Annotated in this window: 106 protein-coding genes and 2 pseudogenes (2 of these 108 cut by a window edge); 54 read left to right on the forward strand and 54 right to left on the reverse strand. The window is 71.8% G+C overall.

Annotated features, from left to right (window positions below; genetic code table 11):
* Positions 1–385, reverse strand: the start of a protein-coding gene (locus tag ACIBVP_RS01060; protein WP_396103899.1) for an ATP-binding protein. The gene continues 1,496 nt to the left of window position 1, outside the view; 385 of the gene's 1,881 nt are visible here — the first part of the coding sequence; it begins with the start codon at positions 383–385; its stop codon lies beyond the left edge, outside the window.
* A complete protein-coding gene (locus ACIBVP_RS01065) occupies positions 369–1,076 on the reverse strand; it encodes a response regulator transcription factor (protein ID WP_396104900.1) in 708 nt (235 codons plus the stop codon). Before ACIBVP_RS01065 ends, ACIBVP_RS01060 begins: the two co-directional genes overlap by 17 nt.
* A 168-nt stretch (positions 1,077–1,244) precedes the next feature.
* On the opposite strand from ACIBVP_RS01065, the gene ACIBVP_RS01070 reads away from it, so the two are divergent.
* Together ACIBVP_RS01070 and ACIBVP_RS01075 are read left to right on the forward strand one after the other, a co-directional pair.
* Positions 1,245–1,625: a hypothetical protein gene (locus ACIBVP_RS01070; protein WP_396103900.1), complete on the forward strand. Its 381-nt coding sequence runs from the start codon at positions 1,245–1,247 to the stop codon at positions 1,623–1,625.
* A 15-nt stretch (positions 1,626–1,640) separates the two neighbouring features.
* The gene (locus ACIBVP_RS01075; RefSeq protein WP_396103901.1) at positions 1,641–2,303 is read left to right on the forward strand and encodes a class F sortase; all 663 of its coding nucleotides are present in this window, start codon (positions 1,641–1,643) and stop codon (positions 2,301–2,303) included.
* 20 nt (positions 2,304–2,323) lie between these two features.
* Here the strand turns inward: ACIBVP_RS01075 and ACIBVP_RS01080 are convergent, their stop codons facing one another.
* From ACIBVP_RS01080 to ACIBVP_RS01090, 3 genes are read right to left on the reverse strand one after another with little or no spacing between them, the layout of a single operon-like run.
* A complete protein-coding gene (locus ACIBVP_RS01080) occupies positions 2,324–2,974 on the reverse strand; it encodes a response regulator (RefSeq protein ID WP_396103902.1) in 651 nt (216 codons plus the stop codon).
* A complete protein-coding gene (locus tag ACIBVP_RS01085) occupies positions 2,959–4,065 on the reverse strand; it encodes a hypothetical protein (RefSeq protein ID WP_396103903.1) in 1,107 nt (368 codons plus the stop codon). Before ACIBVP_RS01085 ends, ACIBVP_RS01080 begins: the two co-directional genes overlap by 16 nt.
* Positions 4,058–5,230, reverse strand: a complete 1,173-nt coding sequence (locus tag ACIBVP_RS01090) for a sensor histidine kinase (RefSeq protein WP_396103904.1) — start codon at positions 5,228–5,230, stop codon at positions 4,058–4,060. The genes ACIBVP_RS01085 and ACIBVP_RS01090 overlap by 8 nt, the downstream gene beginning before the upstream one ends.
* Before the next feature lie 128 nt (positions 5,231–5,358).
* On the opposite strand from ACIBVP_RS01090, the gene ACIBVP_RS01095 reads away from it, so the two are divergent.
* The 3 genes from ACIBVP_RS01095 to ACIBVP_RS01105 are packed head-to-tail and all read left to right on the forward strand — an operon-like array spanning position 5,359 to position 7,827.
* Positions 5,359–5,703 carry a hypothetical protein gene (locus ACIBVP_RS01095; RefSeq protein ID WP_396103905.1) on the forward strand — a complete coding sequence of 115 codons (345 nt, stop codon included), beginning with the start codon at positions 5,359–5,361 and terminating at the stop codon, positions 5,701–5,703.
* Positions 5,700–7,058 (forward strand): WXG100 family type VII secretion target, encoded by a 1,359-nt coding sequence (locus tag ACIBVP_RS01100; protein ID WP_396103906.1) that lies wholly within the window; start codon positions 5,700–5,702, stop codon positions 7,056–7,058. Before ACIBVP_RS01095 ends, ACIBVP_RS01100 begins: the two co-directional genes overlap by 4 nt.
* Before the next feature lies 1 nt (position 7,059).
* Entirely contained in the window at positions 7,060–7,827 is a 768-nt protein-coding gene (locus tag ACIBVP_RS01105) for an ESX secretion-associated protein EspG (RefSeq protein ID WP_396103907.1), read from the forward strand.
* A gap of 48 nt (positions 7,828–7,875) precedes the next feature.
* On the opposite strand, the gene ACIBVP_RS01110 is transcribed toward ACIBVP_RS01105, so the two are convergent.
* Positions 7,876–8,892: an aldo/keto reductase gene (locus tag ACIBVP_RS01110; protein WP_396103908.1), complete on the reverse strand. Its 1,017-nt coding sequence runs from the start codon at positions 8,890–8,892 to the stop codon at positions 7,876–7,878.
* A 109-nt stretch (positions 8,893–9,001) separates the two neighbouring features.
* Between ACIBVP_RS01110 and ACIBVP_RS01115 the strand changes: the two genes are divergently transcribed.
* The 4 genes from ACIBVP_RS01115 (at position 9,002) to ACIBVP_RS01130 (ending at position 11,261) form a co-directional block, all read left to right on the forward strand.
* Positions 9,002–9,580 (forward strand): TetR/AcrR family transcriptional regulator, encoded by a 579-nt coding sequence (locus tag ACIBVP_RS01115; protein WP_396103909.1) that lies wholly within the window; start codon positions 9,002–9,004, stop codon positions 9,578–9,580.
* A gap of 72 nt (positions 9,581–9,652) precedes the next feature.
* Complete coding sequence (locus ACIBVP_RS01120) at positions 9,653–10,081, forward strand: hypothetical protein (RefSeq protein WP_396103910.1); 429 nt, start codon at positions 9,653–9,655, stop codon at positions 10,079–10,081.
* Complete coding sequence (locus ACIBVP_RS01125) at positions 10,075–10,302, forward strand: helix-turn-helix transcriptional regulator (RefSeq protein WP_396103911.1); 228 nt, start codon at positions 10,075–10,077, stop codon at positions 10,300–10,302. The genes ACIBVP_RS01120 and ACIBVP_RS01125 overlap by 7 nt, the downstream gene beginning before the upstream one ends.
* The gene (locus ACIBVP_RS01130; protein ID WP_396103912.1) at positions 10,299–11,261 is read left to right on the forward strand and encodes an NAD(P)-dependent alcohol dehydrogenase; all 963 of its coding nucleotides are present in this window, start codon (positions 10,299–10,301) and stop codon (positions 11,259–11,261) included. The genes ACIBVP_RS01125 and ACIBVP_RS01130 overlap by 4 nt, the downstream gene beginning before the upstream one ends.
* Here the strand turns inward: ACIBVP_RS01130 and ACIBVP_RS01135 are convergent.
* The gene (locus ACIBVP_RS01135) at positions 11,251–11,643 is read right to left on the reverse strand and encodes a hypothetical protein (RefSeq protein WP_396103913.1); all 393 of its coding nucleotides are present in this window, start codon (positions 11,641–11,643) and stop codon (positions 11,251–11,253) included. The two genes, ACIBVP_RS01130 and ACIBVP_RS01135, sit on opposite strands and share 11 nt — an antisense overlap.
* A gap of 517 nt (positions 11,644–12,160) precedes the next feature.
* Between ACIBVP_RS01135 and ACIBVP_RS01140 the strand changes: the two genes are divergently transcribed.
* Together ACIBVP_RS01140 and ACIBVP_RS01145 are read left to right on the forward strand one after the other, a co-directional pair.
* Positions 12,161–12,622 (forward strand): DUF6228 family protein, encoded by a 462-nt coding sequence (locus ACIBVP_RS01140; protein WP_396103914.1) that lies wholly within the window; start codon positions 12,161–12,163, stop codon positions 12,620–12,622.
* Positions 12,623–12,713: 91 nt separating this feature from the next.
* Positions 12,714–13,601, forward strand: a complete 888-nt coding sequence (locus ACIBVP_RS01145) for an SAM-dependent methyltransferase (protein WP_396103915.1) — start codon at positions 12,714–12,716, stop codon at positions 13,599–13,601.
* Between the two features lie 32 nt (positions 13,602–13,633).
* On the opposite strand, the gene ACIBVP_RS01150 is transcribed toward ACIBVP_RS01145, so the two are convergent.
* Entirely contained in the window at positions 13,634–14,107 is a 474-nt protein-coding gene (locus ACIBVP_RS01150; protein WP_396103916.1) for a winged helix-turn-helix transcriptional regulator, read from the reverse strand.
* Positions 14,108–14,158: 51 nt separating this feature from the next.
* Here ACIBVP_RS01150 and ACIBVP_RS01155 point away from each other — a divergent pair, with 51 nt between their 5' ends.
* Positions 14,159–15,337 (forward strand): MFS transporter, encoded by a 1,179-nt coding sequence (locus ACIBVP_RS01155; RefSeq protein WP_396103917.1) that lies wholly within the window; start codon positions 14,159–14,161, stop codon positions 15,335–15,337.
* Here ACIBVP_RS01155 and ACIBVP_RS01160 read toward each other — a convergent pair.
* Positions 15,316–16,365, reverse strand: a complete 1,050-nt coding sequence (locus tag ACIBVP_RS01160) for a polysaccharide deacetylase family protein (protein ID WP_396103918.1) — start codon at positions 16,363–16,365, stop codon at positions 15,316–15,318. The two genes, ACIBVP_RS01155 and ACIBVP_RS01160, sit on opposite strands and share 22 nt — an antisense overlap.
* Positions 16,366–16,498: 133 nt before the next feature.
* On the opposite strand from ACIBVP_RS01160, the gene ACIBVP_RS01165 reads away from it, so the two are divergent.
* The 5 genes from ACIBVP_RS01165 (at position 16,499) to ACIBVP_RS01185 (ending at position 20,813) form a co-directional block, all read left to right on the forward strand.
* Positions 16,499–18,070 carry a putative glycoside hydrolase gene (locus ACIBVP_RS01165; protein WP_396103919.1) on the forward strand — a complete coding sequence of 524 codons (1,572 nt, stop codon included), beginning with the start codon at positions 16,499–16,501 and terminating at the stop codon, positions 18,068–18,070.
* A gap of 312 nt (positions 18,071–18,382) precedes the next feature.
* Entirely contained in the window at positions 18,383–18,742 is a 360-nt protein-coding gene (locus ACIBVP_RS01170; RefSeq protein WP_396103920.1) for a hypothetical protein, read from the forward strand.
* A gap of 68 nt (positions 18,743–18,810) precedes the next feature.
* Complete coding sequence (locus tag ACIBVP_RS01175) at positions 18,811–19,161, forward strand: hypothetical protein (protein ID WP_396103921.1); 351 nt, start codon at positions 18,811–18,813, stop codon at positions 19,159–19,161.
* A gap of 114 nt (positions 19,162–19,275) precedes the next feature.
* Complete coding sequence (locus ACIBVP_RS01180; RefSeq protein WP_396103922.1) at positions 19,276–20,016, forward strand: hypothetical protein; 741 nt, start codon at positions 19,276–19,278, stop codon at positions 20,014–20,016.
* Between the two features lie 251 nt (positions 20,017–20,267).
* On the forward strand, positions 20,268–20,813 hold the full coding sequence (locus ACIBVP_RS01185; protein WP_396103923.1) for an RNA polymerase sigma factor: 546 nt from the start codon (positions 20,268–20,270) through the stop codon (positions 20,811–20,813).
* Here the strand turns inward: ACIBVP_RS01185 and ACIBVP_RS01190 are convergent.
* Both ACIBVP_RS01190 and ACIBVP_RS01195 read right to left on the reverse strand, forming a co-directional pair.
* Positions 20,810–21,127 carry a LuxR C-terminal-related transcriptional regulator gene (locus ACIBVP_RS01190; protein WP_396103924.1) on the reverse strand — a complete coding sequence of 106 codons (318 nt, stop codon included), beginning with the start codon at positions 21,125–21,127 and terminating at the stop codon, positions 20,810–20,812. The two genes, ACIBVP_RS01185 and ACIBVP_RS01190, sit on opposite strands and share 4 nt — an antisense overlap.
* Before the next feature lie 67 nt (positions 21,128–21,194).
* Positions 21,195–22,154 (reverse strand): hypothetical protein, encoded by a 960-nt coding sequence (locus tag ACIBVP_RS01195; RefSeq protein WP_396103925.1) that lies wholly within the window; start codon positions 22,152–22,154, stop codon positions 21,195–21,197.
* Positions 22,155–22,797: 643 nt separating this feature from the next.
* Here ACIBVP_RS01195 and ACIBVP_RS01200 point away from each other — a divergent pair.
* Positions 22,798–23,130 (forward strand): STAS domain-containing protein, encoded by a 333-nt coding sequence (locus ACIBVP_RS01200; RefSeq protein ID WP_396103926.1) that lies wholly within the window; start codon positions 22,798–22,800, stop codon positions 23,128–23,130.
* A 137-nt stretch (positions 23,131–23,267) separates the two neighbouring features.
* Here the strand turns inward: ACIBVP_RS01200 and ACIBVP_RS01205 are convergent, their stop codons facing one another.
* Together ACIBVP_RS01205 and ACIBVP_RS01210 are read right to left on the reverse strand one after the other, a co-directional pair.
* Positions 23,268–23,543 (reverse strand): WGxxGxxG family protein, encoded by a 276-nt coding sequence (locus ACIBVP_RS01205; protein ID WP_396103927.1) that lies wholly within the window; start codon positions 23,541–23,543, stop codon positions 23,268–23,270.
* A complete protein-coding gene (locus ACIBVP_RS01210; RefSeq protein WP_396103928.1) occupies positions 23,540–23,860 on the reverse strand; it encodes a PRC-barrel domain-containing protein in 321 nt (106 codons plus the stop codon). The genes ACIBVP_RS01205 and ACIBVP_RS01210 overlap by 4 nt, the downstream gene beginning before the upstream one ends.
* A gap of 211 nt (positions 23,861–24,071) precedes the next feature.
* Here ACIBVP_RS01210 and ACIBVP_RS01215 point away from each other — a divergent pair, with 211 nt between their 5' ends.
* Positions 24,072–24,989: a universal stress protein gene (locus ACIBVP_RS01215; protein WP_396103929.1), complete on the forward strand. Its 918-nt coding sequence runs from the start codon at positions 24,072–24,074 to the stop codon at positions 24,987–24,989.
* Positions 24,990–24,996: 7 nt separating this feature from the next.
* Here the strand turns inward: ACIBVP_RS01215 and ACIBVP_RS01220 are convergent.
* From ACIBVP_RS01220 to ACIBVP_RS01230, 3 genes and pseudogenes are all read right to left on the reverse strand, one after another.
* A pseudogene (locus tag ACIBVP_RS01220) lies at positions 24,997–25,551 on the reverse strand (amidase family protein); the annotation flags it as partial.
* A gap of 2 nt (positions 25,552–25,553) precedes the next feature.
* A pseudogene (locus ACIBVP_RS01225) lies at positions 25,554–25,721 on the reverse strand (DUF1989 domain-containing protein); the annotation flags it as partial.
* Between the two features lie 128 nt (positions 25,722–25,849).
* Positions 25,850–26,581, reverse strand: coding sequence for an SDR family NAD(P)-dependent oxidoreductase (locus ACIBVP_RS01230; protein ID WP_396103930.1), 732 nt, complete (start codon positions 26,579–26,581; stop codon positions 25,850–25,852).
* Between the two features lie 72 nt (positions 26,582–26,653).
* Between ACIBVP_RS01230 and ACIBVP_RS01235 the strand changes: the two genes are divergently transcribed.
* Positions 26,654–27,289 (forward strand): TetR/AcrR family transcriptional regulator, encoded by a 636-nt coding sequence (locus ACIBVP_RS01235; RefSeq protein ID WP_396103931.1) that lies wholly within the window; start codon positions 26,654–26,656, stop codon positions 27,287–27,289.
* Between the two features lie 118 nt (positions 27,290–27,407).
* The gene (locus ACIBVP_RS01240) at positions 27,408–30,722 is read left to right on the forward strand and encodes a S8 family serine peptidase (RefSeq protein ID WP_396103932.1); all 3,315 of its coding nucleotides are present in this window, start codon (positions 27,408–27,410) and stop codon (positions 30,720–30,722) included.
* Between the two features lie 76 nt (positions 30,723–30,798).
* On the opposite strand, the gene ACIBVP_RS01245 is transcribed toward ACIBVP_RS01240, so the two are convergent.
* Positions 30,799–31,542, reverse strand: a complete 744-nt coding sequence (locus tag ACIBVP_RS01245) for an SDR family oxidoreductase (protein ID WP_396103933.1) — start codon at positions 31,540–31,542, stop codon at positions 30,799–30,801.
* A gap of 61 nt (positions 31,543–31,603) precedes the next feature.
* Entirely contained in the window at positions 31,604–31,963 is a 360-nt protein-coding gene (locus ACIBVP_RS01250) for a MerR family transcriptional regulator (RefSeq protein WP_396103934.1), read from the reverse strand.
* 55 nt (positions 31,964–32,018) lie between these two features.
* Between ACIBVP_RS01250 and ACIBVP_RS01255 the strand changes: the two genes are divergently transcribed.
* The 5 genes from ACIBVP_RS01255 (at position 32,019) to ACIBVP_RS01275 (ending at position 34,847) form a co-directional block, all read left to right on the forward strand.
* Positions 32,019–32,885: a polysaccharide deacetylase family protein gene (locus tag ACIBVP_RS01255; RefSeq protein WP_396103935.1), complete on the forward strand. Its 867-nt coding sequence runs from the start codon at positions 32,019–32,021 to the stop codon at positions 32,883–32,885.
* Between the two features lie 69 nt (positions 32,886–32,954).
* The gene (locus tag ACIBVP_RS01260; RefSeq protein WP_396103936.1) at positions 32,955–33,452 is read left to right on the forward strand and encodes a hypothetical protein; all 498 of its coding nucleotides are present in this window, start codon (positions 32,955–32,957) and stop codon (positions 33,450–33,452) included.
* 299 nt (positions 33,453–33,751) lie between these two features.
* The gene (locus tag ACIBVP_RS01265) at positions 33,752–34,420 is read left to right on the forward strand and encodes a DNA-binding response regulator (RefSeq protein ID WP_396103937.1); all 669 of its coding nucleotides are present in this window, start codon (positions 33,752–33,754) and stop codon (positions 34,418–34,420) included.
* On the forward strand, positions 34,417–34,557 hold the full coding sequence (locus tag ACIBVP_RS01270) for a hypothetical protein (RefSeq protein ID WP_396103938.1): 141 nt from the start codon (positions 34,417–34,419) through the stop codon (positions 34,555–34,557). The genes ACIBVP_RS01265 and ACIBVP_RS01270 overlap by 4 nt, the downstream gene beginning before the upstream one ends.
* The gene (locus tag ACIBVP_RS01275; RefSeq protein WP_396103939.1) at positions 34,554–34,847 is read left to right on the forward strand and encodes a WhiB family transcriptional regulator; all 294 of its coding nucleotides are present in this window, start codon (positions 34,554–34,556) and stop codon (positions 34,845–34,847) included. Before ACIBVP_RS01270 ends, ACIBVP_RS01275 begins: the two co-directional genes overlap by 4 nt.
* Here the strand turns inward: ACIBVP_RS01275 and ACIBVP_RS01280 are convergent.
* Entirely contained in the window at positions 34,837–35,307 is a 471-nt protein-coding gene (locus ACIBVP_RS01280) for a hypothetical protein (RefSeq protein WP_396103940.1), read from the reverse strand. The genes ACIBVP_RS01275 and ACIBVP_RS01280 overlap by 11 nt on opposite strands.
* Before the next feature lie 87 nt (positions 35,308–35,394).
* Complete coding sequence (locus ACIBVP_RS01285) at positions 35,395–36,417, reverse strand: putative sugar O-methyltransferase (protein ID WP_396103941.1); 1,023 nt, start codon at positions 36,415–36,417, stop codon at positions 35,395–35,397.
* A gap of 137 nt (positions 36,418–36,554) precedes the next feature.
* On the opposite strand from ACIBVP_RS01285, the gene ACIBVP_RS01290 reads away from it, so the two are divergent.
* Genes ACIBVP_RS01290 through ACIBVP_RS01300 form a run of 3 tightly spaced genes read left to right on the forward strand, consistent with a single transcriptional unit; the run spans position 36,555 to position 49,826 of the window.
* Complete coding sequence (locus tag ACIBVP_RS01290; RefSeq protein ID WP_396103942.1) at positions 36,555–46,214, forward strand: RHS repeat-associated core domain-containing protein; 9,660 nt, start codon at positions 36,555–36,557, stop codon at positions 46,212–46,214.
* Between the two features lie 26 nt (positions 46,215–46,240).
* Positions 46,241–48,502 (forward strand): hypothetical protein, encoded by a 2,262-nt coding sequence (locus tag ACIBVP_RS01295; protein WP_396103943.1) that lies wholly within the window; start codon positions 46,241–46,243, stop codon positions 48,500–48,502.
* Between the two features lie 19 nt (positions 48,503–48,521).
* A complete protein-coding gene (locus tag ACIBVP_RS01300) occupies positions 48,522–49,826 on the forward strand; it encodes a peptidoglycan DD-metalloendopeptidase family protein (RefSeq protein WP_396103944.1) in 1,305 nt (434 codons plus the stop codon).
* A 40-nt stretch (positions 49,827–49,866) separates the two neighbouring features.
* Here the strand turns inward: ACIBVP_RS01300 and ACIBVP_RS01305 are convergent, their stop codons facing one another.
* Entirely contained in the window at positions 49,867–50,895 is a 1,029-nt protein-coding gene (locus ACIBVP_RS01305; RefSeq protein WP_396103945.1) for a HEAT repeat domain-containing protein, read from the reverse strand.
* The gene (locus tag ACIBVP_RS01310; protein ID WP_396104901.1) at positions 50,889–51,569 is read right to left on the reverse strand and encodes a HEAT repeat domain-containing protein; all 681 of its coding nucleotides are present in this window, start codon (positions 51,567–51,569) and stop codon (positions 50,889–50,891) included. The genes ACIBVP_RS01305 and ACIBVP_RS01310 overlap by 7 nt, the downstream gene beginning before the upstream one ends.
* Before the next feature lie 200 nt (positions 51,570–51,769).
* Between ACIBVP_RS01310 and ACIBVP_RS01315 the strand changes: the two genes are divergently transcribed.
* Positions 51,770–52,834 (forward strand): ABC transporter substrate-binding protein, encoded by a 1,065-nt coding sequence (locus tag ACIBVP_RS01315; protein WP_396103946.1) that lies wholly within the window; start codon positions 51,770–51,772, stop codon positions 52,832–52,834.
* Between the two features lie 9 nt (positions 52,835–52,843).
* On the forward strand, positions 52,844–53,440 hold the full coding sequence (locus ACIBVP_RS01320) for a TetR/AcrR family transcriptional regulator (RefSeq protein WP_396103947.1): 597 nt from the start codon (positions 52,844–52,846) through the stop codon (positions 53,438–53,440).
* Here the strand turns inward: ACIBVP_RS01320 and ACIBVP_RS01325 are convergent.
* From ACIBVP_RS01325 to ACIBVP_RS01335, 3 genes are all read right to left on the reverse strand, one after another.
* Positions 53,427–54,512, reverse strand: a complete 1,086-nt coding sequence (locus ACIBVP_RS01325; RefSeq protein WP_396103948.1) for a saccharopine dehydrogenase NADP-binding domain-containing protein — start codon at positions 54,510–54,512, stop codon at positions 53,427–53,429. The two genes, ACIBVP_RS01320 and ACIBVP_RS01325, sit on opposite strands and share 14 nt — an antisense overlap.
* Positions 54,513–54,632: 120 nt before the next feature.
* Positions 54,633–56,966, reverse strand: coding sequence for an RCC1 domain-containing protein (locus tag ACIBVP_RS01330; RefSeq protein ID WP_396103949.1), 2,334 nt, complete (start codon positions 56,964–56,966; stop codon positions 54,633–54,635).
* A 139-nt stretch (positions 56,967–57,105) separates the two neighbouring features.
* Positions 57,106–58,101, reverse strand: coding sequence for a hypothetical protein (locus ACIBVP_RS01335; RefSeq protein ID WP_396103950.1), 996 nt, complete (start codon positions 58,099–58,101; stop codon positions 57,106–57,108).
* A gap of 217 nt (positions 58,102–58,318) precedes the next feature.
* On the opposite strand from ACIBVP_RS01335, the gene ACIBVP_RS01340 reads away from it, so the two are divergent.
* Positions 58,319–58,939, forward strand: coding sequence for a dihydrofolate reductase family protein (locus ACIBVP_RS01340; protein WP_396103951.1), 621 nt, complete (start codon positions 58,319–58,321; stop codon positions 58,937–58,939).
* Between the two features lie 75 nt (positions 58,940–59,014).
* Here the strand turns inward: ACIBVP_RS01340 and ACIBVP_RS01345 are convergent, their stop codons facing one another.
* Complete coding sequence (locus ACIBVP_RS01345; RefSeq protein ID WP_396103952.1) at positions 59,015–60,607, reverse strand: glycosyl hydrolase family 18 protein; 1,593 nt, start codon at positions 60,605–60,607, stop codon at positions 59,015–59,017.
* Between the two features lie 249 nt (positions 60,608–60,856).
* Here ACIBVP_RS01345 and ACIBVP_RS01350 point away from each other — a divergent pair, with 249 nt between their 5' ends.
* Both ACIBVP_RS01350 and cutA read left to right on the forward strand, forming a co-directional pair.
* On the forward strand, positions 60,857–61,219 hold the full coding sequence (locus ACIBVP_RS01350; RefSeq protein ID WP_396104902.1) for a hypothetical protein: 363 nt from the start codon (positions 60,857–60,859) through the stop codon (positions 61,217–61,219).
* Between the two features lie 79 nt (positions 61,220–61,298).
* Positions 61,299–61,598, forward strand: coding sequence for a divalent cation tolerance protein CutA (gene cutA / locus ACIBVP_RS01355; RefSeq protein WP_396103953.1), 300 nt, complete (start codon positions 61,299–61,301; stop codon positions 61,596–61,598).
* A gap of 16 nt (positions 61,599–61,614) precedes the next feature.
* Here the strand turns inward: cutA and ACIBVP_RS01360 are convergent, their stop codons facing one another.
* Positions 61,615–62,895 carry a DUF1479 domain-containing protein gene (locus tag ACIBVP_RS01360; protein ID WP_396103954.1) on the reverse strand — a complete coding sequence of 427 codons (1,281 nt, stop codon included), beginning with the start codon at positions 62,893–62,895 and terminating at the stop codon, positions 61,615–61,617.
* An 87-nt stretch (positions 62,896–62,982) separates the two neighbouring features.
* Here ACIBVP_RS01360 and ACIBVP_RS01365 point away from each other — a divergent pair, with 87 nt between their 5' ends.
* Complete coding sequence (locus ACIBVP_RS01365; RefSeq protein ID WP_396103955.1) at positions 62,983–64,092, forward strand: ROK family transcriptional regulator; 1,110 nt, start codon at positions 62,983–62,985, stop codon at positions 64,090–64,092.
* A 36-nt stretch (positions 64,093–64,128) separates the two neighbouring features.
* Here ACIBVP_RS01365 and ACIBVP_RS01370 read toward each other — a convergent pair whose 3' ends face one another.
* The 3 genes from ACIBVP_RS01370 to ACIBVP_RS01380 form a co-directional block, all read right to left on the reverse strand.
* Positions 64,129–65,586 carry a PP2C family protein-serine/threonine phosphatase gene (locus tag ACIBVP_RS01370; protein ID WP_396103956.1) on the reverse strand — a complete coding sequence of 486 codons (1,458 nt, stop codon included), beginning with the start codon at positions 65,584–65,586 and terminating at the stop codon, positions 64,129–64,131.
* Positions 65,587–65,591: 5 nt separating this feature from the next.
* Positions 65,592–66,314, reverse strand: a complete 723-nt coding sequence (locus ACIBVP_RS01375) for a GAF and ANTAR domain-containing protein (RefSeq protein WP_396103957.1) — start codon at positions 66,312–66,314, stop codon at positions 65,592–65,594.
* 71 nt (positions 66,315–66,385) lie between these two features.
* On the reverse strand, positions 66,386–69,877 hold the full coding sequence (locus ACIBVP_RS01380; RefSeq protein ID WP_396103958.1) for an alpha-N-acetylglucosaminidase TIM-barrel domain-containing protein: 3,492 nt from the start codon (positions 69,875–69,877) through the stop codon (positions 66,386–66,388).
* A gap of 95 nt (positions 69,878–69,972) precedes the next feature.
* Here ACIBVP_RS01380 and ACIBVP_RS01385 point away from each other — a divergent pair, with 95 nt between their 5' ends.
* Positions 69,973–71,112, forward strand: a complete 1,140-nt coding sequence (locus ACIBVP_RS01385) for an ROK family protein (RefSeq protein ID WP_396103959.1) — start codon at positions 69,973–69,975, stop codon at positions 71,110–71,112.
* Between the two features lie 9 nt (positions 71,113–71,121).
* On the opposite strand, the gene ACIBVP_RS01390 is transcribed toward ACIBVP_RS01385, so the two are convergent.
* A complete protein-coding gene (locus ACIBVP_RS01390; protein WP_396103960.1) occupies positions 71,122–72,285 on the reverse strand; it encodes a TetR/AcrR family transcriptional regulator in 1,164 nt (387 codons plus the stop codon).
* Positions 72,286–72,534: 249 nt separating this feature from the next.
* On the opposite strand from ACIBVP_RS01390, the gene ACIBVP_RS01395 reads away from it, so the two are divergent.
* Positions 72,535–73,716, forward strand: a complete 1,182-nt coding sequence (locus tag ACIBVP_RS01395; RefSeq protein WP_396103961.1) for an oxygenase MpaB family protein — start codon at positions 72,535–72,537, stop codon at positions 73,714–73,716.
* On the opposite strand, the gene ACIBVP_RS01400 is transcribed toward ACIBVP_RS01395, so the two are convergent.
* Both ACIBVP_RS01400 and ACIBVP_RS01405 read right to left on the reverse strand, forming a co-directional pair.
* Entirely contained in the window at positions 73,669–73,989 is a 321-nt protein-coding gene (locus ACIBVP_RS01400) for a hypothetical protein (protein ID WP_396103962.1), read from the reverse strand. The two genes, ACIBVP_RS01395 and ACIBVP_RS01400, sit on opposite strands and share 48 nt — an antisense overlap.
* Positions 73,990–74,116: 127 nt before the next feature.
* Positions 74,117–74,653 carry a heme-binding protein gene (locus ACIBVP_RS01405; protein WP_396103963.1) on the reverse strand — a complete coding sequence of 179 codons (537 nt, stop codon included), beginning with the start codon at positions 74,651–74,653 and terminating at the stop codon, positions 74,117–74,119.
* A 171-nt stretch (positions 74,654–74,824) separates the two neighbouring features.
* Here ACIBVP_RS01405 and ACIBVP_RS01410 point away from each other — a divergent pair, with 171 nt between their 5' ends.
* Together ACIBVP_RS01410 and ACIBVP_RS01415 are read left to right on the forward strand one after the other, a co-directional pair.
* Positions 74,825–75,952: a sensor histidine kinase gene (locus ACIBVP_RS01410; RefSeq protein WP_396103964.1), complete on the forward strand. Its 1,128-nt coding sequence runs from the start codon at positions 74,825–74,827 to the stop codon at positions 75,950–75,952.
* Positions 75,949–76,581 (forward strand): response regulator, encoded by a 633-nt coding sequence (locus tag ACIBVP_RS01415; protein WP_396103965.1) that lies wholly within the window; start codon positions 75,949–75,951, stop codon positions 76,579–76,581. The genes ACIBVP_RS01410 and ACIBVP_RS01415 overlap by 4 nt, the downstream gene beginning before the upstream one ends.
* A 4-nt stretch (positions 76,582–76,585) precedes the next feature.
* On the opposite strand, the gene ACIBVP_RS01420 is transcribed toward ACIBVP_RS01415, so the two are convergent.
* From ACIBVP_RS01420 to ACIBVP_RS01435, 4 genes are all read right to left on the reverse strand, one after another.
* Positions 76,586–77,746, reverse strand: coding sequence for a serine/threonine-protein kinase (locus tag ACIBVP_RS01420; protein WP_396103966.1), 1,161 nt, complete (start codon positions 77,744–77,746; stop codon positions 76,586–76,588).
* Positions 77,747–77,891: 145 nt separating this feature from the next.
* Positions 77,892–78,140 carry a hypothetical protein gene (locus ACIBVP_RS01425; RefSeq protein WP_396103967.1) on the reverse strand — a complete coding sequence of 83 codons (249 nt, stop codon included), beginning with the start codon at positions 78,138–78,140 and terminating at the stop codon, positions 77,892–77,894.
* 114 nt (positions 78,141–78,254) lie between these two features.
* Complete coding sequence (locus ACIBVP_RS01430) at positions 78,255–79,910, reverse strand: glutamate--tRNA ligase (protein ID WP_396103968.1); 1,656 nt, start codon at positions 79,908–79,910, stop codon at positions 78,255–78,257.
* Between the two features lie 404 nt (positions 79,911–80,314).
* The gene (locus ACIBVP_RS01435) at positions 80,315–80,743 is read right to left on the reverse strand and encodes a YybH family protein (RefSeq protein WP_396103969.1); all 429 of its coding nucleotides are present in this window, start codon (positions 80,741–80,743) and stop codon (positions 80,315–80,317) included.
* Between the two features lie 99 nt (positions 80,744–80,842).
* On the opposite strand from ACIBVP_RS01435, the gene sigJ reads away from it, so the two are divergent.
* The gene (gene sigJ, locus ACIBVP_RS01440) at positions 80,843–81,736 is read left to right on the forward strand and encodes an RNA polymerase sigma factor SigJ (protein ID WP_396103970.1); all 894 of its coding nucleotides are present in this window, start codon (positions 80,843–80,845) and stop codon (positions 81,734–81,736) included.
* Here the strand turns inward: sigJ and ACIBVP_RS01445 are convergent.
* On the reverse strand, positions 81,718–82,614 hold the full coding sequence (locus ACIBVP_RS01445; protein WP_396103971.1) for a LysR family transcriptional regulator: 897 nt from the start codon (positions 82,612–82,614) through the stop codon (positions 81,718–81,720). The genes sigJ and ACIBVP_RS01445 overlap by 19 nt on opposite strands.
* A 71-nt stretch (positions 82,615–82,685) precedes the next feature.
* On the opposite strand from ACIBVP_RS01445, the gene ACIBVP_RS01450 reads away from it, so the two are divergent.
* Complete coding sequence (locus ACIBVP_RS01450; RefSeq protein WP_396103972.1) at positions 82,686–83,060, forward strand: hypothetical protein; 375 nt, start codon at positions 82,686–82,688, stop codon at positions 83,058–83,060.
* Positions 83,053–84,615, forward strand: a complete 1,563-nt coding sequence (locus ACIBVP_RS01455) for a multicopper oxidase family protein (protein ID WP_396103973.1) — start codon at positions 83,053–83,055, stop codon at positions 84,613–84,615. Before ACIBVP_RS01450 ends, ACIBVP_RS01455 begins: the two co-directional genes overlap by 8 nt.
* 4 nt (positions 84,616–84,619) lie before the next feature.
* On the opposite strand, the gene ACIBVP_RS01460 is transcribed toward ACIBVP_RS01455, so the two are convergent.
* Positions 84,620–85,861, reverse strand: a complete 1,242-nt coding sequence (locus ACIBVP_RS01460) for an SLC13 family permease (protein WP_396103974.1) — start codon at positions 85,859–85,861, stop codon at positions 84,620–84,622.
* A gap of 1 nt (position 85,862) precedes the next feature.
* The gene (locus ACIBVP_RS01465; RefSeq protein WP_396103975.1) at positions 85,863–87,035 is read right to left on the reverse strand and encodes a CaiB/BaiF CoA transferase family protein; all 1,173 of its coding nucleotides are present in this window, start codon (positions 87,033–87,035) and stop codon (positions 85,863–85,865) included.
* A 124-nt stretch (positions 87,036–87,159) separates the two neighbouring features.
* On the opposite strand from ACIBVP_RS01465, the gene ACIBVP_RS01470 reads away from it, so the two are divergent.
* Positions 87,160–88,062, forward strand: a complete 903-nt coding sequence (locus ACIBVP_RS01470; protein WP_396103976.1) for a LysR family transcriptional regulator — start codon at positions 87,160–87,162, stop codon at positions 88,060–88,062.
* Here ACIBVP_RS01470 and ACIBVP_RS01475 read toward each other — a convergent pair.
* The 4 genes from ACIBVP_RS01475 to ACIBVP_RS01490 form a co-directional block, all read right to left on the reverse strand.
* The gene (locus ACIBVP_RS01475) at positions 88,040–89,062 is read right to left on the reverse strand and encodes a zinc-dependent alcohol dehydrogenase family protein (RefSeq protein ID WP_396103977.1); all 1,023 of its coding nucleotides are present in this window, start codon (positions 89,060–89,062) and stop codon (positions 88,040–88,042) included. The genes ACIBVP_RS01470 and ACIBVP_RS01475 overlap by 23 nt on opposite strands.
* 113 nt (positions 89,063–89,175) lie before the next feature.
* Positions 89,176–89,661: a CoA-binding protein gene (locus tag ACIBVP_RS01480; protein WP_396103978.1), complete on the reverse strand. Its 486-nt coding sequence runs from the start codon at positions 89,659–89,661 to the stop codon at positions 89,176–89,178.
* Positions 89,658–90,995 carry an O-acetylhomoserine aminocarboxypropyltransferase/cysteine synthase family protein gene (locus ACIBVP_RS01485; RefSeq protein ID WP_396103979.1) on the reverse strand — a complete coding sequence of 446 codons (1,338 nt, stop codon included), beginning with the start codon at positions 90,993–90,995 and terminating at the stop codon, positions 89,658–89,660. The genes ACIBVP_RS01480 and ACIBVP_RS01485 overlap by 4 nt, the downstream gene beginning before the upstream one ends.
* Entirely contained in the window at positions 90,992–92,203 is a 1,212-nt protein-coding gene (locus ACIBVP_RS01490) for a homoserine O-acetyltransferase (RefSeq protein ID WP_396103980.1), read from the reverse strand. Before ACIBVP_RS01490 ends, ACIBVP_RS01485 begins: the two co-directional genes overlap by 4 nt.
* A gap of 96 nt (positions 92,204–92,299) precedes the next feature.
* On the opposite strand from ACIBVP_RS01490, the gene ACIBVP_RS01495 reads away from it, so the two are divergent.
* Positions 92,300–92,857 carry an OsmC family protein gene (locus ACIBVP_RS01495; RefSeq protein ID WP_396103981.1) on the forward strand — a complete coding sequence of 186 codons (558 nt, stop codon included), beginning with the start codon at positions 92,300–92,302 and terminating at the stop codon, positions 92,855–92,857.
* 5 nt (positions 92,858–92,862) lie between these two features.
* Positions 92,863–94,098 (forward strand): NAD(P)-binding domain-containing protein, encoded by a 1,236-nt coding sequence (locus tag ACIBVP_RS01500; protein WP_396103982.1) that lies wholly within the window; start codon positions 92,863–92,865, stop codon positions 94,096–94,098.
* 220 nt (positions 94,099–94,318) lie between these two features.
* On the opposite strand, the gene ACIBVP_RS01505 is transcribed toward ACIBVP_RS01500, so the two are convergent.
* From ACIBVP_RS01505 to ACIBVP_RS01520, 4 genes are all read right to left on the reverse strand, one after another.
* Positions 94,319–95,845, reverse strand: a complete 1,527-nt coding sequence (locus ACIBVP_RS01505; RefSeq protein WP_396103983.1) for a DUF4153 domain-containing protein — start codon at positions 95,843–95,845, stop codon at positions 94,319–94,321.
* 36 nt (positions 95,846–95,881) lie between these two features.
* Positions 95,882–96,904 carry an ATP-binding protein gene (locus tag ACIBVP_RS01510; protein WP_396104903.1) on the reverse strand — a complete coding sequence of 341 codons (1,023 nt, stop codon included), beginning with the start codon at positions 96,902–96,904 and terminating at the stop codon, positions 95,882–95,884.
* A 20-nt stretch (positions 96,905–96,924) separates the two neighbouring features.
* Entirely contained in the window at positions 96,925–97,617 is a 693-nt protein-coding gene (locus ACIBVP_RS01515) for a response regulator transcription factor (protein ID WP_396103984.1), read from the reverse strand.
* Between the two features lie 101 nt (positions 97,618–97,718).
* Positions 97,719–98,960 (reverse strand): MFS transporter, encoded by a 1,242-nt coding sequence (locus tag ACIBVP_RS01520; RefSeq protein ID WP_396103985.1) that lies wholly within the window; start codon positions 98,958–98,960, stop codon positions 97,719–97,721.
* Positions 98,961–99,062: 102 nt separating this feature from the next.
* On the opposite strand from ACIBVP_RS01520, the gene ACIBVP_RS01525 reads away from it, so the two are divergent.
* Positions 99,063–99,920 carry a DUF3626 domain-containing protein gene (locus ACIBVP_RS01525; RefSeq protein ID WP_396103986.1) on the forward strand — a complete coding sequence of 286 codons (858 nt, stop codon included), beginning with the start codon at positions 99,063–99,065 and terminating at the stop codon, positions 99,918–99,920.
* A gap of 38 nt (positions 99,921–99,958) precedes the next feature.
* Here the strand turns inward: ACIBVP_RS01525 and ACIBVP_RS01530 are convergent, their stop codons facing one another.
* The 3 genes from ACIBVP_RS01530 to ACIBVP_RS01540 all read right to left on the reverse strand — a co-directional run bounded on the left by ACIBVP_RS01530 (position 99,959) and on the right by ACIBVP_RS01540 (position 103,069).
* Positions 99,959–101,491 carry a molybdopterin-dependent oxidoreductase gene (locus ACIBVP_RS01530; RefSeq protein ID WP_396103987.1) on the reverse strand — a complete coding sequence of 511 codons (1,533 nt, stop codon included), beginning with the start codon at positions 101,489–101,491 and terminating at the stop codon, positions 99,959–99,961.
* 100 nt (positions 101,492–101,591) lie between these two features.
* Complete coding sequence (locus tag ACIBVP_RS01535; protein WP_396103988.1) at positions 101,592–102,257, reverse strand: fasciclin domain-containing protein; 666 nt, start codon at positions 102,255–102,257, stop codon at positions 101,592–101,594.
* A gap of 188 nt (positions 102,258–102,445) precedes the next feature.
* The gene (locus tag ACIBVP_RS01540) at positions 102,446–103,069 is read right to left on the reverse strand and encodes an HSP18 transcriptional regulator (RefSeq protein WP_396103989.1); all 624 of its coding nucleotides are present in this window, start codon (positions 103,067–103,069) and stop codon (positions 102,446–102,448) included.
* A gap of 106 nt (positions 103,070–103,175) precedes the next feature.
* Here ACIBVP_RS01540 and ACIBVP_RS01545 point away from each other — a divergent pair, with 106 nt between their 5' ends.
* The 6 genes from ACIBVP_RS01545 to ACIBVP_RS01570 all read left to right on the forward strand — a co-directional run bounded on the left by ACIBVP_RS01545 (position 103,176) and on the right by ACIBVP_RS01570 (position 108,674).
* On the forward strand, positions 103,176–103,613 hold the full coding sequence (locus ACIBVP_RS01545) for an Hsp20/alpha crystallin family protein (RefSeq protein ID WP_396103990.1): 438 nt from the start codon (positions 103,176–103,178) through the stop codon (positions 103,611–103,613).
* Positions 103,614–103,777: 164 nt separating this feature from the next.
* Complete coding sequence (locus ACIBVP_RS01550) at positions 103,778–105,397, forward strand: glycoside hydrolase family 13 protein (protein WP_396103991.1); 1,620 nt, start codon at positions 103,778–103,780, stop codon at positions 105,395–105,397.
* Positions 105,398–105,493: 96 nt separating this feature from the next.
* Positions 105,494–106,063, forward strand: a complete 570-nt coding sequence (locus ACIBVP_RS01555) for a TetR/AcrR family transcriptional regulator (RefSeq protein WP_396103992.1) — start codon at positions 105,494–105,496, stop codon at positions 106,061–106,063.
* 74 nt (positions 106,064–106,137) lie between these two features.
* Entirely contained in the window at positions 106,138–106,896 is a 759-nt protein-coding gene (locus ACIBVP_RS01560) for an endonuclease/exonuclease/phosphatase family protein (protein WP_396103993.1), read from the forward strand.
* 70 nt (positions 106,897–106,966) lie between these two features.
* A complete protein-coding gene (locus ACIBVP_RS01565) occupies positions 106,967–107,275 on the forward strand; it encodes an NAD(P) transhydrogenase subunit alpha (RefSeq protein ID WP_396103994.1) in 309 nt (102 codons plus the stop codon).
* A gap of 1 nt (position 107,276) precedes the next feature.
* Entirely contained in the window at positions 107,277–108,674 is a 1,398-nt protein-coding gene (locus ACIBVP_RS01570) for an NAD(P)(+) transhydrogenase (Re/Si-specific) subunit beta (protein ID WP_396103995.1), read from the forward strand.
* Positions 108,675–108,698: 24 nt separating this feature from the next.
* On the opposite strand, the gene ACIBVP_RS01575 is transcribed toward ACIBVP_RS01570, so the two are convergent.
* Together ACIBVP_RS01575 and ACIBVP_RS01580 are read right to left on the reverse strand one after the other, a co-directional pair.
* A complete protein-coding gene (locus ACIBVP_RS01575; RefSeq protein WP_396103996.1) occupies positions 108,699–108,824 on the reverse strand; it encodes a hypothetical protein in 126 nt (41 codons plus the stop codon).
* 14 nt (positions 108,825–108,838) lie between these two features.
* Positions 108,839–109,468 (reverse strand): glyoxalase, encoded by a 630-nt coding sequence (locus ACIBVP_RS01580; protein ID WP_396103997.1) that lies wholly within the window; start codon positions 109,466–109,468, stop codon positions 108,839–108,841.
* 61 nt (positions 109,469–109,529) lie between these two features.
* Here ACIBVP_RS01580 and ACIBVP_RS01585 point away from each other — a divergent pair, with 61 nt between their 5' ends.
* Complete coding sequence (locus ACIBVP_RS01585; protein ID WP_396103998.1) at positions 109,530–109,853, forward strand: hypothetical protein; 324 nt, start codon at positions 109,530–109,532, stop codon at positions 109,851–109,853.
* A gap of 345 nt (positions 109,854–110,198) precedes the next feature.
* On the opposite strand, the gene ACIBVP_RS01590 is transcribed toward ACIBVP_RS01585, so the two are convergent.
* Positions 110,199–111,548, reverse strand: a complete 1,350-nt coding sequence (locus ACIBVP_RS01590; RefSeq protein WP_396103999.1) for a cytochrome P450 — start codon at positions 111,546–111,548, stop codon at positions 110,199–110,201.
* A gap of 164 nt (positions 111,549–111,712) precedes the next feature.
* Between ACIBVP_RS01590 and ACIBVP_RS01595 the strand changes: the two genes are divergently transcribed.
* Positions 111,713–112,240, forward strand: partial view of a sensor histidine kinase gene (locus ACIBVP_RS01595; protein WP_396104000.1) — the beginning only. Its footprint extends 870 nt past the window's final position; only the first 528 of its 1,398 coding nucleotides appear in the window; it begins with the start codon at positions 111,713–111,715; its stop codon lies off the right edge, out of view.

Genomic DNA, 112,240 nt, shown 5'->3' on the forward strand with positions numbered 1-112,240 from the left:
CCTTCCCGGCGTCCGGCTTGAGCACCGGGTCGACGGTCAGCGGATCGACCACCGCGGACGGCGTCCTGGGCAGCGGCGCCCGCGGTGCCCCGGCGGAGTCGGCGATCCGCGCCCGCGTCGGGGTCGTCACCGTGATGTGCCGTCCGGTCTCCTTGGCGACGCGGTCCACCAGCCCCTGCACACCCGACCAGTTCGCGTGGGTGGCGGCGTGGCCGAGCAGCAGGTCGTAGATCTCCGCGTCGGTGGCCACCGACTCGCTGATCTCCTGGTTGATCGCGCCGCTGGTGCTCTGCGCGGCCAGCCACGCCGAGGCGCCGACCGAGCAGCCCGCCACGACCACCGACAGCGCGAGCAGCCGCGTGAGCAGGCTATGCCGTCGGGTCATCGGCGCCGGTCTCCCTCAGCTTGTAGCCGACGCCGTACACCGTGAGCAGGTGCACCGGGTTGCGCGGGTCGGGTTCGAGCTTGCGGCGCAGGTTCATCACGTGCACGTCGACCGTGCGCTCGGTGACGAACTTGTCCATGCCGAACGCCTGGCTGAGCAGCTGGCCCCGGCTGAACGTGCGGCCGGGTTCGGCGACCAGTACGGCCAGCAGCCGGAACTCCGCCGGGGTGCAGTCCAGCGCGACGCCGCCGAGCGTGACCTCGTGCCGCTGCTGGTCCACCACCAGGTCGCCGGCCGACAACACCGGCTGCGCACGGCCGCCCGCCCGGTGGGACCGGCGCAGCACCGCGCGGACGCGCGCCGCGAGCTGTCTCGGGCTGTAGGGCTTGGTGATGTAGTCGTCCGCGCCGAGGTCGAGGCCGAGCAGCACGTCGTCCTCGGTGGTGCGCGCGGTGAGCAACACGATCGGCACGTCCGACTCGGCGCGCAGCACGCGGCACACGTCCAGCCCGTCGACCCTGGGCATCATCACGTCGAGGACCACCAGATCGGGTTTTCTGCGCCGCGCCTCGTCGATGGCCGCCCGCCCGTCGTGCACGACGATCACCGTGTGGTTGTCGTGCACCAGGTAGCGCCGGATCAGCTCGGCCTGCTTCGGATCGTCCTCCGCGACCAGCACCTGTGCGTACACCCACCGCATTATGCGTGCCGTCCCGGCCGGGGTCTCGTGACCGCCCGATGTCGCCGGGAAACCGAACAGGTTCTTCATATTCGGCACACAGGATCTTGAAAACGGCTCTCCAGACTCGTCGTCGTCCGGCCAAAACGGCCGGGCATCCACGCCGAGGAGAGGACATTCATGAAGCTGGGCCGAGCATGCGCCGCGGGCGCCGTGCTGTGGGCGGTGGCACTGCCGCTGACCGCCGGGACCGCGCTGGCCGACCAGGAGCCCGCGCCCGTCGCGGAGCAGCCGTCGGCACCGGTGGCGGATCCGCCCGCGGACCCGTCGGCGGCACCGTCGGAAGTCGCTCCGCCGCGGATCAGGCCGGATGACCGCGCTCCGGAGGAGCCCGAGGACCGCCAGGTGCCCGTGCGGCCGGAGGGGGCGCCGGAGACCGGCGGCGGGCCGGAGGAGACCGGCGTCGGCCTGGCCGTGACCGGTGGCGCGGCGGTGGTCGTGGCCGTCGCGGCGGGCGGCGCCGTGCTGGTGTCGCGCCGTCGTCGCGCCGAGGCGCGGTAGGGCCGGGGATCGACAGTGCGGTTCCGCACCACGGGAACCAGGGGAGGCCGCGGCACGCTCGCGGCCTCCCTGTTCCTCGTCGTACTCGTCCTGACCGGCTGTTCGGCACCCGAGACCGGGGCACAGCCGGCACCACCGGCCCAGCACTCGACGCCGCGATCCGCGACGTCGCCACCACCCGCCGACGGGCCGGGCACGCTGCCAAGGTCACGTCCCGTGTGGATCGACGTGCCCGGCATCCAGGCGCACTCGACGCTGGTGCCGCTCGGCCTCAACGCCGACCGGACGGTCGAGGTCCCGCCGGTGGAGCAGCCGATGCAGGCCGGGTGGTACGAGCACAGCCCGACACCGGGCCAGACCGGCCCCTCGATCGTGCTCGGTCACGTCAACGGCGGTGGCCGGGACGGCATCTTCGCGCGTCTGCACGAGCTGGCGCCGGGTGACGAGATCCGGATCGGCCGCGAGGACGAGCAGGTCGCCCGGTTCGTGGTCGAGCGCACCGAACAGATCCCGAAGGCCGAGTTCCCCGCCGACGAGGTGTACGGCAACACGACGGGGCCCGAGCTGCGGCTGATCACGTGCGGCGGCACGTTCGACGAGACCGCGAAGAGCTACCGCGACAACGTCATCGTGTTCGCGGTCTTCACCGGCGTGGTCGGCGCCACCGAACCGGGGTGACTCCGAGCCGGGCCACCGGCTCAGAGGTCGTCGACGTCGACGAGGCCGTCCTGGATCGCGCGAGCGAGCAGGGCGGCCTTGGTGGCGGCGGGGCGCCCGACGTTCGCGTACTTCAGCCGTATCCGGTCCAGGTGGGTGCCGACCGTGCGGGTCGTGATGTCCAGCAGGTCCGCCACCAGTTGTTTCGACTCGCACTGGAACCACAGGGTGAGGACTTCGGACTCGCGGTCGGACAGCGCGGGCCGCTGCGGGTGGCGGTTCGCGACCATCGCACCGGCGAGCGCGGGAGGCAGGTACGGCTGGTTCCGCGCCGCCGCCACGGTCGCGGCGACGAGGTGGTCGTTCCCCTCCGCCTTGGTGAGGAACCCGCAGACGCCGAGGTCGAGGCACGTCAACGCGACGTCCTCGCTGTCCTGCATCGTGTAGACGATGACCTTGCGGCCCGCGTCGACGAGCCTGCGCACGGTCGCCCGGTAGGAGACGGTGGGGTTCTCCTCGACGTTGAGGTCCAGGATGACCACGTCCGCCTCGTCACCGGGCGATGTCCACGCGCACTTGATCGACGTGCCCGCCGCGACGACCCGGATCGGCGGGTCGGCTTCGGCGTACCAGGCCCGGATCCCGGCGAGGATGGCGGGATGGTCGTCCACGACCGTCACCGTGATTGCCATGAGGTCTCCAACCGAAGTCTTCCCCGGACGACCGACTCGACGAGCGCGACCTGCCCGGCGCCGGTGCGGACGGACGGCAGCACCGGAGCGGCGCACAGAACGCTCAGCCGGACGCGGTCCGCGGTGTAGAGCACGGTCACCCGCGCCTCGGATCCGGCCGCCACCAACGCTTCCGAGACCGGGGTGAGGAGTTCGTGCCGCACCGACGGCGTCAGGTCCATCGGTGTGCCCCGCACGGACAGGTGCACCGAGGCACCGTGTCGTTCCGCGATGTCGATGACGGCGCCGAGCTCGTGGACCAGCCGGTCGTCGACGGCTTCCGTCTCACAGAACAGCCTGCGCATCCGCGCCGCGTCGACCGCACAGCGGCGGCGGACCTCGGGGTCGCGTGGATCGAGGTCACCTCCCGCCAGGCCCGCGAGCAGGGGAATGGTGCTCACCCGCAGCTCCGCGTACCTGCGTGCGCGGTTGCTCGCGGCGGCCGCGGCCGACTCGTTCCTGATGCGCAGCCGTTCCTCCTCCCGCGAGGTGCGGGCCGACGCCGTCGCGATGGCCCGCACCAACATCGCGCTCATCGCGACGCCCAGCTGGAACCCGACCACCGCCACCACGACCACGGCCATCGCGGCCAGGTCCGGGAGGGTCGCGCCCGACGCGACCAACGGCCACGTCAGTGCCGTGACGTGGACCGCGCAGAACCCGGCGAACCACCACAGTGGCACCTCGAACAGCAAGGCCAGGGCGTGCCAGCCGATCACGCTGAACGACCAGTGCTCGGCCCGCTGCAGGGCGTCCAGCGGCAGGACCAGGGCCATGGTGAGCGAGCAGGCCAGCAGCACCGCGGTCCCCGCGAACACGATCGGCGTGGGCGTGCGTCCCCGCACCAGCAGGACCGCGGCCCAGGCGAGGCTCGTCACCGCGAGGACGGCGTAGACACCGACCTCTGCCGGGGCGCGGAACTGTCCCGCGACGAACCGGTAGCCGTAGACACCGAACTGGATCGTCAGCGCGACGGTGAGCAGCACCGCCCGGATCGCGACGAGCATTCGCCGCTCCAGGAAGGTGACCCTGCCGCTGTCGAGATCAGCCACGGGACCAGCGCCAGGTCACCGTCGTGCCGTCGCCCGGCGCGGACCGGATCGCCACGTCGCCGTCCGCGGCGACCATCCGGCCGCGGATCGAGTGCGACAGCCCGCGGCGGTGGTGGGGCACCCGCCCCGGGTCGAAGCCGCGGCCGCGGTCGGCCACCCGCACCTCGACCTGCCCGTCGTGCTCGCTCGCGGTCACGACGGCGCCGGGGTCGCCCGCGTGCTCGCGGACGTTGCTCAACGCTTCCCGTACGCCGTGGTAGATCGCCAGCGCGGGCCGCGGGGGCATGGCGAACGGCCGTGGCACGTCGACGCGCACGTCGAGCCCGGGGAAGGCGGTCACGCTGCCGAGCAGCTCGGCGAGGTCCAGCTCCTGGTCCGAGGACCACGGGGTGGTCAGCACGTCGAGATCGCGGCGCGCCTGTGTGGACAGCCAGCCGAAGTCGTCGGTGGCGCCGGTCGACACGATGAGGAAGGTGGTGCTCGCGGTGTCGTGCAACAGCGCCATGTACGCCAGGTCGGCGTCGCGCTGGGCGCGCACGGCCGCGGCCGCGCTCCTGCGTTCCGCCAGTCGCCGGGTGGCCGCGTCGTACAGCCGTGCCGCACGGCGGACCATCAGCAGACCGAGGAAGGACAGTGCCGCCTGCACGAGCATGCGGCCCGCGGGCAGCACCGGCAGCCCACCACCGGCGAGCAGACAGCCCACGGCGTAGCAGGCGGCGGTCGCGCAGGCGATCAGGTGTGCCGCACCGGGCCGGTCGGGCCATTCGAAGTAGCAGGTGACCGACACGATGGAGGCCGTGGCCACGATCCAGCCGCTGAACGGCTGGGGTCCGAGGTGGACCTGGCTCAGGCCGAGCACCGCGACGAGCGCCAGGTTCCCGGCCACCGTCCCGGCCGGTGAGAGCGTCCGCAGGCGGACCTGCGCGCACGACATGACGGTGATCGCCCCGGCGACGACGACCGCCAGGGCGGCGTCACCGGCACCGTGACCGATCATGCCGAAAACACCGCACAGCCCGACCAGGACGGCACGCAACCACGACGCGCCCCGGACCGAGACGTGTTGGAGGTGACGCTCGGAAGCCCCCGGCAGCCTCGGCTCGGCACGGTGCTCACCGCTCACAGTGGAGGGCGGCCGCACGATGGACTGCGTAGTGCCGTGCACGGCTGGAAAGTTACCAGCGGTGACCTGCTCATACTCGCGAATGGTGGCATCCGGTGACCGGTCGGTCGCGGGATGTCGGTCGTTCGAACGACAGGCGACGGACCCGTCCGCCGGTATAACTCCGGCACATGAGCACCGGCTTTGCCTTCAACGACGCCGAGTTCCAGGCCGTCCTCCGGGACTGGCGCGACCTTCGGGCACAGCTCGACGAGGCACGCCGCCGCTTCTCCGCACTGGCGGACCTGTCGGCCCGGCGGCCCGCCGACGACGTGGCGAGTCAGAACTTCCAGAACCGTGCCCGGCGCGCGGTTCTCGCGGCGAACGCGTCCGACGAGGCCGTTCGCGCGTTTGTGGACGGTTTCATCGCGAAGCTGGAGCGGACGGCGCCCGCCTACGTGAGCACGGACGTCAACGGCGTCACGCGGTTCGACCGCACCGACTCCGGCGCGGACAGCGGGGGCGCGGCGTCATGAGCATGACTCCGCAGGAGATCTACGAGAACTTCCACCACGGCAGTTCCCGCCCACTCGCCGACGTGGCGCGTGAGCTGCGCGAGGTGGTTCCCGTCTACGAGGCCGTTTCGGACCGGCTGATGGCGCTGGGCAGCGGCATGACCAGTGTGTGGAGCGGTGACGCCGCGGACGCGTCCATCACCAAGGCGGAATCGCTGGTGACGTCCATGCGCCGGTCGGTCGAGTTGCTGGCCGCCTGCGGCGGTTCGCACGACGCGCAGACGACCGCGTTCGACAGCGCGAAGGAACAGGTGGTGCCGGTGCCGCCGGTGCCGGAGAAGCCGACGCCGATGGACATGATCAAAGAGGTGCTCGAGCACGGCCCCGGGGCGCCGTTCGAGCGGGTCCAGACGTACCGGGATGCCGTGGCGGCGTACGAAATGGCCGCTGTGCGGAACAACGGGGTCATGGAGACGTACTACTGGGCGACGAGGGACAACCAGGACATCCCCGACGACTATCCGCGACCGGTGCTGTCCTCCGGCGGTGCCGAGAACTCCGTGACCGCCGAGGGCGACGGCCTCGACTGGCGCACCGACCGTGTCGACACCATCGAGACCGGCGGCGAGAAGACCGGCACCGGGCCCGGCGACGTCCCTGGCGGTGTCGGCGGGGACGGCGGGCAGGGGCTGGGCAGCGGTCTGGACGGCTCCGGTCCGGGTGGGAGCGGAGTGGATTTCGACGGGCCGGGCGGTGGTGGCCCCGAGTCGGTCGACCTCCCGCCGCCGGACACCGACGGGCCGGGGCCGGGCCGCACCACACCGAGCTGGGTCCCCTCGACGGTGACGCTCCCGACGGACACGATCATCACCGATCCGGCGCGGCCCCTGCCGCCGTCCGGTCCTGCCGGGCCGGGCGTGCCGCCGGGCGTGGTGGTGCCCGGTTCGACGGGCACGGGCCGGGATCGGGACCCCGGTGCCACGCACACGTCCGGGGTGAGTCCGGTGACCGGCGCCTTCGACCCGTCGAAGGCCGGTGCGCCGTCGGCGGTGGGACCGGGCTGGGGCGGCGGTGACCAGTCCGCCGCCGGTGGCCGGGCCGGCCAGAGCAGTGGGGTCGGCGGCGGACCGGCAGGCGGGGGTGTGACGGGCCCGGCCGCGTCGCGTGTGCCCGGTTCCGTGGGACGGACCGGTGGTGCGGGCGGGTTCGGCATGGCGTCGCCGAGCGCCCGGCGCGAGGAGGACGAGGAGCACACGCGTCCCGAGTACCTGGTCGAACCGGACCCGAACGAGATCTTCGGTGCCGACCAGCGTGCCTCGTCACCGGTGATCGGTGCGGCGTGGAAACCGGAGCCGTTCGACAATGGTGAGGGCTGACGTGCGCACCGCCCCGATCGAGCTTCCCGTGTCCGCACTGACCGCCCTGCTCGAATGGGAGGGCGCCGGTGAGCCGCACCAGGTGCTGCGGCCCGAGGTGGTGTGGCGGGAACCGGGGGAGCAGGCGGCCCTCATCCGCGCCACGCTGGACGCGCTGGCCGCCGCCGGCGTGATGACCGCGCCGGGGCAGGTCGACCGGGACCTGCGTGACCTGCTGCCGTTGCTGACCACGCCGACTGTCGAGTACTCGGGCTGGTTCACCGCCGATGGCCGGACCAAGGGTGTGCTCGCCGCGGCGGGTGCACTCGACGCCGTGGTCGCGGTGCGCGACGGTGACCGCGTCCGCATCACACCGGTGCCCCCGGACCGGCTCACCGATGCACTGATCACCGAGTTGCCGGACGTGCGGGCGGGCCGGGGATCGTCGTTCGTGGTCACCGCGGCGGACATCGACGACCTGCGGGCGCCGTCGGACGTCAGCGAGCGGCGGGTGCCGGAGCACGTGGCCCGGATGGTCGAGCTCGCCCACCAGGCGGTGCGCGACGGCGGTGAGCTGTACGCGGTGAGCCGCGACGCGCTCGGCCGGTGCGTCACCCGGGGCCCGGTCTGGTACGCGGACACCGACGACGGCCGCTACCTGAACTACACGCTCGGCGCGGGTGACGCGTTGCGGATCGTGGTCGCGCCGGGCACTCCGTCCTCGCTCGTCGAGGCGTTGGCGAGCGTCCGCGCACCCGTCGGGCGGCAGGCGGGGAGGACTGCGCGGTGAGGCAGGGGACCCGCACACCGGAAGTACGCCACCCGCGGGGCTGAGCTGTCACGCGGCGGCCCGTGCGGTGCGCGGGCGGCGGCGCAGGCCCGGGTCCTGCAGGGCGGGAGGTTGGTAGGCCTGGTCGAGCGCGCCGACGTCGGTGCCGGGCGGGACGATCTCGTCGATGCGGTCGAGCACGTCGTCGGGGAGGGTGACGTCCATGCCGGCGAGCAGGTCGTCGAGCTGCGCCTCGGTCCGCGCGCCGAGGAGTGCGCAGGTGACGCCAGGGTGCGCGATGGTGAACGCGATGGCGAGATGGGTCATCGGCAGGCCCGCCTCGGCGGCGAGGGGCACGAGCTTCTCGACGGCTTCGAGCCTGCGCTCGTCGGTGAGGTGACGGAACAGGCCCGCACGGCTGAGGTCGTTGTGGTCGCGGCGGACGCGGCCGGTGAGCAGGCCCTGCCCGAGCGGTCCCCATACCAGCGTGCCCATGCCGAACCGTTGTGCGGTGGGCAGGATCTCGCGTTCGATGCCGCGGTTGAGGATCGAGTAGGGCGGTTGTTCGGTGTGGAACCGTGCGAGGCCGCGCCGCCGTGCCACCCACTGGGCCTCGACGATGGCGGAGGCGGGGGAGTGGGACGCGCCGATCGCGCGGACCTTGCCACTTCCGATCAGGTCGGTCAGCGCGGCGAGGGTCTCCTCGACGTCGGTGTGGGGATCGGGGACGTGCAGTTGGTAGAGGTCGATGTGGTCGGTCCGCAGCCGCCGCAACGAGTTCTCGACGGCAGTGACGATCCAGCGCCGTGACGCCCCCTGGTTGTTCGGGTCCTGCCCGGTCGGGCGGCCGAACTTGGTGGCGAGCACGACGTCGTCCCGGCGGCCCGCCAGGGCCGTGCCGACCACCTCCTCGGAGTCGCCGTAGGCGTCGGCGGTGTCGATGACGTTGATGCCCGCGTCGATCGCCTTGTGGATGATCCGGGCCGAGTCCCCGGGGTCGTTGCCCATGGCGGTGGCGAACATCAGCGCACCGAGGGCGTAGGGGCTGACCTGGATGCCGGTCTGGCCGAGGGGGCGGTATCGCACGGGATCTCCCTGTTGTGCCGGACGGTGCGGCGAGCCGCCGAACCGTAAACGGAATGCCTTTCCGGAACTATATGGAATGGCTTTCCGCTTCGCAAGCTAGGATGACCGGGTGACCAGGGACACGACACCGACACCGACACCGCGCAGGCGGCGTGCCGATGCACGTCGCAACGTCGGCGCGTTGGTCGAGGCCGCGAGGGTCGTCTTCGACACCTCCGGCGTCGACGCGCCCGCGAAGGAGATCACCGACCTGGCCGGTGTCGGGGTCGGCACGCTGTACCGGCACTTCCCGCAGCGTTCGGACCTGGTGAAAGCCGTGGTGGAGAGCGGGATCGACGCCGTCGCCGAGGCCGGTCCGCGGCTGGCGGCCGCCCATGAACCGGCGGCGGCGCTGTCGCGATGGCTCGACCGGTACACCGAGTTGCTCGGCACCAAACGTGGGCTCGCCGCCGCGCTGCACTCGGGCGACCCCGCCTTCGCCGAGCTGCCCGGCTACTTCCTGGATCGGCTCGGCCCCGTCCTCGCGGCGCTGCTCGACGCCGCCGTGGCCGAGGGGGCGATCCGCGACGACATCGGTGCCGAGGACCTGCTGTACGCCGTTGCCCAGCTGTGCCAGCCCGTGCCCGGGCGGGGACCCGAGCACGGCAGGCGGCTCGTCGGCGTCCTGGTCGACGGTCTGCGAGTGTAAAAGATTATTGACACAGTGTCTGCGGCTCTTTACATTAGACGATGTCAAAGTTGTTTTACATCGGGAGTCGGTGTGGCACTCGAGGAGAAGCGCGCGTGGATCATGGCGTTGGTCACCGCCTGTGGGTACGTGACCTACCTCGTCATCGTCCTGGGTCGTGTCGGTGACGTGCCGCCGCCGGAGACGCCGTATGTCGCGGCTCTGTTGTGGACGGTGGGTGCTGCGGTCGTCGTGGCGATCGTGCTCGGCATCGCCGCCGAGGTGACCACGCCGAAGGACTCCAGGAGAAAGGACGAGCGGGACCGCGAGATCGAGCGGTTCGGGGAGTACATCGGACAGTCGTTCGTCGCCATCGGCGGGGTGGCGACGTTGGTCATGGCGATGGCCGAGGTCGACCACTTCTGGATCGCGAACGCGATCTACCTCGCGTTCGCGCTGTCCGGTCTGCTCTCGTCCGTGGCCAGGATTTTCGCCTACCGTCGGGGATTTCAGCAGTGGTGAAGTCGACCAAGGTCACGAACTCGATCCGGGCGCTGCGGTTCGCCAACGGCGAGATGACCCAGGCGCAGCTCGCGGAACGGATCGGCGTGACGAGGCAAACCATCATCGCCATCGAGCAGGGGCGTTATTCGCCGTCGCTGGAGATGGCGTTCCAGATCGCGCGGGTGTTCCGGGTCCCGCTCGACGAGGTGTTCCAGTACCCGGACGGGGAGAAGGAATGAAAGCGATCGTGTACGACAGATACGGCCCGGCCGACGTGTTGCGGCTCGCCGACGTGGCGAAGCCGGCGCCCGGAAAGGACGAGGTGCTCGTCCGGGTGCACGCGGCCGGGGTGGACTACGGGGTGTGGCACGTCATGACCGGGCTGCCGCTCCCGGGTCGCGTGGCCTTCGGCCTGCGCGCACCGAAGAACCCCGTGCTGGGGCGGGATGTCGCGGGGACGGTCGAGGCGCTCGGCGCCGACGTCACGGGGTTCCGGGTCGGTGACGAGGTGTTCGGCACGTGCGGCGGCTCGTTCGCCGAGTACGCGTGCGTGCCGGCGGCGCGGTGCGTGCCGAAGCCCGCGAACCTGACGCTCGAACAGGCGGCCGCCGTCCCGGTCTCGGGCCTCACCGCACTGCACACCCTGCGCGACGCCGTCAAGGTCGGCGACAAGGTCCTGGTCATCGGCGCGGGCGGCGGGGTGGGCACGTTCGCGGTGCAGCTCGCGAAGGCGTACGGCGCCACGGTGACCGGCGTGTGCAGCACCGGCAAGGTCGAGCTGGTCCGCTCGATCGGTGCGGACGACGTCGTCGACTACACCCGGGCCGACTTCGCCGACGGGACACGGCACTGGGACCTGATCGTCGACACCGGCGGGATGCGACGGCTGTCCCACCTGCGCCGCGCCCTCACCCCGAGGGGCCGGCTGATCCTCGTCGGTGGCGAGGGCGGCGGCCGGTGGCTCGGCGGGTTGGACCGCCTGCTCCGGGCGATCCTGTTGTCCCCGTTCGTGAGTCAGCGCCTGGGCGGCGTGATCTCGGTGGAGCGCGGCGAGGACATCGAGGAGCTGCGCACGCTGATCGAGGCGGGCAAGCTCACCCCGGTCATCGACCGCACGTTCCCGCTCGCCGACGCCGCGGCCGCCATCCGCTACCTGACGGACGGCCACGCCCGGGGCAAGGTCGTCGTCACCGTCTGAGGGCGGCCACGGCGTCGGCGACGGTGTCCACCTCGTCCTCGGTGTTGTAGTAGTGCGGCGACAGGCGCAGCGCCCAGTCGACGTCCTTGTCGCCGAAGTCGTACTGGGCGAGCTCCCGGTAGCTCAGCGCCGAGTTGATCCGCTGCTTGTCCAGGGCCAGTTTGGACGGCACGGGCGCCCAGCCCGCGCCGGTGAAGGTCACGAGCGCCGCGGGTTCGCGCGCGGCCAGACGACCCGACGCGTGGGACCGCGCACCGGCCGCCGGCCGGGAAACACTGCGCGCACAGTTCGCCCGGCTGGTCGACAGCGGCGACATCGACCCCGACGACGTACTCGTCACCAGCGGCGGACAGGACGGCCTGTCCATGGCATTCCGAGCCATCGCGGCACCCGGCAGCCCGATCCTGGTCGAGTCACCCACCTACCAGGGCGCCCCTGTCCGCCGCCCGGGCCGCCGGACTGCGCCCGGGTCCCCGTCCCGATGGACGAGGACGGCATCCGTCCCGACCTGCTGGCGGACGCCTTCGCGACGACCGGGGGTTGAGACGGGTTTCGGGACACCGGGCATGTCTCGAAGGTGCCCTTCGGGACGTTCAACGACCCCGTGGTGCCCTTCGAGACATCAGCCATGTCCCGAGGGGCACCTTCGATTGGCGCCGGAGCGTCACGCCGCTGTCGCCACCAACCCCCGAAAGACTTCCGAAACCGACCACTAAGCGAAGCCGCACACACGACCCCAACCCCGATGCCCTGAAAGACGGCATGCGGGCAGACCCATCCACACGAAACAGTCCAATGAGGAGCGCTGCCGACGGTGCCGGCCGAACAACGCTTCGGCGATCTCCCGGTGCGCCCAAGGTCAAGGCGACCCCTCGCGGGCGGGAACGCCATAGACTGACATGGTGGAATGCGGGTGCGACGCGGCCTCCGACGCCGACGGTGTCCTCGTCCTCGGGGACGCGGACGGGTCGCGGGTTCGCCTGTGGCACCGCGTCGCCTCGGACGACGGGGTGATCGACGCGTGCGTGGAGATCGCGCACACCACCGACACGGCGAGCCTGCGTTCCGCGACGCACCGCGTCACGCTCGCCGTCGTCGCCGAGGAACTGACCCCGTTCCTGAACGGACTGGCGGCGGACTTCGCGGGCTGGGCCGGTGAGCGGACGTGGCAGAACCTCGACGGCGATCTCGAGGTCGGCGCCCGCCACGTCACGGGCGGCTACGCCGACCTGCGGTGGACGCTGTGCTCCCGGCCGTACGGCTGGGTCCGTCCGTGGTCCGCGTCGGTCACCGTGCGAGTCGAGGCGGGCGAGCAGATGCGGGGGCTCGCGGCCGACATGCACCGGTTCCTGCACGGCTAGCCAGTGATCCGGATCGTCGCCACCGGGGCGGGCCGGCCCGTTCGGTAGCATCGGGCACCCTGGCGGACGGCATGGGGGAGGCGCTGGTTTCGTGGGTGACAGGACGCCGGAGACGGTCCCGGAGGGTGTGGACGTGAGCAGGCCGAGCGTGGCCCGCGTCTACGACTACTACCTCGGCGGCAGCGCGAACTGGGCGGTCGACCGGGAGTTCGGTGACCGGGTGCTGCGGAAGTTCCCGCTCCTGCGTGACGTCGCCATCGCGAACCGGATGTTCCTCAACCGGCTGGTGCGGTACCTGTCGAAGCAGGGCATCCGCCAGTTCCTCGACGTCGGGGCCGGTGTGCCGACCGCGGGCAACACCCACCAGATCGCCGACGAGATGGCCGTCGCGTCTGGCCGGACGCCCGACACGCACGTCGTCTACGTCGACTACGAGCCGATCGCCGTGGCGCACGCCGAGATCGTCCTCGATCAGGAGGGCAACACCGACCGCCACGGGGTGATCAAGGCCGACCTGCGTGAGCCGGACGACCTGTGGGCCCGTGCCATGGCGACCGGGCTGCTCGACCCGGACGAGCCGATCGCGCTGCTGTTGATCGCGGTGCTGCACGTCCACCAGCCCGGCGCGGACGGCGTCACCGACATCGGGCCGGAGTCGGTCGCGCGGCTGCGTGAGCTGCTGCCCGCGGGCTCCTACCTCGCGATGTCGCACATCACCGACGAGGGCGTCCCGCCGGAGGTCGGTGAGAACCTCGTCGAGCTGAAGCGGATGTACGACACGTCCAGCAGCAGCAACGGGATCTGGCGTGCGCACAGGGACGTCGAGGCCATGCTCGGTGACTTCGAGATGGTCGCGCCGGGATGGTGCTGGCTTCCCCAGTGGCGCCCGGAGGAGTCCGGGCCGAACGCGCACTCGATCTCGTTCGCCACGCCCAACCACGCCGTCGGCTGGGCGGGTGTCGGGCGCAAGTCGCGCTGACGGCGGGACGGCCGGTGCGGTGAGTTCAGCCGTCACCCGCGTCCGCGCACGGAGGTCGTGTCGCTCGTCAGCGGGCGGCCGTCCCCTGCCGTGGGGACGACCCGCGGTACGACCGTGCCCTCGTCGTCGACCAGGACCGAATGGGGTTCGTCCGCGTCGAAGGCGTGCCGCTCGCCCCACTGGCGGAGTGTCACGAGCACGGGGAACAGGTCCTTGCCCGCCGCGGTGAGCTCGTAGACGCGGCGCTTTCCCGACGGCGCCTCCACCTGGCTGATCAGGCCGTGGGCGACGAGCTTGCGCAGCCGGTCGGCGAGGATGTTGCGGGCGATGCCGGTGCGCTGCTGGAAGTCGGTGAACGAGCGCGCCCCGTCCATCGCGTCGCGGACGATCAGCAGGCTCCACCGGTCGCCGATCACGTCGACCGCCCGCGCGACCGGGCAGTTCGGGTCCGTCCACGTGAGGCTCAGTCCCACCACGCCTCCAAATGAGTTGCGTAACGAAACCATTTTGCCCTACCGTCAAAGAGTTGCAATTTGAAACCAAATGCGGAGGTCGCGGTGGGCCGTGGGACGAGGTTCCTGCTGGCGGTGGTGTGCGGGGTGGCGGTCGCCGGTGTCTACGCCGGGCAGCCCGTGCTGGCGGCGATGGGGCGCGACCTCGGCGTGCCCGCTGACTCGGTCGGCTGGTTCGTGGCCGCCGGGCAGCTCGGTTACCTCGCCGGGCTGGTGCTGTTGGTGCCGCTCGGCGACATGCTCGACCGCGCGCGCCTGATCGCCGCGCACCTGGGACTGGTCGCGGCGGGGCTGGCGGCCACCGCGGCCGCGCCGGTCGCCTGGGTGGCGTTCGGAGGTCTCGCCGTCGCGGGCGTGTTCGCGGTGGTGGTGCAGACCGCGGTCGCGTACGCGGCGTCGCTCTCCTCACCCGGCGAGCGTGGCCGCGACCTGGGTGTCGTCACCTCGGGCGTGGTGGTCGGCATCCTCGGCGCCCGGGTCGTGACCGGAAGCCTGGCGGACCTGTGGGGCTGGCGCAGTGGCTACGTCGCCCTGGCGGTCCTCGCCGCCCTGCTGTGCGTGCTCAGCCTCGTCGTGCTACCCGCGGACGTCCGCGCGGGCACCGAACGGTACGGGCAGGTCATCCGATCCCTGGGCGGGTTGTTCACCCGGCCGGTGTTCCTCCGCCGCGGGCTGGTCGCCTTCTTCCTCTTCGCCTCCTTCGGCACCCTCTGGAGCGGTCTGGCGCTCCCTCTCTCCGGTGCGCCGTGGCACCTGAGCGAAACGCAGATCGGACTGTTCGGCATCGCCGGGCTCGCCGGTGCGCTGAGCGCCGCCCGCGCAGGCCGCTGGGCCGACGCCGGGCACGCGCGCCGGGTCACCGGTGTCGCACTCCTGCTCCTGCTCGGGTCCTGGTTCGCGACGGGACAGCTCGGCTGGTCACTGCTGCCACTGGTCCTCGGCGTGGTCGTGCTCGACTTCGCGGTCCAGGTCGTGCACGTCGGCAACCAGCACGTCCTCACCGCCGTGTACGCCGACCGCACCAGCAGCACCATCGGCGGCTACATGGTCTTCTACTCCCTCGGGTCCGCGTTCGGCGCCACCGCGACCACCGCGCTGTTCGACGCCGCGGGCTGGACCGGCTCCACCGTCCTCGGCGCGGCACTCGCCCACTGCGCCCTCGCCGCCTGGGCACTCAATGACCGCGCGACCGACCGCGCCGGTCAGTACGTCCGCACCCGCTGAGCGAACTTGGCCGCCGGGTTCCCGGCCGCGGCCGCCGGGAACGAGATGTGGTTCGGGTCGCCGTCCGACGTGTACCGGGTCGCCGGGGCCGCCGCCAGTTTGTCCAGCCACACCGTCGAGCAGAACGCGGCGTCCGCGCCGGTGGCGTCCTGGGAACGGATGCGTGGGATCGCCGCCGGGGCGAAGTCAGCCGCGTACGGGGACGGGGCCGGGTTGGCGCCCACCAGGAACGCGCCCCGGTACCGGTACTCCGCCGCGCCGACGGTGCCACGCAGTGCGAGGCCGGGCTCGTCCGGCGTCGCGCCGAAGGGGTACGCGAGCGTGGCGGGGGAGAGGCCCGTGCGGCGGATCTCCTGGTCCTGGGTGAGGATCTCCCGCCGCACCTCGTCTGATGTCGCTTCGCCGAGGTTCACGTGCGTCGCGGTGTGGTTGCCGACCTCCATGCCGTGCTCGGCCAGCCACGGCAACGTCCGCGACCCACCCGGGTCCCCGAAGGGGTCGGCGTTGACGAAGAAGGTCGCCACCGGCCGGAACTCCGGGTGCTCCGCCGCCACCGCCAGCATGATCGACACCGCGGTGCCCGCCGCGGGCCGGCCGGCCGCGTCGAGCGAGAACTGGCTCGGGTCACCGTCGTCGAACGTCAGCACCACCGGGTGGGCGCCCGCGGGGAGGTCGAGGTCGCCGTCGACGTAGTCCGCCGCGGTGACCGGGACGTAGTCCTCCCGTACCAACCGGACGAGTTCGGCGCGGAACGCGTCGGGGGTCCGGTCGTACACGGTCTTCGGCGCCGTGGTGATCCGGTGGTACATGAGCACCGGCACCGTGCCGAGCTCGTTCGCGTCGACGGCGGCCGGGTCGACCGCGCTCGGTGTGGACGTGCCGGTCGGCGATGTGGCCGGGGCGGGTGCGTTCGAGACCGGGGCGCGCATGTGCTGGCTGGACGGTCGTGGCGACGGCGCGATGGTGCACGCGGCCGTCGCCAGAAGCGCGGCGACGAGCGCGACCGTGGTCGTGCGTGGTGCGGACACCACTCAACCATCGAGCTGTTTTCCTTGCGGCGCAACGCAAAGAGAGCACGATCAGGTGATAACAGGTTAGCCCTGACGCGGGCGGGCATGCCCAGCGCGGTGTGCGTGTCTGCTGGAGTGGGGAGAGTGTGGCATGACGGTTCGATGGCGACGGGGCCGGGTTGTCGCGTTGGTGGGCGCGTGCGTGTTCGCCGCGTCGGCGGTGGTCGCCGTCCCCGTCCTGCGGGACCTGGCAGGCGGTCTGGCCTTCACGGGTGTCGCGCAGGACGTGGCGGTCACTCCTGACGGGCTGGCGGAACTCGGTGTCACCGCGTCGTCGGAGGCGGACCTGTCCGGGGTGTCCGTGTTCGTGGACGGCGAACCCGTCCCGGTCCGCAGGAGCGGGAACCGGCTGGTCCTCACGGACACCGACCTGAACGACGGTACCCACACGCTCACCGCGCGCCGGGCGCGCTGGCTGCTGCCGGACGACGAGGTCACGCGCACGATCACGGTCGACGGCACGCCACCGCGCCTGACCGTCGACGAGACGGCGGTGACGGACCTCCGCGCGCGGTTCACCCTGAAAGGCAGGGCGGTCGGCGCGACCGCGGTGACCGTCGACCACCGCCCCGCCGACCTCGACGACGACGGCACCTTCGCCGTCTCCATGCCGTCCGTGCCCACGACCGTGCACGTCGTCGCACGCGACGAGGCCGGGAACAACAGCGCGCGGGAACACGCGGTCGCCGTCCGGCACCCGGGCATGCGGGCGGTGCACATGTCCGCGCTGGGCTGGTCGTCACGGGCCCTGCGAGAACCGGTGCTCGCGATGGCCGCCGACGGGCGCATCGACACCGTGCAGCTCGACATCAAGGACGAGGCCGGTGAGATCGGCTACCGGTCGCGGATCCCGCTGGCGCGACGGATCGGCGCCACCCGCGACCACTACGACGCGAAGGCCGTCGTCGACCAGCTGCACGCGGCCGGCATCCGCGTGGTCGGCAGGCTCGTCGCGTTCCGCGATCCCATCCTGGCCCAGGCGTCCTGGCGGGCCGGTGAGAAGAACCGCGTCCTGCAGACCACCGGCGGACAGCCCTGGTCCGGCTCCTACGGCGAGTACGCGTTCACGAACTTCGCCGACCCCGAGGTGGTCGACTACAACGTGGCACTCGCCGAGGAGGCCGCGGAGCTGGGCTTCGACGACATCCTGTACGACTACGTGCGCAGGCCGGAGGGCGCGTTGTCCCGGATGCGGATCCCGGGGCTGCGGGGCACCCCGGAGCAGGCGATCGTGGCGTTCCTCGCCAAGACCCGCGCCGCGGTGCGTGGCCACGGCACGTTCCTGGGCGCCTCGGTGTTCGGCATCGCCGCCCAACGTCCCACGGCGATCGCCCAGGACATCCCGGCGATGGCGAAGCACGTGGACTACGTGTCTCCGATGGTCTACCCGTCCCACTGGGGGCCCGGCGAGTACGGCGTCGCGCATCCGGAGAAACAGCCGTACGACATCACGGCCCGATCGGTCGCGGCGTTCGTCCGGCAGGTCCGCGGCACCGACGCGCAGGTGATCCCGTGGCTCCAGGCGTTCAGCCTGGCCCACCCGTACGGCACGGCCGAGGTGGTGGCACAGGTCCGCGCCGCCGCGAAGGCCGGTGCGTCGTCGTTCCTGCTCTGGGACCCCGCGTGCCGGTACACGCCCGCCGCGCCTCCACCGAGGGGCTGAACCTCGTCAGCCACGGCGGCGAAACCCGCCGACGGCAAAAGGATCCGACCGCCGCCCGCTATACCACCCGGGATTTCCGAACCACTTCCGGGGGCTCAGAAGTGCACTAAACCACCCATACAGGTGACGAAGTCGCTCCGCTGCGTACATGAATCGGCATCCAGTGACATGAAAAAGAAATCAACGAAGGATAACAACACCCAGAAGCATTGCCGAAGTGGAATGACGTAACGCCGTCGCGCTAGTGTCGCATCCGGTCGAAAGCAAGATCGACCTGAAAATTGATCGCGCAATCAAACGAGGGAATTTTCGATGTTGAAGAAGGCAGCTTTCGTAGTGGCCGGTGCGGCCGCCGGGATGATGATGATGAGCGGGTTCGCCGCCGCGGAAGGGTCGGGCGACCCGGACTGGGGCCACGGCCACGGCGGCGGCAACGACCAGATCGGTCTGGTCAACCTCAACAACCTGGACCTGCTGCACAACGTGAACGCCGCCGTGGGCGTGTGTGACAACAACGTCAACGTCCTCGGCATCCAGGTGCCGATCGAGAACGCCCTGAACGGTGTCGGCGTGCCGATCCTGTCGCCCGGCGAGCACGACGCCGAGGCCGCCTCGCCGTACAACTGCGCGTCGGCGAGCCTGAACGACGGCGGTTCCATCCAGGACAACTGACGCTTCGGCGTCGGGGTTCTCCCCGTCGGCAGAGCAATCTGCCGCCCACCAACGAGAGGTAAGTCTTCGTGTTGAAAAAGCTCATCGTCGGCGCCGCCGCCGTCGCCGCCGGTGTCATCCCCTTCAGCGGCGTCGCGGCAGCCGACAGCGGCCTGCCCTTCGCGAACGACCGTGACGGCGACGGCGAAGTCGGCCTGGTCAACCTCAACAACGTTGACGGGCTGCACAACGTCAGTGGCACGGTCGGCATCTGCGACAACAACGTCAACGTGCTCGGCGTGCAGGTTCCGGTCGAGGACGTCGGCAACGGGATCGGTGTGCCGGTGGCATCGCCCGGTGCCAGCGACGCGCAGAGCGCTGCACCGGAGAACTGTGCCGCAGTGGACGGGTCCAGCGGTGGCTCGGTCCAGGAGGGCTGAGGCCGTTTCGGACGGCTGACGGTATAGGACCCCCTTGGGGTGGGTGGAGGCAGGACCGGTCACGGCTGGTCCTGCCTCGTCGGTTGAAGCGAAGTGAGAGACGAAGGAAGCCTTGTGCCAAAGGACGTTCTCGATGGCTTCACGCCGTCGTTCCCCACCCGGTTCCGTGGCTACGACCGCGATGCCGTCGACCACGAGGTGCGCGAGCTGCGCAGCGCGCTCCGCTACGCACACGAGGAGCGCGACCGTGCGGTGACACGGGCGCTCGCGCTCGAGACGACCGGTGGTCAGGACACCGCGTCGGCGTCCACCACGGTGCAGTGGCTGATCGACAGCGCGGAACAGGACGCCGCACGCATCCGTGCCGAGGCGGAGGAAGCCGCCCAGCAGTTCACCGAGCAGGCGGAGGATCAACTGCGCCGGAGGGTGGAACTGGTGGAGGAGGCACAGCGCGAGGCCGACACGTGCCGGGCGCTGGCCGCCGAGGAAGCACGGCAGATCGTCCACGACGCGTTGGACAAGGCGAGCGCCTTGCTCCGCGGTCTGCAGGAGAGCGAGGCGTCGCTGCGGGAGATGTTCGGCAGCGGCGGGCTGCACCACCGTATGCCACCACCGCGCCGGTCCGATGAGCAACAGTGGGGTCAGCACGCCACGGCGCCGTTGCCTGCGCCGGAATCGGTCGAGCGCCCGGGCCAGCACGCCGCGGCACCGCTGCCCTCGCCGGAGCCGCTGTCGGACCCCGTGGTGGAACCTCTGCCGGCACCTCTGTCGGCACCGCCCACGCCCGCCGCGGCGGGCGTGCCGCAGCACGTGCCCGCGGTGCCGCCGGTCGGCCCGGAGCCGCTGCGGCCCTGAGCGCCGCTGTCTGAAGTCGCCGTCCCGCGATCATCGTCTGAAGGTTATCGACCCGCGGTACGAAATTCGCGGTAGAGTATATTTCCCTGCAAGGAAGCCTCGGTAAAACAGCCTGCCGGGCGTTCGAACCGTCAAACCACCCGTCCGCCGGGTTGTGACCAGGGACGGGAAACCTGACCTGTCACAAACCACGAGAACTCGAGCGATTTTCGGGTTGGGCTCGGATGAGGACCGTGAGGACGAGCGCTCCAGTGAACTGGGAGCAGATCTACACCGAGTATCGCCCTGCGTTGATCGAAGTGGCGGCGCGTTGTCTGGGGCGGCGAGCCGACCGCGAGGCATCGGACATCGTCAACGAGGTGTTCGTCGAGGTGCTCAGCAACCCGCCCGCGGACGAGCCCGACTGGCGGGCGTTCCTGATCGACCTGATCACCAGCATGAGCGTGGCCGAGTGCGATCTTCCCGCCACCGCCGTCGACGACGACCACACGGAGCGCGAGTCCGACGAGGACACGGCCGCGATCGCCGTGCGCCGGGTCGCCGCATGCGAGATGCGGCACCGCATCCTGCGGGTGATGGGCTACATGACCGAGCGACAGCGGGAGATCACCCGGCTCCGCCTGTTCGAAGGGATGAGCGTGGGCGAGATCGCCGCCGCGATGAACACGTCGTCGTCCAACATCTCGCAGATCGTGATCCGGTGCCTGACGAAGCTGCAGCCGGTGCTCACCCAGTTCGACACCCTGGACCAGCACGACCTCGAGCAGGTCCGCCCGCCCCGCAGGCCCATCCACTAACCGCGGCAGTCACACGACGGGGTCCGCAGCAGAGCGCAGGTCGAGGAGTGGCGTTCCGCGATCTCACGGCGGAGCCGCGCCGCGCGGTGGGTGTCCGCTTCGAGTAAGCCGAGGCGGACACTCGCCACGACCGTTTGGATCGCGGTCGTCGTGCCGAGGATCTCCGCCGCGCGGGCGAGGCGCATCGAGACCGCGCTCATGCTGATGTCGAGCCGCCGGGCGATCTGCTTCGTCCGCAGGCCGTCGGCCAGCAGGCGCACGACCGCCAGCTCCTTGTCCGAGAGAAGTGTCTGCGGGATGAGCGTGTGTGTCATGTTTCCTCCAATGGGGAAGGCGCCGACTCCGGGGGCACGGAGTCGGCGCCGGGCCTCACTTTTCTTGTCAGTCCAGATCGAACGCGGCGGATTCGACGTTCTCCGCCCACGCGCCGTCCTCACCGGCGGCCGCGGCCGAGTGCTCGTACATCGCACCCTCGACGTCGTCGGAGTCACCGTGGTGGTGGCCGCCGTCGCCTTCGTAGGCCGCGCTTTCGGTCGACTCGACGAACGCGCCGTCCTCGCCGGCCGCGGCGGTGGTTTCCTCGTGCCATGCCGCGGTGGCGTCACCGTGGTGGTGCCCGTTGTCGCCGTTGTCGCGGTTGTAGGCCGCGCTTTCGATCGACTCGACGTAGGCGGCGTCCTCGTCCGCCGCGGCGGTGGTCTCTTCGTGCCATGCCGCGGTGGCGTCACCGTGGTGGTCGCCGTGGTGGTCACCGTGGTCGTCGCTCTCGTAGGCGGCGCTTTCGGTCGACTCGACGTAGGCGCCGTCATCGCCGGCCGCGGCGGTGGTCTCTTCGTGCCACGCGGCGGTGGCGTCGCCGTGGTGGTCACCGTGGTGGTCGCCGTGGTGGTCGCCGTGGTGGTCGCCGTGGTGGTCGCCTTCGTGGGCGGCGCTCTCGGTTGACGCCGCGAACGCGCCGTCGTCGTCGGCTGCCGCGACGGATTCTTCGTGCCAGGCCGCGGTGTCGGCGCCGTGGCGGTCGCCGTGGTCGTCGCTCTCGTAGGCCGCGCTCTCGGTCGACTCGACGAACGCGCCGTCCCCGTCCGCCGCCGCGGTGGTCTCTTCGTGCCACGCGGCGGTGTGGTCGCCGTGATGGTCACCGTGGTGGTCGCCTGACACGGCACCGGACTCAGTGGTGGTCACCCACGCGCCGTCGTGGTCCGCGTACGCGACGACGTCCTCGTAGGTCGCACTCGTCATGTCGTCCGGTTCGTCGGCCGACGCGGTCAGCGGCGCCGCCGCCAGCACGAGCGGCATCGCGAGGGCCGCGACGAAAACGCCACGGCCAGCCAATTTGGGCATCACACAGTCTCCTTTCGAAAAGCTCTAGGGAAACGGTCCAAGCACCTGAAAGCTACCCACAGATCACCGCGATGACTTTCCTGTGGACCCGAAAGAAGCGATCGAATACCCGTTCGTGCCGTGTCGGCCCCCGACGGTGACCGCCGGGCAGGCGATATTCTCCCGGAATCGGGAAACCTCTGCTCGGCGGGGTTGTCGGTCGTGATGCTGGTCACGGCGGGAAAAAAATCCGGATCAAACCCCACTTTCCAGTGATTAATCCGGGCTGTGCACCCTGTTGACCGGCGGTATCGCATGCGGAGAAACGAAAACCGCTCGAGCGGGCGCGCTCTCGGCCATTCTGGTGGCGCGCTCACCACATGTGGCCGGATTCGCGGTGCGGACGGCGTCCGCGACGGCCTGTAATGACGCGAATCCGCTAATTCTCACAGGATCACGGTGACGTAGTGGGGTCGTCCATGACCATGATACCTCGGCACGTTGGCGCCATTCGCCGGTAACACGTGACGATAACGTCGAGTCTCGACGAGGTGATGTCGCTGCCGCTCCGCCGGTCCGGGTGGGATGTCGACAGGAAGAACGGCGACGGCGTCACCACAGGGTGCGCCGTCGCCGCTTTGCTGCTTCTGGAATTGGGAACCGCATGACAGAAAACGACTTCGACGTCTCGGTCACCCGGCACGCCGACGCGACGGTGCTGAACGTGCGTGGTGACGTGGACATGGTGACCGCACCTGTACTGCGGTCGACAATCGAAGAGGTCGCCAGGGCGGGACCGAAGCTGCTGGTCATCGACCTGATGGCGGTGACGTTCCTGTCGTCGGCGGGCCTGCTCGTGCTCGTCGAGACCGCCGAGGCGGGGCGGCCCGAGGTGCGGGTGGTGGGCACGGGGCGGGAATGTCTCCGCCCGATCCGCCTGACCGGCCTGGACACCGTGCTCTCGTTGCACGAAACGCTCGCGGACGCGCTGAGGTGAAGCGTTTGTTATTGCCAGGTCCGAAATGTTGCACAATGGTGTCTACGTCTTGTTTGGGCAGGTTCGCCCGGTATCCTGGAAAAGGGCCGGCCGCATGGACACTCCCTCCAGAACTCTCCACGATGCGGCCGGTCTTCTCATCGCTCGCGGTAGCGGGTCGCGGGCGGCGGATCAGCGGAGCCGACGCGATGTTCGGTCTTGCCGCGCTTGAGACCCATGAGCCCGGTCAGGCCGAGCAACCCCAGCAGGCCCCACAGGCCGTTGCCGCCGCCGTCGTCGTCTTCGTCCTGCTGTTGCGCGATGTCCACCTGACTGACCGCCGACGTCGCGGCCGTCGTCGTGGTCACCGGTCCCACGAGAATCGCGCAGCTCGCCACGAGCGTCGCGATCGTTTTGTACACAAGGGATTTCACTGTTCTACCTCCGTTCGGTAGTAGGCGCGCAGCACGTCCTGCTCGACCGCCTCCATCGTGTCGCCGACCGGGTGCACGCGCGGTGCGCCGTCCACCACCTGCTTGGGGATCGAGGCGGCGACGTGGTCGGGCAGCCGCACCACCGCGCCGGTCGGCACGAACGAGTGGTGCCTGCCGAGGAACCCCGTGTCGACGCAGATCCACGTCGGAGTCCCGGTGTGCTCGTCGGCCCAGATCTCCCGCACCTTGCCGATTTTCTCGCCGTGCGAATCGCGCACGACGAGCCCGCACATCTCCTCGTCGTAGACTTTCATCATGTCGTCCTCCCGTGAATGTTCGGACATCACGTGGTTGCCCCTTGATCGCGCGAGCGAACGACGGTAGGTGCGAGTTCACCCGATCCGGGGTGCGAGTTCCTTGTAATGGCACGACTGTGTTATTTGAGCGGGGGCGCGACTACTCTCGCGGGCCGACGGACGTGACTACCCCGCCTCGAACGGGGTACCCGTGCCGACGGAGGTTGTAGCCATGTCAGAACCGGCACTGGAGCCCCAGGTGGTGGCGGGTTTCGACGGCTCCGAGCACGCGCGGCTGGCGGCCCTGTGGGCGGCCCGGGAGGCCGCGTGCCGCGGGAGCGGTCTCGTCGTGGTCGAGGTGGTGGACTGGCCGGTCACCGGGACGCTGCCGCCGATGGCGACGACGATGCCACCGGGCGGCTCTCTTCTCGAGGAGCGGACGCTGCACGACCACGCCGAGCGCGGGCTCGCCGAGATCGAACGGGAGATACGGCGTAACCGGCCCGATCTGGAACTGCGCACGCGGGTCGAGTTCGGTCGCCCCGCCGAGGAACTGGCCCGGATCGCCCGCGCGGCCGACCTGGTGGTGATCGGCGCGTCGGGGCGGACCGCCCTGCCCAGGATGCTGCTCGGGTCGACCGCCGCCGCGTTGGTGCACACCTGTGACCGGCCGATCGTGGTGGTGCGGGGCACCGATGACCCGCCCGCGCACGCCGGCCGGGTGGTGGTGGGCGTGGACGGTTCCAGCACCAGCGCCAGAGGCATCGGGTTCGCCTTCGACTTCGCCGCGCGGCACGGCGGCGAACTGGTGGCCGTGCACGCCTGGTCGGACCTGCCGATGGACGCGCTGGAACCGGTGCGGGTGTGGGACCAGGACATGGCGGAGGTGCGCCGGGAGGGCGATCGGCTGCTCGCCGAGGCGCTGTCCGCCGACGCGGAGCGCTATCCCGGCGTCTCCGTGCACCGCGTGGTCAGCTTCGACCGGCCCGCGCACGCGTTGATGGAACAGGCCGAGGGCGCCGCGCTGCTGGTGGTCGGCAGCCACGGCCGCGGCGCGGTCCGCAGCGTGCTGGTCGGCTCGGTCAGCCACGCGGTGACCTACCACGCGCCGTGCCCGGTCGCCGTCGTGCGCCGGGAGGACCAGCACTGAGTGGCGGTCAGGTCCGGGTGAGCGGCCGTGCCGCGTCCAGCACCCGGCGGTCCTGTCCGGCAACGCCCGAGAGCTGGAGGCTCGCGGGTCGCTCGGCGGTGCCGGTCGGGATGACCAGGCTGGGTGCGTCGAGGTAACTCAGCACTATCGTGAGCGCCAGGGCACGAGCGTTCAGCTCGTCGTGCGCCTCCGCGGATACGCGTACGTCCTCGTGGGCGGGGGCGTCGATCTCGACCACGGGGCTCAGCAGCAGCGCGTCCCCCAGCTCGCGGCGGAACTGGCGCCGCAGCAACGGCATGGCCTGGTAGAGCGCGTCGGCGGAGCCTTCGTGCAGGCGCGAACGCGCCCGTTCGAGGCGGCGCCGCACCTGAGGGCCGAGCAGGTCCGGCTGCTCAAGGCACGCCCCGTACGCCGCGAACGCCTCCGCTTCCACGATGTGCGCGTGACGCTGGTGCAGCCCGCGCGCCGCGTCGAGGGAGTCGATCTTCCGCTCGACGATCCAGTGGCCCGCCGCACGCAGCCGGGCCAGGTCGGCGTGGAACCGTTCCAGGACCCACGGGTGTGCGCGGCACTCAGGTGCTCGGCCGGGTCGGCGGAGACGAACGCGAAGAGGTCACCCACCTGCGCCCCCTCCGGAGTGCTCACCCGCACGAGGTCCCCGGCCCCGACGTGGACGGCCCGCCCCTGCCTGGCGGGCACGTCCACCCGCGTGATCACCGAGGTCAACTTCACAAGACCACTTCAGCACCCAAGGCGGCCCCAAGACCATGGAGGATCCCCCAGCAACAAAGCCCAGAAGTGGATGATCCACCAAACAGGACGAGGTCAGCCGGTCCGGCGAGGCCCCCCGTGCCGGGGAATCAGGCGTTAGTACCCCCATCGACAGTGATAGCGGCCCCGTTGACGTAACCCCCACCAGGCCCCGCGAGAAACGCGACAGTGCCCGCGATGTCAGCCGCGACGCCGAAATGGCCGAGCGGGATCAACGAGCGCTGGTGCCCGGCGGCGTCGCCGTCAGCCGGGTTCATGTCGGTATCAGTAGAACCGGGATGCACGACGTTCACAGTGATGCCGCGCGGCCCGACCTCACGCGCGAGCGCCTTGGTGAACCCGTCCAGCGCGGACTTGCTCATCGCGTACAGCGCCACCCCGGGGAACGGCACGCGCTGGGCCAGGTTGCTGCCGATGGACACGATCCGGCCACCGCCGACCATGTGCCGCACCGCGGCCTGGCTGGCGAGAAACGTCGCACGGGTGTGGATCGCGAGCGTCCGGTCGACCTCCTCGAGCGGAACGTCCTCGATCGCCCCGAACGGGAACACACCCGCGTTGTTGACGAGGATGTCGAGCCGGCCGAACTCGGCGACGGTCCGGTCGACGGCCCGTGTCACCGCGTCAGCGTCGGTGTTGTCGGCCTGGACCGCGAACGCACGTCCGCCGATCCGCTCGACCACCTCGTCCGCGCGGTCCTTCGCGCGGACGTACGTGATCGCCACGTCGGCACCCGACTCGGCCAGCCGCGATGCGATCGCGGCCCCTATACCCCGGCTGCCCCCGGTCACGAGCGCGGCCTTGCCTGCCAGTTCCCGCATAGTCCCTCATTTCTGTGTCGATCGGTACATAAATACAGTGCCCAGCGTGCCCTACCCTTGTCAAGGGTTTCCATGTCGCTCGATACAGAAATGGGGTGCGCGATGGCCGGCCGGGGCAGACCACGCACCTTCGACCGTGCGGAAGCGCTCGGCAGCGCCATGCGGGTCTTCTGGGAGCACGGGTACGAGGGCGCGGCGATGGCCGACCTCACCCGCGCCATGGGCATCAACTCCCCGAGCCTGTACGCCGCGTTCGGCTCGAAGGAGGAGCTGTTCCGCGAGGCCGTCGCGCTCTACGAACAGACCGAGGGCGCCGCGGCGATGACGGCGCTGTCCACCGGCGCCACCGCGCGGGAGGCGATCGCCGGGGCGCTGCGCGCGAACGCGTGCGCCTACACCGAGCCGGACAACCCGCGCGGCTGCATGATCGTCCTGGCCGCCACGACGTACACCGACCGCAGCGCGGCCCTGCGCGACCACCTGGCCGACCGGCGCAGGGGGATGGAACGCCTGTTCCAGGACCGCGTCGAACGCGGGATGGCCGAGGGCGACGTGCCACCCGGCACCGACGCGGTGCGCGTCGCGGCCTTCTACAACGCGGTCATGCAGGGCATGTCCGTGCAGGCGCGGGACGGCGCGGCGCGGGCCACGCTGCTCGCGGTGGCCGACCGTGCTCTCGCCGCGTGGGACGTGGTCGCCGCGGGGTGACCGGGTGGCGGATACTGGACATGGCGACAAGCCGCCATCACAGGACCGTTCCGCTGACCCCGCACTGTCCAGTAGTAACTGTCCCAACCGGACAGAGGGACAGGCGCGAGGGAGACGAATGAGACGGCCTTTGGCGATCGCGGCGGCCGTCACGGCCGTGGCGGCCCTGACGACAGCGGGGGCGACGGGCACACCGACGTCTGCCGCGGCACCGCGGCAGCAGAACGCACCGGCCGCCGAGGTGGTGACCCTCGTGACCGGCGACGTGGTGACCGTCGCACGCGGACCGGAAGGTGCCGCCCAGATCGACGTCGAGCCCGGGCCGGGGCGCGGCGAGGTGCGGTTCTCGACGGTCCGGCGCGACGGACAGCTCTCCGTCCTCCCGTCGGACGTCGAGCCGATGATCGTGGACGGGCGGGTCGATCCCCGGCTCTTCAACGTCACCCGGCTGCTCGAGTGGGGCTACGGCGACGCCGAGACGGACGCGATCCCCCTGATCGTCGAGCAGGGAGACGCGGACCGGCGCATCGCCGCGACCGAGGCCACCCGGCCGCTCGCGGCGCTGGGGATGACGGCGACGCGGGTCGCCAAGGACGACGCCACCACCGCGTGGCGGGACATGACGGCACCGCGTGCGCGGACCGCCGCCGTCACCCACGTCTGGCTGGACGGCAAGGTCGAGGCGAGCCTCGACCAGAGCACCGCGCAGATCGGGGCGCCCGCCGCGTGGCGGCGGGGGTACGACGGCAGCGGCGTGACCGTCGCCGTCCTCGACACCGGGTACGACCCCGGCCACCCGGACATCAAGAACGCGGTCACCACCGCGAAGAGCTTCACCGGCGCGGACTCGGCGGCCGACGGGCACGGCCACGGCACGCACGTCGCGTCGATCATCGCGGGCTCCGGCGCGGCCTCCGGCGGCAAGTACCGGGGCGTGGCTCCCGGGGCGCGGCTCGCGGTCGGCAAGGTGCTCGACGACGGGGGCTCCGGGGCGGAGTCCTGGATCCTGCAGGGCATGGCGTGGGCCGCCACGGAGACCGGTGCGGACATCGTCAACATGAGCCTCGGCGGGCCGGACGGCCCGGGCACCGACCCCATCGAGGCGGCCGTGAACCGGCTCACCGAGGAGACCGGGACGCTGTTCGTCGTGGCCGCGGGCAACTCCGGCAGCGAGCGGGGCACCATCAACTCGCCGGGTACCGCGGACGCGGCGCTGACCGTCGGCGCCGTCGACCGGTCCGACCAGCTCGCCCCCTTCTCCTCGCGCGGCCCGCGCCAGGACGACGACGCGATCAAGCCGGACGTCACCGCACCGGGTGTGGGCATCGTGGCGGCCCGCGCCGAGGGCACCTTCATGGGCAGGCCCGCGGGCGAGGACTACACGGCGGCGAACGGCACGTCCATGGCGGCGCCCCACGTGGCGGGAGCCGCCGCCGTGCTCGCGGAGCGGTACGCGTCCCGGCGGGTGCCGCTGTCGCCGGGGGAGCTGAAGGCCGCGCTCATGAGCACCGCCGAGCCGACCGACGGCGCCGACGTGTACGCGCAGGGCACCGGCCGCGTCGACCTCGACCGCGCCGTCCAGGGCGTCCGTGCGGACACGGGGAGCATCTCGGAGTTCCTGGAGTGGCCGCACGGACCTCGGCAGCGCGTCACCCGCACGGTCACCTACCACAACGACACGGGCAGGCCGGTGTTCCTGCGGCTCGGCACGGAGCTCACCGACGCCGAAGGCCGCCGCGCCCCCGGGAACCTGGTCGACGTGGGCCGCCGCGACCTGGTCGTGCCGCCGCGAGGGAAGCGGGCGGTGCCGGTGACCATCCGCGGTGACGTCCCGCCCGGCGCGTACACCGGCACGCTCACCGCCACCACCCGCGACGGCCGGACCAGCCTGCGGACCGCGCTCGCCGTCACCGTCGACACCGAGCGCTACCAGGTCACCGTCGACGTGGTCGACCGGGACGGGGCCCCGTCGGCTACGAGCAGCGCGGTCTCCTTCGTCAACCTCGCCACCGGGGAGTTCCTGCAGACCCGCACCAACCAGGGCGCCGGGGTCGTGCGGCTGCCACCCGGCGACTGGCACCTGCAGACCTACGTCGTCACCCCGGGCGGCACGCCGAGCGACATGACCATCGCCTCGGCCACGGTGTCGGTGGACGGCGCGCCGCGCTCGGTCACGATCGACGCCCGGCAGGCCAGGCACGTCGCGGTCGACGTCGGTGAGCCGGACGCCAAGCACCGCGGTCACTGGCTCGTCTACCAGTTCCGGGCGGGCGACAGCGACGTCAGCTTCGGCTACCTCGGCTACAACTGGGACGAGGGCTCCGTGCCGGAGAACCTGCCGTACGTGCTGCCGATCAGGCGGGACGGGCTGACGTTCTTCCACCAGTCGGTCTGGGTCAAGGCGAACGCGGAACCGACTCCGTACGTCTACCAGGTGGTCCGCCACCACACCGACGGTGTGCCAGAGGACCCGTCGGTGCGGGTGGACCGGACGCGGATGGCCAAGATCCGGGCGACCTACCGGTCCGGCAACACCGACATCCCGTGGTACGCCTACCTGGGCATGGGCCCGCTCGTCGCCGGGCTGGACACCGCCACCCCGCAGTTCCACTTCGCGGCGCCCGCGGTGATCGACCAGTACGTGACGCCGGGATACACGTGGCGGCGGTCGATGACGACGCCCTACCCCGCGGACTTCGGCGGCGGTGCCACCGTGGCGCCCGAGGTCACCCTCGGGGCCGGTGACGACCGCGAGGAGCTGTGGCACGGCGGGGTGATCGGGCCCGCCATGCACAACCCGGCGTCGGTCGCGACGCGGGACGGCGACAACCTGCGCTACACGCCCATGGACTACTTCGCCGACTCGACCCCGGGCCACTGGGGCAACGCGCACGCCGACGGGACCGTGACCCTCACGTACGGCGACGGGCGTCGCGAGGTCGTCGCCAGCGCGCCCTACAACCGGTTCCTCAGGCTCGCCGCCGCGTTGCCGGCGGAGGACCGGGAGTACACGCTCACCGTGCACGCCGACCGTTCGGCCTACTTCCCGAAGCAGGCCACCGGCACCGTCGTGGACACCGAGTGGCGGTTCCGGTCCACCCACACGGACGCCGCGACCGCACTGCCGCTGCTCGCCGTGCGGCTGGCGCCGCTCGGGCTGGACACGATGAACCGCGCCCAGGCCGGGGCCACCACCGAGATCCCGGTCCGGATCGAGGGCACCCCGTCCGGCAAGCGGCTCACGTCGATCGAGGCGTCCTTCGACGACGGCGTGACCTGGCGGACGGTCCCGGTGCGGGCCGACGGCGACGGCTGGCTCGCCACGGTGGACAACCCCGGCTCCGGGTTCGTCTCGTTGCGTGCCAAGGCCGCCGCCGACGGTGGCAGCGCGGTGACCCACACGTTCGTCCGCGCCTACGCCGTCGTCGGATGAGCGACGTGGGCGGTGGGCCGGGCAGGCCCACCGCCCACGCACCGGGTCACCACGGGGCGAGCGCGCTGACGACGGTTCACCAGGCGACGGGGCCGAGGCGGTCGACGAAGATCCCGGTCGGCCCGTCGGCGTCGAGCGTCGCGAGCCGCACGATCGAGTCGGTGCCTTCGGTGACGTTCAGCTGACCGGTGTGCCCGTTCATGTCGGTGGCGACGAACGTGTGGTTGGCGACCTCGCCGGGGGTGGTGAGGTTGAACTTGATCTCCGGGAGCGCCTGGGCATAGCGGACCGTGGTCATGTTCAGCGCCGCCTTGGACGAGCTGTAGGCCAGTTCGTGCATCCTCGAGACCGGCTGTTCCGGGTCGGTGACGACCGCGAAGGAACCGCCCGCGCTGGACACCATCACCACCCGAGGGTTGTCCGCCTTCCGCAGCAGGGGAAGGAACGCGTGCGTGACCCTGATCGGTCCGTACACGTTGGTGTCGTAGACACCGTGGATCTCGTCGGCCGTCGCGTCGGCGGGCGGGACGACCCGCCCCGGCGCGCCGGCGTTGTTGACCAGCACGTCCAGCTGGTCGGTGTGCTCGCGGACCAGCCGGACCGCCTCGGTCACCGACGCGTCCGAGGTCACGTCGAGCTGGACCAGCACCACGTCCGCGCCGCCTGCGGCCAGCTTGTCGGCGGCCGCCTGTCCCCGCCGCACGTCCCGCGAGCCGAGGAAGACCGTCCAGCCGAGGTCGCCGAGCCGCCTCGCCGTCTCGAAACCGAGTCCCTTGTTGCCACCGGTGATCAGGACCGAAGTCCGTTCCGTGCGTGTCATGCCCACCCGACGACGCGGCCCGAGCGGCGGTAACCGACTGTGAGCGGCGTCACCACCGGCGTTACTGCTCCTCGGCGGCCTTGATCACCTCGTCCAGGACCGCGCGCGAGGTGGCGAGGTCGGCCATCATCCGGTCGATGCGGTCGCGTTCGGCGACCAGGTCGTCGACCAGCCGCGGCGTCGCGACCGCCGACGGTCCACCGTCCGCGTCGCGCATGCACGGCAGCAGGCGCGCGATCGTCTTGCTGTGCAGCCCCGCGGCGAACAGCTCCTGGATCCGGATGACCCGGTCGACGGCGTGCTCCGGGTACGCGCGCTGACCGCCGGGCGTGCGGCCGGCCGTCAGGAGCCCCTGCTCCTCGTAGTACCGCAGCGACCGCTCGCTCACCCCGGTGCGCTGTGCCAGCGTCCCGATCCGCATCAGATCCTCCGCAGAGCTTGAACCTGACACTGATGTTAGGTCCTACCGTGCCGGCATGGAGAACACGCTCTTCGAGTACAGCCCCATCGTCGAACGCCCGGCCATCCGGTGGCCCGGCGGTGCGCGCGTCGCCGTCTACATAGGACTGAACATCGAACACTTCCTGCTGGACCGCCCGTCCACCAGCATCTGGCCGGGCACCGCCGACCTCGTGCCCGACGCGCTCAACTTCGGCTGGCGCGACTACGGCGTCCGCGTCGGCATCTGGCGGACCGTGCGGAGCATGGACCGGCACGGCTTCCGCGCCAGCGCCCTGCTCAACTCGGACGCCGCCCGCCGCTACCCGCGGATCGTGGCGGCGGGCGTGGCGCGGAACTGGGCATGGCTCGCCCACGGTCGCACGAACTCGGTGCCGCACGCGAACCTCGCCGAGGACGAGGAGCGCGCGGAGCTGACCGAGATCGTCGACACCATCGCGGCCGCCACCGGCGGACGGCCGCGCGGCTGGATGGGGCCCGGTCTCACCGAGACGGCGAACACCCCGCGCCTGCTCGCCGAGTTGGGGCTGGACTACGTCCTCGACTGGACGAACGACGACCAGCCGTACCCGCTGACCGTGCCCGGCATGATCAGCGTGCCGTACACAGTGGAGCTCAACGATCTCAGCCTGTTCGTCAGCAGGAGCACCACCGGACCGGAGTTCGTCCGGATCGTGCGGGACCAGTACGAGCAACTGAGTGCGGACGGCGGCGGGCGGGTCATGGCGCTGGCGCTGCACCCGTTCGTGATCGGGCAGGCGTTCCGGGCCAGGTACCTCGACGAGGCGCTCGAGTTCCTTGCGGCGCAACCGGATGCCTGGCTGACCACAAGCGACGAGATCGCCGCGCATTATCTGGCTGGGGGAAACCACCTTGTCGGGTGACAGTGAATTCCGTATCGGCGTGGTCTCGTAAGAGTAGAAACGAGATATCCGAATCGGAGGAGGAACGTCATGACGTCCACACCATACGGATCCGACGAGAACAGTGAGCGCGAGGACACGATGAACGGGGGCCAGGGCGGCTACGGAGACCAGTCCGAGGGCGGCGGCTACGGCGGCGGCGGAGAATCGGGAGGCGGAGAATCGGGAGGCGAAGGCTACGGCGGCGGCCAGTCCGAGGGCGGTGACTACGGCGGCGGTCAGTCCGAGGGCGGCGGCTTCGGTGGTGGCCAGTCCGAGGGCGGCGGCTTCGGCGGCGGTCAGTCCGAGGGCGGCGGCTTCGGCGGCGGTCAGTCCGAAGGTGGTGACAACGGCGGTTCCGAGGGCGGCTACGGCGGCGGATCGGACCGCGGTGACAGCTCTGGTGGTGGGTCGGACCGCGAGTCGGAGGGCGGTTACGGCGGCGCCGACCAGGGCGAGGGTTACGGGAACGAAGGCTCCGGCCGGTCCGAGGGCGGTGAAGGCTCCTCGGGCGGCGGCTACGGCCAGGAGTCCGAATCGAACTACTGAACGGCACAGCTGACGACGCCGAGGCCGGCCAGGTCCACACGCGGCCTGGCCGGCCTCGGCGTTGCGCGGCCCCCCGCCATGGGGTAACCCGCGACGTGTGGGTGGTCCATATCGGACCATGCGGATTCGGGGTCGCTCCGTGGGGCGTGCGGTGGCGCGTTCGCGAGGTCAGCGGCGGAACGAGGGTGGTCGGGCGCGACTGGACCATGCGAGTGTGATCGCCGTCACATAGACTCCTACGTCAGGTTCCCGGCCGTGCGACGTGTCGAGAACATCAGCGAGAAGCGGAGGGACCACCGATGACCACCGCACAGATGTTCGACCAGCGGCCACTTCGTCCCGGCGCGGACCAGGCGTGCGTGCACGTGTTCGCTCTGGCGGCGCACGCGCTCACCTGCTTCCGGCTCCGCCGCGCGGTCGAGGCGGGCGAGGACCTCGGCTGGCTCGGCTCGACCGACTCCGTGCAGACGGCCGGAACCGTGATCCGCACGGTCCGGCCCGACGTCCTCGTCCTGCACAACGTCCTCGATCCCGACGCCCGCCTCACCGAACACCTGACCGCGACGTGCCCCTGGCTCGCCGTCGTCGTGCTGGTCGAGGACCGCGGTCCGGCGGACCGGTACGCGAACGCCGGCGTGCAGGCGGTCCTGCCGGTCAACGCGCCACCCGCCGTGGTGGCCGCGAGCGTCCGCCTCGCGCACACGACGCGAGGGGGCCAGGCGCCGTACGCCACCGCGCGCGCCCAGGAGTCCGATCGGCTGTCCGGCCGCCAGCAGCAGATCCTGTCGCTGATCGCCGACGGCAACAGCTACGCCGAGGTCGGCAGGCTGCTGTTCATCTCGACGGAGACCGTGCGCACGCACGTCAAACAGATCCTGCGGCGGCTCAACGCGCGCGACCGCGCACACGCCGTCTCACTGGCCTACCAGGCCGGTCTGCTCGGCCGGTCCGGTCGAGCGCCGACATGACCATGACGATCGTGCTTGTCGCGATCCTGGCGGGGTACTTCGTGGTCGCATGGGTCGCTGACCGCAGGCGCGAGTCCCTCGCACGGGACCGCGACCGCACGCCGTCCGACAACCAGCACGAGGGAGGAAGCCCATGACGAACACGCGCAAGTTGCCGCGGCCGCACGCGGATGCCTGGGACTGGCAGCTGGAGGGCTCCTGCCGGGGCGTGAGCAGTGCGGTCTTCTTCCACCCCGAGCGGGAACGCGGGCCCGCCCGCGTCCGGCGGGAGGAAAGGGCCAAGGCGATCTGTGAGCAGTGCCCGGTCGTGGACAAGTGCCGCGACCACGCGCTCAGGGTGCGCGAACCGTACGGTGTCTGGGGCGGACTGTCCGAATCGGAACGCGAGACCATCATCCGGACGGGGCGGCGCGCGGTCAGGGTCTGACGCGCAGCCGGTAGGACCGCGTCGCCTCCGCGAACAGCGCGAGCACCACCACGCCGAGCACGCCGTGGTACCAGCGCCAGCCGACGCCCACGCCCACGAACCCGTCGACGATCATGACTCCGGCGCCGTAGCCGATGGTCGCCAGCAGGACGGTCAGCACGAGCAGCATGAGCGTTCTCGGCACCCGGCGCCCGAGCGGTGCGACCGTCAGCAGGACGAGGCACGCGCCCACCACGCCGGACGCGGCCGCGAACCACTGTGCGGGCGCGGGATCGAGGAAGTAGTCGCCGGTCTCGGCCGCCGAGACCGGCGGCCCGCCGGGGAAGCCGAGCCTGCCCTGCGCGGCGAACACCGCCTTGCCCACGGCGTACCCGAGGAACAGGACCGCCAGCACGCAGGCGGGCCACCGCCGTGGCCGGGCGAGCAGGTCCACCGGTGTGGCAACGGTTCTCACGTTCACGACGGGAACGGTAGAGGCCGCGCGCCGCGCGGCCGTCCCCAGTGAGAGGGAGGCGCGTCACCCCACAGAGGGATTCCGTCGTCGTGCTCAGTGCCGCCGGAGCACCACCAGTTCGCCCGCGCTGTAGATGAGCGGCCTGCCGTGGCGGCCGCACACGGTGTAGCCGCGTCGACCGAACATCTCGATGACCCGGTCGGACGTGACGGGGTCGAGCACGCCGCCCTCGGTGCCCGCGCTCGCGCGGCGCTTGCCCTCGCGGGAGTTCAGCGACACCACGTACGTCACGCCGAGGTCGGCCACCATGCCGACGTAGTGGTCGACCACGTGCGGCTCCATCTCCTGGAAGGAGAAGGAGTTGACGAACACGTCGAACGGGCCGCGCACGTCCGGCAGCCGCCAGTTGGGCAGGCAGGCGGACGCGGACGGCTCCAGGGGGCCGTCGTCCAGGGCGTCGGGGATCCGCACGCGGTCGCCGAACAACGTGGACAGGTAGTACGAGGAGACCGTGATCAGCGGCGGGATGTCCAGGTTGACGTAGCGGGCCTGCTCGTCGCGGCGCAGCAGGATCTCGCCGAGTACGCCGAAGCCGCCGCCGATCTCCAGGAAGCGCCGGGGTGGCTCGTCGACGTGGCGGGACAGCGCGGCGAGGCACAGCAGGTAGTTCAGGTACGGCTTGCCCCACCGCACCGAGTCCTCGTCGGTCAGCGCGTAGTGCCGGGGCGGCTGCCCGACGGCGCTCTCGCCGAAGCTCTCCAGGTCGAACGGCCAGCGGGTCTGGTCCCAGGTGAGCCGCGCGGCGTCGAAGTCCCGCAGCGCCTCGTGGAAGCCGTTCGTCGTGCGGACCCACGAGAACCGCGACAGGTCCGGGTTCTCCTTGAGCGCGAGCTTGTAGGTCTTCTCGAACGTCCGGGGCGCCAGGGGAGTGTGGTAGCTCGGATAGAACCAGTAGCCGGCCGTCGGCCAGGACTTGAACCCGTCCAGGCCGCGTTGCTCGAGGTCGGCGAGGATCTCCCGCAGCCCCGGCGTCCAGAAGTTCGTCGGGCGGTAGATGGGGTCGCAGTCGCGTACGCCCTCGAGCAACTGCTTCGTCAGGCCGGTCCAGTCGGTCACGACACGACATCGTGCCGGGCCGGGCGCCGTTTGGGTAGCACCGCCGGCGACGCCCCGGTCGTGTTAGCGACTTGTTAGCGGGTGCGGGGATGCTTCGGCTCGCTCGACGTGTGCTGGCTCTCCCTGCGAGGTGGACCATGTCGTCATCCCCGCTGTTCCGTCGGCCCTTCTCACGTGCCGTGCGTGCCCTGTCGCTCGCGGCGGTGGTCGCGCTCGTGGCCGGGCTCGTCGGCGACGTCGCCCAGGATCCCGTCCCGCGCGGCGCCGCGGGTGTTCCCTACCAGGACGCACCCGACCAGCGGTGGGGGTCCGCCGCCGGGCAGCCGCACATCGAACGCGGGCGGGTCAACCGGGTCCCGCCCCGGTCCTACCGGTCGCGCTATCCCGCGAACGCGGCTCCGGCCGAACCGAGGAACCGGGCATCCGTCGAGGTGGGCCCCGTCCACCGGACCGGGTTCGACCGGCGGACCAGCCGGGAACGGCCCGAACGCCGCGACGCGCACCGGCGCACCTACGCCAACACCGACGGTACGGAGACCACCGAGTTCTCGGCCACGCCGATCCACTACCGCGACGCGCGCGGGGACTGGCAGCCCATCGACACCGCGCTCACGGCCGGTGCGGACGGCTGGGTCAACGACACCAACGCCGCGTCGCTGGCGTTCGCGGGCCGCGGCGACGACGCCGAGCTCGCCGTCATGCGCTTCGGCGACCACCGGGTCGCCTACGGGCTGGACGCGGCGAGACCCGTGCGGGGCACCGCCGAGGGCGCCACCGTCACCTACCCGGGCATCAGACCGGGCGTGGACCTGGAGCTGACGGCCAGACCCGGCGGCGTCAAGGAGACGATCGTCCTGCGTGACTCCTCGGCGCCACGAGAGTTCCGCTTCCCCCTGCACACCGGGCTGAGACCCACCCTCCGCGACGGACGACTGCTCCTCACCGACCGCGGCGGCGCCACCCGCGCCGTGATCCCGCCCGGCGACATGGTCGACGCGGCCGCCGCGCTCTCCACCGCCGTCACCTACCGCCTCGACGGCACCACCCTCGTCGTCACCCTCGACGACGGCTGGCTCGCCGATCCCGCCCGCCGGTACCCCGTCCGCGTCGACCCCACCGTGTCGCTGCCGGTGTCCGACGGCGCCGCCGACACCAGCATGTACGTCCGGGGCGGCACCTCCACCAACGGCGGCTCCGAACTCCAGGTCGGCAACGTCGAAGGCGCCGCCACCGCGTCCTACCTCAAGTTCACCGGGCTCACCGACTCGCTGAGGTTCCACACGATCTACGGCGCCCAGCTGCAGCTGGTCAACTACTACGCGCAGACCTGCGCCGCCCGCCCGGTCACCGTGCACCCCGTCACCGGTGCGTGGACCTCGACCGGCAGCTACTCCTACCCGGGCCCCTCGGTCGGGTCCGCGCTCGCGTCCCGCTCGTTCTCGCACGGCTACTTCGCGCAGGGCCAGTCGCAGTCGGCCTGCCCGACCGCGGCCGAGCTGTTCGACCTCGGCGACGGCGGCACCCGGCTCGTGCAGGGCTGGGTCAACGGCACCACCGCGAACAACGGCCTGTCGCTGCGCGGGAACGTCGCGGACGCCTCCAGCGGCAAGCGGTTCGTCGGCACCGCGGCGAGCGCCAACCGGCCGACGTTGTGGGTCACCCACAGCCCGTACAACGCCGAGTACGCGATCCCGAACCCGGTGCCGGACCCGCCCGTGCTGCAGAACCAGGACGGCAGGGTGAAGGTCACCGTCACCAACCGCGGCGCGGAGGCGTGGGCGCCCGGCAGCTACTACCTGGCCTACCGCGCCTACAACGCGCGGACCGGCGCGGCGGTCGGGCAGTTCCGCGCCGCCGACCTGACCGCGACCCTCGCGCGCGGCGCCCGCACCACCCTGACCGCGACCGTCAAGGCGCTGCCGCCCGGCCGGTACTTCCTCGACTTCACCATGGTCCGCACCGGCGGGATCGTGTTCACCGACCACCAGGTCGCGCCCGCGCGGATCGTCCTGGAGATCACCGACCTGCCGCCGGTCGTGCAGGAGCTGTACCCGCCCAACGGCTACCAGGCGCCGACGCTCAACCCCCTGCTGTGGGGACGCGCGATCGACGTCGACGCACCGCCCGGGTCGTCGCTGACCTACAAGTTCGAGGTCTGTGACCGGGACGGCGACGGCAACCCGGTCGGCTGCACCACCTCCGCCTACCAGGCGGGCCAGGCGTGGGCACCGCCGAACGGCAGGATGGTGTGGGGCAAGGGTTATCTGTGGCGGGTGTTCGTCAAGGACGCCACGACCGAGGTGGCGTCGCCGTACTCGACGGTGTTCGCCGAGGTGCCGCAGCCGGAGATCACGGCCAGGATCGCGGGCGCGGCCCAGGCGGCGCAGGAACGCGAGTACGACCCGCAGACCGGCAACCTGTCCACGGTCGCCGTCGACGCGACCGTCGCCACCGTCGGGCCGGAGCTGAACCTGCTGCGCACCTACAACAGCCTCGACCCGCGCCGCGACGGCGCGTTCGGCGCGGGCTGGACCACGCGCTACGACATGCGTCTCGAACCGGACGACGACGGCTCCGGCAACGTCGTGGTGTCCTATCCGGACGGTCAGGCGGTGCGCTTCGGCCGCAACGCCGACGGCACGTACGCGACCCCGTCCACCCGCACCGCCGCGCTGACGTCGGCGAACGGGCTGTGGACGCTCGCCGACCGCGCGGGCGTGGTCTACACGTTCGACTCGGGTGGCCGCCTCACCAGGATCACCGACGCGGCCAGACGCGCGGTCGTCCTCACCTACGGCACCGGCGCCAGGCTCGCCAAGGCACAGGTGTCGAACGGCCAGTCCAACACCGCGGGCCGCGCGCTGCGGTTCACGTGGACCGGCGACCACGTCACGAAGGTCACCACCGACCTCGGCACCTCGTGGACCTACACCTACGACGGCGACGTGCTGACGAAGGTGTGCGCGCCGGACACCACCTGCACCACCTACACCTACGCCGACGGGTCGCACTACCGCAGCGCCGTGCTCGACGCGAAACCCGAGTCGTACTGGCGGCTCGGCGAGGCCGAGGGCACGGGCGCGGGCAGCGAGATCACCGTGAACCTGGGCGAGGACGCGGCGACGTACTCGTCGGTCACGCTCGGCACCGCGGGCGCGCTCGCGGGCGGCGGCACCGCGGCCACGTTCAACGGCACGTCGTCACGGGTCGACCTGCCCAATGGCGTGGTGAAGAAGACCCGCGACGGCGCGGTCGAGCTGTGGTTCAAGGCCAACACCACCGGCACCGGCGGACCGCTGCTCGGCTACCAGGACAGGGCGTTCGGCACCACACCCACCCGTGGCGTGCCGGTGCTGTACGTCGGCATGGACGGCAGGCTGCGCGGCCAGTTCGGCACGACGACGGTCGCGCCGATGACCTCGCCGCTCGCCGTCAACGACGGGACGTGGCACCACGTCGTGCTCTCGTCGCTGGGCACCACGCAGACCCTCTACCTCGACGGTGTCCGCATCGGGCAGACGACGGCGACGCTCGACCACGCCCTGCTGACCTTCAACCAGCTCGGTGCGGCCACCGCGACGAACCCGTCGGCGTGGCCGCAGTGGGGGAGCGCCGCCACCCGGTTCTGGAGTGGCGCCATCGACGAGGTGGCCGTCTACTCCCGTCCGCTCGGCGCCGCCGCGGTCGCCGCGCACCACAGCTACGGCGCGACGGCGGCCGACCAGCTCGCGGAGGTGACGCTGCCGAGCGGTGCGGTGGCCATGCGGGCGAGCTACGACGTGCGCCAGGACCGCGTCGCGTCCTACACCGACCGCGACGGCGGCACCTGGAAGATCGGCGCACCGGTCGTGTCCGGCGGCGCGGACCAGCTGCTGCGGACCGTCCAGGTCAACGACCCGTCGAACCGGCCGAACCTCTACGAGTACGACGCGATCACCGGCCAACTGCTGCGGTCCGGGCTGCCGCTCGGGCTGGAACTGCGGGAGGAGGACCGGCCGGGCTACCCGGAACCGGCGCCGCCGCAGGAGGTCGAGGAGTGCACGGCACCCGACCCCGGCGACCCGAAGTTCTGCACGATCATCCCCGGTGGCTCCGGCGGGCCGGTGTTCGTGGAACACCCCCTCGAAGGCATGGCGATCCGCACCTACTCCTACGACGACGCGGGCCTGCTCGCCACGGTCACCAACGAGAACGGCGACGCCGTGCGCCTGACCTACGACGCGCGCGGCAACATCACCAGCCGCACCACGTGCCGCACCGCCGGGTCCTGCCAGACCAGCTACACGACCTACCCGGCCACGGTCACCAACCCGTTCGACCCGCGCAACGAGCTCCCGGTCGAGACCAGGGACGCGCGGTCGGCGAGCGCCACCGACACCACCTACCGCACGAGCTACACCTACACCGCCACGGGTGACCTGGCGACGCAGACCGAGCCGGACGGCGCGGTCGTGCGGCACACCTACAGCACCGGCGGCGAACCCGCGGTGGGTGGCGGCGTGATCCCGCCGGGTCTGCTGCTCACCACCACCGACGCCCGCGGCAAGGTGACCCGCAGGCAGTACCACCCGAACGGTGACCTCGCGCGGACGACCGAACCGGGCGGGCTCGTCACGACGTTCACCTACGACGTGCTCGGCAGGCAGGTGTCGGAGACCGAGATCTCCGACAGCTTCCCGAACGGTGTCACCACGACCACCGCCTACGACGCGCTGTCCCGGCCGACGGTGGTCACCGACCCGGCGACGACCGACGCGGTGACCGGCGTGCGCCACCAGCAGGAGACGGTCACCACCTACGACGTCGACGGCAACCCGGTGAAGGTGGAGGAACGCGACAAGCTCGGCGGCGACGCCACCCGCACCACGACCACCGAGTACGACGCCGCTGGCCGCCCGGTCCGGCTGGTCGACGCCGAGGGCAACGAGACCACCTCGACCTACGACCGGTTCGGCAACCTGGTGTCCACCGTGGACGCCGAGGGCAACCGGTACGACTACGCGTACACCGCGCGGCAGGCGCTCGCCGAGGTGCGCCTGCGTGCCTACCGCGGCGACGACCAGGGTGGTCTCGTCGAGGACTACCTCGTCGTCGAGTCCTACTCCTACGACTACGCCGGGCGCCGCGCGAGCACGACCGACGCCATGGGCCGCCGGATCGAGTACCAGTACTACGGCGACGACCGCGTGTGGAAGATGGTGCTGAAGAACTTCCGGAACGTCGACGGGAGCACTCGCGACTTCGTGCTGGAGGAGAACACCTACGACGCCGCGGGCAACCCGGTGAAGAAGGTCACGGGCAACGGCACGAAGACCCTCGTGCAGACCTTCGACCGCGGCGGCGACCTCGTGACCACCGTCGAGGACCCGGCAGGTCTCGCCCGCACCACGAGCTACACCTACGACCAGGGCGGCAACGTCCTGCGGGTGAGCAGCTCGGGCAAGGCGTCGAACGTGCCGTGGCCGCTGCCCACCACCCCCCAGGTGGTGAACTACGTCTACGACGACGCGGGCAACGCGGTCCGCGAGACGGTGTCCACCAGCACCGAGTCGCTCGTCACCACCTCCACCTACGACCAGCGCGGCCTTCAACTGTCCACAACGGACCCGCGCGGCAACGTGGCCGGTGCCGACCCCGCCGCGTACACCACGACGTTCGCCTACGACGAGACCGGGCAGCTGATCCGCGACGTCGGCGCCCCGGTCTCGGCCGAGGCGGGCGGTTCGGCAGAGACCGTGCGGCCGACGGCCACCTACGGCTACAACACGTTCGGCGAGCAGACCTCCGTGCGGGACGAGGTGGGCAACGTCCGCGGCTGGACCTACGACCGGCTCGGCCGCCCGGTGACCGAGGTCGAGCCCGCCTACCGCGCACCGGGCGCGACCGAGCCCGTCACGCCGACCACCCACACCCGCTACGACGGGCTCGGCAACGTCGTCGAGGTGACCGACCCGCGCGGCAACTCCCTGCGGTACGGCTACGACCAGCTCGGCAGGCTGGTCACGCTCGACGAACCCGCGACTACCAACGACACCAGGGCCGTCACCCGCTACACCTACACCCGCACCGGGCTCCCACTGTCCACGACGGACCCGCTGGGCGCCAGGACCGAGACCACCTACGACGACCTCGACCGGCCCGTCACCACGACCGAGGTCGAGCGGCTGCCGCTGCCCAACAACTTCACCACCACCGTCGTGTACGACGACGCGGGCAACGTGGTGCGCGGCGACACCCCGTCGGGTGCGATCACCCGCTCCACCTACGACACGCTCGGCCAGCTGACCCGCGTCACCGACCCGAACGGCGTGTCCGTCCAGTACGGGTACGACCAGGCGGGTCGTGTGGTGCGGCAGGCCGACCACGTCGGCCGTACCACGCAGACCGTGTACGACGGCGCAGGCCGCGCCGTCACCACCAACGAGCTGGCGCCCGACGGCGCGGTGAAGCAGACCCGGCGCGCCGCCTACGACCCGGACGGCAACCTGGTGTCGGCGACGGACGGGCTCGGCGTCACCACCACCTACTCCTACGACGCGGACGACCAGCTCGTCAGCCAGACCGAACCGGTCACCGCGACGTCGTCGATCACCACGTCGTTCGGCTACGACGCGGCGGGCAGGCGCACCCGGCTCACCAACGGGCTCGGCAACAGCTTCCTGTACTCGTACAACACGCTCGGCCTGCCCGAGACGATGACCGAACCGGCCACCGCCGCACACCCGGACCTCGCCGACCGGACCTGGACGGTGGCCTACGACGTCGGCGGCAACCCGGTGTCCTACCGCGCGCCGGGCGGTGTGACCCGCACCGCCACGTTCGACGCGGCGGGGCGGCTCACCACGGAGACCGGCGCGGGCGCGGAGGCCGCGACCGGCTCCCGCACGCTCGGCTACGACCTCGTCGACCAGGTCGTGTCGGTGAACGCGCCGGGCGGTACGAACACCTACACCTACGACGACCGGGGCAACCTGCTCACCGCGCGTGGCCCGGGCGGGTCGGCCGACTACTCCTACGACGCCGACGGGAACACGTTGTCCCGCGAGGACGTCGCGGGCACCGCCGCGTTCACCTACACGAACGGACGGCTCGCGACCGTGACCGACGGCCTGACCGGCAGCGTGCAGCGGTACGGCTACGACGGCGCGGGTCTGCTGTCCACCGTGGACTACGGCGGGGGCCGGGTGCGCACGTTCACCTACGACGAGCTGGGGCGCACCACCTCCGACGTGGTGCGCAACGGCGCGGGCGCCACCGTGATGTCGGTGGCCTACCGGTACAACGCGAACAACCAGGTCACCGGCAAGACCACGACGGGCACGGCGGGCGCGGGCGAGCACGCCTACGGCTACGACCTCGCGGGCAGGCTCACGTCGTGGACCGGTCCGAAGGGGACGGTCGAGTACGGGTGGGACGCGGCGGGCAACCGCACCCGCACCGGCGACAAGACCGCCACCTTCGACGCGCGCAACCGTTTGCTGTCGGACGGCGACTACACCTACACCTACACCGCACGCGGCACGCGCGCGTCCCGGACCAGCTCGGGCCTGGACGAGCGGTTCACGTTCGACGCGTTCGACCGGATGGTCGGCGCGCTCGGCCAGACCTACGTCTACGACGGCCTGAACCGGTTGGTGTCCAAGGGCGGCAGCCCGTTCACCTACGCGGGGCTGTCCGACGAGGTGGTCGCCGACGGCACGGAGCGGTTCGCGCGCGGCCCGGAGGACAACCTGCTTGCCGTCGCCGACGCGGCGGGCCCGACCCTGACGCTGGACGACGAGCACGGCGACGTGGTCGGCGGTTTCGCGCCGGGCGACACCGCGCTCACCCGGCTGTCCGACTCGACCGCCTACGACCCGTTCGGCCAGGTCACCGACCGCGCCGGGGACACCGGGAACATCGGTTACCAGGGTGACTGGACCGACGAGGACACCGGCCAGGTCAACATGGGTGCCCGCTGGTACGACCCGAGCTCCGGCTCGTTCACCTCCCGTGACACGGTCGACCACCCGGGCGGCGACGCGGTGCTCGCCAACCGGTACACCTACGGCAACGCCGACCCCGTCAACGTCACCGACCCGACCGGCAACTGGGGCGTGTTCGACAAGGTCAAGAAGGCCGTGTCGAGCGTGGTGTCGACCGTGTCGTCCGCGGTGTCGTCGGTGTCGTCATACGTCTCGAGCGGCATCTCGTGGTTCGCGCGGACCGCGTGGAGCGGGCTGACATGGACCGCGAGCAAGATCGCGAGCGGCGCCAAGTGGGTCGCCAAGAAGGCGAAGTCGGCGGCGAAGTGGGTCGGCCGGAAGGTGAAGTCGGCCGCGAAGTGGGTCGGCCGGAAGGTCTACAAGGGACTCAAGTCGGTCGGGCGCAGCCTCCGCAAGGGCGCCAAGTGGCTCGCGAAGGGCGGCAAGAAGGCGTACTCGTACAGCAAGAAGAAGGTCAGGCAGACGGTCAACTGGACGGCCCGCAAGGCGGAACAGGCGCGCAAGGCCGCCATCGCGAAGGCGAAGCAGGTGACGCGTGCGGCGCAGAAGGCCGCCGCGTTCGCCGCGAGGCACAGTCCCGTCAAGGTCTTGCTCGCCGCGACGAGACCCGTGCTGTCCGCGTCGAAGAAGCTGGTGTCGTCGGCGGCCCACCTCCCCGCGAAGGTGGTCGCCGCGACGAGGGACGTCGTGGCGGACACGGTCAAGAGCGCCACGGCCGTGTACCAGAAGGCGGTCGACACCGCCGGTGCCGTCGTGGAGAACGTCTCGAAGGCCGTCGACACGGTGGCCGACCTCGCCCAGGCCGCGTCGCCGTACCTCAAGGCGGCGCTGAAGGTCGCGGCGGACATGTCCGGCGTGACGGACCTGGTCGCGTGCGTCACCAAGGGCGACCTCGAGGCGTGCGCGTGGACCGCCGCCACCATCGGCGGCTACCTGCTGGGCGGCGCGGGCGGCGGCGCGGTACGCGCGGCCAGGGTCGCCTCCCTCGCCGCCCGCCACACCGACGACGCGGCGGACGTCGTGCGGACCGGCCGCCGGTTGACCGACAAGGCCGACGACGTCTCGTCCTGCGCCGCGGATCTGGTCGGCTCGGCCAACAGCTTCGCCGGTGACACCCGCGTGCGCATGGCCGACGGCACCACGAAACGCATCGACGAGGTACGCGTCGGCGACGTGGTCCTCGCGACCGACCCGACCACCGGCCGCGGTGGACCGCGGGTGGTGACGGCGGTGGTCGAGGGCACCGGCGTCAAGGACCTCGTCGAGGTGCGTGTGGGCGGCAGCGAGATCGTTGCCACACAAGGACATCCGGTGTGGCTGGGCAGGTGGGTCGACGCGGGTGACCTCGCGACCGGTGACCGGGTCACCGCCGGGACGGTCACCGCGACGCGGGAGTGGACAGAGCGCCGGACGGTCTACAACCTGACGGTGGACGGTCTGCACACCTACCACGTGGTGGCGGGCGACGCCGACCTGCTGGTGCACAACGCCGACTTCACCGACCTGTGCGGGAAACACGACATGGGTTGGAACTGGGCGAAATGCCAGAACAAACCGACCTGCGGGAAAAAGTCGCCGGGGGCGCGCGAGGAACGCGATCCCAAAGAGGTCGAGGGGACGATCGAGGAGCAGCGCAAGCGGCAGGAAGCGGGCCCGAAGGTAGTGCAGAAGGCGTTGCAGCAGGCCACTTCTCCGGACAACCCGACACCCGGCTCGTCCCCTCTCGCGACCTTCGACCCGGTCCTGACCTCGATAGTCGTCGTCGCGGGCGGGAAATGGGCCATCAGACAGGCGATTCGTTTCGGGCGCTGATCACCCGGCATCGAGGAAGGAAACCCATGACCAGAGCAGAGACACGCTGGAGACGTCCACGGTGGACGGTGGTGCTGACCGTGCTCGCGGTGGCGCTCGCCCTGGTGGCCGCGCCCGTCGACAGGCCGGTCGCACGCGCGGACGCCGCCTCGCGCGGTGGTGACTTCGTGCCGTTCAGCACGGCGCGGACGATCTGGGACACACGCGGTGGCGCCAAGCTGAAGCAGGTCTCGACGACGTCGTTCACCGCGGTCGGGGTGGGCGGCGTGCCCGCCACGGGGGTGAGCGCGGTCCTGATCCGCATCCTCGCGGTGCAGCCGTCCGCGGCGACGTGGCTCACCGCCTTCCCCGCGGGCACGACGCGGCCCGACGTCTCGATGGTCAACGTCGGGGCGGGGGAGTCGTTGTCCAACACGGCGATCGTGCGGCCGGGGACGAACGGCCAGATCTCGATGTTCAACCGCTACGGCGAGCTGCACGTCGTCGTGGACGTGCAGGGGTACTTCACCACCTCGACCGGCGGCGCGAACGGCGGGTTCGTGCCCGTCGCGCAGAAACGCGTGCTGGACACGACGAAGACCACGATCATCCCCGCGGGCGGCTCCCGCACGGTGGACCTGGCGGCGGCCGGGGTGCCCGTCGGCGCGTCGGCGGCGTTCGTGGAGCTGACGGTCCCGCCCGGCCCCTCGAGCGGCTCGTTCACCGCGGCGCCGACCGGGGTGGCGGCCGGGCCAGCCGCGATCGTCCACTTCGAGAACGGGATCTACGTGGCCAGCGGCGCGGCCGTCCCGTTGACCACCGACACGCGTGTCACGTTCACCAACAAGGGGCCGTCACCGGCGCACCTCGTGGTCGACGTCATGGGCTACTTCTCGAAGACCGCCACCGCCGGCGCCGGGCTGCGGCCGGTCACGGCGCGCCTCTTCGGCGGCACCGTCGCCGCCAACGGGGTGATCGACGTGCAGGTCGGCGGCGCGAACGGGCTGCCGACCCGCGGCATCGCGGGCGCCGCGCTCAGCATGCAGGCCGGCGGCGGCACCGCGCGTGGCGCGCTGCGGGCGTGGTCGACCGGGGGCGTCGAGCCGGGCGTCGCGCACACCGAGTACGCCCCGGGCACCCACCACCGCGCCTCGGTGATCATCGAGCCCGGCACCGGCGGGAAGGTACGCGTCAAGAACTACGGCACCGCGTCCGCCTACGTCTACATCGACCTGGAGGGCTGGTTCTCCGAGCCGCAGACGGTGATCCCGACCGTGCAGAACACGCCGATCCGGGTGCTGCAGGCGAAGGTGCAGCCGGGCCAGACCGAGTCGTCCGTCGAGTACGCGTTCGTCGACAACCTCGGCAAGGTCGTCGTCGCGCACCAGAAGCTGCCCGGCAACCTCTTCGACGTGCAGTACCAGACGATCTCCGGCAACGAGGCGTTCTCGGGACCGCCCGCCATGACCCACGGCGCCGCGGGCACCGTGGAGGTGTCGGCGCAGTACGGCGACGGCGGGGACGTCTGGTCCAGCACGCAAACCAAGTTCGCCACGCCGACGTGGACCGCGTTCACCGACCTCGGCGGGTCGATGGCGTACGCACCCGGCGCGGCGGACCTGGCCGACGGCACGACCGTCCTGTTCGCCGTGGACGCCGACGGCAAGCTGTGGGCGTTCGTCCGCGCCGGCACGATGCCGTACTGGCGTGAGCTCGGCGACCAGGACCTCGTCGGCACCCCGGCCACCGCCGTCGTCCGCGACGGCGTGCAGGTGTTCGCGCGGACCGCGGCGGGCACGGTGAAGTCCCTGGTGTTCCGGGACGACCGCAGCGTCAGCGCGTGGGCGGACCTCGGCGGCGCCGTCGCGGAGACCCCGGCCGCGGTGACCTACCCGGGCTACCGCGTCGGCCTGTTCGCGCGGACACCGGACGGTGCCGTGGTCACGAAGAAGCAGGACGCCGCCGGTGTCTTCCCGGCAGCGTGGACGGCGACCGGCCAGACCGGCGTCACCGGCGCACCGGCGGCCGTCATCGACCCGGTCGACGGCCGCACCATGATCGCCACCCGTGACGACGCGGGCCAGGTGTACATGTGGGGCGAGAACGCGGCGGGCAGCGAGACGTACGCGCCGTACGAAGGCTGGACCGGCACCGACGTGCCGACCGTCGTCGACCCGTCCTTCGGACTGATCACCTCGGCGGGCGGCCAGTTCTGGATCCTCGTGTACCGCGGCGTCAACGGCACGCCCCGCATCGTGCGCAAGTACGAGGGGTTCGCCACGGCCGAACAGTCCCTGCCCCAGCAGTGATCCCACCCGAGGAGTCCACATGAGACAGCGAAGCTTGGCGAGACTCGTGACGACCGCGGTGGTGGTCACCACGGCGTGTTTCGGGCTCGCCACCCCCGCCCAGGCGGCGGAACCCCTCTTCCAGTTGCCGTTCCCCTGTGGACAGACGTGGTCCGGCAACAACTCCGACAGCAGCGCGCACGCCACCCCGTGGGAGCTCGACTTCAACCGCGGTGACGACGAGGGCATGCCGGTCCTCGCGGCCGCCGCGGGCACCGTCGTGACCGCGGCGCACCAGGGCGACACCAACCGGTTCGGCAACCTCGTCAAGATCAGCCACGGCAGCAGCGGCTACAACACCTACTACGCGCACCTCAAGGACATGGCCGTCCGGGCGGGGCAGTCGGTCGCGCAGGGGCAGCTCATCGGGTGGGTCGGCGACACCTCGGCGCCGGGCAACAACATCGGCCCGCACCTGCACTACGAGGTGCGCCTCGGATCGTCGTGGCCGGAAGGGATCCGGCCCGCGAACTTCAACGGTGTCCGCTTCCCGTACCCGGACGGCTACGTGACCTCCCGGAACTGCGCGGGCGGCACCCCGGCCAAGCCGGCCAAGAGCGTCAACGGTGACCGCTTCGACGACGCGGTCGGCGTCAACCCGGACGGCGTCGCCTACCTCTACCGCGGCACCGCGGACGGCGACTTCACCACCAGCCTGCGCCTCGGCCCCGGCTGGGGCGGCATGACGTGGATGGGTGTCAACGACTCGAACGGTGACGGCTGGGCCGACCTGTGGGCGGTCGCGGGCGACACGCTGAAGTACTGGGCCAACCACGGCGACGGCACGTTCACCACCGGTGTCGACGTCGGCGGCGGCTGGTCGGCGTTCGAGTACGTCGCGTTCGCGGATGTCAACGGCGACAACAGGACCGACATCCTCGCGCGCGACGGCGGCTACATGTACCTGTACGTCGGCAAGGGTCACGGCTCGTTCACCACGCGTGTCACGGTCAGCGGCGGCTGGGCCGGTCTCGCCCGGCACACGGCGGCCGACGCGGACGGTGACGGCGACGGGGACATCTGGGCCACCAACGGCCTCGGTGAGCTGTTCTTCTGGCAACGCACGACCTCCGGGTACGCCACCGCGAAACAGGTCGGCTCGGGCTGGAACGGGTTCCGCCAGGTGACGTCGATGGACATCAACGGCGACGCCAAGGCCGACCTGCTGGCCATCCGCACGTCGGACAACAAGCTGCTGCGGTGGCTCGGTACCGGCGCGGGCACCTTCGGCCAGGGAACGGAGATCGGCTTCGGCTGGACCGGCTGGCGGCTGGCGGCGAACTGACCGGCCCGGCGGCGCTCCCGGTGGTGGTCCGGGAGCGCCGTCACCCGTCGCGGTCCTCTGTGGACCGTCGGTCGAGGACGCCGACGAAGGCCGAGGCGATGAGGGCGACCGCGCGGTCGTCGTCGTGGGTCAGCTCGCGCAGGAGGTCCGCCGCGGTCGTCCCCGGCAGCTCGACCAGCGCCTGTGTCAGGCGGATCCGCACCGCGGAGTCCTCGGTGTGGGCGGCGAGTTCGTCGGCCAGTGCGGTCACGATCCGGTCCGCGCACCCCGGGTCCCTGGACAGCGCACCCAGCACCTCCGCCGCCTCGACGTCGCCGGTGCCCTCGACCACCATGCCGACGAGCACCGGGACGGCCGAGGTCACGCCCCGTCCGCCCAACGCCAGCGCCGCGTGCCCGCGCACCGTCGCGTCCGGGTCCCCGAGCACGTCCGCCAGTGCCGCGGTCGCGTCCGGGGCCTCGGGCATCTCGGCGATCGCCCGCACCGCCCGCCGCCGGACGTCGACGTCCGCCGAGCGCACGCCCGCGGCGAGCGCCGCCACGCCGTCGCCGCCCGCCCTGGCGAGTGCCCAGCGCAGTGCCCCCGCGACGTGCGGGTCGGGCTCGGTCAGGACCGCCCCGGCCAGCACGTCGACCGACATCGGCACGCCCTCGGGACGGGACAGGACGGCCTGCTGTCTGCGCGAGGCGCTGGCCGAGTTGAGGCCCTGCATGAGTTCGACGATGCGCAGGACCCCCTGCCAGCCCTCCGGCGCCGACGCGTCGATCGCGCGGAGCCGTTCGAGCAGCTCCCGTTCCCGCGCGAGACGGTCCTCCGCCCACCGGATGAGGTCGCTCACCAGGGCGGCCGGCGTGAACGACGGGTCGTCCAGCGCGCGGCCGATCTGCTTGAGCGAGAGCCCGAGCGACCGCAGGCTCTCCACGTGGAAGATCCTGCGGATGTCCTCGGGGGAGTACTCCCGGTAGCCCCCGGCGGTGCGGCCGGTGGGTCGCACCAGCCCGAGGGCGTCGTAGTGCCGGAGCATCCGGGTGCTCACCCCCGAGTGGCGGGACACGTCACCGATCAGCACGCCGCGGCTCGTTCCGGGCCGAGCGTGACGATCCGCGTGGCCTCGTCGACGGCCGCGTCGAAGCCGCTTTCGGGGTCCTCCCGGAGCAGCACGGTGGCACGGGCGTGCGCCGCCACCGCCGGGTCGGCGTGCGCCGAGGCCTTCGCCAGCGCGGGCTCGACCACGTCGCCGAGATCGATGAGCGCCCGGCTCAGGCTCAGCCGCACGGCACGGTCGCCGCGGCCGAGCTGTGTGACCAGCTCGTCGACGAGCGCCTCCCGCTGGTCGCCGGGCACGAACGCGACCGCGACGCGCCACGCGGTCCGCGCGACCCCGTCGTCGGCGTCGCGCAGCATGTCGCGCGTGAGCCAGGCCCACGCGCTCCGGTCGCCGATCTTGGAGAGCGTGTGCAACGCCTGGCTGCGGGCCTGGGGCCGCGCGGAGCCGAGCTCCTGGCGGAGCCGCGGCAGCGTGACCCCGGGCGAGAGCCGGGTCAGCGCCCAGGACAGCATGTCGCGCACGAAGAAGTCCGGCTCGACCGCGCACCGCTCGACGAGCGCGTCCAGCAGGCCGGGGTCGGGGTGCGAGCCCGCCGCCATGGCCGCCTTGAGCCGGACCGACGAGTCGTCGGCGCCGAGCGCCGTGGCCACGCGGGTGTTCTGCGGGGTTCCGTGTGTCGGGTTGATCGGGACCACCTCCCGCACCCCAGTGGACACGTTGTCACCGTGTCAAGGTCAAGCCCGCGACCGCGAATCACGCGATCGATGTCGCCACCCACCCGTCATGGCCAGGTCGGCTTCGGTCGCGGGCCGCGGCATCGGGCAGGATGTCGCTGTCGGCACACTCCCACATCAACGGACCAGGTGATCACGATCGACGGCGGTTCGACAGTCTGATGACCACCGTCCGGATCGGTGCGCTCGCGCCGCTGACCCGGCCCGGCTGGGTCGAGGCGGGCACGCACCTGCTCGCCGGGCTCGAGGCGGCCGTGTACGACGTGAACGACGGCGGCGGCATCGCGGGCCGACCGCTCGAGCTGGTGGTCCGGGACACCGCGGCGGACCCACGGCGGGCGGCGGCCGCCGTGGACGAGCTGGCTCGTTCGGGCGTGGTCGCCGTGGTGGGGGAGTACCACAGCGTCGTCGCCCGTGCCGCTGCCGCCAGGGCCGACGCGCTCGGCGTGCCGTTCCTGTGCTCGTCGGCGGTGCTCGACGCGCTCACCGACGAGCCGACGGACTGGGTCGCGCGCCTGGCCCCCGCACAGTCCCGCGGCTGGCAGCTCTATGCCGACTTCCTCCTCGGCCGGGGCCATCGGCGCATCGCCGTGGCGACCCAGCCGAGTGTGTACTGGGCGACCGGGACCGGGGTGCTGCGGGACCACCTCGCGGCGCGCGGCGGCTCCGTCGTCGAGCTCGACATGGGTGCGCGCACGCCCGAGGCCGTGTGCGACGAACTCGTCGCCGACCGTGCGACCGCGCTCCTCCTGCTGGTGGGTCATCCCGACCCGGCGGTGCCGATCGTCCGGGCCGTTCGCCGCGACCAGCGCCTCACCGAGGTCGTGATCGGTGCTCCGGCAGGCCAGCCGGAACTGCCCGACTGGCTGGCGCTGCTGGGGGACGACGGCGCCGCGGTCCCGTTCCTGCGCTACCTCCCCGAACGTCTCAGTCCGCTCGGTGCCCGCGTCGAGACGACGCTCCGCGCGCGTCTCGGTGGCGTGCCCTCGTTCGTCGCCTTCGAGGGCTACGACACGATCGCCGTGCTCGCCGAGGTGCTGCGCGCGCACGGCGTGGACCGGGCCCGCGTCGCCGGGGCCTGGCCGCACGTCTCCGTGGACGGGACCCGGGGGCGGATCCGGTTCTCCCGCACGCCCGGCATCGGCGTGTGGCAGTGGGCCTGGCCGCCGATCCAGGTCGTGGACCGGGATCCGGCGGATCCGGGTCGTTTCCGGACACTCGGTTAGAGTTGCCCGGTGCCACGCTGGATCCCTCGGGCCGAGGAGCGGCTGCGCGACGCCGCGGTCGAGCTGTTCCTCGAGCGTGGCTTCGAGAACGTGACGGTCACGGACATCACCGAACGGGCGGGGCTGACCAGGCGCACCTTCTCCCGCTACTTCACGGACAAACGCGACGTGCTGTTCGCCGGGTCCGAGCAGCTCGCCGACGCCGTCCGTGACGCGGTGGCCGCGGCCGACGAGGACCTCGGCCCGTGGGACGCGACGGTGACCGCGTTGCGGGACGTGGGGGACCAGCTGGTCCGGAACGTCCCCACCGCCGGGTCGCGCCGCGTGGTGATCGGGACCAGCGCGGAACTCCAGGAACGGGAACGCACCAAGTTCGCACTGGTCGCGGCGGGGATCGCCGAGGCGCTGCGCGGGCGGGGCACCCCGGCCCCCTTGGCCGAGGTGCTCGCCGAGGTCTGCGTGACCGCGCTCCGGGCCGCGTTCGAACGCTGGCTCGACGGCGCGGGCACGGTGGCGTTCTCGTCCGTGTTCGACGACGTCACCGCCGAGCTCGCCGCGGCGCTGAGCGGGGCACAGCACCGGTCGGACTCCGTCAGTCGAGGATGAAGGTGCCGCCCGCGGCGACGGCCAGGTCGGGACCCAACGCGGCCGCCGGGGTGTGGGCGCCGGGCTTGCCCTCGCCCCTGGCGAGCCGCGCGGCGGTCTCGGCGGCCACGGCGGCGGTGTAGTCCATCGCCTCGCCGGCGCGTAGCCAGCCTTCCCGCGTGGTGCCGTCGGGCCAGCTGACGACCGCGTGTCCCCAGGAGTGCCGCCGCGGCCGGGGAGCCGCCTTGAGCCGGATGGCCGCCAGCCGGCGGACCGCGAAGCGGCGCAGGGCGGGGATCGACAGCAGCCTCCCGGCCAGCGGCAGGGCGGCCCGTGCGGCGGGCGCGGTCGGCGCCAGCACGGACGTCACCACCACCGACGGCGCGCCACTGGCCCGTTGTGCCGCCAGCAGCTCGGCCGACGGGACGCTCGCGGTCTTCGCCGTCTCCCCGTCGGGCAGGGTGAGGTGCCGCGGGTCGGCGCCGAGCCGGGCCGTGACGAGGCGACCGTCCCGGTAGCGGCGTCCGCCGGTGGTCAGCGCGTCGATGACGGAGGCGGCGAGGGACGTGCCGACCGTGCCGCCGTCGTTGGCCACGGACGCCAGGGCGTCGACCCGCACGTGGTCCGGGGTGGGGCGCCCCTCGCACAGCCTCGCCACCACGGCTTCCGTTGCCAGGACGCCGAATCCGGCACCGGTCACGAGGGTGCTGCCCCCGGCCGCCGCCTCCTCGTGCAGGTCGAGCAGGCGCGGCACGGCGACCAGGTCGTTGGCCAGGTCCAGGTAGTGCCCGCCGGGCAGGCAGGCACGTGCGATCCGCGTGGCCGTCGCGGCGTACTCGCCGATGGTGTTGAGGACCACGGCGGGCCGCTGCCGCGTGATCTCGGCGGCGATCCGGTCGGCCGTGTCCGCGACCACGACCTGCGCGTCGTCGCCGAGTCCGAGGTCGGCCGCCACCGTGCGCAGGCGTTCCTCGTCGCGTCCCACCAGCGTGGCCGTGCCGCCCTGGGCCTTGATGCGGGCGGCGACCGCGCGGCCGACCCGGCCCGTCGCCCCCAGGATCCACACCGCGCCGGGCTCGGTGTTCGACGTCATCGCGCTTCCTCTCCGCCGGGACACCCAGTGATGTCTCACTGTGTCATCACACTAGCACTGATGACACGGTGAGACATGAACTCCGTTCTGGGTGTGATGCGGAAGCGGGTCAGCCGCCGGTCAGGGGGTCGGTACGACCGCGTACGCCGTGCTGCTGCCGTTGCCGATCGCGGTGACGACGCCGAGGCCGTGCACCGGCACCGGAACCGTGGTGTGACTGTCTACGGTGTCGTTGCCCAGCGCGCCGTCGTAGTTGCTGCCCCACGCCCACACCGTGCCGTCGTCACGCAGTGCGTAGCCGCCTCGGTTGCTCGTCCCGGACGCGGTGACGCCGGTGAGGTTCGCGACCTGGACCGGCGCGTTGTACGCGCAGCCCGAGGTGTCGATGCCGATCCCGCACTGGACCCCGTTGCCGAGCTCGCCCTCGGTGTTGTCGCCCCACGCCCAGAGCGTGCCGTCGTCACGCACCGCCTGGCCGTGGTAGTTACCGCTGGCGACGGCGGTCGCGTCGGTCAGGCCGGTCACCTGGACCGGCACGTCGGACAGGCAGGGCACACCATCGGCGCAGAACTCGCCGTGCCCCAGCGCGCCGGAGAAGTTGTAGCCCCACGACCACACCGTCCCGTCGGAACGCCGTGCGTAGGTGCCGTTGCTGGGGCCGCCGCCCGCGATCGCCGTGACGTCGGTGAGCCCGGTGACCTGGACCGGCGTGGTGGAGAAGTCGACGTCCGACCCGTTGCCGAGGTGTCCGCCACCGTTGAAGCCCCAGGCGCGGACGGTGCCGTCGGCCAGCACCGCGTACCCGGTCGAGTCGCCCGCGCCGATCGCGGTGACGCCCGCCAGGCCGGTCACCCGCACCGGGACCGCGGAGTGGGTCCGGGTGCCGTTGCCGAGCTGCCCGTGGAAGTTGTCACCCCACGCCCACACCGTGCCGTCCGCGCGGAGCGCGTAGGCGTGCTGCCCCCGCGCCGCGATCGCGGTGACGCCGGTCAGCCCGGCCACCGGCACGGGCACCGCCGACCCGCCGTAGGAGGCGGCGGTCCACCCGTTGCCGAGCTGGCCCGCGTAGTTGCCGCCCCACGCCCACACGGTGCCGTCGGCCCGCAGGGCGTACCCGTTCGACGACCCACCGGTCACCGCGCGCACCCCGGACAGTCCGATCACCCGCGTCGGCGTGCCCGACGAGCCGCCGAGCTGTCCGGTGCCCAGCTGCCTGCTCCAGTTGCTGCCCCACGCGTAGACGCAGTCGGTCGTGCACGGCTCGGCGTCGACGGCGGCGAAGTACCCGGCCACGTCCGCGACGAGGTGGACCGACCCGTTGGCGTTGTAGAGCGCGACCGCCCGCTCTCCGGAGAACGCGACGACCGCGGCGTTGGGCACGATCTGCCCGGCGGACAGGTTGAGCGTGGACGCGATGGGCACGTCCCCGACCGGCGCCCACGCGGTGACGAAGGTCGAGGTCGTCGCGTCGACGGCGGTGAGGTTGAGCGCGACCGCGGTCGCCGTGTCCGGCACCGTGTTCGCCAGGTCGACGGTGCGGACGCTCCTCGGGCCCAACGGTGTGGTCGTGCCGCCGGTGCCCGTGCCGTACCGGGTGTCGAGGACCCGCTCGGGTGACAGCGGAACGAAGTGCGCGCCGTACTCGGGGGTGTAGAAGCCGGTCACGTCGACGATCACGTGCGTCGACCCGACGTGGTTGTAGAGGTTGACCTCGCGGTCCGTGCCGAGGGCGACGGTCACCAGGTTCGCGCGGGTGTCCCCGGCCGGGATGTTCACGTTGGACGCGGTCGGCCGCGAGGTGCCCGCCGGCCACGCGGTCACGAACGTCCCGGCCGTGGGCTTCGTGACCGTCAGGTTGAAGGTCACCGCGGTCGCGGACGCGGGGACCCGGCCGGTGAAGTCCACGACCCGGGTGAGGCGCTGTCCCAGGGCGGGCCCGGTCTCGCGGGTGTCGAGCACCCGGGCGGGCGCCAGCGCCGTGAACTTGGTGCCCGTGCCCGTGCCGTAGTGGCCCGCCAGGTCGGCGAGCAGGTGCACGCTGCCGGAATGGTTGTAGATGTTCACCTTCCGGTCGGTGCCGAGGGCGACGGTCACCTGGTTCGCGCGGGTGTCTCCGGCGGGCACGTTGAGGTTGGAGGCCGTCGGCCTGGTCATGCCCGCGGGGAACACGGTCACGACGGTGGACGCCGTCGGCGTCACCGCCGTCACGTTCAGCACGACCGCGGTCGCGGTCGCGGGCACACGCGTGGCCAGGTCGAGGGTGATGGTGCGCCGCGCCCCGACGGGCCCGGCGCCGTTCCGGGTGTCCAGCACACGGACCGGTGACCTCGGCGAGAACGTCGACGCCGTGCCGGCGTCGACGGAGGGCGCGGCAGGTGCCGCCACCGGGGTGGCGAGCACGAGACCGGCGGACAGCAGGAGTCCGGTCAGGACAGCAGAGAAGACACGTCGCACGGTGACATCCCCCAGGAGTCAGGCCCCGACCCGGAACGGGACTGTAGCCAGAAGATCCTTCGTCGACAAGGTGGTTCGTGAAAAACCGAGCCCACCGCGGGCACGGCGCGGTGGGCTCGTTGTCAGTGGCCGGACTGGTTCAGACGCGCTGCCAGATGACGGCTGTGTCGGTGAACGTGGCCTCGTCGTGGGAGTAGCCGGCGACCGTGCCGTTGGTGAACAGCGTGGTCGGGTGGAAGGACGGCATGAACGTGGCGGGCAGAGTGCTGCGGACGCCGTTCTCGTCGACGAACCAGGCGTCGCCGCCGGTGTTGCCGCGGGCGAGCAGGTCACCGTTGGCGTTCATGCCGTACAACTGGATGTCGGGGACGAACCGCTGGACCCGGCCCTTGGTGTTCCAGATGGCCGCGCCCAGCAGGTTGGCGCTCCCGCCGATCATGCCGTTCTCGATGGTCAGCACGCTGTGCCCGTGGTCGCGGTCGACGCGCTCCAGTTCGCGCGGCTGTCCCGTGCTGTCCCAGCGGAAGGCGCGGCTCGGCCCGGAACCGACCGGTTCGATCACGCTGGCGACGACGGTGCCGTCGTCGCCGATCGAGACGCCGTTGGCGCTCGTGGGGTAGGGCATGGGCAGCAGCCGGTAGGTGCCGGGGGCCGACGCGGGCCACAGGATCACCTGGTAGTCGGCGGTGCCGACGATGTCGCCGTTGTCGTTCACCGACGTCGCCACGCTGGCCGACCCGGCCGGTGCCGGCAGGTCCTCGTAGTGGTCACCGGTCCACTTGACCGCCTGCGGCTGCTCGTCGTACGCGGCGTGCGAGCCGACCGCCACGCCGCTCGTGTTGATCGCGGTGAGGTCGGTGAGGTCGTCGAACGCCTCGCCGAGGACGGTCAACGCGGTGCCGCGCCAGACGATGCCCGGCCGGTACTGCCCGCCGCTGTCGAACGAGTCGTACGAGCCGACGATCTGGTCGACGCCGTCGGTCCCGTTGACCCGGACGGAGAACACGTCCGCGGGCACCTCCAGCGGGACGGCGGTCCAGGTCGGTTCCGCCGCGGCGGCCGTCGGTGCGAACGCGGCCACGGCCGCGGCGGTCATCGCGGCGGCGCCGAGCCGCCTGGCCAGCTTGTTACCCATCGATACTCCGATTCCCCAGTGACGAACGCAGGTGTTCGTGTCGTTTCCAACATCGACTTCGGCGCGTCGCTCGTTACCCGGAAACCGTTCTGGGTGGACAATTGTTCACCTGGCCGTCGCCGCCGCGTCGACGCGGCCATGATCTCCGCGGCCCGGTCGGCAGGCAGCCGCCCCTCGTGCATTGGACGTCATACGTCGGCGGCACCATGCTGATGCCATGACCACACGCACGGGCAAGGTGACCTGCGATCTCACGATCACCCTCGACGGGTACGCGGCCGGGCACAACCAGAGCGAGGAGCGCCCGTTCGGCGACGACGGCGGGGACGGCTGGGGCGACAAGCTGCACGCCTGGTACGGCGAGGGGCCCGAGGCGCACCCGGCCGAGTTCGCACGGATGATGACGGCCAAGGCGTTCGTCATGGGCCGCAACATGTTCGGCCCGGAGCGCGGCGAGTGGGACCGGAACTGGAAGGGCTGGTGGGGCGACAACCCGCCGTACCACAGCTCGGTCTTCGTGCTCACCCACCACCCGCGTGAGCCGCAGCCGATGGACGGCGGCACCACGTTCTACTTCGTCACCGACGGCATCGAGGCCGCGCTGAGCCGCGCCAGGGAGGCCGCCGGGGGTGGCGACATCTCCATCCACGGCGGCGCGACCACCGTCAACCAGTACCTCGCCGCCGGTCACATCGACGAACTGCGGCTGCACATCGCGCCGTTCACGCTCGGCGCGGGCACCCGGCTGTTCGACGGCGTCCCGCCGCTGAACCTCGAGCAGGTGGAGTCGCGGGCGGCGCGCTCGGTCACACACCTGATCTACCGGGTGCTGCGCTGACCGACGGGGCGGGATCACGTGGAACAGCCCTTGTGAGCGGTCCGGAACCCGCTCACAAGGGCTGCGGTCGACGGGTCAGCCGAGTCCGCCGCTGAGGGCGGTGATCAGCTCACCACTGGTGGTGTCGCCGGACAGCTCCCAGAAGAACGCGCCGCCGAGGCCCTGGGACTTGGACCAGGACATCTTGCCGCGGATCGTCGCCGGGGTGTCGTAGCTCCACCATTCGCTGCCGCACTTGGCGTAGGCCGTGCCCGCGATGGTTCTCGTCGCGGGACAGCGGTTCTTGAGGACCTTGTAGTCCTCGATCCCCGCCTCGTACGTGCCGGGTGCGGCGCCGGTCGCGGTGCCACCCGGTGCTTCCTGCGTGACGCCGGTCCAGCCGCGCCCGTAGAACCCGATGCCCAGCAACAGCTTGCTCGCCGGGACGCCCTTGCTCTTGAGCTTCTGGATCGCCGCGTCGGAGTTGAACCCGGCCTGCGGGATGCCCGCGTACGACGTCAGCGGCGAGTGCGGGGCGGTGGGGCCCTGCGGGTTGAAAGCGCCGAAGTAGTCGTAGGTCATCACGTTGTACCAGTTGACGTACTGGGCGGCGCCGCCGTAGTCGGCCGCGTCGATCTTGCCGCCGTTCGAGCCGTCGGCGGTGATCGCGGCGGTGACCAGATTGCCGTTGCCGAAGCGGGCACGCAGTGCCTGCATCAGGTTCTTGAACGCGGCGGGCCCGCTGCTGTCACAGGTCAGGCCACAGGCGTTCGGGTACTCCCAGTCGATGTCGATGCCGTCGAACACGTCGGCCCAGCGCGGGTCCTCCACCAGCCGGTAGCAGGAGTCGGCGAACGCGGCCGGGTTCCGCGCGGCCTGGCCGAAGCCACCGGACCAGGTCCAGCCGCCGAACGAGAACAGCACCTTGATGTGCGGGAACTCGCGCTTGAGCTTGCGCAGCTGGTTGAAGTTGCCGCGCAGCGCACCGGCGTCCCAGGTGTCGGCGACGCCGTCGACGCTGTTGGCCGCGGTGTAGGCCATGTCGTAGTCGGCGTAGGTGTCACCGAGGACGCACTGACCGTTCGTGACGTTGCCGAACGCGTAGTTGATGTGCGTCAGCTTCGACGCGGAGCCGCTCGTCTTGATGTTCTTCACGAAGTACTGGCGGCCGTAGACGCCCCACTGCGTGAAGTAGCCGAGCTTCTTCGCGCCACCCGGGTCCGGCGGCGGGTCGGTGGGCGGCGGGTCCGTCGGCGGTGGGTCGGTGGGCGGCGGGGTGTCCCCGGCGCTGCACGAGCCGCCGTCCAGCTTGCAGTTGAGCGGCGGCGCGTACGCGCCGGTGTAGGCGACGTTGAAGCCGAAGCTGACGGACGCGCCCGGGGCGATGGTGCTGTTCCAGGTGCCCTTGACGGTCACGTGCTGACCGCTCGTGGTGTGGCTGCCGTCCCACAGGCTCGAGATCCGGTGGCCGGACGGCAGGTCGAACTCGACCTGCCACGACGAACGCGCGGACGTGGTGCCGTTGGTGATCGTGTACTTGCCCTCGTACCCGGTTCCCCAGTCGGTCCCCTTCGTGAAGGTCGCCGACACACCGCCCGCGCCGCTCGCGGGTGCCACGGTGACACCCAGGACGAGCGCGACGGTCGCGGTGCAGATCCCCAGAAGATGGGGCCATAACGGTCTTCTCATCGGTCTCCTCGTTGAGCGATGGCAGGGAGCACTGCCCAAAATGTGTGGTCTAGACCAAATCGAACACAAGGGTCTAGACCATTTCTTCACTCGAATGGACTAGTGCGGCCCGCATCGATCGGTGGCGCCCGGGGTATCCGGGTTGCCATGACGGACCCATCCGGACGAGCGGGCATCGGCGACCCGCGGCTCGACGGCGGCGACTGGCGCCGTGCACTGGACGACGACACGGTGGAGGCCGTGGGCGCGATGACCGAGGCGCTCGAGACCGTGGAGGTGGCACGCGGGCACCTCTTCGCGTTCCACCAGCTCACCGGCTCCGCCGACTTCAAACTGGAACGGGCGATCGAACTGCTCGCCGCCGCCGGGCACACCGCTCTGGCCGACCGCCTGCGGCGTGAACTGCTCGGCAGGAATGTCCTGCCCGGGCGGTGGACGTTCCAGGTCATCGAGGACTACGAGGACACCTACTACACGCCCTTCCGCGACCTGGAGCGCGAGGTGCGCCAACTGACCGACGACGTTCCGCACGTCCACGAGGCCGACCTCAAGCGCCGCCGCCGCACCGAAGGCGAACCGGGCCACGAGGCGACCCCCGAACAGGTCGGGTAGTGCCTACCGCTTCGCGAGGTGGTCGCCCTCGGCGGTGCGCCGACCCCACATCGCGTGATTTGTGACTACCATCACAGCCATGGACCACGAGCACGTCGTCGTGTCGTTCACGACGGACAGCAAGCAACTTGCCGACACCATGGCCGCCGAGGTCGCGAGCACGGAGTGCACGTGCTGCGCGCAGATCGAGGGCCCGATCAGGCGTGTCCACCGCTGGCACGGGCACAGGCACGCGACCGAGCAGTGGCGCGTCGAGATCGAGGCGACGGCCGACGGGGTCGACGCGCTCGTCGACCAGATCAACGCCCACCACGGGAACGAGGTGCACGACCTGCGGGTGACCGAACCCGTGCACCACCTCGCCACCGGCCCGCGGTGACCTGATCAGCTCCTGATCAGCCGAGGGCGGCCGGGAAACCCATGCCGCGGCGGCCGATGTCGTTGAGGTCGTCGGCGGTGAAGCGGCCCTCCCAGTCCCGTTCGTAGTGTTCCGCCGGGAAGTCGGACGGGCTCTCACCGGTGAGGAAGGCCGCCCGCACGTGTTCGGCGTAGCGCTCGTTGCGCGGGCACCACGGGGCCGCCGGGATGTACATGACGTTGCCCCAGCCGCGCTGGTCGGTCACCGGGGCGACGCTGTGGATCATGTCGCAGTGCCACCAGACCGAGTCGCCCGCTCGCACGTCCGGGATGCCGGCCTGGGCCGCGACCAGTTCGGGGTGCCACTTCTCGTTCGCGGGGAAGACCTGGTTGACGGTCACCCCGCACATGTCGTCGTCCGGGACGTCGCGCCGCAGGGGGCGCAACATCAGGTACGCCATGGCTTCCGGGATGGGCACGGTGTGCAGGACGCCCTGGTCGTGGTCCATGTCGGACAGCGCGGTCCAGCCCTGGAAGGTGCGGAACGCCGAGCACATCGTCGATCCCGGGTACTGCGGGCCGGTCGTGCGGTGCGCCGCGTCCCACGGGTCGTACGCCTCCACGTCGCCGTCGAACAGGTGGCGGAACGCCGTCTGGTACTCGCGGGTCATCCACAGGTCGAGCGTGCCGGGGTCCAGGTGCGTGCCGAGGCCGCCGGAGTCGGTGCCCGGCGGGCGGCGGCGGATGCGGTCGGGGTAGAGCGCGTCACGGGCCGGGTCGAACCAGGCGACGCCGTCGGACTCGTGGCGCCACAACGAGTTGAGGAAGAACTGGACGCGAGCCATCCGCTCGCTCTGGCGCGCCCGCATCTGCGCGTGCGACCAGTAGATCGGGTAGATCTCGGGTTTCGAGTCGACGCTGCCGAAGAAGTCGTCGCCGGGCCCTCGGTAGTCGTCGAAGAAGTGGTTGCGTTCGACGTAGTCGAGGATGCTCTCGTCCCACGCCAGGGCCTGCTCGCGGGGGAAGTGGCCGCGCACCACCAGGCAGCCGCGCCGCCGCAGCTTGTCGAGCTGCGCCGCCGTGACCGTGCCGTTCTCGATGTCCGCGTAGTCGATCACCGGCCACACGCTCTCGCCCGCGGCGAGGTCGGCGTCGATCTCGGCGATCCGGCCCGCGACACGTCGTGCCACGACGTCGAAGACCTCGTCGACGCCGCGGCCGGACGCCTCGATGCGGGCCCGCAGCGCGGTCTTGACCTCGCGGATCGCGGCGGCGAGGTCGGCGGGCGTGGTCTGCCAGTGCGGCAACGTCGCGGTCATGTCTGCCACCTTTGGTGAGGGCTCCTTACTAGAAGGACCGTAACCCGGGCGCGCGCTTTGGGCAAGACTCCTTACTAGAGTGGGGTGGTGGACACCGCCAAGCCCCGCCTCGACCTGCTGCGGTCGATGACCGACGAGCACGTGCTCCGCACGCTGATGCGCGGTGCGCGTGCGACGCGCGCGGAGATCGCGGCGGCGACCGGCATCTCCAAGCCCACCATCTCCGACAGCGTCCGGCGGCTCACCGCGGCCGGGCTGCTCGTCGACACCGGCGAACGCACGACCGGGCGCGGCCGGGTCGGCTCGTACTACTCGCTGGCGCCCGACGTCGGCGCCGCGCTCGTGGTCGAGATCGCCCCGCGCGGAGTCACCGGTGAGGCGGTGGACGCGTTCGGCGCGGTGCTCGCGCGGACATCCGTGCCGCTGGACCGCGCGGCCGGCGAGGCCAGGACCGCCCGGGCCCTCACCGAGGTCGCGGGCGCCCTCACGGGCCAGGTCACCGGCGGACTGCGCGTCGCGGTCGTCAGCGCCGCGGATCCGGTCGACCGCCGCACGGGCGCGCTCGTGCACCTGCCGGACGCGCCGTTCCTGGTCGGCACCCTCGCGCCGGTGCCGCTCCTCGCGCCGCTGGTCGACGGTCCGGTGCTGGTGGACAACGACGTGAACTGGGCGGCACGCGCGGAGATGGCGGTCGGCGGCGCCGCGGACGTCGGTGACTTCGTCTACCTCCACCTCGGCGAGGGGCTCGGCTGCGCGGTGGTCAGCGACGGCGAGGTCCGGCGCGGCCACGGCGGGCTGGCGGGCGAGATCGCCCACCTGTACACGCCGGGGCCGGACGGGACCGCCATGCCGTTCACGGCGGTGTTCGCCGCGCTGGGCCTGCGCCGCCCGTCCTCGACCGCCGTCGACGTCGACGCCCTGCGTGCCGCGGCCGCCGGGGACGATGCGCTGCGCGCGGTGCTCGCCACGGCCGTGTGCGGGGTGCTGCTGGCCGCGGTGTCCCTCGTGGACCCCGAGATCGCCGTGCTGGGCGGGGAGTGGGGCGCTGACCTGGTGCCCGACGTCACCGGGCGGCTGGGGACCGCGGCGCGTCACGTGCCGGTGACCGCCGGACGCGTCGCCGAACCCCAGCTCGCGGGCGCCCGCGCCGACGCGGTCGAGCGGCTGCGCGCGGCGATCGTCGCGCGGACGCGGTGATCACCCGGGCCCGGAGGTGCGCACCGTGCGCGTACCTCACGAGGTCAGGCCGCCCGCGCTGGTCCAGCGTGCGAGGAGGACGGTCGCGTCGTCCTGGAGCTCGCCGTTCTGGTGGGTGAGGACGGCGTTGATGAGCCTGCGTGCGGTTTCCGGTGGTGGGTGGCCCGCGGCGGCTTCGCGCCGGAGGAAGTCGACGAGGCGGTGTTCGCCGAAGAAGCGGCCGGTGCGGTCGCGGGCCTCGCTGATGCCGTCGGTGTGGAGCACGAGCCAGTCCTCGGTCTGGAGGGTCTCCTCGCCGACGGTGAGCGAGGTTGGGCCGAGCCCCAGCGGGATGCGCCTGCCGCCGGTCAACGTTCTGCCGATCTTGCCGCCGCGCATGAGCAGCGGCGGTGGGTGGCCCGCGTTGACGTAGCGGAGGCGGCCGGTGGACAGGTCGAGTTCCGCGAGCACGGCGGTGGCGAACCCGCTGTGCCTGCCGAACTGGTCGGCGATGGCGTGGTCCATGGCGCGGGTTTGTTCGACCAGGTCGGCGCCGTCGTGGCGGGCGGCGCGGTGGGCCGCCAGCGCGGTGGCGGCGATGAGCCCGCTGTGCAGGTCGTGCCCCATCGCGTCGAGGATCAGCAGGGCGGCGGTGGTTTCCGACAGGGCGTAGTCGAAGACGTCGCCGCCGACGTCGTAGCGTGGTTCGAGCACGGCGCTGACGACGAACGAGTCCACGCCCGCGGTGAGCGGTGGCAGCAGGGACCAGATCAGCTCGCCCGCGGTGGACCGCCGTTTGCGCAGCCGTACCCGGTCGAACCCGTCGCCGAACTGGCTCGCGAGTGTGACGAGGTGGCCGAGGAGCATGGCGAGCCACCGGCACTGGGCACGCAGTCCGGGGTCGTAGAGGTCGTGGACGTCGTCGACCTCGACGGCGAACACACCGAGCCGTTCGGCGCCGTCGAGCAGTGGCACCCACAGCCGGGGCGGGTCGCCTTCGGCGGTCAGCATCCGCACCTGCTGGTAGACGCGGCCGGGGAGGGTCGTCTCGATGCCCAGGCTCATGCCCTCTGTCGTCGTCCCGTCCTGCGGCAGGGGGTGCAGCGCGCGTTGTTCGTAGTCGGCGAGGTAGATCGTGAGCCGGACGCCGAGCGCGGCGGCCGCCTTCTCCGCCACCGCGGCCAGCCCGTCGGGTGGGGTCAGCTCGCTGTCCTCGAGCAGGTCGACGAGCGCGGTGAGGGGCGGCGTGCGGGGCCGGGTCTCGCGGACGATGCGGCTGTAGGTGGCGCGGTGGTTGCCGGACAGCTCGTCGAGCCACTCGTTGACGGTGTGGGCGAGCATGTCCCGCTGCGCGGCGGTCAGCTCGGTGAGGCCGTGGTAGTACGCCTCGACCTCCAGCGGGCCCGCTTCGCCGCCGAGCGCGAAGTAGTCCAGCCAGAGTTTGTCGATGGGGAGTCGGGCGTGGCGCACCGCGTGGGCGAACGAACGTTGCTGCAGCGTCGCGCCGTCCGGCATGCCGTTCACCGCCCGCGCCGGGTCGTCGAGCCCACGACGGTCGCCGCCACCGCACGCAGTGACGTGCCCTCGTCCGCGGCCGTCCTGGACAGGAGCAGGAAGGCCGCCTGTTCGTCGACCCCTTCTCGGACCATGAGCACTCCCTTGGCGATGTTGACCAGGTCACGGGTGCGCAGCGAGGCGGCGAGCCGTGCGCTCACCCGTCTCGCGTCCTCATGGGACCGGACGTGGGTCAGCAGCACGGCCGCGTGCGCGGCGAACATGGCCAGCAGGTGCTCGTGGCGGGCACCGTAGGCGCCGGGGCTCCGCGAGTACACCTTGAGCGCGCCCAGCGCGGTGTCACCCGCCACCAAGGGGGTGCTGAGCGCGGCCCGCATGCCCGTCGCGGCGGCGGCGCTCGCCCACCGGGGCCACCGCTCGTCCAGGGTGACGTCGTCGACGTGCACCGTGATCCGCTGGGCCCACGCCGTGAGGCAGGGGCCCTCGTCCAGTTCGTACTGCAGGCTGTCCGCGCGGGTCACCGCGGGGTCGGTCGCGGCCGTCGTGATCCGCTCGCCGTGCTCGTCGAGCAGCGTGACACCGGCGCCGTCGGAGCCGGTGATCGTCTCCGCGGCGAGCGCCGTGAGCACCTCGAGCGCCGAGTTGACGGTCTCGGTCGACATCAGCAGACCGGACATGCGCGCGAAGACCACGGCCAGTTCGTCGGTCGGCGGCTGTTCGGTGTCCATGGTCGCCTCTGTGGTCACCTGTCGGTACGACGTGGCGGGTTACCACCGGTGCCGACCGGCAAACCAGGGCGTCAGGGGACCGGGGTGCCGTACACGGTCACCTCGGTGAGGTGGAACGTCCCGTTGGCCGTGTTGCCCTGGCCCACCACGCGGACGTACCGCGCCCGCGCCTCGGTGTCCGCGGTGTCGCCCGCGTCGGACGCCGGACGGGGGCCTGCCCGGCCGCCGAGGGTGAACCACGTCCTGCCGTCGAGGCTGCCTTCCAACCGGTAGGTGTAGTACCGGGTGCCGTCGACGTAGTTGCGGACGTTCACCCGCGACACGTCGTTCACCGCGCCGAGGTCGACCTGCCACCAGGTGCTGCCCAGCGTCAGCGGGCCGCCCCAGTACGGGTTGTTGGCGCGGCTGCCGTCGTTGGCGGCGGTCGGGGGCCTGCCGTTCTCGAAGTCGAGCGCGGTCACCGGCTTGCCGACGCTCTGGACCGTGTCGCCGGAGCCGTCGCGGGCGGTGGACGGTGCCTCGGCGATGCCGCCGGTGAACGTCGCGATGGCCTCCTGGCCGGTGTTCCGGTTCACCGCGCTCACGAACAGCCCGACGTCCACGGAGGACGCGGCGTCGGGCACCGTGCCGCTACCGACGACCGTCCAGTTGCGACCGTCGCTGCTGCACGAACCGGTCAGCCGGGTGCCCGACTTGGCCAGCCGCACGCGGACCTCCGGCGCGAAACCGCCGACCTCGGTGTAGCGGTCGAGCCGGCCGTCCGCGTCGGAGTCCCAGCTGAACATGCACCCGTGTCCGGGCGTCACCGCGATGTTCGCGTAGCCGCCCGGCGCGGCCGCCGACAGGTCGTTGCCCGCGACCAGCCCGGACCGGGTGTACGGCGACGAACCGTGCTGGCGGCTCACGGTCGTGGCCACGGCGTGGTCGTCGGCCAGCACGTCGGGCCGGTAGGCGGTCGCGTACTCGTTGCTGCCCGCCCACATGTCGTCGCCGCCCGCCGCGATGCCGATCTCGTCGCCGTGCTGCGCGAACACCGCGTGGGTGCTCGCCGCGGTCCGGTACGGTGCGCCCACCTCGCCGCCGACCAGCACCGCGGTGTCGGCGGACGTGGTCTCGCCGTCCCAGGCGGCGGTCGCGGTGAGCGTGTCGACCGTGCCCGCGCTCGCGTCCGAGGGGACCGCGACGTCCCACGTGACGCTGAACGTCCCCGCCGCGGCCACCGATCCGGTCGACGGGGGAGTGACCGGGGTGACGCGGTATCCGTCCGGAGTGGACAGTTCGGCGGTCAGCGCGCCGGACGCCCGCAGCTGGTTGGTGTTGGTGAACTCCGCGGTCACCGACACGACGCCACCCGGCCGCACGCCCTTGTGGTCCACGCCGAGGGTCAGCTCACCGGACGGGAGCGCCGCCACCTCGGCCGCCACCGCGTAGGAGTCGCCACGCGGCCGGTCCGGGAAGCGGGTGCCCGCGTTCGACCACTCCTCCGCGACCGCGAGCCAGTCGATCGGCGCCGGCTGCGTGCCCGAGTCGAGTGCCGTCGCGAGGCTGTCGAAGTACAGCCGCCAGCGGTGCGCGTAGTAGTCGCCGACCAGCCCGTTGAACTCGCGGCGGGCGTAGTCCTGCAGGTCGGTTCCGGTGGCCCACAACGTGATCAGCGACTTGAGGTCGTAGTCCAGCGCCGCCGCCTCCCGGTCGTCGGCGGCCTGCGCGCGAGCCTCCCGCTGCCACGTGCCGAGGAGGAAGTGCTCGTTGGTGCCGAGCAACCGGTCCAGCAGCGCGATCCGGTCGAGCCAGTTCTTCGTCAGGTGCGCGAACGACGCCTCGTCCCCGGCCGCGTACGCCGTCCTGATCTTCGGCAGGTCGACCCTGCTGTGGTTGGCGAGCACCTGCCGCGCGACGTCGACCAGGTCGTAGCGGTACGCGTCGTTGTCGCGCAGCGCCGGGGCCACCAGCAACAGCTCGCCGAGCGCCTTGTCGAACGCCGCGATGTCGTACTGCAGCTTCGTGCCCGTGTTGCCGAGACCGGGCCGGTCGGAGAACAACCCGGTCACGTGCACGGTGTCCGCGCCTGCGGGCCAGCTGTAGGCGGTGTTCGCGACGATCCGCCACGCGGCCGTCGCGTGCGGGTCGGCGGCGCCGTACCGGGCGGTCGCGTAGTCGGCGAACCACCGGTCCACGTCGACGGGTCCGTCCACCCACGGCATGTCCGCGAAGAACGCCACCGCCGCCGGGTTGTTGTCGATGGCCTCCGGCATCAGCGCGATGCCGTTCATCTTCGTGCCCGGCCGGTCCAGCCACGCGTGGAACTTCTCGTTCCACACCGTGAGCCCGGCGCCGAAGTTGGTGTGGCCGCCGAAGTTCCAGATGGTGCCGAAGGCGTACTCGGCGCCGAGGAAGTCCCTGTCGCGGTCGGTGATGTTCGGCTTCTCGGTGATGCCGTCCACGACGAACATCTTCGATCGGTCGATGGCCTGGAGCGTCGCGGGCAACGGGTTGCGCTGCCAGCCGAGGATCGTCCACAGCGCGTTGGGATGCGCGTCGTTCAGCGCCTTCTGCACGGCCCGCGACGCGTCGGGCACGTCCACGTCACCCGCCTTGCCGCCCTCGTGCAGCAGGTCCATCTTGTACATCGTGCTGGTGCCGAACAGGTCGGTCTGCACCCGGTAGAACCTCGCCGCCACGCGCGCGAACAACGGGTCGGTCGGGGCCAGCCAGTCGGGCCGCTCCAGGCGGTTCCACGTGCCCTGCGGGACGGTGTGCGCGCCCGGGTTGCGCGTTTCGAAGTCCGTCGGCACGGTGCCGAAGTAGCCGGGCAGGACCGGGGTCATGCCGAGCGAGCGCAGCCGGTCGGCCATCTTGCGGCCGAGCCGCGCGCGCTGGTCGATGAGCTGCTGGGAGATGGGGGAGCCGGTGCAGCACATGTTCTGCAGCAGCCACCACGCCTGGTGGGCGGGCTGCGGGATCCACTCGCGCATGTCCTGCGCCGAGTAGCCGAACTCGGTGAACGTGCGCTGGTACACCGCTTCCTGGCCCTCGTACAGCAGCACCTCGTTGATGCCGTGGAGCGCGAGGACGTCGATGCGCCGCTGCCACTCGGTCCAGCTCAGGAACGGACCGGCGTAGCCCTGGTTGGTGTCGTTGAGCGCGAACCGGTGGTCGACCGACGAGTCCCGCTCGATCGGCGCGGACGGCAGCGGGAGCCTGGTCGGCAGGTCGGTCTGGGAGCCGTTGATCGCGATGTCGGCGTGCGCCACGTGGCGCAGGTAGTAGCCGAAACCGGTCAGCTGCACGGCGGGCGTGGTCCCGGCGATCACGACCTTGCCGTGTGCGGCCGACACGGCGAACCGGTCGTCGCCCTCGCCGCGGTCGATCGCACGCAACGTCACCTGGTTCGCCCTGTCCGCGCCGACGAGCCGGACCAGCGCGTCGCGGGCGGGCCCGCTGTCGAACGCGCTGTCGAACGTGCCGGGTGCGGCGGCCACCGAGTTCGCTGGGGTCGCGGTGACCAGTCCTGCCAACAACGCGGCGGTGACACCCAGTCCCCGCCAGCTTCGCCATGACACGCGGATCCACCTCCGGCGGGAGTTATGAAAGGAGGTTTATAAAGGTCGTTGCGTAAGATGCTCGCAGGGCGGTCGAGCCGCGTCAAGGGAGAGCCGTGCAAGGAACCCGGGTGCTGCGCCGCATCAACACCGCGGCCGTGCTGGACGCCGTGCGCCGCGGTGCGGGCGGCCCGGTGCGGCTGACCGAGCTGGTCGAGTCGACCGGGCTCACCCGGCCGACCGTCGCGCAGGCGGTCGAGGAGCTCCTCGACTCCGGCTGGCTGCGCCAGCACGCCGCCGAACCGTCCAGCCTCGGCGGCCGTCCGGCGGTGCGGGTGTCACTGAACGGCCGGGCCGCGCCGGTCCTCGGCCTCGACGTCGGCCCGCACACCGTCACCGCCGGGGTCGCCGACCTCGCGGGCGAACAGCTGGCCGTGACCCGCGAACCCGTGCGCCGCAAGGGCGCGAAGCACCTGCTCGGCGTGCTCGGCGCGGTCACCGAGCGGACGCTGGCGGCGGCCGACGTCGCGCCCGCCGACGTGGCCATGGTCGTGGTCGGCACGCCGGGCATCGTCGACCGCGAGAAGGGCAGGGTCCTGTTCGCGCCGAGCATCCCGGGCTGGTCGTCGATCGACCTCACCGCCCACCTCCGCACCCGGCACCCGTGTCCGGTCGAGGTCGAGAACGACGCCAACCTGGCCGCGCTCGCCGTGGCCGACGAGCGCACCGGCACGCTGCTCGCGGTGCAGTGGGGCGAACGCCTCGGCGGCGGCGTGGTCATCGACGGCAGGCTCCACCGCGGCGCGGGCGAGGCGGGCGAGATCGGGTTCATCCGCCCACCCGGTCACGACGTGCGCGACGACACCGGCCGGGGGCCGCTCGAACGCAGCATCGGCGCGGAGGCGATCACCGAGCTGGCCCGTGCCGCGGGCACGCGGAAGGAGGACGCCGCGGCCGTCTTCACCGCGGCCGCCGACGGCGACCCGACGGCGCTGTCGGTCGTGGACCAGGTGGCGCGGATCTTCGCGGAGGCGGTCGCGCCCGCGGTCCTCGTGCTGTCCCCCCACGCGATCGTGATCAGCGGCGGTGTCGCGCGGGCGGGCGAGGTCCTCGTGGCCGCGATCCGCCGCCACCTCGCGGACCTCACCCTCACTCCGCCCCGGGTCGAGCTGTCGGAGCTGGCCGAGAACACCGTGCTCACCGGTGCGTTGCGGATGGCGCTGGACCGCGTGTGGGCGGCACGCCTGGCGACCTGAACGCGGGCCTCAGCCGCCCATAGCGCCCATGAGCAGGGCGGCGACGGCGTCGCGGTGGTCCGGGGTGTCCTGCCAGCGCAGGTGGCGACCGGCTTCGACCACCACGCCGAAGCCCGCGTGCACCAGTGTGCGGGCCTGGCGTGAGTCGAGTTCCGGGCGTGCCGAGCGCAGTTGCTGTTCCCAGACGGCGATGTGTTCGCGCTGCGCCGTGATCAGCGGCCGTTGCAGGGTGGCGGGCAGGCCGACCAGCTCGGCGTTCGCGACGCTCGTGAGCGCGGTGTGCTCGAAGCTGTAGGCGACGTAGGTCGCGGTCAGCGCGGTCAGCACGTCGTGCGGGTCGGTGATCCCGCGCAGGTTCTGCTCCACCGCCTGCGTCAGCAAAGCCGCGGCCTGCAGGCAGGCGGTCGCCAGGATGTCGGCCTTGCCGGGGAAGTAGCGGTACAGCGCGGACGGGACCAGCCCGACGGCCTCGGCGATGCGGCCGTTCGTGACGTTGGCGAAACCGTCCTGTTCGAACAGTGGGAGGGCGGCCGCGAGGATCTCCGAACGGCGGGTGCGTGGCACGGGCGTGCTCGGCAGTTCGACGCGGCGTGCGCTCCCGGCCGCGGCCCCCGGGTCGGTCGCGGCGACGCGCGTGCCGGCCGCCACCAGCAGCTCCTCGACCCGGCGCTGCGCGATCGAGGTGCGGTGCATCGTGATCGACCCGATCGCGCCCAGCGCCGCCGCGGCGCGCAGGTGCTCGTCGGGCAGCGGGTGCTCGCGGCGCACCACCTCGGTCACCCGGTCGACGATGTGCGTGAACTTCGCCCTGAGCACGTGGCGGTCCTCGCGGTTGAGGTACCTGGCCTCCCACCGGTACAGGCCGCTGGAGGCGCGGTGGGTGACGGCGACCTGCGTGACGGCGCCGAGCACGTCCGCCAGCGCCGCGTCGGCCGGCACCTCGTCGACCGCGGTGACCAGCCGGTCCGCCATGACGTTCGCGCACTCGGCGAACAACGCGTACTTGTTGGGGAAGTGCCGGTACAGGGCCGCCGCGGTGATGCCCACGTTGGCGGCGATCTCCTCCATGGACGCCGCGTGGTACCCGCGCCCGCTGAACACCCGGCCCGCCGCCTCGACGATCAGCTGCTTGCGGTTGCGCGGCCGGACGGCTGCGGTCGGCTCGGCGGTCATGCGCGCCAGTCAACCACGAAGCCGGCGCTCCTCACCCAGCCCGGCAGGAGCCCGGCCCTGCCGCGCGGTCATGCGGAATCCCTTTGGCGGTGGCGGACCGATTCAGGTCGGAGATTCCCTTGCCGATGCCTGGGCGCGCTGGTTATGTTAATGAGAAATCTCCTGCTGGATCTAGCGGGATCGCGAGCGTTTACGCCCGCCAGGTCCAGGAAAGCGGTGCTGTGCCTACCGAGGAAGCTAGGTAAGTAAATGAGCAATCTCAGCAGGAGGAACGTCCTTTCGCTCGGTGTCGCGTTGGGGCTGGTCGGCGCCGCGAGCGCTGTCCCGGGTCTGGCGTCCGCCGCGGACACCGATCCGTGGTGGGTCTGGGACGACGAGGTTGACCGGTTGCTGGTGTCGCTGCTCGACAACGGCCAGATCCCGGCGGTCAACACCGCGATGGCGTCGTGGGTGAACAACGGCGACCCGTTGCCCGGCGGCCTGCCCGCCGCCCTCACCACGTGGCTCCAGAAGGTCAACCGGATGCCCTCCTGGGCGGACCCCGCGAAGCTGCGCCGCGCCGCGGACTTCAACCGGCGCAAGGACACCTACCTGTTCATGCTGTACGGCCTCGGCAGCGGCATCATGAGCACGGTGATCCCGCGGGAGGCCAAGTCGGTCTACTGGTCCGCGGGCGGCGCCGACATGAAGGACCGCGCGGCCAAGACGTTCACCTTCGGCTACGACCTGAGCGACATGAACGCCTTCGACCCCACCGGCCAGTTCGTGGTCAGCGCCAACAAGACACGCCTCGTGCACGCCGCGGTGCGGCACCTGCTGCCGCAGTCGCCGCACTGGCAGGCGGTCGCGGACGAGCCGAGGCGGATCCCGATCAGCAACGGCGACATCCTGGTGACCTTCCACAGCCTCGGCACGTTCGTGCACAAGAAGCTGAAGGAATGGCGCGTACCGATGACGACCGCGGACGAGGAGGCCTTCCTGCACTCGTGGCAGGTCGCGATCCACCTGCTCGGCGTGCGGGAGGAGTTCATCCCGAAGACGTGGGCCGCCGCGTACGCCCAGTCGGCGCAGGTGCTCACGCCGATCCTCGCTCCGTCGTACGAGGGCAAGGAGCTGGCCGAGGACCTGCTCGGCCTGACCGCGCAGATCGACCTCGGCGTCACGCGCGGGTTCCTCAACGAGTTCGTCCGCTACGTGCTCAGCGACGAGATCGGCGACTGGCTCGGCCTGCGCCGCGACTACGCGGCCGCGACCCTGATCCGGACCGGCTGGCCGGCGTACATCGCCTTCCGCGAGGGGCTGCTGCCCGTCATGCCCGTCGGGTTCTACATGTTCGACCAGTTCATCCGCGCGCTCGCGATGCTGTTCCTCAACAACGGCACGTCACCGACGACCACCCCGATCACGATCCCGACGGGCAACCGGCCCTGACCCCCGGGGCAGCCGTCGGGCCAGGTACGGCCCGGCGGCCCCGGCCGCCGCGACCGCGACGAGCAGGACGCTGTTCACGGCCAACCCGACGAAGACGAAGATCATGCACGCGATCGCCGCGGCCGCCCAGCCGGGGTGCACCCGCACGGGTTCGCGGGCGCCGGTCCCCGGCTGCTCCGGCTCGCCGTTGGCCAGCTCCTGACAGATCCGGTCGAACTGATCACGCTCGTGCTGCGTCAACGGAAACCGGTAGTCCGGGTGTTGGGGTTGCATCGGGTCCTCCTCATCGGCGCCGTTCCACCCATCGATTACCTCGGAAACCGGCGGGGGACACCTCGCGTGGGCCGGGAGTTCGCCCGAACCACGGGGCCGTCGGCACGACCGACGGCCCCGTGAGTCGTCAGCGGCCGCGGGTCAGCTCGTCCACGCCCGCGCGCGCGAACTTCTCGTCCAGCTCGCCGGACGGGGCGCCCGCGACGCCGATGCCCGCGATCGGCGCGTTCTTCGCCGCCACCGGAACGCCGCCGCCCAGGAAGAGGGTGTTCGGGATGTCCTTGAGGTTCGGGGCGGACTCCAGGCGGGTCACCAGCTCCGACGTGGGTGCGTTCCAGGACACCGCCGTGTACGCCTTGGCGATCGCCGAGTCGTAGGGCTGCGGACCCGCGCCGTCACCGCGCAGGGTGACGATCGTGTTGCCGTTGCGGTCGACCACGGCGACGGTCACCCGCTGGCCCTCCTTCTCCGCCGCGTCCAGCACCGCCTGTACCGCGTCGGCGGCGGCGTCGATGGTGAGGTGGGTGCTGGTCGTCAGCGCGTTGCCCGGGACGGGAGCCGGGGCCGGGGCCTGCGCGGAGGCGGACACCACGCCCATGGTGCCCACACCGGCGATGGCGAGGGTGGCGGCGGCGGTGACGATCTTGACACGGGTGCTTCGCATGGTTTCTGACTCCTTGTCGTCTGTTGTCTCCAGCCTCCGCCGCGGGGCCCGGCCGCCGCGTCGCCGTTGTGGGTCGACCTCGGTCGCGGCACGGGTGAGGCCGGGGTCATCCGAATGGCCGACCCCTGGGTGACAATGTGGGTGTTCGCCCAGTTCAGGAGAGGAGCGCCGATGGTGCCGGTGGCCGACACGCGGCGGCTCGCGCTCGTCATCCACGTGACGTTCTTCCTGCTGCTCGGCTCCGCCCTGGTCCGCTACCTGCAGCGGCACGGCGGCGACCAGCTCGCGCCGGTGGTGCTCGCCATGGCGGGTGCGCTCGCGGTCCTGTACGCGCTGTCCCGGCTGCCGCGGGGCAACCCGGCCCGCCTGTTGTGGCTGTGCGGCGTGGTCGCCGTGTGGGCGGTGCTCGTCAACCTCGCGCCCAGCTTCGCCTGGTGCGCGGTGCCGCTGTTCTACACGGCACTGCGCACGTTGCCGCGGCCCGCCGCGTACGTGCTCGTCGTGCTGTTCACCGGGCTCGTCGTGTTCGCGCAGCTCCGGCTCGCCAACCGCTTCGACCTGGACCTCGTCGTCGGGCCACCCGCCGTCGCCGCGCTGGCCACGGCCGTGTTCGTCCACATGGACCGCCTGGCCCGCGAGCTGGCCGAGGCCGGGCGACGGGAGGGCACGCTCGCCGAGCGTCAGCGCCTCGCCATGGAGATCCACGACACGATCGCCCAGGGCCTGTCGAGCCAGCGCATGTTGCTCCAGGCCGCGGACCGGTTGTGGGACACCGATCCCGGCCGTGCCAGGGAGCACGTCCGCACCAGCGAGTCGGTCGCCGAACGCGGGCTCGCCGAGGCCCGCCGCTTCGTGCACGACCTGGCACCCGCCGACCTCGCCGAGAGCGGGGACCTGCCGTCGGCGCTGCGTGCGCTGGCCGACCGCGAGACCACCGGCGAACGGGCGGTGACCTGCCACGTCGACGACGTGCCCGGCCGGCTGCCGGAACGTGTCGAGTCCGCGTTGCTGCGCATCGCGCAGGGTGCGCTCGCGAACACACGGGAACACTCCGGTGCCACCCGCGCCGCCGTCACCCTCACCTACCTCGGCGACGAGGTCCGCCTCGACGTCGCCGACGACGGCCGCGGCTTCGACCCGGCCGCACCCGGCCCCGGCGGGGACCGCGGCCACGGCCTGCCCGCCATGCGTGCCAGGGTGGAGCAGCTCGGCGGTGTGCTCACCGTCGAGTCCGCACCCGGTGACGGCACCGTCGTCTCCGTCGCCGTACCAGTGAACGCGGAGGTCCCGGCACCGTGACCAGCACCGTCCGGCTCGTGCTGTGCGACGACCACGTGGTGGTCCGCGCGGGCCTGCGCGCCCTGCTCGACAGCGCACCCGACATCGAGGTGGTCGGCGAGGCGGGCAGCGGGGAGGAGGCGGCCGCCCTCGCCAGGACGCTGACCCCCGACGTGGTCCTGATGGACCTGCAGCTCGGTGCCGGCATCGACGGCGTCGAGGCCACCCGCCGGATCACCGAGATCGCAGGCGGTGCGGTGCACGTCCTGGTGCTGACCACCTACGACACCGACGCCGACATCACCCGTGCCATCGCCGCGGGCGCCACCGGCTACCTGCTCAAGGCCGAGGAACCGGACGAGCTGTTCGCCGCCATCCGCAGCGCCGCGGCCGGCCGCACCGCGTTGTCCGCGCCGGTCGCCCACCGCGTGATGGAGCGGATGCGCAGCCCGCGCCCCACCCTGACCGCCCGCGAGACCGACATCCTGGGCCAGCTCGCGCTCGGTCTGTCCAACCGGGACATCGCGAAGGCCCTGTTCCTGAGCGAGGCCACGGTGAAGACGCACCTCGGCCGCATCTACGACAAGCTCGGCGTCGACTCCCGCACGGGCGCGGTGGCAGTCGCCAAGGAACAACGGCTGCTGCCCTAGCCGTTCAGCGCTTGCCCTTCTTCTTGCCGTTCGACTTGCCGGGGCCGCGGTTGTCCTTGCCCTTGTGCCGGTGCTCGGCGACGCCGGCCGTCTCGTCGACGGGCGCGGGTCGCGGGGTCGCCGCCGGGATGCCGGCGGGTGGGGGTGGCGGCTCGACCACCTCGGTGGCCTGGCCCGCCGGCGAGCGGTACCCGGGGTCGCTGACGGGGCGGCCGGAGATGGTGGCGCCGGTCGTGGTCGCGGCCACGGCGCAGGCGACGACCAGCGCCAGCGCGGTCAGCCCGGCGTGCACGGAACGCGGCCGGGACAGGGCGCCGGTGTGCGACCGGGGCGCGGGTGGCGTGGGCAGTGCCGCCGTGCGGCCCGCGGCGATCGCCGCCAGGTGCGCGGCGCAGCCGGCGGCGTCCGGGCGGCGAGCGGGGTCCCGCGCCGTCATCGCGGTGAGCAGTGTGCGCCAGGAGTCGGACAGCCCGGCGGGGACGTGGGGTGGCCGGTTCAGGCGGGCGAGGGCGCTCTCGACGGTGCCGCCCGCGTACTCGATGCGGCCGGTGAGGCATTCGAGGAGCAGCAGCCCGAGCGCGTACACGTCGGCGGCGGGCCCGACCTCGGCGTCGGTCACCTGTTCCGGGGCCAGGTAGGCGGCGGTGCCGACGAACTCCCCGGTCGCGGTGAGGTGCGCGGCGCCCAGCGCCCTGGCGACGCCGAAGTCGGTGAGCCGGCAGTCGCCGTGCTGGTCGACGAGCACGTTGGCGGGCTTGATGTCCCGGTGCACGACGTCGTGCGCGTGGACGTGCGCGAGGACCTCGGCGAGCCGCGCCCCGATCCGGGCGACCGCGGCCGGTTCGAACGGGCCGCGGTCGAGCAGGTCGCGGAGGGTGGGGCCGTCGACGAGCTCCATCACCAGGAAGGGCTCGGCCCCGTCGAGGCAGACGTCGTGCACGGTGACGAGCCCGGGGTGGCGCAGGCTCGCGAGCAACCGTGCCTCGGCCGCGAAGCGGTACCGGCTGAACGCGTTGCCGTCGTCCTGGAACACCTTCACCGCGACGCGCCGCCCGAGCGCGATGTCGACCGCTTCGTGGACCCGGCCCGCGCCACCGCGACCGAGCAGCGCACCGAGCCGGTACCGGTCCGCCAGCAGACGTGCTTCGGCTCGTCTGTCGTCCACGCCCACCGCCACACCCCTCTCGCTCGCCCGGCTCGTACCCCGTCGGGGGAGGGCGGAAACCTGCCGCGTCGAACGGATGGCGGCGACACCGAGCCGACGCGAAGGCGCCGGGGACCGTCGCGGTCCCCGGCGCCTTCGACCACGATCAGCTGTCGTAGTACAGGTCGTAGTCCCAGCCGCTGAACTGGCAGTCGTAGACCGTCCACTTGCCGTGGTCCAGGCCCCAGTCGCCGACCGTGACGCACTCGTCGAGCGTCCAGTAGTCGTCGTAGAACTTCATGCCGGACTGCTCGGCCGGTGCCGCGCTCGCGGGCGCGATGCCGAACGAGACGGCGGCGATGGCGGCGCCCGCGGTCACGGACGCGGCCTTGGCGATCAGCTTCTTCGACAGCATTCCTGTTTCCCCTGTCCTCGTGCGATTTCCGGTGCCGGAGATCCGACGTGACCCACTCTGCGCGGTCACGCCCTGTGGAAACCCTGCGGAAACCCTGCGCACCAGGACAGCGGGTCAGCTCGCGGACAGTGCGCGCAGGCGGCGGAGGACCTCGTCGGCGCCCAATGCCCGGGCGACGGCGTGCAGGTCGGGGCTGCGGGTCGACCCCGTCATGGCGACGCGGACGAGCTGGGAGGCCTCGCGGATCGAGCCGGGGTAGGCGTCGGGGTTCTTCTTGTACTCCTTGTTGTTGGGCGCGAAGCCGTGCTTGGCGGCGAGCTCGCGGATCTGGTTGAACCACTCCTGCTGGTCGTCGAGGTGCTCGTAGCCGTCCGCGAGGTCCTTGGCGAACGCGGCCGCGACCTCCGGGGCCACGCCGAGCGGCTGGACGCGCTCGTCGCCCGGCCCGGCGAGCGGGGTGAACAGCGCCGGGAAGAAGAAGCCGTACGCGGGCCGGAAGTCCGACCACTTGCGCAGGTCCTTGCGCGGGTTCTCGACGCCCTCGCGCTCGACCGCGATCGCGCGCAGCACCAGGTCGGTGTCGGCGTCCAGCACGGTCACCAGTTCGGGGTCGTGCTCGGCGGCCCAGACCCGGACCGCGTCGAGGACCTGCGCGCCGGTGCGGGTGGCGATGTGGTCTGCGCTGATGTCCTCCAGCTTGACCAGGTCCACGAGCGGCCCGGCCACCCCGCACTGGTCCAGCTGGATGGGGGCGGCCAGCGCCTCGGCCAGCGGCAGCTCGGCGAGCCGCCCGTTGGCCAGCCCGCGCAGGTAGTACAGGACGGCGTCGGCCGGGTAGCCGGCCTGGATGTAGAAGTCGACGCTCGCTTCCGGGTCCTTGCGCTTGGACAGCTTGCGCTTGCCGCCCGGGATCTGCTTCATCAGCGGCGCGATGTGGGCGTACCGGGGGTGCTCGAACCCGAGCGCGTCGAACAGCTGCTGGTGCAGCGGCACCGACGAGATCCACTCGTCGCCGCGGATGACCAGGGTGACGCGCATGAGGTGGTCGTCGACGGCGTGCGCGAAGTGGTAGGTCGGCAGCCGGGGCGAGGACGCGGACGTCTTCAGGATGACCGCGTCGTTGCGGTTCGCCTCGTGCTCCAACTCGCCCCGGATGGCGTCGGTGAACCGGGCGCGCTGCCCGGCCGCGTCCTCGGGGGCGCGGAACCGCACCACGTACGGGACGCCCTCGGCGAGCTTGGCCGCGACGGCCTCGGGCTCGGCGTCGCGCCAGATGGCCCACGAGCCGTAGTAGCCCGGCGGCACCTTCGCGGCCTGCTGGCGGGCGGTGATGTCGGCCAGCTCGTCCTTGGTCGCGAAGCACAGGTACGCCTTGCCCTGGCGGAGCAGGTGCCGCACGTAGGTCAGGTAGACGCGTTCGCGCTGGGACTGCCGGTACGGGCCGTAGGCGCCGCGGTCGCCGTCCTCGTCGGAGGCGATGTGGAAGTAGGAGAAGGCGCGCGCGAACTGGTCCAGGGCGCCCTCGACCTCGCGGGACTGGTCGGTGTCCTCCACCCGGACGAGGTACACGCCACCTGATCGGGTGGCGACGTCGCGGTCGATGGTGGCCACGTAGATCCCGCCGATGTGCACGAACCCGGTCGGCGACGGGCCGAACCGGGTGACCTCCGCACCCTCGGGGAGCGAGCGGGGTGGGTACTGCTGTTCCCAGTGCCCGGGCTCGGGCAGGTCGGCGGGGAACAGGGCGTCGATGACCGCACGGTCCAGCATGGGTGGTCAGTCTCGCTTCCGGGCGAACGGAGTGATGGGACGGAAAGGCGGTCCAAGGCTAACAATGCCGAGGCAGGAGGACGTCCGCTGTCCCGAGGCGGCGCCGTGGGCCGGAAACGTCCGTTCTGCCCGACCGGGTGGAGAGCGTCGCCAACGATCGTGGCCTGCTCGGCGTCGTGCCCGCGCCCGACTTCCGCCGCACCGCGAACGTGTACGTCGCCTACAGCCGCCGAGGAGCAGGTGCTGCTCACCCAGGACATTCGCGCGCGCGGCGGGCTGGGACACCTGGTGGCGGGCCGGTGCGCTCCGGCCCGCCACCCGCGCCGCCGGCCTCTACCACGTGCGCAACCCCGAGGAGCTGTCGCGCGTGGCGTGCGAGACCGCGGTGAGCCGATGAGGGCGGCTCAGGGTTCGAGGTCGGTCACGCCCCTGCCGGTCCGGATGTCGAACGGCACGGACGCCTGGTCGTGCGCGATCAGCCAGCCCTCGGCGGTTTTCCGGAGACCGTAGGTGGCGCGGACCCACATCCCGTTCGTGGTGGTGCCGTCCCGCAACGTGCCGCTGAGCCTGCCGAACCCGTGCGCGAAGGCGACGTCCCCGCCCACGGTGACGGTCAGCTCGCGCAGCTCGTACGTCGCCTCCTGGAAGATCGTGAACACGTTCGTCCAGTTCCTCACCTTCGCCTCGACTCCCACGTGCTCCAGCGGCGGCTCGACGTCGAAGGACACGACGTCCGAGGCGTAGAGCCGCCGCAGGGTGTCGAAGTCCTTGGCCTCGATGCCCTCGACGATCTTTCCGATGTGCTGCCTGATCTCGATCTCGTTCCGGTCCATGCCCCTATGACGACCCAGCGCCGCGAAACGTCAGCAGGCCTGACGATCGGGGGCGCCGTCTCGTCGAAAACGGCGAGAGCACCGACGTGAGGAGCGACCATGACCGACCAGCCGGACGCGGGGTTGCGCGCGATCATCAGCGAGCGGCGCCACCTGATCAACCTCGCCTACCGGCTCCTCGGGTCGGTCGCCGAGGCCGAGGACGCCGTGCAGGAGACCTACGCCCGCTGGTACGCCATGTCCCGGCGGCAGCAGGAGGCGATCGCCTCGCCCGGCGCGTGGCTGACGACCGTCGCGAGCCGCGTCTGTCTCGACGTGCTCGGCTCCGCGCGGGCACGGCGTGAGCGGTACGTGGGGGAGTGGATCCCCGAGCCGCTGCCCGACCACACCGAGTGGGCGGGCGCCGCGGCCGACCCGGCCGACCGGGTCACCCTGGACGAGTCGGTCAGCATGGCGTTCCTCGTCGCACTCGAGGCGATGACACCCGCCCAGCGTGTCGCGCTGATCCTGCACGACGTGTTCCGGTACTCCTTCGCCGAGATCGCCGACGTCACCGGCCGCACGCCCGCGGCGTGCCGGCAGCTGGCCTCGTCGGCCCGTCGCCGGGTCCGCGACACGCCCGCGACGCCCCCGGCCCGGCGGGCCCGGCTGGTCCGGGAGTTCCGGCAGGCGTGGGAGGCCGGTGACCTCGACGCCCTCGTCGCCCTCCTCGACCCCGACGCCGTCGCGATCGCCGACGGTGGCGGGCTGGCCAGCGTGATCTCCCAGCCGATCGCGGGCGCCGAGCGGATCGTGGCCTTGCTGGTCCACCTCGAGGACCGGCTGCGCACGATGACGTTCCTGGAGCGGACGGTCAACGGCGAACCCGGGCTGATCGCCCAGGTGGATGGCGTCACCGTCACCGTCTTCTCGTTCGAGGTCGTCGGCGACCGGATCACCCACATCTGGGCCGTGCGCAACCCCGAGAAGCTCCGTCAGTGGGCGACCGGCTGACCGGTGTGCCAGTCCCAGTCGGTGAGCGTGGTGCGCATCAGCCGGGCGGCGGTCGACAGGTGGTGGCCGGCGCCCCAGTACAGGGTGACGACGCGGCGGCAGTCCGGGCTGTCGACGGGGAGCCAGACACCGGGGACCTCGGCGGCGAGGCGGCGGGCGGCGGCGGGGACGAGACCGACGCCCAGCCCCGCGCCGATCAGGTCGGCGATGGCGCTGTGCTCGTCGACCTCGCAGACGATCCTCGGGGTGCGGCCGCGTGCGGCGAACAGCCGGTCGAGGAGCCCGCGGCCCCAGTGCCCCTCGCGGGCGGTGATGAACGGCTGGTCGGCGAGGTCGTCGACGCGCACCGACGACCGGCCCGCCAGCGGGTGATCACGCGGCACCCCCACGCCCACCGCGTCCTCGAACAGCCGCACCGACGCCAGCCCCTCGGTGTGGATCGGCTGGGAGGCGACGCACAGGTCGACGTCCTGTGCGCGCAGGCGGCGGGCCATGTCCTCGGCGGGTGACCAGTGCAGCTGGATGTCGACGGCGGGGTGCGCGCGTTTGAAGGCGGCCAGCGGTCCGGTGAGCGTGAGGAACGTTTCCGACGTCAACCGCACGGTGCCCGCGCCCTCGCTGGTGGCCTCGGCGACGGCACGCCGTCCGGCCGCCAGCTCACCGAGCGCTCGTTCGACGTGGTCGCGGAAGAGCCTGCCCGCGGCGTTGAGCCGCAGCCGCCCGCTCCGGTCGAACAGCGGCGTGCCCAGCTCGCTCTCCAGCCGGGCGATGGTGCGGCTCAGCGACGGCTGGGCGACCCGCAGCTCGTCGGCCGCGCGGCTGAGGTGCTCCAACCGGGCCACCACCAGGAACTGCCTGAGTGAGTTCAGCTCCACCATGCCTCCGAATGCATAACACCATAGCGATATTGATCTTAGACAGGATTGCCCGCAAGTCATAACTTCACGACATGGTTACTGTTGCCGCGCTGCGGACCGTGGTCAGCGCGCACGTGGTGGCGATCGTCGCCCAGCCGGTGTTCGCCGGGGTGTACCTGACGGGGGACTTCGAGGGCCTCCGCCTGCACGCGGTCGGCGCCGACGTGGTCACCGGCATCGGCTACCTGCAGCTGGTCGTGGCCATCGTGGTGTGGGTACGGCTGCGCCGGTCGTGGCCGTTCGTGCTCACGGTGGTCGTGGTGGCGGCCGAGACGGTGCAGTACGTCGCGGGCCTGGAAGGCGCGCTGTGGCTGCACGTCCCGCTCGGCGTGATGACGGTCGCGGCGCTCGTCGTGCAGTTCGTCGACGTCTGGCGGCCGGTGCCGGGGGTGGTCCGCGATGCGTGAGGTGAGCCGTCGCCAGGCGCTGGGCATCGGCGGGGCGCTCGGGCTGACGGCGGTCACCGGGCTGTCGGCGGGGGCCGTGCTGGCCCGCCGCCCGTCGTACACGGGTGCGGAGCTGCGCAGCGCCGTGCCACTGCCGCCGCCCTTCCAGGTGCCGCTGCCGATCCCGCCGGTCCTGCGCCCGGTCAGCACGGCGGGCGGCGCCGACCGGTACGAGATCACCCAGCGCGAGACGAGCGCGGAGCTCCTGCCCGGCCTGCGGACTCCACTCTGGACCTACGAGGGCACGTTCCCCGGGCCGACGATCGAGTCGCGGCGCGGCAGGCCGGTCACCGTGACGCACCGCAACGAACTGCCCGTGCCGACCGTCGTGCACCTGCACGGCGGCCGGACCCCGGCGGCGTCGGACGGTTACCCGACCGACCTCGTGCTCCCCGAGGGGCACCACCACGCGGGGCACGGCATGCACGACCCGCGTGCCGAGATCACCACGCTGACGCGGGACTACGCGTTCCCGATGGACCAGCGGGCCACGCTGCTCTGGTACCACGACCACCGCATGGACTTCACCGCACCGGCGATCTGGCGGGGCCTCGCCGGACCGCACATCGTCCGCGACGCCGCCGAGGACGCCATCGGCCTGCCGTCAGGTCCACGCGAGCTGCCGCTGGTGATCGCCGACCGCGCGTTCGCGGCCGACGGCAGCCTCATCTACCCGTCTCTCGACCCCACGCTGCGGGCACGGCCGGGCGTGCGGGAACCGTACGTCGCCGGTGTGCTCGGTGACGTGGTCCTGGTCAACGGCGCGCCGTGGCCCGTGCACGAAACCGACGCCGCTCGCTACCGGCTGCGCGTCCTGAACGCCTCCAACGCCCGCCACTACGAACTCGAAGCGGTCACCGACGACGGCCGCCGCCTCGACCTCGTCCAGGTCGGCGCCGACCAGGGGCTGCTCGCCGCACCGGTCACCCACCGGGTGCTGCCGGTCGCCCCCGCCGAACGGTACGACGTGGTCGTCGACTTCTCGCACGTCCCGGTCGGCGGCCTCGTCCGGCTCGTGAACCGGCTCGGTGCCGGCCGCACCCGGGACGTCATGGCGTTCCGCGTCGCGCGCACGGCCCGCGACGACAGCCGTGTCCCGGACACGTTCGCCACCGACCTGCCGACGTGGCGCAGGCGGGACGCCGTCCGGGTGCGCGACCTGGCCTTCCGCGTGGGCCGGCGGCACGGCGGCCACGGCTGGCTGATCGACGGCCTGCCCTTCGACCCGGCCCGCACCGACGTCACCACCGCCCTCGGCGACGTCGAGGTGTGGCGGCTGGTCGCCGACGTCCACCACCCCGTACACCTGCACCTGGTCGGCTTCCGCGTGCTCTCCCGCGGCGGCGGACCGCCACTGCCGCACGACGCGGGTCTCAAGGACACCGTGGCCCTGTCGCCCGGCGAGGCGGTGGAGATCATCACCCGCTTCGACGGCTACCGCGGCCGCTACCTGTTCCACTGCCACAACGCCGAACACGAGGACATGGGCATGATGGCCAACCTCGAGATCGTCTGAGGGCTCACCACCACCCGAACGCGAGCCACGCGATCGGCGGCGCGACCACGATCGAGATCAGCCCGTAGGTGAGGAGGTGGCGGAACAGCCGGGGCCGCGCCGACGGTTCCGCGGCGCCGAGGATCAGGCCGCCGGTGATGCCGAGCGGGTTGATGTCCACGAGGATCGAGGCCAGCGCGAGGGCGAGCACGGCGCCGACAGGGGAGACGCCGTCGGCGACCAGCGGCGGCAGCAGGGGCATGGTGGTGACGAACACCGCGATGGAGCTGGCCGCGAACGACGTGACCCCCGCGATGTAGCACAGCACGAGCAGGCTCAGGTTCGGCGAGCCGTCGATCCGCAGCAGCTCGCTGATCTTCTCGAAGGCGCCGAGCTCCTGCATCAGGCCGACGTAGGTGAGCAGCCCGCCGATCAGCAGGACCACGCCCCACGGGATCTTCGACACGACCGCGCCGGGCGCGAGCCGGAGCACCAGCTGCAGCAGGACGGCCGCGGTGAGACCGAGGTAGCCCACGTTCAGGTCGAAGCCCACCGAGAGGACGACGACGGCGAGCATGCCGGCCAGGGTCAGCGCGCGGGCGGCGGGCGACCCGGCGTCCACACTGGACGGACCGGGCTCGGGTGCCGTGACCCGGCCGCGCGGCACCGCGCCGGTGCGCACCCCGACGAGCAGGCAGACCGCGCACACCACCACACCGGTCAGCAGACCGCCGAGCAGGAACGACACGGGCGCCGAACCGGGCAGGTCCATGCCGAGCTTCTCGCTCTGGCCGCGCGCGGACACGCCGTACACCGCGAGCGGGGACAGCAGCCCGCTGATGATGCCCGTGATGCCGAGGACGGCGGCGACGAGCGGCGAGTACCGGTAACGCGCGGCGAGCCCCAGTGCGATGGGCGCGACGATCGCGGTCGCGGCGGCGGGCAGCGTGCCGACCGCGGTCAGCACGGCACCGATCGCGAACGGGACCAGCGGCACCAGCACCGCCCGGCCGCCGACCAGCCGTAACAGCAGGTCAAGCAGCCAGTCGAGTGTCCCGTTGAGGTGCGCGACGGCGAACAGCGCGGTCACGCCGACGATCAGCACGAAGAAGTCGGCCGGGAAGAACCCGGTCACCTCCTCGGTCGGCACGCCCGCGGCGAGCCCGAGCAGGAACGCCGCCGCCAGCGCGGCGCTGCCGAGGTCGAACCTCGGCAGCAGCGTCGCCGCGAACAGGGCGACCAGGACGATGATGGACGCGACTGCCATGTCAGACCACTCCCTTGTGGCGCAACTGTTCGATCTCCTGCTCGGGCAGCCCGGCGACGTCGCGCAGCACGTCGGCGGTGTGCTCGCCGAGCGCCGGGGCGCAGGTGCCGACGACTCCGTCGAACCCGGAGAACCGCCCGGCGGGCGCCTGCATGAGCCGGCCGCCCACCGCCGTGACCGATCCGCGGGCGCGGATGTGCGGGTCGGCGCACACGTCGGCCGCCGAGTTCACCGGCCCGGCGGCCACCCCGGCGGCGACGAGGGTGGCCATCAGCGGTTCGAGGTCGTGCGCGGCGACGAACGCGGCGACGCGGGACTCGATCTCGTCGCGGTGCTCCAGCCGGGCGGTCATCGAGTCGTGCACGGCCAGGTCCGGCGCGTCCATGACGGCGACCAGCCGCCGCCACATCTGCTCGGTCGACGCGGGCAGCGCGAGCCAGCGGCCGTCGCGCGTGCGGTAGAGGCTGTTGGGGCTGATGTGCGGGTTCTCGTTGCCCTGCCGCTCCCGGGACGTGCCCGTCGCCCCGTACTCGACGACGAAGTCCTCCATCATCCGCAGCAGCGGTTCGTACAGCGGGATGTCGGCGAGCTGCGCCTCACCGGTGCGGTCGCGCTGGCGGAGCCCGAGCATGGCGGCGAACGCGGCGTACATGCCGGTCACGCCGTCGGCGACGGGATAGCCCGCGAACACCGGCGGCCCGTCGGGGTCACCCGTGCGGTAAGTGAGTCCCGCGAACGCCTCCGCGACACGCGCGAAACCCGGCCGGTCGGCGTAGGGCCCGGTGCGGCCGAACGCGCTCACGTGCACCATCACCAGGTCGGGCCGGTACGAGCGGAGGTCGTCGAAGTCCACGCGGAACCGCCGCAGCGTGGCCGGCCGGAAGTTCGTCACCACCACGTCGGCGCCCGCGGCGAGCCGGCCGACCAGGTGCGCGGCCTCCGGGTGGTGCAGGTCGACCGTGACGCTGCGCTTGCCCCGGCCGACCATCGCCCACGCGGCCGACAGCCCGTCCTCGAGCGGCGGGTAGTGCCGTGCCGGGTCGCCGCCGTCCGGGTGCTCGATCTTGATCACCTCGGCGCCGAACTCGCCGAGCAGCGCCGACGCCAGCGGACCGGCCAGGATCGTCGACAGGTCCAGGACACGCACACCGGCCAGTGGGCCGTTCGTCGCCAACACATGTTCCTTTCACGTCATCGTGAGGTCTCCGCAGGTCACCACACCATGCCGGGCTCGGGCACGTGCTGGGAACCGGTGATCGGCACTCACGGGTGAAAGGTTCTGGCTTTATAGTCACCGGATGCGGGTCGAGCGGGCGCGGTACTTTCTGGCCGCCGTGGAGTGCGGGTCGCTGCGCGCTGCGGCCGCCCGGTGCGGGGTGAGCCAGCCGACCATCGGCCAGCAGATCGCGCTGCTCGAAGAGGAGCTCGACGTGGTCCTCATGACGCGCAGCAGGCGCGGTGTCCGCCCGACCGCCGCCGGCCAGGAGATGCTGGAACCGCTGCGCCGCCTGGTGGCGGCCGAGGAGGCGGTCCGCGAGTCGGCGATGGTCTCGGGCGGCGCCTACGCGGGCGGGGTGCACGTCGGTGGCGTGTCCGTGGCCGCCGAGACGATCATCGCGCCGGTGGTCGGTCACCTGCGTGCGCACCGGCCGGGCCTGCGGTTCACGGTCCGCGAAGGCGCCTCGCCCGACATCGAGGCCGCGGTGCTGGCCGGTGACCTGGACTTCGGTGTGATCACGGTGCCGATGCACCCGGCACCGGCCGGCCTGCGGCGTGTACCGCTCATCTCGGCACCGGTCGGGGTCCTCGTCCGCCGCGACCACCCACTGGCCACCCGCGACCACGTGGTTTGGGCCGACCTGCAGGGCTGGTCGATCGTCACCATGCGCGCGGGCACCGTGCTGTGGGAGGTGCTCCACGCGCACGTGACCCGGCCCGACATCGTCGTCCAGGCCATGTCCGCGCGCACGCTGAAGGTGATGGTCGGTCAGGGCGCCGGAATCGGCATCCTCGTCGGTGGGCTGGACACCTCCGCCGACATCCCGGACGTGGTGTGGGTGCCGGTGCGGGACGCGCAGCCGATCGGGCTGTGCCTGGTGCAGCGCAAGGACAGCCGGCCGTCCCGGGCCGCGCTCATCGTCCGGCGCCTCATCCAGGGCAGGGCGGAGGAACTCGCGGTCAGGGGCGCAGCAGCACCTTGATCGCGCGGCGTTCGTCCATGGCCCGATAGCCCTCGGCGGCCTCGTCGAGGGGCAGTTCGAGGTCGAACACCGAGCCGGGGTCGATCTCGCGGCGCCAGATCAGGTCGATCAGCTCCGGCAGGTACTGGCGGACCGGTGCGGGGCCGCCGTGCAGGTGCACGTGGGAGAAGAACAGCGCCATCCCGTCGAGCGCGACGCCGTGGGTGACGCCGACAAAGCCGACGTGCCCGCCGGGCCGGGTCGAGTGGATGGCCTGCAGCATGGACTCCTGGGTGCCGACGGCCTCGATCACCGAGTGCGCGCCGAGGCCGTCGGTGAGGTCCCTGATCTCCGCGACGCCCTCGTCGCCGCGGGTGGTGACGATGTCGGTGGCCCCGAAACCGAGCGCGAGCTTCTGCCGTGGCGCGTGCCCGCTCATCGCGATGATCCGCTCCGCCCCGCACTGCCTGGCGGCGAGCACCGCGAGCAGGCCGACCGCGCCGTCACCGACCACGGCCACCGTCTTGCCGGGCCCGGCCTGGGCGGCGAGCGCGCCGAACCACCCGGTGCCGAGCACGTCGGAGGCGGCGAGGAGGCCGGGGACCAGGTCGGCGTCCGGGACGTCCGGGGTGGCGACGAGCGTGCCGTCGGCGAGCGGGACGCGGAGGAACTCGGCCTGCGAACCGATGGCCCCGATCGGTTGCCTGCGCACGCACGAGGACTGGTACCCGGCCTGGCAGATCGCACAGGTGTTGTCGGAGGCGAAGAACGACCCGACCACGAACTGGCCGGGCCTGACCGTGGCCACGGCGCGCCCGACCTCCTCGACGACGCCGACGTACTCGTGCCCCATCGGGGCGGGCCCGGCGACGCGCTCGATGCCCCGGTAGGGCCACAGGTCCGAGCCGCAGACACAGGCCGCGGACAGGCGGATGACCGCGTCGGTCGGGTGGACGATCCTCGGTTCGTCCCGGTGTTCCACCCGGACGTCACCAGGGGCGTGCAGCACGACGCCGCGCATGGGCTGACTCCTCTCAGGTACGTCCCCAGGACACCACCACCGGCGCGGAACAGGGAGTTCCTGCTGACAGGTGTACTGGAGGGGCACCCGGCGCGCGACTCGGCGCGACTCGCCTACTGGAGTCCGGTGCGGACGGACGTGATGCGCTGCGTGTTGAAGCCGAGCCAGTGCATGCGGCCCACGTAGCGGGCGTGTTCGACCTTGATGCAGCGGTCCATCACCACGGTGACGCCGCCGTCCTCCGCGGTCCGGCCGCCCGCCTCGTTGATGACACCGAACTGGCACCACAGCGTGCCCGCGCCGACGCGCACCGCCTGCTCGGCGATCTCGGGCAGCGCGTCGGGCGCACGGAAGACGTTCACGATGTCCACCGGCTCCGGCACGTCCAGCAGGCTCGCGTAGCTGGTCTCGCCGAGGATCTCCGTCGCTCTCGGGTTCACCGGGAGCACGCGGTAGCCGTGCCGTTTGAGGTAGTAGCCGACGAAGTAGCTCGCCCGCAGCTCGTTGTTCGACAGGCCGACGATCGCGATCGTGCGCGCGGTGTTGAGCACGCGCTGGATGGCGAGCGGGTCCTGGTAGCGCTCCGGCACGGTGGTCATGCGGTCGCGACCTCCTCCCGGACGGTGGCGGCGACGTGGGCGAAACCCTGTTCGAGGTCCCAGATCAGGTCGTCGACCGACTCGGTGCCGACCGACAGCCGGACGGTGCCGGGGCCGACCCCCGCCGCGGCGAGCTCCTCGTCGGACAGCTGGCGGTGCGTGGTGCTGGCGGGGTGGATGACCAGGCTCTTCGCGTCGCCGACGTTCGCCAGGTGGGACCACAGGTTCAGGCCGCGGATGAGTGCCTGCCCGCCCGCGCGGCCGCCGGCGACGTCGAACGAGAACACCGCGCCCGCGCCCCGTGGCAGGTACTTCTCGACGAGCGGCCGGTACGGGCTGTCCGGCAGGCCCGGGTGGCTCACCCGCGACGCGAGGTCGTGCGACGACAGGAACTCCGCGACCTTCCGCGCGTTCTCGACGTGCCGTTCCATCCGCAGCGACAACGTCTCCATCCCTTGCAGGAACAGGAAGGCGTTGAACGGCGACAGTGCGCCGCCGAGGTCGCGCAGCGTCTCGGCACGCAGCTTCATCAGGTACCCGTAGGTGCCGAACGTCTCGTGGAACCGCAGGCCGTGGTAGGCCGGGGACGGGTCCGCGACGACCGGGAAGCGGCCGTTGGACCAGTCGAACGTGCCCGCTTCGGTCACCACGCCGCCGATGCTCGTGCCGTGCCCACCGAGGAACTTCGTCGCCGAGTGGACCACGATGTCCGCGCCCCACTCGATCGGGCGGCACAGGTACGGGGTCGCGAACGTGTTGTCGACGATCAGCGGCAGCTCGTGCTCGTGGGCGATCGCGGCCACCGCCTCGATGTCGAGCACGTTGCCCGCCGGGTTGCCGATGGTCTCGGCGAAGAACGCCTTCGTCGACGGCCGCACCGCGCCCCGCCACGCGCCGAGGTCGTCGGGGTCGACCCAGGTCAGCTCGACGTTCATCTTGCGCAGCAGGTGCTTGAGCTGGTTCACCGTGCCGCCGTACAGCGCCGACGACGAGACCACGTGGTCACCCGGCTCCAGCAGCGTGAACAACGCGGCCGCCTGCGCCGCGATGCCGCTCGCGAACGCCACGCCACCCGCGCCGCCCTCCAGGTTCGCGACGCGTTCCTCGAACACCGCGACCGTCGGGTTCATGATGCGGGAGTAGGTGTTCCCGTACTCCTGCAGGTTGAAGTAGGCGGCCGCGGACTCGGGGTCCTCGAACACGTAGCTGGTCGTCTGGAAGATCGGCACCGCGCGGGCACCCGTGTTCGGGTCGGGCCGCTGCCCGGCGTGCAGCTGCCGGGTCTCGAACCCGAACTCGTGCTCCGGCTCGATCCGGGAGGAGTCGTCGGTCACCGGTACCTCTTTCCGTCCCCGGACAGGAACCGGCGGACGATCGGCGTCTGTCGTGCTTCTTCCAACAGGAAACAGTCGTGGCCGTACGGTGCCTCGATCAGGTGCAGCTCGGCCGGTTTGCCCAGCGCCACCAACGCGTCGTGGATCTCCTCGGACGCCGACGGCGGGTACAGCCAGTCGGAGCTGAACGTGATCAGCAGCGTGCGGGCGGCGACGCCCTCCAGCGCCCTCGTGAGCGAGCCGCCGTGCTGCCGCGCGAGGTCGAAGTAGGTCAGCGCACGCGACATCGTGAGGTAGGTGTTGGCGTCGAAGCGCCGGACGAACGAGTTCGCCTGGTGGCGCAGGTAGTTCTCCACCTCGAACTCGGGTTCGGTGATGGTGTACCGGATGTCGTCGGAGAACTGCAGCCTGCGCCCGAACTTGTCACCCAGTGCGGGCGCGGAGAGGTAGGTGATGTGGCCCACCATCCGCGCCACCCCCATGCCGGCGTCCGGGGTGCGGCCCGTGCCGTAGTAGTCGCCGCCCTGCCAAGCGGGGTCACGCATGATCGACTCGCGGGCGATCGCGTTCCACGCCATGCCCTGCGGGTGCAGGGCGTGCGTGCTGGCGATGACGACGATCGAGTCCACCTGGTCGGGGTAGCGGATCGCCCACTCGAGGGCCTGCATCCCGCCGAGGGAGCCGCCCGCCACGGCCGCGAGCCGTTCGATGCCCAGTTCGTCGAGGAACGCGCGCTGGGTGTCGACCATGTCGGCGACGGTGAGCACGGGGAAGTCCGAACCGTACGGTTCTCCGGTCGCCGGGTCGGTCGACGACGGGCCGGTCGTGCCGCGGCAGCCGCCGAGCAGGTTCGTGGAGACGACGAAGAAGTGGTCGGTGTCGAACGCCTTGCCCGGCCCGATCATCCCGTCCCACCAGCCGAGGCCGGCCCCGGCGGCGCCGTCGCGGTCCTCGGCGCCGAAGCCGTCCCTGGTGCTCGCGCCGGGCGGGACGACCGAGGAACCGGCGGCGTGCGCGTCGCCGCTGAGCGCGTGGCACACGAGGATCACGTTGTCCCGCCGCGGGGACAGCGTCCCGTAGGTCTCGTACGCGACGCGGACCGGCCCCAGCTCCCGACCACTCTCGAGGCGCACCGGTCCGGGCAGGTCGAGATACCGCGTCTCCACCTCGCCGACCGATCCGGGAGTTAGCGTCGACGCGATCACCATGCGCGCATCATAGGCCGGAACGTGGTTTCCGCGAGCGGTACGCGGGCCCGTCCCGAACTATGAGACGCAGGTCAGCGGCGGTGTACGGTCCGTCACATGACGACGATCGACAGCATCGACAACGGGGTCAACGTCCAGGCCCTGCTCGACGCGCGCGAGGCGCTGAAGGGCGCGCCGGAGGCCGCCCAGTTCACGTGGCGTTCCACCACGCGGTGGGAGAACGGCGTGCACACCACCTCGACCGTCAAGGACTACTTCGGGCTCGGCGCGGAGCAGACCCACAAGGCCGAGGCGACCCTCACCGCCGACCACCCCGAGGTGTTCGCCGCCGAGGACCACGGCATCACGCCGATCGAGTACCTGCTGGTCGGGCTGGGGAGCTGCCTCACGGCCGGTGTGGCGTCCGTCGCGCAGAACCGCGGCATCCAGCTGCGGTCCGTCGAGGCGACCCTCGAGGGCGCGCACGACATCCGCGGGATCCTCGGCGCCGACAGCGACGTCCGCAACGGCTACAACGGCATCAAGGTCACCTTCAGCATCGACGCCGACGCGTCCAAAGAGGACATCGAGGCACTGGTCGCCCAGTCGCAGAAGCGTTCCGCGGTGTTCGACGCGCTGACCAACCCGACGGACGTCACCGTCGAGGTCGCCTGAGTTCGTTGGAAACCACCACCACGGTCGTCATCGGGGCGGGCCACGCCGGCCTGGCCGCGAGCCACTTCCTCACCGCGCACGGGCTCGACCACGTCGTGCTCGAGCGCGGTGAGGTGGCGAACTCCTGGCGGACCGAACGCTGGGACACGCTGCGGCTGCTCACCCCCAACTGGCAGAGCCGCCTGCCGGGCCACCACTACGACGGCCACGACCCCGACGGCTACATGACGATGGGCGAGGTGGTCGAGTTCATCGACCGCTTCGCGACCGGCACGGGCGCGCCCGTACGCACCGGCACGACCGTGACATCGTTGCGGCGCACCGAAACCGGCTACCACGTGACGACGGACCAGGGCGAGATCGCCTGCCGCACCGTGGTCATCGCGAGCGGTGCCTGCAACCTGCCCGCCGTGCCGAAGCTCGCCGCGGCGCTCCCGGGCACCGTCGAGCAGGTCACACCGTTCACCTACCGCGGCGCCGACGCGCTGCCCGACGGTGGCGTGCTCGTCGTCGGCGCGTCGGCGACCGGCGTGCAGCTGGCGGCGGAGCTCCGGCGCTCGGGCAGGCCGGTCACACTGTCCACAGGGGAGCACGTGCGGATGCCGCGGCTGTACCGGGGCCGTGACGTGCTGTGGTGGATGGACGCCGCCGGCGTGTGGGACCAGCGGTACGACCAGGTGCCCGACCTGCCGCGGGCGAGGCGGCTAGGCTCGCCGCAGCTGGCCGGGACACCGGACCGGACGTCGCTCGACCTCAACGCGCTCATCGACGCGGGCGTGGAGCTGGTCGGCCGGTCGGCCGCCGTGCGCGACGGTGAGGTGCTGTTCTCCGGCGGTCTCCGCAACGTGGTCGCGCTGGCCGACCTGAAGATGGACCGGTTGCTGAACACCTTCGACGAGTGGGCCCGCGCGACCGGACGCGACAGCGACGTCAAGCCCTCGGAACGGTTCGAGACCACCCGCGTGCCGGAGCGCACCCGCCTGCGCCTGGACCTGCGCGGCGGCGAGATCCGGACCGTGGTGTGGGCAACGGGTTTCCGGCCCGACTACAGCTGGCTCGACGTCCCGGTGGTCGACGAGAAGGGCCACCTGCGCCACGACGGCGGCGTCGTCGACAGCCCCGGCCTGTACGCACTGGGACTCCCCGTCCTCCGCCGCCGCAAGTCCACCTTCCTGCACGGCATCGAGGACGACGCCCGGGACGTGGTCGACCACCTCGCGAAGCACCTGGCCACGGGCTGACGCATCAGTCCCACCACAGCACGACGGCGAGCCGGCGCCTGTCCGTTCCCATGCCCGCTCCAGAATCGCGGGCCACCAGCCCAGACCGAGGTGGTCCTCGTCCGGCGCCGCGGTGAGGGAGCAGAGCGCGTGCAACACCTCCACGGACTGGCGGCAGGCAGCGAGCTGCGCGGCGGGGATGCGGGCCAACTGCAGGGTGACTGCCACGTGGTGCGGTGTCTCAGCACCACGAGCCCTCGACCGTCGCGACCGTGACGTCGTCGGCCGCCGAGCGGCTCAGGTTCCACGCGGTCCAGCCGTCGTCCGGGAGGTAGGTGACCACCATGCGCAGCACGCACGAGCGTTGTGGTTCCGGGAGGCGTTCGGCGGCGGGGACGACGTCGGTGGAGAAGCGGCCGAGGTACCCGACGTCCAGCGGCATGCCCTGTTCCGCGCGGTCGATGTTGCGGTCCGCGATGAAGCGTTCCGGGTCGATGGCCACCAGCGCCAGCAGCGCGACGGCCGCCGCGCCGACGGCCGCGCGGGGGAGCCACGCCGGGCGCAGCCGTACCAGCGACACCAGCACGAGCACGAACACCGCGCCCAGCCACAGTTCGCACACCTCGACCAGCAGGCGCAGCACGGTGAACCCGTACGCCTGCTGGTAGGTCCACATGCGACTCAGCGCCGACGCCACCAGCACCAGGCTCAACGCGCTCAGCGCACCGAGCAGCCCGCGCTGCCACGCCCGGTCGGCCGCCGTGCTGTTCGGTGCCCACCGCAGTGCCGCCCCGACCAGGGCGAGCGTCAGCACCGTCGCCGCGCACAGTTGCCAGAAGCCGCTCCGTGCGTAGTCGGCCGCCGTCAGGCCGACGGTGCGGTGCAGGTAGTCCGTGCCGCCGAACAGCACCACCACGCGGACCGCCACGAACATCGCGAACAACGCCACCAGCACGCCCAGCGGCAGCGCCCACTCCACGCGGTGCGCCAGCCGCCGCCGTGCCGCACCCTGGTCCTCCGCGGGCGGTGGCGACGCCAGCAGGTACAGCGCGCCGACCACGCAGAACCCCGCCACCCCGAACGCGATGACCCACTCGGCGGACGCGTCCGCGCTCAGGTCCGGGGTCATCGACTCCACGACGTGCGCGAACGCCGCGTCGCCGCCGCTCAGCAGCGGGACGAACACGGCGAGCAGTACCAGCGACGCCAGCACGGACAGCGCGATCCGCCGCCGCGCCTCGTGGTCGCCGCCCGTCGTGCGGCGCATGACCGCGTGCCCGACCCACGGCAGGGAACGCAGCGCCTCGACCGGTACGGCGAACGCCTCGTACAGCACCGACTTCGCCGTGCGCCTGCCGACGACCGCCAGCGATCCGGTCACGCACGCGGCGAGCACGCACAGCACGAACAGCCACTCCGACGCGCGCACGGCCCCGGCGGTCAGCAGCGCGAGCGTCGCGACCGTCCACACCGGACTCATGCGGGTGAGGTGCGGTGCCGCGTCGGCGGCGCGGGACCGGCGGTGCGACCAGACCACGGCCGCCACGACGACCAGTCCCGTGAGGCTCCAGCCGAGGCCGGGGCGGTCGAGCGGCAGCAGCGCGGCGGCGGCCACCGCGGCGACCAACGCGGCGGGCAGCACCGACGGCGGCATCGGCACGGTGGCCGACCGGGGCGGCGACTTCGGGTGCGGCAGCATGGGTGCGCTGCCGAGGAGTTCGGGTGGCCGGGGCGCCGGGGGCAGTTCCCCGGAGGTTTCAGTAGGCATGGGTGTCTCCCGGAAGGGTCGGTGGGAAGGGAAATGTCAGGGGGTGGGGAGGACCACGCGGATGCGGCAGCCGTCCTGCTCGCCGGGCGGCAGCTCCTCCGGCGCGACGACACCGATGGTGCCGCCGTGCAGGTCGACCACCCACCTGGCGATCGCGAGGCCGAGCCCGGTGCCGCCGCCACCGGCCCGCTCACCTCGGGTGAAGCGTTCGAAGACCCGGGCACGCTCCTCGGGCGGGATGCCGGGGCCCTCGTCGCGGACCTCGATCACCACCTCGTCCCCGCGGGCCTCGGCGCGGACGTGCACCTTGCCGCCCGCCGGACCGTGCCGGGCCGCGTTGTCGAGCAGGTTGAGCACGACCTGGTGGAGCCGCCCCCGGTCGGCCACCACGTGCGCGCCCGGCGGTTCGACGTCGACGACGAACCGGACGCCGCGGCCGACCGCCGCGGCCATCACCTCGGCCTCGGCCGCGACCTCGTCGAGCAGCACCTCGAGGTCGAACTCCTCCAGGTCCAGCGGGAACGCGCCCGCGTCGATCCGGGACAGGTCGAGCAGCTCGGTGACGAGCAGACCGAGCCGTTCGGTCTGGGCGAGCGCGGTCCGCAGCGTCGCCGGGTCCGGCTTCGCGACCCCGTCGACGAGGTTCTCCAGCACGCCGTTGAGCGCGGTGATCGGGGTGCGCAGCTCGTGGGAGACGTTCGCGATCAGCTCGCGGCGCTGCTGGTCGGCGGCGTCGAGGTCGGCCGCCATCTGGTTGAACGCGACCGCCAGCTCACCGACCTCGTCGCGGGTGGTGGCGCGGATGCGGCGGGTGTAGTCACCCCTGGCCATCGCCCGCGCGGCGGCCGTCATCTCGCGCAGGGGCCTGGTCATCCCGTGCGCCAGGATCTGCGAGGTGATCAGTGCCAGCGCGATCGCGGTGATCGTGGTGCGCGGCGGCAGCCAGCCGATCTGGGAGTTGAAGAACGCGAACGCGACCGCGCCCGAGCAGGCCATCAGGATGGCGAGCTTCAGCTTGATCGACCGGATCGGGTCCAGCGGCCGGGGCAGGACCTCCACGAGCCTGGTGAGGAACGGGCTCACGCGCCGACCTCCAGTGCGTAGCCGACGCCGTGCACGGTGCGGATGAGGTCCGCGCCGAGCTTGCGCCGCAACGCCTTGATGTGGCTGTCCACCGTGCGGGTGCCCGACGCGTGTGCTTCCCAGCCCCACACCTCGCTGAGCAGGCGCTCCCTGGGCTGCACGGCCTTCGGCCGCCGCGCGAAGTGCACCAGCAGGTCGAACTCGATGGGTGTCAGCTGGGCGGCCACCCCGCCACGCGACACCCTGCGCTGGTCGGTGTCGATCTCCAGGTCGCCGAGCACGATCCGCGCCTCGGTGTCCTCGGCCCGCGCCGACCGCTCGACCCGCCGCAGCAGGGCGTGCACCCGTGCGGTCAGCACCCGCATCGAGAACGGCTTGGTCAGGTAGTCGTCCGCGCCGACCCCCAGCCCGACCAGCATGTCGGTCTCGTCGGCGCGGGCGGTGAGCATGAGCACGGGAACCGGCCTGCGCGACTGGATCCGGCGGCACACCTCGAGCCCGTCGAACCCGGGGAGCATCACGTCGAGCACCACCACGTCCGGCTCGTGCTCGGTGTCGGCGGCCACCGCCGCGGGCCCGTCGTGGGCGACCTCGACCGCGAACCCCTCGGCACTGAGGCGCGCCGTGATCGACGCCGCGATGGTGACGTCGTCCTCGACGACCAGCACGCGCCGCTTTCCTGGCTCCATGGCGCCGACTCTAGGCACCGGCCGTGGAGACCGTCGGGGCGAGATGTGAAGATCCTGTGGAGAGCCTCAGGCGTGGCGGCGTGCGTCGGCGGGCGCGCCGATCAGGCCGGTGCCTGAACCGACTGCCGTCGCCGCGCCAGCAGCAGCACACACGCGACGGCGCCCAGGGCCACGGTGGCGAGCCCGGAGACGCCGAGCGTCAGCCGTGGCCCCAGCGCCGCGGTGAGCGGCCCGCCGAGCGCGGCGCCGAGCGGTGACGCGGTGAGCAGCGCCGCGCTGCGGGCGGCGAGCATCGCCGACAGGTGCCGCGGCGGGGCGGTCGCCTGCATGAGCGTCACCGACAGCGCGACGAACGGCCCGTAGATCGCGCCACCGAGGGTGAAGCACGCCACCGTGACGACCGTCGGCGCGGCGAAGCCGAACGGCAGCAGGCACACACCCCACGCGAGCACGATGCCGACGGTCACCGGCCACAGCGGAAGCCGCCGCAACGCGCCGACCGCGAGTCCACCGAGCACCGCGCCGATGCCGAACAGCATCCAGTAGGCGCCGAGCAGAGTGCTCGACGCGCCGAGCTCGGCGACGTGCAGTGGCAGGGCGACCTCGACCGGGCCGTACAGCAGGTTGAAGAACCAGGTGAGCGTCAGCAGCCCGAGCAGCTCGGGGTGCGACCGCAGCAACGCGAACCCGCCGCGCGCGGACTTCCGGTCGACGGGGGCGGCGTGCCCGGACCCGGGTAGCCGGGTGCGCGCGACGAGCACCGCGAGGAACACGTAGGTGAGCGCGTCCAGCCCGAGCACGAGCGCCGAGCTGACGAAGGTCACCAACAGCCCGGCGACCGCGGGCCCGGCGATCGTGGCGGCGAAGTTGAGCGTGCTGACGATGGTGTTGGCGGCGAGCCGCTGTTCGGCGGGCAGCAGCTCGGCGAGCACGGTGTACTTGCCCGCGCTGCCCCACGCGTGCAACAGGGAGGACCCCGCGAGCAGCAGGACGTACAGCGGCAGCGTGAGCGTTCCGGTGAGCCAGGCGAGCGGCGCCACGCCGAGGAACACGCCGCGCACCACGTTGTCGGCGAGCAGGAGCCGTCGAGCGGGCAGCCGCCGCAACCGACGACCGAACACGAGAGCGCCGACGACGCCCGGGAGCGTGTACGCGGCCACCGCGGCCCCGACCCACAGACCGGCATCACCCGGCGGCGCCAGCTCGATCGCGAGCCACGCCACGGCGACGAAGCTCATCCCGTCCCCGAGGTAGGACACCCCGAAACCGAGGACGAGCCGCCGGAACACCCGGTCGGCGAGCACCTCCCGGTACCCGGCGGGAACGACGTGTTGACGTGGCATGGGTGTCACATTAGGAACGACCGCCGGTCGCGTGCTTCTCGATTTCTGACCGTGTGGGCAACCCGGGTGCGCGCGACGACCGCCGTGGGAGACACTGCGGGCATGAGTGGGTTCGAGACGCCGCGTGACCGGGCGCTGCGGCACGTCGCGGCGCTGGCGTCGGGGCCGCCGCTGGACCCCGCGCTGCGGGTGACGCTCAACTTCCACCCGGACCGACTCCTGCGTGGCAAGCCGATCCTCGACGCGCTGGCCGAGGACGGGACCTACGTCTCCCAGTTCGTCACCGGCACCAGCAACGGCGGGCTGACCGCGCACCCCGGCGGGGACCGGTGGCGGTGGGAGAGCCGGATCTTCGACGGCGCCTACGACACCGCGCCCGCCGAGGAGCGGCCGGTCTACGGTGCGTTGAACTTCCGCCGCAAGGCGGTCGGCGCCGCGCCGCGGTTCGGGTCCGCGCACTTCCGGCTGGCCGCCGAGACCCTGGCACGGACCACCTTCTGCTACCCGGACAGCCACCTCGAACCGTCGGACTTCGGGGTCGCCGAGCGGATGGGGCTGATCGAGCTGGCCCTCGCCGACACCCAGGACGACCTCGACGACTACATCGAGGCGCAGGTGCACGGCCCGGTCCGCCTGGACCGTGACGTGGAGGCACTGGTCCTCGACCCGTGCTACCGGGGCACCGAGGTGGCGGCGTCGGCCGCGCGGCTCGGCTGCCCCGTGGAGTGGCACCACGGGCTCCGCCTGGAGGTGGACGAACTGCGCCTACAGCCGGGCTACCGCGGCCAGGAGTACGTCGACCTCGGCACCCGGATCGCGGTCGACGGCGTCCTCGACCCACGCGTGATCGGCGACGTCGCCCGCACCGAGCGCCACGACCCGCAGGCGGTCAAGAAGGTGTGGCACTACGTGGCACGGTTCGGCACGGCGCCGGCGCCGCTGGTCGTCGACCACCCGTGACATCCAGGGCCTGATCACCTCGGTGCTCGAGCGGCGGCTCACGTCACCGTGAAGTCCGTGGAATGCCAGCCGGTCGCGCCGTCGGGGATCGGGGGCACCCGGTCGGCGACCTGGGTCTTGCCCCGGCGGTCGGTGGCGCGGACCTCCGCCTTGTGCTGACCGGGGCCGAGGTCGACCCCGATGCGCCACATGCGCCACGTCTGGCTGTTCACCTCCGTCGCCAGCTCGGCGGTCCGCCACGGTCCGCCGTCGACGCGCACCTCCACCTTCGCGATCCCGATGGTCTGCGCCCACGCGATCCCGGCGATCGTGACCGTGCCTGCCGGGACGGTCGCGAACCCGCGGGGCACGTCGATGCGGGACTGGGTCTTGATGGGTGCCTTCACGGCCCAGTCCCGCTTGCGCCAGTAGGACTCCCTGGCGTCGAAGGTCGTCAGCTCCATGTCCACCACCCACTTCGTCGCGGACACGAAGCCGTACAGGCCGGGCACCACCATCCGTGCGGGAAACCCGTGTTCGAGGGGGAGTGGCTCACCGTTCATGCCGATGGCGAGCAGCCCGCCGCGGTTCGGGTCCATGACGGCGTCCACCGGCGTGCCCGCGGTCCACCCGTCCACACTGGTCGAGAACAGCTGGTCCGCACCGGCCCGGACACCCGCCTCGGCCAGCAGGTCCCGCAGCGGGACCCCGACGAAGTTCGCCGTCGACACGTACGGCCCACCGACCTCGTTGGACACACACGTCATGGTGATCGTGCGTTCCACGAGCGGCCGGTCGCGGATGTCGGCGAACGTGTACGTCCTGGTGCCGTCGACCAGCCCGTGGACGCGCAGCAGCCAGTCCTCCGCACGCACCTGCGGCACCGACACCAGCGCGGTGTCCACGCGGTAGAAGTCGCGGTTGCTCGTCAGGAACCGTGGGGTGCCAACGGAAGCGAAGTCGGCGCCCGGCGGGATCGGAGGCGCGGGCACCCGAGGCGTCAGGTCACCGACCGCGGCGCGCGACGAGGACGCGTCGACCCGCCCGGCGAGCAGTTCGCCCGCCGCGCCGAACACACCGGCCCCGACCACGACCCCCGCCGACGTGAACAGGAACCGCCGCCGCGACGGTGCCGTGCCGGTGGTGCGGCTCGCCGTGGTGTGCAGCCAGTGGAACACCGCCACCCCGGCCACCAGGCTGCCCAGCGGGGCGAGCACCCCGGCGGCGGGCACCGACGGCTGGTCGAGCACCGACACCAGGCCCGCCAGCCCGAGCAGGGCGGCGAGCGCCATCCCGGGCCACGGCCGCCGCCGCGACAGCAACCCGGCGACCACCCCGAACACGAGCAGTGCCACACCGACGCCGACGAACACCAGCGCCTTCTTGGCGTCACCGAGGTTCGCGATGGCCCATTCGGTGACCGACGGCGGGGTCAGGTCGCGCACCGAGTTGCCGACGGCGATCACCGGTGACGCCGTCGGGTGCACGAACCCGGCGACCAGGTGTCCCACCGCGACCGCCGCCACCACCGACGCCACGCCCACCAGTGCGGCGGCGAGCCTGCTCAGCCGGGGTTCTTCGTTGGTGTCCATGCCGGGTGTTCGGCGCCGAACCCGGGGCCGGATTGGTTGCCACGCACAAGAAACCGCCGACACCCCACTGCTGTGAGGCGCCGGCGGCGGGCAACGGGTGTCACATGGTCGGCATGAGGACCGAGTCGATCAGGTAGACGGTGGCGTTCGCGGTCATGACGCCACCGCAGATGACGTTGGCGTCGTTGACCTTCAGCGCGTCACCGGAGCCGGTGACCGAGACCGTGCCCTTCTGGACCGTGGTCTGCTCACCCGCGACCTGGTCGGGCGAGAGCTGGCCGGGCACCACGTGGTAGGTCAGGATCTTCGTCAGCAGCGCGGAATCCGTCTTCAGCTTCTCGATGGTGGCCGCGTCGATCTTGGCGAAGGCGTCGTCCACCGGCGCGAACACGGTGAACTCGCCGCCGTTCAGCGTGTCGACCAGGTTGACCTGCGGGTTGAGCTTGCCGGACACCGCCGACACGAGCGTCTTCAGCAGCGGGTTGTTGCTCGCCGCGACCGCGACCGGGTCCTCGGCCATGCCGGACACCGAACCGGCGCCACTCGGGACGGCCTCGGCGTAGTCGGCGCAACCGGGACCGACGAGGTTCGCCGCCGGATCGGCCGCCGCACTGTCCTGTGTGGACGTCATGGTGGTGGTCGTCGTCTCCTGCTGACCACCGCCCGCGTCCGATGCTCCTTCGTCCGAGCTGCCGCACGCGGCACCCAGCAGCGCCACCGCCGCCACGCCCGCGACCAGTACTCCACGACGAACACTGTGCAACATCAGGAAAAACACCCCTTCGAATTCCCCACGAGTCCATTGTGGACTCATGGGCCACGTCATCGTGGCCTTGTCACAGGGGTGTTCGGGTCCCGGTCCGCCCCGGATTGGCGCGGCCTGGGTGGTTACCGTTTCGTTACCGACGCGCGTCTCCGGTCCCGCGGCGCGCCCGCTGTGATGAAGGGGTCGTGTCAGCGTCGGTCGCGGACCTCGCGGCGCAGTTGCTCGGTCCGCTGTGTGACGGACCGGACCTGGTCGGCCAGCTCGGTGTGGGTGGCCTCCAGGTGGCTGTGCGCGTCGGCGAGCGGCGAGAGCAACGTGGCCGGGTCGTTGTCGGCCAGGGCCTGGTTGACCAGGTCGACGCGCTCCTGTGCGGACGCGGACAGCCCATCCAGCGCCCCGATCCGGCCCGCGAGCCTGCGCAGGGTGCCGGAGTTCTCGCGGGCCCAGGCCGCCACGGCGCGGTCGCCCGCGCGCTTGGTGCGTTCGGCGCGCACGCGTTCCTCGCCGGTCTGCTCGCCGGTCGCGGACGGGTGCAGGCGCAGGTAGCGGCGTTCGGCCGCCTGGCGGCTGGTCACGCCGAGCGCGGGCGCGAGGCCGGCCCAGCTCACGCCCAGCTTGCGGGCGGCCGTGATCAGCTGCGGCTCCCATGTGGCCAGTTCGTCGCGCAGGTGGCGCAGGACGGTCAGCGCGGCCAGCAGTTCAGCCGGTGCGATCGCGGCGTCGTCGTTCGAGTCCCGCACGTCGTTGACCGCGGCGAGCACCGCGTGGACGCGCGCGAGTGCCGCCGCGGTGTCGTGCTGCCGGTCGCTCATGGTTTGTCGTCCTTTCGACGACCTGACGCTTGTCAACGGAATGACGACATGCTATACCGGTGGTGCGCGTTGACACCAGACCGTTGAGCCAGTGAGGAGGGACACCATGTTGATGCGCACCGATCCGTTCCGTGAGCTGGACCGCCTGACCCAGCAGGTCTTCGGCAACGCCGCCGGCACATGGTCACGCCCCACCGCGATGCCGATGGACGCCTACCGTTCCGGCGACGAGTTCGTGGTCGTGTTCGACCTGCCCGGTGTGGCACCCGACGCCATCGAGCTCGATGTGGAACGCAACGTGCTGACCGTCAAGGCGGAGCGCCGTCCGGTCCCGACGGACGGGAAGGTCGAGATGCAGATCTCCGAACGCCCGCTCGGCGTGTTCTCCCGCCAGCTGTTCCTCGGGGACACACTGGACACCGACCGCGTCCAGGCCCACTACGACGCGGGCGTGCTGACCCTGCGGATACCGGTCGCCGAGCAGGCCAAGCCCCGCAAGATCGCGATCACCGGCGCGGACACGCGCAAGGAGATCAAGGCCTGACCCGAGCCCTTTCCCCCGGTGGTGGTTCCGTGCGATCGGGCCGGGGCCACCACCGCTCGTCCCCACAGCGGATCCCGACCGACCTTCACCACGCCCGCACCACGGCGCGACACGCTGGACCGGTCGCCGCGGTTTCGGTGATCGCCCGCGAGGTAACCGTCCGCGTGGACAGGAACGGCCCGTGGTGGCGTGACGCCGTGATCTACCAGGTCTACGTGCGCAGCTTCGCGGACGGGACGGGCACCGGGCTCGGCGACATCGCCGGTATCCGCGCACGGCTCGACCACCTGCGCACCCTCGGCGTGGACGCGCTCTGGCTCACCCCGTTTTACCGCTCGCCGATGGCGGACGGCGGCTACGACGTCGCCGACTACCGCGACATCGACCCGCGGTTCGGCGACCTCGCCGGCGCGGAGGCCCTGATCGGCGACGCACACCGGCACGGCCTGCGTGTCCTCGTGGACCTCGTGCCCAACCACACGTCGGCCGAGCACCGCTGGTTTCGTGACGCCCTGGCCGCCGGTCCCGGTGCGCCGGAACGCGACCGCTACCACTTCCGGCCCGGTCGCGGGCCGGGGGAGCCGCCGAACGACTGGCGCAGCGTCTTCGGCGGGCCCGCGTGGACCCGGACCGCGGACGGCGAGTGGTACCTGCACCTGTTCGCGCCCGAACAGCCCGACCTGAACTGGGCGCGCCCCGAGGTCCGCGCGGAGTTCCGCGACATCCTGCGGTTCTGGCTCGACCGCGGTGTCGACGGGTTCCGCATCGACGTCGCCCACGCGCTCGTCAAGAAGGACGGTCTGCCCGACCTCGGCACCGACCACGAGGACATCGTCGAACCGCCCGACCGGTCCGACCACCCGCACTGGGACCGCCCGGAGGTGCACGACATCTACCGGGACTGGCGTCGTGTCGCGGGGGAGTACGGGCCGGACCGCATCTTCGTGGCCGAGGCGTGGGTCGCGTCGCCGGACCGGCTCGCGCGCTACGTCCGGCCCGGCGAGCTGCACACCGCCTTCAACTTCGACTTCCTGCGGTGCTCCTGGTCGGCGGAGTCGTTCCGGTCGGTCGTCGACTCGAGTCTGGACGCGCTCCGCGCGGTCGGTGCCCCCGCCACGTGGGTGCTGTCCAACCACGACGTCACCCGGCACGTGACGCGCTACGGCAGGCCGGTCACGCGTGGCACCGGGCCGCAGCACGAGCCGCACGTCCGGCCCGACCTGGCGCTCGGCGAGTGCAGGGCCCGCGCCGCGCTGCTGCTGATGCTCGCGCTGCCCGGCGGCGCGTACGTCTACCAGGGCGAGGAACTCGGGCTCGAGGAGGTCGAGGACCTGCCGGAGGACGTGCTGCGGGACCCGACGTGGCACCGCTCGGGCCACACGGTCCGCGGCCGTGACGGCTGCCGTGTGCCGCTGCCGTGGTCGGGCGACGTCCCGCCGTTCGGGTTCACCCGCGACGGGGTCCGGCCGTGGCTGCCGCAGCCCGCGCACTGGCGGGACCGCACGGTGGCGGCCCAGTCGGCCGACCCGGGCTCGATGCTGAACCTCTACCGGACGGCACTCGGGCTGCGCCGCGAACACAAGGCCCTCGGCGACGGCGACCTGTCGTGGCTGGACTCCCCGGCCGACGTGCTGGTGTTCCGCCGCGACCCCGGCCTGGTGTGCGCGGTGAACCTCGGCGGCACACCGTGGCCACTGCCCGAGCACGCGGAGGTCCTGCTCGCGAGCGGTCCCGTGCACGACGGCCTGCTCGCCTCGGACACGGCCGTCTGGCTCGCCGTCTGACGCCGGCGCTCCCGGGCGACCAGCCGCGACGTGAACCGGTCAGGACCGGCCGCCTACGTCCTGTAGGCAGATGCCTGGGTGGCATAGGCTGCCGGGGTGACTCTCACCCCCGCCTCCGTGATCGCCGCCGCGGCGGCCCTCGCCGACGAGGACGGGTTCGACGCCGTCACCCTGTCGGCCGTCGCGCGACGGCTCGGGGTGCGGACGCCCAGCCTGTACTCCCACGTGCGGGACCGCGACGCCCTGCTGGACGGGGTCACCGGGCTCGCGCTCGGCGAACTCGCCGCCCGCGTCGGGGAGGCGGTCGCCGGGCGGGCCGGACGGGACGCCCTGGACGGTTTCGCCGCGGCGCACCGGGCCTACGCGCGGGAGGCCCCAGGACGGTGGCAGGCCCTCCAGCGTCAGGTCGGGGAGGACGTCGTGCGGTCCGACGCGGCACGGGAGGTGGTGGCCCTGACCGGCGCCGTGCTGCGCGGCTACCCGATCCCGCAGGACGAACACGTGCACGTGATCCGCCTGCTGGGCAGCACCATCAACGGTTACCTGGCACTCGAGCGCAGCGGGAACTTCGACCACAGCGAACCGCCGCCGGCGGCGTCGTGGCCGCGGGTAGTCGAGGCCCTCGACGCGCTCCTGCGTGCGTGGCCGACGCGCAGCGGCGGATGAGGGAGACCGCTCCCGTACTTTCCGCGCCCCGCGGGAGCTTGCCGCTTCCCGGCCCGGTCTGGTTGTGTCGGTGCATGCGCCTGATCGTCCGGCTGGTCGCCGTCGTGTCGCTTGTCCTGTTCGGCATCGCGGTCGCCCCGGCCGCGTCCGCCGCCACCACGGTCAAGGTCCTGCAGCTCAACATCTGCCACAGCGGCGTGGCGGGCTGCTACACCGGTGACGCGGTGATGACCAAGGCCGTCTCGGTCATCTCGTCGACGAAGCCGCAGGTCCTGTCGGTGAACGAGGCGTGCTCGGGCGACGTCGAACGGCTCCGGGCCGCGATGGGCGCGGCACGTGTCCAGTTCGCGGCCGCGCAGCGGCCCGACGGGTCGGCCGTGCTGTGCCAGAACGGCCAGCGGTACGGCAACGTCGTCATGGTCGTCGACGCGCTCGCCGGCGGTTCCGGCGTGACCGGCCGGTACACCGCACAGGACGGCAGCAACGAGATGCGGGTCTGGGCGTGCCTGCCCGCGGGCGCACTGAGCGCGTGCACGACGCACCTGTCCGCCCGCAGCGGGACCACGGCTCTGGCGCAGTGCAAGGAACTGATGGCCCGCGCCGTGGGCTACGCCGCCGCGGGACCGGTCGTCGTGGCCGGTGACATGAACCTGCGGTACGGCGGCAGCCCGGACGTGCAGGACTGCAACCCGTCCGGCTTCTACCGCAAGGGCGACGGCAGCGTGCAGCACGTCTTCGCCACGAAGACCCTCACCTTCGTGCGCGGCACGAGGATCGACATGGCGGGCACCACCGACCACCCCGGCTGGCTGGTCACGGTCACCATGCCCTGACGATCCCCGCGAACCGGCAGGTCGCGTGCCAGACTGTGGAGATCGCCAAGGCTCTCACAGGAGGTGCGCGATGAACATCGATCTGTTCACGGCGATCACCGTGTTCGTGCTCGGTGTGCTGGTCGGCTTCGAGGTGATCAGCAAGGTACCGGCCACACTGCACACACCACTCATGTCCGGTGCCAACTCCATCCACGGCGTCGTCGTACTCGGCGCCATGCTCGTCACCGCGTCGGCCGACGGCCCCGCCGCGTACGCGCTGGCGTTCGTCGCCGTCGCGTTCGGTGCGATGAACGTGGTCGGCGGTTATGTCGTCACCGACCGGATGCTGGAGATGTTCCGCGCCCGGCCGCGCCTGCAGTCCTCTGTGGAGGGTTGAGGTGGAGACGTTCCTGAAGTACGTGCTGCTCGCCGCCGCCGTCTGTTTCGTGCTCGGCCTGCACCTGATGAACTCGCCCGCGACCGCCCGCAAGGGCAACCTGCTCTCCGCGACCGGCATGGGCACGGCGGTGCTCGCCACCGGCGTGCTGATCGCGCTCGACGGCCGCATCACCGCCACCGGCTGGCTCGTGCTGGTCACGGGTGCTGCGTTCGGTTCCGCCGTCGGGCTGTACCTGGCGCGGTCCGTGCGGATGACCGCGATGCCCCAGTTGGTCAGCGTGTTCAACGCGGTCGGCGGCGGCGCGGCCGCGCTGATCGCGGTCGCCGAGTTCGCGAAACACGGCGACGAGCTCGGCGCACGGGTCAGCCTTCCCGGCGGGCTCGACGTGCTCATCGGCGCGGTCACGTTCTCGGGCTCGCTGATCGCCGCGGGCAAGCTGCAGGGCATCGTGTCCGGCAGTCCCGTCGTGTTCGGCGGCGCCCGTTCACTGAACGTGGTGCTGGCGGTGGCCTTCGCCGCCGGGGTGGCGTGGCTGGTGGCCGACCCGGGCAGTGCGCTCGCGCTGGTCCTGCTCGTCGTGGTCGCGCTGGTGTTCGGGGTGACGATGGTGCTGCCGATCGGCGGCGCGGACATGCCGGTGGTCATCTCGCTGCTGAACGCGTTCACCGGCACGGCCGTCGCCATGGCCGGGTTCGTGGTGGGCGAGCCCGCGCTGATCATCGCCGGCGCGCTCGTCGGCGCGTCCGGTGGCATCCTCACCAAGCTGATGGCCGACGCGATGAACCGCTCCCTGGCCAACATCGTCATCGGCGGGTTCGGCACGGGCGACGAGGCGGCCCCGGCCGCCGTCGGCGGTGACGTGAGCGTCCGCGCGGTGTCGGCGGACGACGTGGCCATCCAGCTCGCCTACGCGAGCAAGGTGATGGTGGTGCCCGGGTACGGCCTCGCCGCCGCGCAGGCCCAGCACGAGCTGGCGAAGCTCGGGCAGTTGCTCGCGGACCTGAAGATCGACGTCAGCTACGCGATCCACCCGGTCGCCGGCCGCATGCCCGGGCACATGGACGTGCTGCTCGCCGAGGCGAACGTGGCCTACCCGCTGATGAAGGAGCTGGTCGAGGCCAACCCGGAGTTCCCGCAGACCGACGTGGTGCTGGTGATCGGCGCCAACGACGTGACGAACCCGGCCGCGCGCAGGCCGGGCAACGCCATCTCCGGCATGCCGATCCTCGACGTCGACAAGGCGAAGAGCGTCGTGGTGATCAAGCGGTCCATGGGACACGGCTACGCGGGCATCGACAACGAGCTGTACTCGAACCCGAAGACCGGCATGTACTTCGCCGACGCGAGGAAGGGGCTGGGGGAGCTGATCTCCGCGGTGCGCACCCTCGTGGCGTGACCGCTCCGAGACGCACCGCGGGCGTCACGGCACCGGCGCCGGGACCGGGAGGTGGTCCGGTTCCGGCGCGGGTGCCGGAATGTCTGGAATGTCGGGTTGACGGTCAACCTCGGTCGCCTGTTCGGTCAGGGCGGCGAGCAGCTCGGGCATGCGGTGGCGGCACATCAGGACCGCGCCGCCAGTGAACTCGTCTCCCACGCGAAGCCGTCCGGGTCGGTGAACGGCCCGGACGTGCCGCCGACCGCGATCCGGTGGGAGCCGGTGCCGTCGGGGGAGACGCCCGCGTCCTTGGCGAGGCCCCGTCGCTTGTACAGCCCCAGCTGCACCGCACCCGACCCGCGGGCGAACTCGACGTACGTGCTCGCGAAGCTCTTGCCCACGGTCAGCCCCTGGCCGACGTAGAACTTCTTGCTCGCGGACACGTCGGCGACGCCGAGCAGCAGCACGACGTCCTCGAACTCCTTGGTGGCCGGGCCGGTGTCCTTCTTCTTCGGGGTCGCCGCCTTCCAGATGGTCCCGTCGGGCGCCTGTACGACCCCGCCGTAACCCCACATCGACTTCTTCGGCGCCTTGAGCGTGGTCGCCCCGGCGTCGAGCGCCGCGTCGACCAGAGCGTCGACGTTCGCGGGCTGCGAGACGATCAACGACAGGGTGAAGCCGCGGAAACCGGTGGTCGGCGCGTCCGACGCCCGCAGGCGCAGCAGGTCGTCGCCCAGCCCGAAGGCGGCGGTGTAGAAGTGCCGGGCGGCCGCGACGTCGGCCACCTCGATGGTGATGGTGTCGATCGATGTCATGTCGACGACGCTAAGGGCGGTGCGCTGACCGGCGCTTCTCGATTCCTGACCGGTTTCGCCGATGTCCGATTGTGACCTTGCGGCGCCCGCCAACTATGCTGCCCTCCGGATTCGGACGGGACGGAAGGGCGGCAGGACGATCGCGGCGCAGTACGGAAGCTCCACGGGCGGCCAGAAGCGACAGTACTTCGGGCGGGTCGACCCGTTCTGCCTGTTCGCCGTGGTGCCGATCCTCGTCATCGCCGGCCTCTTCTTCTGGAGCGACATCGCCTTCCTCGGCGTGATCCTGGTCGTCATCGCGATCCTGATCGTGGTGTTCGACTCCTGGGCCAACCGGCCGCTCAAGAGGTCCTCGGCGCCGCCGCGCCGCCGCGACGAGTACTGAGCGGGGCGAAGGCCGGGATCGCCGACGAGATCGCCACGCTCGCCAGGCAGGCCGCCGTCGCGGCGTTCACCAACGTCGCCGCCTCGCTGTCCGCGTCGGCCCGCACCTACGAGACCCAGGACGCCGCCGCCGACTCCCTGCGCCGGGGGCTGAGGTAGATGACGAACGACCTGGTGGCGGCGCCGAAGAACGAGACCGAGTGGTACGCGGGCATCCCCGCCGATGGACGCGCCCCAGACACCGCGAGTCGCGCGCCCGGACACACCGAGTTGTGCGTTTCGTGCGCACAGGGACCTGCATGAAATCGACAACTCGATGTGCCGGGGAACGCGACTCGCGGGGTTGTCAGCGGGGGCGGGGGATCAGGCGGACGTGGATCGGCTTCTCCGGGCCGAGGGTCAGCAGCGGCTGCGGGTTGACGGGTTCCGGGGACGCGGGTTCGAGGCGGAAGCGCTGCAGGGTGCTCGCCAGCACGAGCAGCATCTCGGTCATCGCGAACTGGTTGCCGATGCACAGGTGCGGGCCGGAGCCGAACGGGATGTAGGCGCTGCGGTCCCGTTTCGCGACCTCCTCGGCGGTGAACCGGTCCGGCCGGAACTCCTCCGGGTCGTCCCAGAACTCCGGGTGGCGGTGTGCGTGGTACGGGCTGAAGAAGATGTCCGTGCCCGCCGGGATGCGGAAGCCGCCGATCTCGTCCTCCTCCAGCGCCCGTCGCGACGCGAGCCACTGCTGCGGGTACAGCCGCTGGACCTCGTCGAGCACCGAGCGGGTGTAGGTCAGCTTGCTGCAGTCGGCGAGGGTGGGCGGCCTGCCGTCGAGCTCGTCGTCGATCTCGCGTAGAACCCGTTGCTGGACCTCGGGATGCGCGCCGAGGCGGTACCAGGTCCACGTGAGGACGTTCGCGCCCGTCTCGTGGCCCGCCCACAGCATGATCATGACCTGGTCGCGCAGCTGCTCGTCGGTGAGCCGCGCGCCGGTCTCCTCGTCCTCGGTCATGATCAGCATCGACAGGAGGTCGCCCCGGTCGACGTTGTCGGCGAGGTGCTCGGTGATCACGTAGTCGATGATCTCCTCGACGACCGCGCGGTTCGCCCAGTAGCGGCGGTGGCCCGCCGTCGGGACGGACAGCGGCAGCAGCGGGAACCGCATCCACTGCCCGAGTTCGTGGTCGACGGTGTCGATGGCGGCGGCGAACCGGTCGCAGACGTCGCCCTCCTCCAACGCGAACAGCGCCCGCGCGACGACCCGCAGCGTCAGGCTGCGCATCTCCGGCGCGGTGTCGATGGTCTGGCCGGAAGCGGCCATCTCCTCCCAGCGTTCGATCCTCGACCCGATCACGGCCAGCATGTGCTCGGCCATCGACGCGACCCGCTGGTAGTGAAACGACGGCTGCATCAGCCGTCGCATGGAACGCCACTCCTCGCCGCCTTCGACAGTGGCGAGCCCGCGGCCGAACAGGGTGCGGGACATCTTGTACGGCATGGAGCTCCGGTCGTACACCGCCGCCTTCTGCTGCAGCACCCGGCGGATGTGGTGCGGGTGGCGCAGGAGGATGACACGGGCGGTGGCCAGGCGGAACGACGCGACGTCGCCGTAGGTGTCCAGCACGTTCGTGAGGAACGCCAGCGGCGCCTTCTGGTAGGTCAGCATCGTGCGGACGAGGTTCGCCGGGCCGGGCGGGGTGGGAAGCGGCACGACATTCGATAGTGCCAGAGCGCACCCGGCTCGCTACGCCCGTTTGGTCGAACTCGCTCCGATGTTTGCCAGTGCCGGTATCTTCCCTACTTGCTCCTTCGGTGCCACCCGGCGTGAGGACTGATATGCCAGCACGAGAGCCCGTCCCGCAACAGTATCGGTCGATGACCGACGTGCTGCTGTACCTCCTTCTCACCATGGCCGTCACGGCAGGCGTGACGCTGTGGGTGACGTTCCAGGTCGACGCGCGGGACCGGCCCGTCGTCGCCGCGTCGTCGGGGGCGCTGGCGCTCGGGTTGTGCATCGCGCTGGCGTTCACGACGGTCCGCGCGAACCGGGCGCGGCGGACGGCGGCCAGGTTGCGCGCACTGGAGAACGGGCTCGGGCGGCTGGTCGACGAGGTGCTGCCGAAGGCAGCGGCCCGGGTACGGGACGGCGCGTCCGCCGACACCGTCCTCGCCGAGCTGGGGCCCGCGGCGACCGACGTGCCGAAGGACCTCCTCGCCGCGGTGGTGCGGGAGATCGGCGTGAGCGAGCGGCAGCGGTCGGCCGCGATGGCCGCGTGCGCGAACGCCGCGGGCCGCGTGCAGGCCATGGCCACCAGCATGCTCGCCGACCTGCGCGAGATGGAGGGCCGCCACGCCGAAAGCGTGCTGGGCGACCTCCTCAAGCTCGACCACAGCACCGCGCAG

Source organism: Actinophytocola sp. NPDC049390 (assembly GCF_044466355.1).
Taxonomy (GTDB): domain Bacteria; phylum Actinomycetota; class Actinomycetes; order Mycobacteriales; family Pseudonocardiaceae; genus Actinophytocola.

Excerpts from the sequence above, each read along its gene's own strand:
- ACIBVP_RS01070 (WP_396103900.1), top strand. The coding sequence starts at position 1,245 with ATGAAGCTGGGCCGAGCATGCGCCGCGGGCGCCGTGCTGTGGGCGGTG.
- ACIBVP_RS01080 (WP_396103902.1), bottom strand. The coding sequence starts at position 2,974 with ATGGCAATCACGGTGACGGTCGTGGACGACCATCCCGCCATCCTCGCC.
- ACIBVP_RS01095 (WP_396103905.1), top strand. The coding sequence starts at position 5,359 with ATGAGCACCGGCTTTGCCTTCAACGACGCCGAGTTCCAGGCCGTCCTC.
- ACIBVP_RS01100 (WP_396103906.1), top strand. The coding sequence starts at position 5,700 with ATGAGCATGACTCCGCAGGAGATCTACGAGAACTTCCACCACGGCAGT.
- ACIBVP_RS01130 (WP_396103912.1), top strand. The coding sequence starts at position 10,299 with ATGAAAGCGATCGTGTACGACAGATACGGCCCGGCCGACGTGTTGCGG.
- ACIBVP_RS01135 (WP_396103913.1), bottom strand. The coding sequence starts at position 11,643 with ATGGCTCGGAATGCCATGGACAGGCCGTCCTGTCCGCCGCTGGTGACG.
- ACIBVP_RS01140 (WP_396103914.1), top strand. The coding sequence starts at position 12,161 with ATGGTGGAATGCGGGTGCGACGCGGCCTCCGACGCCGACGGTGTCCTC.
- ACIBVP_RS01150 (WP_396103916.1), bottom strand. The coding sequence starts at position 14,107 with ATGGTTTCGTTACGCAACTCATTTGGAGGCGTGGTGGGACTGAGCCTC.
- ACIBVP_RS01165 (WP_396103919.1), top strand. The coding sequence starts at position 16,499 with ATGACGGTTCGATGGCGACGGGGCCGGGTTGTCGCGTTGGTGGGCGCG.
- ACIBVP_RS01170 (WP_396103920.1), top strand. The coding sequence starts at position 18,383 with ATGTTGAAGAAGGCAGCTTTCGTAGTGGCCGGTGCGGCCGCCGGGATG.
- ACIBVP_RS01190 (WP_396103924.1), bottom strand. The coding sequence starts at position 21,127 with ATGACACACACGCTCATCCCGCAGACACTTCTCTCGGACAAGGAGCTG.
- ACIBVP_RS01195 (WP_396103925.1), bottom strand. The coding sequence starts at position 22,154 with ATGCCCAAATTGGCTGGCCGTGGCGTTTTCGTCGCGGCCCTCGCGATG.
- ACIBVP_RS01200 (WP_396103926.1), top strand. The coding sequence starts at position 22,798 with ATGACAGAAAACGACTTCGACGTCTCGGTCACCCGGCACGCCGACGCG.
- ACIBVP_RS01210 (WP_396103928.1), bottom strand. The coding sequence starts at position 23,860 with ATGATGAAAGTCTACGACGAGGAGATGTGCGGGCTCGTCGTGCGCGAT.
- ACIBVP_RS01215 (WP_396103929.1), top strand. The coding sequence starts at position 24,072 with ATGTCAGAACCGGCACTGGAGCCCCAGGTGGTGGCGGGTTTCGACGGC.
- ACIBVP_RS01230 (WP_396103930.1), bottom strand. The coding sequence starts at position 26,581 with ATGCGGGAACTGGCAGGCAAGGCCGCGCTCGTGACCGGGGGCAGCCGG.
- ACIBVP_RS01235 (WP_396103931.1), top strand. The coding sequence starts at position 26,654 with ATGTCGCTCGATACAGAAATGGGGTGCGCGATGGCCGGCCGGGGCAGA.
- ACIBVP_RS01240 (WP_396103932.1), top strand. The coding sequence starts at position 27,408 with ATGAGACGGCCTTTGGCGATCGCGGCGGCCGTCACGGCCGTGGCGGCC.
- ACIBVP_RS01245 (WP_396103933.1), bottom strand. The coding sequence starts at position 31,542 with ATGACACGCACGGAACGGACTTCGGTCCTGATCACCGGTGGCAACAAG.
- ACIBVP_RS01250 (WP_396103934.1), bottom strand. The coding sequence starts at position 31,963 with ATGCGGATCGGGACGCTGGCACAGCGCACCGGGGTGAGCGAGCGGTCG.
- ACIBVP_RS01255 (WP_396103935.1), top strand. The coding sequence starts at position 32,019 with ATGGAGAACACGCTCTTCGAGTACAGCCCCATCGTCGAACGCCCGGCC.
- ACIBVP_RS01260 (WP_396103936.1), top strand. The coding sequence starts at position 32,955 with ATGACGTCCACACCATACGGATCCGACGAGAACAGTGAGCGCGAGGAC.
- ACIBVP_RS01265 (WP_396103937.1), top strand. The coding sequence starts at position 33,752 with ATGACCACCGCACAGATGTTCGACCAGCGGCCACTTCGTCCCGGCGCG.
- ACIBVP_RS01270 (WP_396103938.1), top strand. The coding sequence starts at position 34,417 with ATGACCATGACGATCGTGCTTGTCGCGATCCTGGCGGGGTACTTCGTG.
- ACIBVP_RS01275 (WP_396103939.1), top strand. The coding sequence starts at position 34,554 with ATGACGAACACGCGCAAGTTGCCGCGGCCGCACGCGGATGCCTGGGAC.
- ACIBVP_RS01290 (WP_396103942.1), top strand. The coding sequence starts at position 36,555 with ATGTCGTCATCCCCGCTGTTCCGTCGGCCCTTCTCACGTGCCGTGCGT.
- ACIBVP_RS01295 (WP_396103943.1), top strand. The coding sequence starts at position 46,241 with ATGACCAGAGCAGAGACACGCTGGAGACGTCCACGGTGGACGGTGGTG.
- ACIBVP_RS01300 (WP_396103944.1), top strand. The coding sequence starts at position 48,522 with ATGAGACAGCGAAGCTTGGCGAGACTCGTGACGACCGCGGTGGTGGTC.
- ACIBVP_RS01315 (WP_396103946.1), top strand. The coding sequence starts at position 51,770 with ATGACCACCGTCCGGATCGGTGCGCTCGCGCCGCTGACCCGGCCCGGC.
- ACIBVP_RS01325 (WP_396103948.1), bottom strand. The coding sequence starts at position 54,512 with ATGACGTCGAACACCGAGCCCGGCGCGGTGTGGATCCTGGGGGCGACG.
- ACIBVP_RS01335 (WP_396103950.1), bottom strand. The coding sequence starts at position 58,101 with ATGGGTAACAAGCTGGCCAGGCGGCTCGGCGCCGCCGCGATGACCGCC.
- ACIBVP_RS01340 (WP_396103951.1), top strand. The coding sequence starts at position 58,319 with ATGACCACACGCACGGGCAAGGTGACCTGCGATCTCACGATCACCCTC.
- ACIBVP_RS01345 (WP_396103952.1), bottom strand. The coding sequence starts at position 60,607 with ATGAGAAGACCGTTATGGCCCCATCTTCTGGGGATCTGCACCGCGACC.
- ACIBVP_RS01350 (WP_396104902.1), top strand. The coding sequence starts at position 60,857 with ATGACCGAGGCGCTCGAGACCGTGGAGGTGGCACGCGGGCACCTCTTC.
- cutA (WP_396103953.1), top strand. The coding sequence starts at position 61,299 with ATGGACCACGAGCACGTCGTCGTGTCGTTCACGACGGACAGCAAGCAA.
- ACIBVP_RS01360 (WP_396103954.1), bottom strand. The coding sequence starts at position 62,895 with ATGACCGCGACGTTGCCGCACTGGCAGACCACGCCCGCCGACCTCGCC.
- ACIBVP_RS01370 (WP_396103956.1), bottom strand. The coding sequence starts at position 65,586 with ATGCCGGACGGCGCGACGCTGCAGCAACGTTCGTTCGCCCACGCGGTG.
- ACIBVP_RS01375 (WP_396103957.1), bottom strand. The coding sequence starts at position 66,314 with ATGGACACCGAACAGCCGCCGACCGACGAACTGGCCGTGGTCTTCGCG.
- ACIBVP_RS01390 (WP_396103960.1), bottom strand. The coding sequence starts at position 72,285 with ATGACCGCCGAGCCGACCGCAGCCGTCCGGCCGCGCAACCGCAAGCAG.
- ACIBVP_RS01395 (WP_396103961.1), top strand. The coding sequence starts at position 72,535 with ATGAGCAATCTCAGCAGGAGGAACGTCCTTTCGCTCGGTGTCGCGTTG.
- ACIBVP_RS01400 (WP_396103962.1), bottom strand. The coding sequence starts at position 73,989 with ATGCAACCCCAACACCCGGACTACCGGTTTCCGTTGACGCAGCACGAG.
- ACIBVP_RS01405 (WP_396103963.1), bottom strand. The coding sequence starts at position 74,653 with ATGCGAAGCACCCGTGTCAAGATCGTCACCGCCGCCGCCACCCTCGCC.
- ACIBVP_RS01410 (WP_396103964.1), top strand. The coding sequence starts at position 74,825 with ATGGTGCCGGTGGCCGACACGCGGCGGCTCGCGCTCGTCATCCACGTG.
- ACIBVP_RS01425 (WP_396103967.1), bottom strand. The coding sequence starts at position 78,140 with ATGCTGTCGAAGAAGCTGATCGCCAAGGCCGCGTCCGTGACCGCGGGC.
- ACIBVP_RS01430 (WP_396103968.1), bottom strand. The coding sequence starts at position 79,910 with ATGCTGGACCGTGCGGTCATCGACGCCCTGTTCCCCGCCGACCTGCCC.
- ACIBVP_RS01435 (WP_396103969.1), bottom strand. The coding sequence starts at position 80,743 with ATGGACCGGAACGAGATCGAGATCAGGCAGCACATCGGAAAGATCGTC.
- sigJ (WP_396103970.1), top strand. The coding sequence starts at position 80,843 with ATGACCGACCAGCCGGACGCGGGGTTGCGCGCGATCATCAGCGAGCGG.
- ACIBVP_RS01445 (WP_396103971.1), bottom strand. The coding sequence starts at position 82,614 with ATGGTGGAGCTGAACTCACTCAGGCAGTTCCTGGTGGTGGCCCGGTTG.
- ACIBVP_RS01450 (WP_396103972.1), top strand. The coding sequence starts at position 82,686 with ATGGTTACTGTTGCCGCGCTGCGGACCGTGGTCAGCGCGCACGTGGTG.
- ACIBVP_RS01455 (WP_396103973.1), top strand. The coding sequence starts at position 83,053 with ATGCGTGAGGTGAGCCGTCGCCAGGCGCTGGGCATCGGCGGGGCGCTC.
- ACIBVP_RS01460 (WP_396103974.1), bottom strand. The coding sequence starts at position 85,861 with ATGGCAGTCGCGTCCATCATCGTCCTGGTCGCCCTGTTCGCGGCGACG.
- ACIBVP_RS01470 (WP_396103976.1), top strand. The coding sequence starts at position 87,160 with ATGCGGGTCGAGCGGGCGCGGTACTTTCTGGCCGCCGTGGAGTGCGGG.
- ACIBVP_RS01475 (WP_396103977.1), bottom strand. The coding sequence starts at position 89,062 with ATGCGCGGCGTCGTGCTGCACGCCCCTGGTGACGTCCGGGTGGAACAC.
- ACIBVP_RS01480 (WP_396103978.1), bottom strand. The coding sequence starts at position 89,661 with ATGACCACCGTGCCGGAGCGCTACCAGGACCCGCTCGCCATCCAGCGC.
- ACIBVP_RS01490 (WP_396103980.1), bottom strand. The coding sequence starts at position 92,203 with ATGGTGATCGCGTCGACGCTAACTCCCGGATCGGTCGGCGAGGTGGAG.
- ACIBVP_RS01495 (WP_396103981.1), top strand. The coding sequence starts at position 92,300 with ATGACGACGATCGACAGCATCGACAACGGGGTCAACGTCCAGGCCCTG.
- ACIBVP_RS01505 (WP_396103983.1), bottom strand. The coding sequence starts at position 95,845 with ATGCCTACTGAAACCTCCGGGGAACTGCCCCCGGCGCCCCGGCCACCC.
- ACIBVP_RS01515 (WP_396103984.1), bottom strand. The coding sequence starts at position 97,617 with ATGGAGCCAGGAAAGCGGCGCGTGCTGGTCGTCGAGGACGACGTCACC.
- ACIBVP_RS01520 (WP_396103985.1), bottom strand. The coding sequence starts at position 98,960 with ATGCCACGTCAACACGTCGTTCCCGCCGGGTACCGGGAGGTGCTCGCC.
- ACIBVP_RS01525 (WP_396103986.1), top strand. The coding sequence starts at position 99,063 with ATGAGTGGGTTCGAGACGCCGCGTGACCGGGCGCTGCGGCACGTCGCG.
- ACIBVP_RS01530 (WP_396103987.1), bottom strand. The coding sequence starts at position 101,491 with ATGGACACCAACGAAGAACCCCGGCTGAGCAGGCTCGCCGCCGCACTG.
- ACIBVP_RS01535 (WP_396103988.1), bottom strand. The coding sequence starts at position 102,257 with ATGTTGCACAGTGTTCGTCGTGGAGTACTGGTCGCGGGCGTGGCGGCG.
- ACIBVP_RS01540 (WP_396103989.1), bottom strand. The coding sequence starts at position 103,069 with ATGAGCGACCGGCAGCACGACACCGCGGCGGCACTCGCGCGCGTCCAC.
- ACIBVP_RS01545 (WP_396103990.1), top strand. The coding sequence starts at position 103,176 with ATGTTGATGCGCACCGATCCGTTCCGTGAGCTGGACCGCCTGACCCAG.
- ACIBVP_RS01560 (WP_396103993.1), top strand. The coding sequence starts at position 106,138 with ATGCGCCTGATCGTCCGGCTGGTCGCCGTCGTGTCGCTTGTCCTGTTC.
- ACIBVP_RS01565 (WP_396103994.1), top strand. The coding sequence starts at position 106,967 with ATGAACATCGATCTGTTCACGGCGATCACCGTGTTCGTGCTCGGTGTG.
- ACIBVP_RS01575 (WP_396103996.1), bottom strand. The coding sequence starts at position 108,824 with ATGCCCGAGCTGCTCGCCGCCCTGACCGAACAGGCGACCGAGGTTGAC.
- ACIBVP_RS01580 (WP_396103997.1), bottom strand. The coding sequence starts at position 109,468 with ATGACATCGATCGACACCATCACCATCGAGGTGGCCGACGTCGCGGCC.
- ACIBVP_RS01585 (WP_396103998.1), top strand. The coding sequence starts at position 109,530 with ATGTCCGATTGTGACCTTGCGGCGCCCGCCAACTATGCTGCCCTCCGG.